Origin of the sequence: Acidovorax sp. 94, from assembly GCF_003634645.1 — a bacterium.
GTDB classification, from domain to species: Bacteria; Pseudomonadota; Gammaproteobacteria; order Burkholderiales; family Burkholderiaceae_C; genus Acidovorax; species Acidovorax facilis.
On record NZ_RBJA01000001.1, the window covers coordinates 1,458,072 to 1,573,414 of the forward strand.

Genomic DNA, 115,343 nt, shown 5'->3' on the forward strand with positions numbered 1-115,343 from the left:
GTAGGTCAGCTCGATCTCGGCCTGGCCGGGGTTGCCGCCTTCGAAACCGAGGAAGGCCAGCGAGTATTTGTACTCGGGATTCTCGGACTGGCGCAGCAGCTGCATGCCCAGGACGTTGGTGTAGAAATCAATCGAGCGTTGAAGGTTGCCAACGCGCAGCATCGTGTGGAGGAATTTCATCCCTTCGATTGTGCAGGCAAGTCGAAAACCAGGCAGGTGGTGGTAGCGTGGGCGTACAGCGTGCCGTCCGGCCCCACGAGGCGCGCTTCGGCCGTGGCCAACTGGCGCCCGCTGTGGATCACCCGGCCTTCGGCACGCACACGCTGTACCTTGGGCGTGATGGCCTTGACCAGGTTGATGCCCAGCTCGGCCGTGGTGTAGCCGCGCCCGGGTTCCATGCGCGTATGGATGGAGCAGCCCAGGGCCGAGTCGAGCAGGGTGGCAAACCAGCCGCCGTGCACGGTGCCCATGGGGTTGAGGTGCTCAGCGCGGGGCGTTCCCTGGAAGATGGCCGTGCCTTCGCCCACTTCCACGATCAAGAAGTCCAGCGTCTTGGCGATGGCGGCGTAGGGCAGTTCGCCGCGCAGCATGGCCTGCATCTGCTGCAGGCCGTTCAGATGGGCGATCTGCTCGCGCCGTGCCACGCCAGGGCCGGGGCCTGCGTCCAGGGTGGCGAGGATGTCGCGCTCTTGTGCAAGCCAATGTTCCAGTTGGTTGTGCTGTGTCATGGGGGTGTCCGGGTTGTTGGCGGGGTTTACATGCATGAGTTGCATATGCAATTATTGCAGATACAATTAAATCCATGCAAGCCGAACCAACCACCCTGGCCCCCGTGCTGCCGCGGGGCTGCACCAACTTCAAGCTGCGCCAGCTGATGCGCCGCATAGCCGCTCACTACGACGCCGAAATGGCGAAGTGCGGGCTCAAGACCACGCAGTATTCGCTGCTGTCGCATGTGCTCACGCTGGGGCCTATCCGCCCGGGTGACCTGGCGGTGGCCATGAAGATGGATGCGTCCACGCTGACGCGTAACCTGCGCCCTCTGGTGGATGCAGGATGGGTCACGTTGGAGGCGGGCGCCGATGCTCGCAGCCGCCTGGCCCACATCACCGACGCAGGTCGCGAAAAACGTGCCGAGGCGCAGCGCCACTGGAAGGCTGCGCAACTCGCGCTGAATGAAACGCTGGGCGTGGAACGCGTGATGGCGCTGCATGCGCTGGTGGACGACTCGCTCGATTTGCTGGCAGCACTGCCAGTGCAGGAGGCTGGGCATGACGAATAACGACACCCCTCCGGTCGCAGCCAAGTCCGTCGCGCCACTGGCACTGTGGCTCGTGCTGCTGGCCGCCGCTGGCGCCTTTGCGCTCACCATGGGCACGCGCCAGACCATGGGCCTGTTCCTGTCGGCGCTCAACACCTCCACGGCATTGGGCATTGGCAGCATCAGCCTGGCCTTTGCGTTTGGCCAGCTGTGGTGGGGGCTGACGCAGCCGTTTGCAGGGGCTGTGGCCGACCGCATTGGCACGGGCCGTGTGATCCTGCTGGGCGTGGCGCTGGTGGCGCTGGGCACTTTCATCACGCCGTACATGACGACCACGGCAGGGCTGATTTTTGCGATTGGCGTGCTGGCCGCAGGCGGCGCGGGCATGGCCGGGCCGTCGGTGCTGATGGCGGCCACGGCGCGGCTGGTGCCCGCCAGCAAGCGCGGGCTGGCCAGTGGCATCGTGAACGCGGGGGGATCGTTCGGGCAGTTTGTGATGGCGCCCATTGCCATCAGCCTGACCGCTGCCGTGGGCTGGGCCAGTGCCATGCAGTGGCTGGGCGTGCTGGTGCTGCTGGCGCTGCCTGCGGTGTGGGTGCTCAAGGGCAATTCCAACGCGCTGGCTGCGCAGGCTGCGGCTGCGTCCGGCCAAAAGGCGTTGACCGCGCGCGAGGCCATTGCCCAGGCGCTGGCAACGCCCAGCTACCGGTACCTTGCGGTGGGCTTCTTGGTATGCGGGTTTCACGTTGCCTTCCTGGCCACGCACCTGCCAGGGGTGATTGCGGCGTGTGGATTGGCGCCCGAGGTGGGCGGCTGGGCGCTGGCTGTCATCGGGCTGTTCAACATTGTCGGCAGCCTGGCCATGGGCTGGGCGGTAGGGCGCTGGCGCATGAAGTCGCTGTTGGCACTGCTGTACGCCACGCGCGGCCTGGCGGTGCTGGTCTTCTTGTTCGCACCCAAGACACCCATGGTGGTGCTGATCTTCGCCGCCGTGATGGGTGTGACGTTCCTCTCCACCGTGCCCCCCACCGCCGGGCTGGTGGCCAAGATGTTCGGCACGGCCAACATGGCCATGCTGTTCGGCATCGTGATGCTGTCGCACCAGGTTGGCGGCTTTTTTGGCGCCTACCTGGGCGGCAGCGTATTCCAGGCCACGGGCAGCTATGACTGGGTCTGGTACATCGACATCGTGCTGGCCGTGGGCGCGGCACTGATCAATCTGCCCATCCGCGAGGCGCGATTGGCGCGCCGGGCCGCCTCCGCCGCCTGAGCCCACAAGGCATCCATCCCCTTGAATGAAAGCCAATGACATGACGGACATCCACGCCCGCAGCGCCTCTATGGCAGGAAAATCTCCGATCTATCTGGACGACCTGGCCGTGGGCGACCAGTTCAAAAGTGGCGAACACGCCATGGATGAAGCGCAGATCACCAGCTTTGCCGCCCAGTTCGACCCGCAGCCGTTTCATCTGGATGACGCCGCCGCGCGTGACACGCTGTTTGGCGGCTTGGCCGCCAGCGGCTGGCACACGGCGGCCGTGACCATGCGCCTGCAGGTGACCAGCGGACTGCCCATTGCGGGCGGCATCATCGGGGCGGGGGGCGAGCTGAGCTGGCCCCGGCCCACGCGCGCCACCGATGTGCTGCATGTGGTGAGCGAAGTGGTGCAGATACAGCCCTCCAAGTCCAAGCCCGATCGCGGCATGGTCACGGTGCGCAGTGAGACCCGCAACCAGCATGGCGATGTGCTGCAGCTGTCTACCGTGCGCATCGTGGTGCCGCGCAAGCCTGCGGCCGATGGTGCAGGGGCTTGATGTGACCGATGCACTGAACCCCCGCACCCGCATGCTGCTGGAGGCACCCATCGCCCCCACGCTGCTGCGCCTGGCCGCACCCAATGTGCTGGTGATGCTGGCGCAAGCGGGCGTCGGGCTCATCGAGACCTACTTTGTCGGCAAGCTGGGCACCGATGCGTTGGCGGGCATGGCGCTGGTATTCCCGGTCGTCATGCTGATGCAGATGACCTCGGCGGGCGCCATGGGCGGCGGCATTGCGTCGGCCATTGCGCGTGCCTTGGGCGCTCGGCGACGGGACGATGCCGACGCCCTGGTGCTGCACTCCTTGGTCATCGCGGCGGTGTTCTCGCTGATCTTTACAGTCGGCGTGGTGGGAGGAGGGCGCTGGCTTTACACCCGCATGGGCGGCACCGGCGGCGCGCTGGCTGCGGCGCTGGTCTATTCCAACTGGGTGTTTGCGGGCGCGTTTCTGGTGTGGCTGTTCAACACGCTTTCGGCCGTCATTCGGGGCACGGGCAACATGGCCGTGCCTGCCTATGTGACGGTGCTGGGCGCCTTCGTGCTGGTGCCGCTGTCACCGTTGTTGATCTTTGGCTGGGGCCCCGTGCCCGGCCTGGGCATTGCCGGCGGGGCCATTGCGCTGATGGCGTACTACCTGATCGGCAGCGTGGTGCTGGCAGCGTATCTGTGGTCGCCGCGCAGCCTGCTGCGGCCATCGTTGGCGCACATCCGGTTTCGCTGGGTGCTGTTCAAGGACATCCTGCGGGTCGGGTTGGTGGGCACCGTGTCGACCGTGGCCACCAACGTAGCGATTGGGGTGACCACCGCGCTGGTCGGCGGTTTTGGCACGGCGGCCATTGCCGGGTATGGCACCGCATCGCGGCTTGAGTACCTGCTGGTGCCCCTGGTATTTGGCCTGGGCGCGCCGCTGGTGGCCATGGTCGGCACCTGCATCGGCGCGGGCCAGCGTGAGCGCGCCCTGCGCGCCACCTGGATCGGCGCGGCCATGGCGTTTGTAATGGCCGAGGCGATTGGTCTGTGGGCGGCGGCCTTTCCCCATGCGTGGCTGTCGCTTTTCAACAGCGACCCCGCCATGCTGGAGGCGGGCGCGCTGTATCTGCGTACCGTCGGGCCGGTGTATGGCTTTTTCGGCCTGGGCCTGGTGCTGTACTTTGCCTCGCAAGGGGCAGGGCGCCTGCTGTGGCCCGTCATCGGCAACATCACGCGCCTGGCGGTGGCCGTGACTGGCGGCTGGCTGGCGCTGCGCTGGGGTGGTGGTTTGGCGGCGGTGTTTGCCGCACAAGCCGTGGCGCTGGTGCTGTACGGCGTGGTCAACGCCTGGGCGATTGCAGGTGGCGCCTGGTTCGGTCCGGTCGGTTGGCCACGCAGCATGGCGGGCCTGCTGCGGCGCATGCCACAGGCGTAGAAATATAGCCAGAATTGCTGCTAGCGCTTACCCATAAAGCGCTAGCAGCTATCAATTTGGTAGTATTTCGTTGAATCAGACCGGAACGGTGTAGTTCAGCGTCATGCGGCCACCATCCACGGTCACGATCTCGCCGGTCACATAGCTGGCGGCGTCGCTGGCCAGCCAGGCCACCACATCGGCAATCTCCGACGGCTCTCCCAGCCGCTTCATGGGTGTGCGGCTCATGATCTTGTTCTTGGCCTCATCGCTGGTCAGCACAGCCTTGGCGGCCAGCTCGGTGGCGATGGTGCCGGGCGCCACGGCGTTCACGCGGATGTTCCTGTCGGCCAGCGCCAGCGCCATCACGCGCGTGAGCTGGTTCACGCCGCCTTTGCTCACGTTGTAGCTCGCTATATTGGGAATGGTCAGCACACCGTTGACCGAGCTCATGTTGACAATGGAGCCGCCACCCGATGCGACCATGGCCCGGGCCACGGCCTGGCCGACGAGGAACGAGCCCTTGAGGTTGACCCGCAGCACGGCATCAAAGTCGGCTTCGGTCACCTCCAGAAAATCCGCAGCACGGAAGATGCCAGCGTTGTTCACCAGCACGTCGATGCGCCCGTGGGCGGCCAGCACCTGGGCGACCAGCGCATCCACCTGCGCCTTGTCGCCTACGTCGCAGCGCACATACAGCGCGCCCAGTTCCGCAGCCAGGGCCTGGCCGCGTGCATCGTCCACATCCACGATCACCGGTTTGGCGCCTTCAACTGCAAACCGGCGGACGCAGGCTTCACCAATGCCTTGCGCGCCACCGGTAACGATGCAGACGCGGCCTGTGTGGCCAAAGTGAATGGAAGACCGGAGGGATGGGGCGGGGCTTGTAGGATTCATGGCCGTGGATGGTAGCGGGTGGGGGAGGAGGGTGGAGCCAGAAACCGGCAGTAGCTTCGAGTTACCGCCAGTGCGCGGGCCCAAGGGCGATCAATGCCTGTTCTCGCTTTCTGCGGGGTTTGCAAGGAAGCCCCGCAGACCGTCAGCGCACCGGCTGCCGGGCTCCTACCCACTCAGGCGGCGGCTGCCACGCCCGGATCCAGCGGATCAGATCCGGCAGCGGCATCGGCCTGGCAATGCCATAGCCCTGCAGGCCATCGCACCCCAGATCGCGCAGTGCCCCGGCATGGGCCGTGGTCTCCACACCCTCCGCCACCACGGTGCGGTTGAACGCATGGGCCAGGCTCACGATGCCGCGCACCAGGGCGCGATCGCGCTCGTTGTCGAGCATCTCGCGCACGAAGGACTGGTCGATCTTCACGATCTGTGCGGGCAGGCGTTGCAGATAGGTAAGCGATGAGTAGCCCGTGCCGAAGTCGTCGATGGAGCATTGCACACCCAGCTCGTCCAGCCCCTGGATGACATAGGCCACGGCCGAGAGGTCGTTGAAGGTTTCGGTTTCCAGCAACTCGACCTCCAGAAAGGGCTGGGGCAAGGATGGGTGCCGCTTGAGCAGTCGCGCGACTTCCTGCTGAAACCGGCTGTCGATCAGTGTGGGCACTGCGATGTTGATGCTCAAGGGCAGGGGGCAGCCCTGGGTGACGAGCGTGTGCCCGGCTTTGAATGCAGCGTCCAGCACCCAATAGTCCAGTTTGCCGGAAGCAGGGGTGCCCACAATGTCGTCCATAAACGCACCCGGCGCCAGCAGCCCTCGCTCGGGATGGTGCCACCGGATCAAGGATTCGGCACCAATCACCTGCCCATCCGAGATTCTGACCTTGGGCTGAAAAAACAGCTCCATCTCGCCTTGCAGCAGGGCATCCTCGACCAGCTTGGCCGTGTGCCTGCGCGCTTGCAGCCGCTGGCCCTGCTGGATGTCGAACACCGCGATCCGGTCTTTGCCTTGTTCCTTGGCCGCATACAGCGCCAGGTCTGCATGGCGCAGCAGACCGTCAGCGTCCCCCAGGTCATCGGGATAGAACGTGACCCCGGCGCTGCAGGTCAGGCGCAGTTGCACATTGTCCAGAACGGCCGTCCGCGCGAGCGACTGGCGCAGGGCCTCCAGCCGCTGCAGGGCGGCCTCGGTGTGCGCGCAGTCTTTCAGTGTCACGGCGAATTCATCGCCGCCAATGCGGCCAATGAGGTTGTCTGGTCCCGCCTCGGCCCGCAGGCGCTGCGCAAATACCCGAAGGAACTGGTCCGCCAGGGGCTGCCCCCATTGCTCGTTGAGGTCCTTGAACTGGTCGATGTCCAGCAAACACAGGGCCAGGATGCCGTTGGTTTCGATGCGTTTCTGGAGGGTCGCATTCAGCTCCTTGGCAAAAAGGCGGCGGCTGGACAAGCCGGTGAGGGCGTCGTAGTTGCCAAACTGCTGCAGGGCCTGCTCCAGGCGGCGCTGCTCGGTCACATCCTTGCCCACAGAGACCCATTTGTTCACGACGCCGTCCGGGTCCTTGATGCCTTCGATGGTGACCTCCGAGACAAAGGCTTCGCCATTTTTGCGGCGCCTGACCAGTTCGCCATGCCATCGGCCGTCTCGCTCGATGGCCTGTGCGACGCGGCGCAGGAATGTGGATTCGCCCCCTTCGTCGAGGCGCAGGACGGCAGATGACTTGCCAATCAGCTCCTCGCGCGAGTAGCCAAGCACGTTGCTGTAGGTCGGGTTGACATCCAGCACGGTGCCGTCCGGTTGCACTATGGCAATCGTGTCCTTGCTGTTGACGAAAACGCTGGCGGCCTGCCGCGCTTCGGCCAGCATGGTCTTCAAGGTCTCGGCTGTCTGCTCCAGGGTCTCTTCGCGCTGGTTGAGTTTTTGCGTGTTGTCCAGTAGGAACCCCAGCAGCACCGTGCCGATGGGGTAGATCACCACCACAGCCATCCAGGAGCGCGTCGTGACTGCTCGCGCAATCTCTGGCGGCAAGGTCTGTATCGCCAGCATGCCGCCGGCCGCCAGGCTCAAGCCGAGTCCGATTAGCCAGACCCCATCGGAAAAGGCTCCAAAACGCTGCGGAGAAAAGTAAGGCCTGTGGCGCTGCCAGAGCCACCCGATGCCCGTGGTCAAAACAATACCGACCATGGCCGGGCCGCTGCCGATGCCGCCCAGGCTGAGCCGGTAGGCGCCGAGCACCACAGCGCACAGCACAGCACCCAGCGGCGACAGATAGGCGCCGGCCAGGCCCGCCATCACCAACCTGGCGTCAACGATCACGCCTTCGGCCAGCCGCAAAGGCACGAGCATGGTCAGGATGCCGATGACTCCGAACATGAGCCCTGTGATCCAGGGCAACCATCGTTGCCGCGCCTTCCTGATGCCCAGGTCGGGATGGCGCAGGCCACTCAGGACAATGCTGTACAGCGCGGCCAGAAAACACAGCAGGCCCGCGTTCATTCCCATGTCCCGAATCAAAGACGTGGTGTCGATGTTCATGGCGCCTTCTCGTGCGTTTGGTGGGCCATCATAAGGAATGGCACGGTCCGATGTGACGCTATCTTTAAAATAGATACGATGTATATTATGTTAAATAACAAATATTCTATCTACGGTCTTTCGGCAGGCTTCCCGGTTCTGCAATCCAGCGTCCTGGCACCACGACGCTGCCCAGCACAAAAGGCATAACGCTAGTTCTCGGGGCCCAAAACCTCTCCATTGGGCCCCCAGGCCACCTGCGTCAATCCGGGTTCCATGGCTTCCAATCGACGGCGCTCCATCTCCGTCGCACTGAGCTGCCCCAATTCATGCCGCCCCACGTCGGCAAGTTCACTTTCATGGCGCAGTTGATCCGCTCTCTCCAGGGCTGAGCGGACGTGACCAAGCAGGTCTTTTTCATCCCAGGGCTTCAACAGATAACGAAAGACTTCTGCGTCATTGACGGCTCGCATCAGGTTCTCCGAATCGGACGACGCGCTTAAAACCATCCGGACTGCCTTGGGCTGAATGGTTCGCACCAAACCCAGAAACTCCACGCCAGTCATGAGCGGCATCCTAAAGTCCGAGATCACCACGTCAAAGGCGGTCTCTCTCAGTCTGGCCAAGGCAACCTCCGGATCTACGGTCTCTTCAATGCGCAGGTCAGAACCAAGTCCGGCCCGCAGACTGCGCTTGATTGCAGCCAAGACGTGGTGTTCATCATCGAGCAAGAGAATTCTCTGCATGGCTGGCTCCCTCTCCGTTACGGTTTTATGGGCAAGATCATTTCCACATCGTCCCGCCCTTCGCGCAATCGCAGCCTCTTGATCAATTCGGCGGTGAGCACGTGATCGGCGGCAAGCAACACGGCGCCTTCGCTGGACAAAAGATCGCGCGCCAGAATCATGCCGGGTCGAAGTTGTGCCGTTCGCAGCATGCGCGGCGGAGCGTCTGCAACGGGTGCAGCCTTCAGGAGCATCTGCAGGAACACATCCACCACTTCGGGATGAAACTGGGTTCCCCTGCCCCTGGCAATCATTGATCGTGCATCTGCAGCACTCAAAGGGGTGGAGCTGAGATGGCCGATCTGCAGATCATCGTAGGTATCTGCCACAGCGAGGATGCAGGCCCCCATCGGAATCATCTCCCCGACCAGGCCATCTGGATATCCGAGCCCATCGTGCCGCTCGTGGTGGCTGCGGATGATGTTGGACACCGTCTGCATGTCATCCAGCGCCATCAATGCCTGCTCTCCCAGAACGGCATGCCGTCGGTATTGCGCAGTTTCTTCATCGGAAAGCTTGGGAACGGGTTTGGCCAGCAAGGTGTCAGGCAAGGCAATCTGCCCAATGTCATGCATGAGCCCTGCGATGAACGCGTCCTGTTGATCCGCTTCCGCCATGTTCATGGCCCGTGCGGTGCGACGGGCCAGATCCGCCACACGGCGCGAGTGGCCGGAGAGTTGCCCACCTCGCCACTCCATGAGGTTGGAAAACACCTTGATGGAGGTAAGGTAGTTTTTCTTGATTTTTTGACTGAGCTGGAGCAACTCGCTAGTGCGCGCCGCGACCTTTTCCTCCAGCGTTTCATTCAATTCCATCAAGGCCTGGTTTTTGGCCCTGAGCAATTCTTCCAACCGGGTTTTTTCGTCTTCCAGGGCATGCCGCTCAAAAATCTGGTGAGCCGTGGCAAGCACCTCACCGTCATCCCACGGCTTGGTGATGTACCGATAGACTTCCCCGCTGTTGATGGCCGCGATGGTTGACCCAATGTCAGCGTAGCCTGTGAGCAGTACGCGTGTCGTTTTGGGCCACCGCACCCGTATCTGCTCCAGCAACTGGGCCCCGCTCATGCCGGGCATTCTCATGTCGGAGAAGACCAGATCCACAGGCTCTTGCTCCAGGTGCGCAATGGCTTGTGCACCACTCGTGGCCGTTGTCACCTGGTATCCGCTGCCACGAAACAGCCGCTTGAGCGAGGCCACAATGTTGGGCTCGTCGTCCACGCACAGAATGCGCCAGACGCGCTGACCACCGCCCTGCAGGCTGGCGCCCTCCTCTTGCAAAGCCGCCCCTGACAAGGCGGTGACGTCGATAGGGGAATTCACACCTCAAGCCTCCTGCGGGTGCTGAATCGGCAGCGTGACACGAAAACGAGTCCCAACCCCCTGCTCGCTGAACACGTCAATGCTGCCAAAGTGCTTTTTGACGATGCCATAGGAAAGAGACAGTCCAAGCCCGGTCCCTTTGCCCACGGCTTTGGTGGTAAAGAACGGGTCGAAGATTCTTCCCAGATTCTCTTTGGCAATGCCTTCGCCGGTATCCTGTATTTCCACCCACACCCGGCTGTCGTCAGCGCCGGTGCTGATGGTGATGACGCCCCTGTCTGCCTGGATGGCGTGCGCAGCGTTGACCAGGAGGTTCATGAAAACCTGATTGAGTTCAGACGGAAGGCACTCGATATCCGGGAGTTCACCGTACGCCTTGACGACCTCCGCCTTGTATTTGATTTCGTTGTTGACGATGTTCAGTGTGGAATCAATGCCATGGTGCAAATCGGCCAGGACCCACTTCTGCGAGGTGTCCACCCGGGAGAAGTCCTTCAGGTTCTGGACAATATTGCGCACCCGCGTGATGCCGTCCTTCGACTCTGCCATCAACGAGGGGATGTCCTCCTTCAGAAAGTCCAGTTCTATCTTTTCGCGCAGAGCCCTCAGACGGGCTGCTGCCGGAGTGCCTGCCAATGCGGACTCGGCCTCTTCATAGGCAGCGAGCATCTGAAAAAGATCACCCAGATAGCGTTCGAGAGTCCCGAAATTAGAGAATATGAATCCAATCGGATTGTTGATTTCGTGGGCTACCCCGGCAGCCAGTTGCCCGATGGAGGCCATTTTTTCCGACTGCATGAGCTTGTCCTGTGCATCCGAAAGTTTGGCATTCAGTTGCATCAGCTCCTCATTGGAGCGCAGCAGCTCCTTGACCCGATCTGCCGTGACATCGGCGACAGAGAGCGGCGAGGATGTGGTGTTTGCGGCCTCAGCCAACTGCGGATCGTGAGAACTCATGTCAACCCTCCTTCAGGCCAGCAACGCGTGACAGACGACGTCATGTTGTTCAGCAACGGTGTCAAAAACTTCCCGGTAGTCCTTCTCACCCAGCGCGAGCCTGCCCCAGGCATCCAGTGACAGCAACGGCACCATGTCATCTTCCTGGTGCGAAAGATCGAGGCCATGGGCAATGTTGTCAGCAACATGGACGAGATCCATGAGCCCTTTGCCAGCATGGGACCGAGGCCGGTGATGGCATGCGATGGCTGCGACGATCTCTGGGGCAAAGTGCCAATGCTCAGCGATGAGGCCGCCAACCTCTGCGTGGTCAACACCAAATTGATGCTGTTCTGCAACGTGCATGAAACAGTCATGTTCTGTCCGATATGCAATGGCCTGGGCATATTCCTCCTCATAGGAGCTGACCAGAACCAAGCGCCCAATGTCATGCAACAGCCCCAACGTAAACGCGGCGTCTTCGTCCAATCGGGTGCGCTGCGCCAGGGCCCGGCAGGTAAGCGCCGTACCGATGGAATGGCACCAGAACGCATCGAAGTCGAAGCCTTGGCAGCGCGACTTGGCAAACCCGCTGACAAGGCCTGCGGCCGTTGCCACGCCGCGCAATGTGCGCAGCCCCAGGATTGCCGTAGCCTCAGTGATCGAAGTGACCTGACGCGGCAACCCGTAGAAGGAAGAATTCGCAAGTCGAAGGGTTTTCGCGGCAATGGCCTGGTCGTGCGATATCTTTATGGCCAGTTGCTCCGCCGAAACATCGCTGTCGCCAAAGGACTGGATCAACTCCAGCACGACTGCTGGCAAGGCAGGCAATCCGTGCACGCTGTGCAAGATCGCATCTGCAGTGAGTTGCTTCATGGCCTCTCCTCAAGCCGGTGCCTCAAAATCATGTGCAGCAATGGGTTGAGTTGCCCTGCCCGCAGGGCAGGCCTGAACAAGTGCAACAAACGCTGTTCCGTCAGTGCCCGTTGCTCAACCGGATCCACTTTTCCATGGCGCTGTGCTAGCTCCTCGGGGGCATTCACAAAAATCGTGTCGATACCTCGATGCTGCAAGTTGTTGAGAATTTCGCGCGTGACAGGCGTCCCCTCTGGCAACAGAAGTTGCGCATGGGCATCCAGTACGGGCTGCGCTAAAAGTAGTCCCTCCGGAACCCGTTCAGTGGTGGTAGCAAGAGCTTGCATGGGCGCGCATAGAGTTCAAGCCGCACTGCCTGGCACCAAGACCAGCAATCGACCTCGTGAATGATTTTCTCCTCCGATGGAGCGGCATACAACGCGAAACGTCTCTCCCGCGAGTTGCACATCGTGATAGCTCTGATCGGCGGCTCGCCATACATGGCGCAGATCTGCCGGTAGCACGTCGTCCGCATCCTGTCCCAACAACGCGGTGGTCCTTCCAAACAATGCTTCGGCATCTGCATTCACAAATGCCACCATGCCCTCCAGGTCCACCCCAATGACCGCCGCAGGAATATGATCCAAGACCTCCCGTGCGACGCTCAGGCTACTCTCTTCGCGGTGAATCTGCTCACGTTGATTCGTTAGCAACTGTTGCAAACGGTCATTCACTGCAGTGAGTTCATCGTTGGCTCGCAGAACTGCGCTCGCCAGCCGCCGATTCTCATCGGCCATTCCCTTTTGAGAGAACGCTTCCGCCACATGCCCGCGAAGCCGCTCGTCATCCCATGGTTTCGTGAGGAACTTGTAGATGGCCCCTTCATTGATCGCATCGGTGATGGACTGAAGCTCCGTGTAGCCAGACAGCACCATTCGTACGGTGTCTGGATACAGCTCCTTGGCCCGGCGCAGGAACTCCACCCCCGTCATACCGGGCATCCGCTGGTCCGAGACAATCACATCCACCGAGTTTTCGGCCAGCCTTTGCAAACCTTGCGCCCCGCTGTTGGCCGTCACGATGTGATAGCCATCCCGACGCAGCAATCTGCGCAACGCAGAAACAATGCTGTCCTCGTCATCAACGAGCAACAAGGTACGTTGTTGGGCGCGGCGCAATAACAAGTGCTCAGGCAAGGCCTTGCTTTCACGCAACAGGGAACCCATGGCGTCGGCCGTTAGCAGCCCGCTGAAATAGTGCCCTTGCATCTGGTCGCAGCCGTTGGCGATGAGCAACGCCAGTTGCCCCTCGGTCTCAACACCTTCTGCCAACACTCTCATCTGCAGGCTGTGCGCCATGTTGATGATCGCGCGCGTGATGGACACGTCTTGAGAAGCTGCCGTGACGTCGTGGACAAACGAGCGGTCTACCTTCACCACGTCAATGGGCAGTGTGCGCAGGTAGCTCAGGCTGGAATAGCCGGTGCCAAAATCATCCAGCGAAATCTCGATGCCCAGGGTCTTGAGGTCGCCCAGAATCCGCGCGATGCGAGTGCTTTCCCCCATGAGCGCACCCTCGGTGATCTCCAGCCCCAGCAGCCTTGGATCAAGGCCGGTTTCGATGAGGATCTTTTCTATCTTCTGAGCCAGATCGGGTTGTTGAAGCTGGCGAGCCGACAGGTTGACGGCAACCCGGCACATGGAATGACCAGCGCGCTGCCATTCCAGCGCCTGGAGGCAGGCGGTGCGCAGAACCCATTCACCGATCGGCACGATCAGGCCGGTTTCTTCAGCGGCCCGGATATAGCTGGACCGGGAAATTAATGCGCCATCGGGGGATTTCCATTCAAGGAATGCCTCGGCACCAACGATGGCCCCGCTGACCAATTCGAGTTTGGGCTGAAAATGCAGTTCAAACTCGTTGCGTTCCAAAGCTCGACGCAGTCCCGACTCCATGACAAGCCTGGAGATCGCCTTGGAATGCATGCCCGAACTGAAAACGCAGATTTGGTTCTTGCCCAGCTCATGGGCGCGATACATCGCCGCTTGCGCTTGCTGGAGCAGTTTTTCAGGATCATCCCCGCGCACGGGGTAAAGGGATATTCCGATATCGCAGGTCACCTTGATCTCGTTGTCGCCAATGGCAACTGGAAGGGACAGCGCATCTACCAATGAGGCGGCGGTGCCCCGTGCCATGGCTTCATCCACAGAGTCTTCCCGAGCCAGCACCAAGGAAAACTCGCCGCTTCCAAAGTGCGCCAGCAGGTCGTCCTGGGAAACCTGGGGCTGGAGCCGTCTGCCGACCTCCATGAGCAACTGATCCCCAGCTGCGTGGCCCAGTGATTCACTGACAAGCTTGAGTCTGTCAATCTCAACGCTCAGGACTGCAATGTGACGCCCTCCCCGCGCGGCCTCGCGCATTTTGGTATCAAGGTATTCCGTCAGCGCGTTGCGGTTCGGCAGCCCGGTGATTTCGTCGGTATTCGCGAGCTTGTCCAGTTTCTGTTCGGCCGCCCGCTGCAGGGTGATGTCCTGCAGGAGTGTGACCGTCCTGATCACCTTTCCGCCTTCATCGGCCTCGGCAAGAACCCGGTGCAGCACCGTGCGCAAGCTGCCGTCGGTGTGAACAATACGGTGCTGAAACTCGCAGACGTCGTCGGGGGAAACGCCCTCGCTGATGGCCTGAACATAGGGGCGCTCTACCGAAGGTACGCGCGCCAGCATCCAGTCTGTGCCGGGGGGCGTCTCGGTGAGCGGGATTCCCAAGATGGCATGCATGCCTGACGACAGGGTGACCGTGCCGGACACCAAGTCCACCTCCGCAGAACCAATGCGTGCAAGCTCTTCAGCATTGCGAAACAGCTGAACACGCTGCTGCGCGTACCGCGTGGCCGCCTGGATTGCACTGACGTCATGCAAAGTGACCAGGTCCGCTGCTTGCGCCGACAGAAAAATGCGCACGCCCCAGACCTGGGCGCTGAACCGCTCGCCGTTCTTGCGCAGGCATTCGACCTCATAGGCTTTGCCTGGGACCCCCGCTACCCGGGCGTTCGTCTGCTCCCGCACCATGTCCCGGTGCTCGGGCACGCACAGCAGCATGGGATCCATGCCTCTGAGCATCTCTTCCTTGGAGTATCCGAAAAGCTCCAGGAGCTTGGGATTCACAAAAAGGAACCGCCCCTTCTGAATCACAAAGACGGCCGCCTGCACCTGATCTACCAACAGCCGGTAGTCGGGTTCAGAAAGTGCCATTTCCTGTTCAAACGGCCGGTCTTCAGTATCGAAACTACCCATGGTGAGATGCCTTGCCAACACGGAAATGATGCGACAACGGTATGCGATGCAGGGCTGTGCGGTTCATTGAGGACCTCTGTGGCCTCACTACCGACGGCGCTGCATTGCGCAGATAGGGGGCCAACGCTTGCAGAGCTTTCGTGAGCCCATGCACCTCCCTCCCGAATGATGGGCGCAGGCGACAAACCTGCTTTGGAATATCGGCCCTGCTGCCCACTGTACTTATCCCCTTTGAGCTTGTCACGGCCTTGCAGCGAGTGCACAGGCAGGGTATGTCCTGCTATGCCGTGTGAGCGCAGCCCTGGTAGGTGTACCCATCTGCGTCGCTGGAGCATCACAAGACCCATGCTGCTAGAAAACGATTTACATTTTGGGCAACTGTCTGCAAGACTGTTGCAAAAGGGGGAGCGTTATGCATACGAGTCTTTCAGGGGCACGCGTTGCCTTGTGGCTGGGAATCGCAGTTATCGCGGTCGCTGCGGCGACGCTGCCCCAGGCCCGCGCTTTGGACAAACCCACCGGCACGGTCGTTCTGACCATCGACGGCGCGATCAGCCAGACCAACAACGGCTCGCAAGCCCAGTTCGACATGGCCATGCTGGAGAAGCTGCCCCAGCACAGCTTCTCCACCCAGACCCCCTGGTACCCCAGCGCCGTCACTTTCACTGGCCCCCTGCTGCGCGATGTGCTGGCGGCCGTGGGCGCCAAAGGCAAAAACATCACGGCGGTGGCGCTCAACGACTACAAGACGGAAATCCCCATCGACGATGCCACGCGCCACGACGTGATCGTTGCCCGGCTCATGAACAACCGCCCCATGCGTGTGCGCGAAAAGGGGCCGCTTTTCATTGTCTATCCGTTTGACACCAAGGCAGAGCTGCGCAGCGAGCTGTACTACAACCGCGCCGCCTGGCAGCTCCATATCCTGCGAATTCGCTAGTCCACCCCCTCCTCCCAACTTCCCAGGAACCACACCATGATCCGGGGCAAGCACTTTCTGCGGCTGATCATCGCGGGCCTGGTGGTCGCGTATGTGGCCATTGCCGGGGTGCAGTACCACCAGTACCGCAGCGTCGAGGCGGTCATGCGCCGGGGCGACGTCAATGCCCTGTGGTCATTCCTGCAGCTCAATGTGGAGTACGAAAAACTCGACCACGCCCTGCACCAGTTCGAGCTGGACCCACCCAGCCTGCCCATGGACCGGCTGGAGCTGCGCTATGACCTGTTCCTGAGCCGCTTCAGCGCGCTGGAGAGCGGCACCGCCCGCACGCTGATGCAGGAGGAACCGATCTACGCCACAGCCCTGGAAGCACTGCAGAAGTTTGTCGCCGCAGGGGACAACCATTTCGGGCAGAGTGTGGACGCGGCATCGAGCCAGACAAATATGCGTCTGTTGCGGGCCGAGCTGAACAAGCTGCGCGACATCGTTCAAGAGCTGTCGCTGCAGGCATCGCGCATCTCCGCCTTGCTGGGCGACCGGCGCAACGAAGAGGTCAAGCACCAGACCCTGCTGACCACCGGGCTGACCGCGTTCCAGGCCATCCTGACCTTTTTGCTGGCCATTGCCATGGCGCGCCAGTTCCTCCAGCGTGAAAAGGCCACTTCTCAGGCCCTGGAGGCCCAGGCCGAGCTGGTGGAAGCCCTCAAGCGCAACGAGGAAGCCCTGGAGGCCCGGGTAGCCCAGCGCACCACGGAGCTGCAGCGAGCCAACGCCGCGCTGCAGGAACATGAGGATGAACTGGAGGTGGCCCGCGCCAAGGCAGAGGACGCATCGCGCATGAAATCAGACTTCCTGGCCAACATGAGCCACGAGATCCGCACGCCCATGAACGCCGTGATTGGCATGAGCCACCTGGCGCTGGCCACCGAGCTGACCGCGCGCCAGCGCGACTACGTCGAAAAGATCCAGCGGTCGGGACAGCACCTGCTGGGCCTGATCAATGACATCCTGGATTTCAGCAAGATCGAGGCGGGCAAGCTCGAAGTCGAGGTGGTGGATTTCGACCTGCATGCCGTGCTCGACAACGTGGCCAACCTGCTGGGCGAGAAATGCGCCAGCAAAGGCCTGGAGCTGATGTTCGACGTGGACTCCCACCTGCCCGCCGACTTGCGTGGAGACCCCCTGCGGCTGGGGCAGATCCTGGTGAACTACGCCAACAATGCCGTCAAGTTCACGGACGAGGGCGAGATCATCGTGCGGGTACGCGAAGCAGCGCGGGATACCCAGGGCGTGCTGCTGCGCTTTGAAGTGCAGGACACGGGCATCGGCCTGACCGAAGAACAGCAGGCGCGCCTGTTTCGCTCATTTGAGCAGGCCGACACCTCGACCACGCGCAAGTACGGCGGCACCGGCCTGGGCCTGGCGATTTCCAAGAAACTGGCCAGCCTGATGGGCGGCGAGGCGGGCGTGCACAGCGCGCCGGGCAAGGGCAGCACCTTCTGGTTCACGGCGCGACTGGGTTTGGGCGCGGCCGTGCAGCGGCCACTGCTGCCGGAACCCGACCTGCGTGGCCGCCGCGTGCTGGTGGTGGACGACAGCGAACAGGCCCGGCAGATCCTGGCCGAGCTGCTGTCCAGCATGAGTTTTTCGGTCACGCTGGCCAGTTCGGGGGCGCAGGCCGTGGACCTGGCACGCGCCGCGGACCTGGCAGGCAGGCCCTGCGAAATCGCCTTTCTGGACTGGAAGATGCCTGGTATGGACGGTTTTGAAACCGCCCGCCAGCTGGCCCAACTGCCCCACCCTCCGCGCCCGGTCATCGTCACCGCGCATGGGCGTGACGACGTTCTGGCCGAACTCACACGCACCGGCATCGGGCTGATGCTGACCAAGCCCGTCAACCCATCTCAGCTTTTTGATGCCGCCATGCGGGCACTGGGGGGCGCGCAGCGGGTGGACGACGGGCGGCGCCTGCCAGCCTCAGCGGCACGGGGCGCCAACCTGGCATCGATCCAGGGGGCGCGCGTGCTGCTGGTGGACGACAACGACCTGAACCAGCAGGTGGGCAGCGAACTGCTGGCCAGCGCCGGGCTGGTGGTGGATGTGGCCGACAACGGCCAGGCCGCACTCGACATGCTGGCCCGAGGCACCTATGACATCGTCCTCATGGACATGCAGATGCCGGTGATGGACGGCCTCACCGCCACGCGCCAATTGCGCCAGAACCCCGCCTGGGCGCGCCTGCCGGTGCTGGCGATGACCGCGAACGCGATGAGCGGCGACCGCGAGCAGTGCCTGGAAGCGGGCATGAACGGCCACATAGCCAAGCCCATTGACCCCGACGCGCTGTTCGCCGCCCTGCTGCAATGGATTGCACTGCCGCACTCTGGAGGCGCCAGCGGCAAGACTGTTGCCCTGCAACCTACAATGCCTGGCGCTCCTTCCTTGGCGCTGGCGGACACCCCCGACCCGCTGACACACATCGAAGGCCTGGACACCGCCGCCGGGCTGCGGCGTGTACTCGGCAAACGTACGGCCTATGAGAGCCTGCTGCGCAAATTCGTGGCCGGACAAGGCAGCGCGGTGAAAGAAGCGCGCGCGCACCTCGCGGCCGGCCAGCCAGAGGCGGCGCAGCGCGCCATGCACACACTCAAAGGTACCGCTGCCACCATAGGCGCGGTGGGCCTGGCCGAACTGGCAGGCGCGGCGGAGCAAGCCATTGCACACAACGCGATCGCCGACGCCCTCGAAGCCCTGCTCCCGCCCGTAGACACCGCCTGCCAGACCCTGGTGGCTGCGCTGCAGAGCGCCCTGCCCCCTGAGGCAGACACGCCCGGCACGGGGAGCGCTGCCAGAACCCCGTTGGATGGCGCGCAGGCCCGCGCATTGGTGGAACGCCTTGGCGCCCTGCTGGAAGACAGTGATTCCGACGCCATCGAGTTGTTCAAGGACTCCGGCCCCAGTCTTCAGGCCCTGCTGGGCCCCGCCTACGCCGACATGAAGCGGCTGCTCGACAACTACCTCTTTGCCGATGCGCTCGACGTGCTGCGCAAGGCGGGGAACGATATACAACACAAGGAGGACCCAGTTCATGAATAGCCCATTGGAATTGAGCGGCAAATGCACGGTGCTGGTGGTGGATGACACCCCGGGCAATCTGTCGCTGATGAGCGACCTCCTGCGCCCCGACTACAAGGTCAAGCTGGCACCCACCGGCGAACGCGCGCTGCAGATCGTGGCGGCCGAAAGGCCCGACCTGATCCTGCTCGACATCATGATGCCGGACATGGATGGCTACGAGGTGCTGCGGCGCCTGCAATTCAACCCCGAGACCGAAGACATTCCGGTGATTTTCCTCACCGCCATGAGCGCCACCGACGACGAAACGGTGGGGCTGGAGCTGGGCGCAGTAGACTACATCACCAAGCCCGTCAACCCCGCCATCACCATGGCGCGCGTGCGCAACCATCTGCAGCTCAAGCGAGGGCGGGATTTGCTGGCCCACCACAACCACTTTCTGGAGCAGGAGGTGGCCAACCGCACGCGCGCCCTGGCGGAGCTGCAGGACGCCACCATCCGCGCCATGGCATCGCTGGCCGAAACGCGTGACAACGAGACCGGCAACCATATCCGCCGCACGCAGCACTATGTGGAAGCGCTGGCCCGCAAGCTGCAGGACCATCCGCGCTTTCGCGACGAACTCACGGAAGACGCCATCCAGGTGATCTTCAAGTCCGCCCCCCTGCACGACATTGGCAAGGTTGGCATCCCCGACCGCATCCTGCTCAAGCCGGGCAAGCTGACGCCTGAAGAGTTCGAGATCATGAAGACCCACACCACGCTGGGCCGGGACGCCATCGTGGCGGCAGAAACCGAAACCACGCAAAACAACCCGTTCTTTCGCTACGCCAAGGAGATCGCCTACAGCCACCAGGAAAAGTGGGACGGCTCAGGCTACCCCGAAGGGCTGGTGGGCAACACCATCCCCCTGTCGGCACGGCTCATGGCGGTGGCCGATGTGTATGACGCGCTGATCTCCGAGCGCGTGTACAAGGCCGCCTTCTCCCATGAGACGGCGGTAGAAATCATCCGCGACGGCCGAGGTAGCCACTTCGACCCCGACATGGTGGACGCCTTCCTCTCGCTCTCCGAAGAGTTCCGGCGCATTGCGCAGCAGTTTGCCGACAGCGAACATGCGCTGCAGGCGCAACGCGACCGCATTGCCCAGGACCTCTCTACCGAGGGTGTGGTCATCGGCGAAGGCAGCGTCAGCAGCAGCGGCGGCTAACCGCCACGCTCTCAGCAGCAGGCGCCTGCGGCGCTTTCCTCTGCCCCACTTTCAGAGGAAGTGGTGGTGCGGTGTCCGTTGAGGCCCAGCTTGGCCAGCAGTTGCACGTCGGCCTCGACATCGGGGTTGCCGGTCACCAGCAGCTTGTCGCCATAAAAGATGGAGTTGGCGCCCGCCATGAAACACAGCGCCTGCACGGCTTCGCCCATCTGCTGGCGCCCTGCGGACAGGCGCACCCGGGCCTTGGGCATGGTGATGCGGGCCACGGCGATCATGCGCACAAAATCGAACGGGTCGATGGGCTCGCTGTCAGCCAGGGGCGTGCCGGGCACGCGCACCAGGCTGTTGATGGGCACCGACTCGGGGTACGGCTGCAGGTTGGCCAGCTGGGCGATCAGGCCAGCGCGGTGCACGGGCGCCTCGCCCATGCCCACAATCCCACCGCAGCACACGCTGATGCCCGCGCTGCGCACATGCGCCAGTGTGTCCAGCCGGTCCTGGTAGGCGCGGGTGCTCACCACATCGGTGTAGTACTCAGGGGCGGTGTCCAGGTTGTGGTTGTAGTAGTCCAGCCCCGCATCCTTGAGGGCCTGCGCCTGGTGCGATTCGAGCATGCCCAGGGTGGCGCAGGTCTGCAGGCCCAGGCCCTTCACGGCACCGATCAGGGCGCTGACTTTTTCGATGTCGCGGTCCTTGGGCGCGCGCCAGGCGGCGCCCATGCAAAAGCGCGTGGCCCCCGCATCCTTGGCAGCCTGGGCAGCGCGCACCACTTCGTCCACCTCCATCAGCTTGTCGGCTTTCACGCCCGTATCGAACTCGGCCGCCTGCGGGCAGTAGCCACAGTTTTCGGGGCAGCCGCCGGTTTTGACGGACAGCAGCGTGGCCAGCTCGATGTCGCCCGCAGGCCAGTGCTGGCGGTGCACGGTCTGCGCTTCAAACAGCAGGTCCATCAAGGGCTTGTCGAGCAACGCCTGGATGGCTTCCACGCTCCACGGGCCTTGTGAGGTGGCAGTGGCTGGGCGCCGATGCACCTGGACGTTTTGTACGGTGGGTGCTGGCGGCACAGGCTGGGCGGCGGGCATGGCAAGGGTCGTGGAGGACATGGCGATCAATTCCCTTCAAGGCATTCGCCCCACCGTGGCACGGAGCCACCCGAGGCTTAAGAAGTTGTTTAGCGACACCGCGCGCACGGCACACCACGGATGATTTGGCATGGCGCGCTGCGAGGTGGGCGGATTCTGGACGAGAAAACGGCACAAAAGCACGCCACAGGGTCACAAAAGATGCCAAGAAAAACGAGGCATCAACAACCGTCAAGTTCTGAATCTTTTAGGAGCAGAAGGCTGCAGGTTGATTGAACTTGCCGGGCCTTTGGGGCAGTCAGTTTCTTGGCGCCTTCAACAGCCCAGTTGTGGTGGTTATCTGCTCCCATCTGGCACTCTGTGCAGCCGAGCAGCGCCGGGAGATGGCCGACGTTGGTGCGCTTTGGAGAACGATTTTTCGCAACTATGAACCCAGTGCAGCAATCACGTCGGCCGGGGCCTGCACCAGTTCGATCAAGACGCCCTCGCCCGCAATCGGAAACTCGTCATTGCTCTTGGGGTGCAAAAACGTGATGTCGTAGCCCGCCGCGCCCTTGCGGATACCGCCGGGCGCAAAACGCACGCCCTGGGCCGTGAGCCATTCCACGGCCTTGGGCAAATCGTCGATCCACAGCCCAATGTGGTTGAGCGGCGTGGTGTGCACGGCGGGTTTTTTGTCGATGTCCAGCGGCTGCATGATGTCCACCTCGACCTTGTAGGCACCCTGCCCCATGGCCAGGATGTCTTCGTCCACGTTTTCGCGCTCGCTCTGGAAGGTGCCGGTTTGGGTGAGGCCCAGCATGTCCACCCACAGGGTTTTCATGCGCTGCTTGTCGGTGCCGCCAATGGCGACCTGCTGGATGCCCAGGACTTTGAACGGGCGATGAAGGGATGTGGTCATTGTGTTTGCTCCTTGATTGATAGCTGCTTGCGCTTATGGATAAAGCGCCAGAGGCCAATTTGACCTAAAAATACCTTGCTCCCGGCTACCCTTCGTTCAACACCCAGCTGCTGAGCGTGGCGAAGTACTCGCGCAGCCAGGCGTTGTAGCGCGTGGCCAGGGGCGTGGGTGCCGCTACCGGCACCATGTGGGTAAAGCCATGGCGCTGGGCAATGCGCAGAGCACGAGGCAGGTGGAAGTCGCTGGTCACCAGCGCGAGCGGGACCGTGGCGGCAACACCGCGCGCCTCCAGCAAGGGGCGACTTAACGCCAGATTCAGCTCGGTGCTGGTGCTGTCCTTCTCCAGCACCAGGCGTTCCGGCGCGATACCGTGGCGTTCTTGCAGATAGCGCGCCATCACCTCCGCCTCGGTATCTGTAGTGCCCCAAACTTGCCCACCACACACAGCGATCAGCGCCTCAGGCTGCAAGCGGGCCAGCGCGGCCGCTGTGTCCAGCCGCGCCGCAAGTGCCGGGCGGGGCTGTCCGTTCTGGATGCCCGCTCCCAGCACCACAATGGCCTGCACAGGCGGTGCCTCTGGCGGAGAAACGCCAGCACCCCGCAAGAAGAAAACCCAGAAAACCACCACGCTGAGCATCCACGCCGCCAAACCCCACCAGCCCACGCGCCACCACTGCTGACGCCGCCGGTCATGGTGCCGCCAGCGCGTGAGGGGTGCCCACCACACCACAATGGCCAGAAACAACGCCCCCAGCGCAACGGGCAACATGGTGCCCAGGTTGAAGTGCCCCAGAACCATCAGCACCGCGCCGTCCAGAAACAGCACCCCGCCGACCAGCGCCAGCAGCGTGCGCACAGCCACCGCCGTCATCGCAGGCTGCAGGATGGAGCGCGAGGCGAAGGCGGCATCAGACAAATTCCAGAATCACCTGATCCACCGCCAGCGACTCGCCCTTGCCCGCTGTGATCTTGCCCACCACGCCGTCTTGTGCGGCAAAGAGGATGTTCTCCATCTTCATGGCCTCGATCACGGCCAGCTTTTCACCCGCCTGCACCTTCTGGCCCGGCTGCACCGCCACATCGACCAGCAGGCCGGGCATGGGCGAGAGCAGAAACTTAGACAGATCCGGCGGTGCCTTGAACGGCATCAGCTTGTGCAGCTTGGCGCCCAGGGGCGACAGCACCAGCGCATCGATCTGCGTGCCGTTGTGCGCAATGCGCAGTGCCAGCGGGTTCTTGCCCACGCCCCGCTCCACCTGTGCCGTAAAGCCCTGGCCGTTGCAGGCACCCTGCACGCGGATCTGGCCCAGCGTGGCATTGCTACTGATTTGGTAGCTACTACCACCCACTGTTACTGCGCTGGAGCCCGATTTGTCTTCAAAGTCGGACACCGTCACCTCGTGGTGCTGGTTCTGGCCCTCGGCCCCCAGCGTGACCACCACGAACTCCTCGCCCACCTTCACCTCGTGCCCGGCCAGCTGGCCGCTGATGCCCGAGGCGCGCGCGCGGTAGCGGCGGTGCATGAACGCGGCCAGCGCCACCAGGAACAGAGGGTCGCTGTGCGGCACGTCTTCGGCATGGAAGCCCTTGCCGTAGTTCTCGGCAATGAAGCCGGTGTTGAAGTCGCCCGTCACGAACTTGGGGTGCGCCAGCAGCGCGGCCTGGAACGGGATGTTGCTGCTGATGCCGCGAATCACAAACCCGTTGAGTGCCGCGCGCATCTTGGCAATCGCATCGTTGCGGTCGGTGCCGTGCACGATGAGCTTGGCGATCATCGAGTCGTAGTACATGGGGATCTCGCCGCCTTCATACACGCCCGTGTCCACGCGCACGCCCAGCTTCTTGCTGGTGTCGGACTGGAACATGGATTCTTCCGGCGGCTGAAAGCGCACCAGGCGGCCGGTGGAAGGCAGGAAGTTGCGGAACGGGTCTTCGGCGTTGATGCGGCACTCGATGGCCCAGCCGTCGCGCTTCACATCGGCTTGCGTCAACGGCAGCTTCTCGCCCGCCGCCACGCGGATCATCAGCTCCACCAAGTCCAGGCCGGTGATGCACTCCGTCACCGGGTGCTCCACTTGCAGGCGGGTGTTCATCTCCAGAAAGTAAAAGTCCTGGTCCTTGCCGACCACGAACTCCACCGTGCCCGCGCTCTGGTACTTGACGGCCTTGGCCAGTTGCACCGCCTGCTCGCCCATCGCCTTGCGGGTGGCGTCACTGATGAAGGGCGACGGTGCCTCTTCAATCACCTTCTGGTGGCGGCGCTGGATGGAGCACTCGCGCTCGTTCAGATAAATCACGTTGCCGTGACTGTCGCCCAGCACCTGGATCTCGATGTGGCGCGGCTCCTGCACGAACTTCTCAATGAAAATGCGGTCGTCGCCAAAGCTGTTGCGGGCCTCGTTCTGGCAGCTGGCAAAGCCTTCAAACGCTTCCTTGTCGTTGAACGCCACGCGCAAGCCCTTGCCGCCGCCACCGGCCGAGGCCTTGATCATCACGGGGTAGCCAATGCCCTTGGCAATTTCCACCGCCTGCTCGGGCCCGGCAATCGCGTCGTTGTAGCCCGGGATGGTGTTGACCTTGGCCTCGTTGGCCAGCTTCTTGGACGCGATCTTGTCGCCCATGGCCGCAATCGAATGCGCCTTGGGGCCGATGAAGGCAATGCCCTCGTCTTCGCAGCGCTTGGCAAAAGCTTCGTTCTCCGAGAGGAAGCCGTAGCCGGGGTGCACGGCCTGCGCGCCGGTCTGCTTGCAGGCAGCAATGATCTTATCGGCCAGCAGGTACGACTCGCGCGATGGCGCCGCGCCGATGTGCACGGCCTCGTCGGCCAGCTTGACGTGGCGGGCTTCCTTGTCGGCGTCGGAGTAGACGGCGACGGTGGCGATGCCCATTTTCTTGGCCGTTGCAATCACTCGGCAGGCGATTTCGCCACGGTTGGCGATCAGGATTTTCGTAAACATGTTCTTATGCTCCTTGTCCGCTCACAGTGGGATGTTGCCGTGCTTGCGCCACGGGTTTTCGAGCTTTTTATCGCGCAGCATCACCAATGAGCGGCAGATGCGCTTGCGTGTCTCGTGCGGCAGGATCACATCGTCGATAAAGCCGCGTGCACCGGCCACGAACGGGTTGGCAAAACGCTGCTTGTATTCCGCCTCACGCGCGGCCAGCTTCACCGGGTCGTTCTTGTCTTCGCGGAAGATGATTTCCACCGCGCCCTTGGCGCCCATCACCGCGATCTCGGCGTTGGGCCAGGCCAGGTTCACGTCACCGCGCAGGTGCTTGGAGCTCATCACGTCGTACGCGCCGCCGTAGGCCTTGCGGGTGATGACGGTGATCTTGGGCACGGTGCACTCGGCATATGCGTACAGCAGCTTGGCGCCGTGCTTGATGATGCCGCCGTACTCCTGGCTGGTGCCGGGCATGAAGCCGGGCACATCCACAAACGTGACCACCGGGATGTTGAACGCATCGCAAAAGCGCACAAAGCGTGCGGCCTTGATGGAACTCTTGATGTCCAGGCAGCCCGCCAGCACCAGCGGCTGGTTGGCTACGATGCCCACGGTCTGGCCTTCCATGCGGGCAAAGCCGATCAGGATGTTCTTGGCGTACTCGGGCTGCAGCTCAAAGAAGTCCCCGTCGTCCACCGTCTTGAGGATCAGCTCCTTCATGTCGTAGGGCTTGTTGGGGTTCTCGGGCACCAGGGTGTCGAGGCTCAGGTCCATGCGGTCGGCCGGGTCGTTGCTCTTGCGAACCGGGGCTTTTTCGCGGTTGTTGAGCGGCAGGTAGTTGTACAGGCGGCGCAGCATCATCAGCGCCTCCACGTCATTCTCAAACGCCATGTCGGCCACACCGCTCTTGGTCGTGTGCGTCACGGCGCCGCCCAGTTCTTCGGCGGTGACTTCTTCGTGCGTCACGGTCTTGACCACCTCGGGGCCGGTCACGAACATGTACGAGCTGTCCTTCACCATGAAGATGAAGTCCGTCATGGCGGGCGAGTACACGGCGCCACCGGCGCTGGGGCCCATGATCATGCTGATCTGCGGAATCACGCCACTGGCCAGCACGTTCTTCTGGAACACGTCGGCATAGCCGCCCAAAGACGCCACACCTTCCTGGATGCGCGCACCGCCCGAGTCGTTGAGGCCAATGACCGGCGCGCCCACCTTCATGGCCTGGTCCATTACCTTGCAGATTTTTTCGGCATGGGTTTCAGACAGCGCACCGCCAAACACCGTGAAGTCCTGGCTGAACACAAACACCAGGCGGCCGTTGATCATCCCGTAGCCCGTCACCACGCCATCGCCGGGGATCTTGTTGTCCTCCATGCCAAAGTCGGTGCAGCGGTGCTCGACGAACATGTCCCATTCCTCGAACGTGCCGTCGTCCAGCAGCAGCTCGATGCGCTCGCGTGCCGTGAGCTTGCCCTTGGCGTGCTGCGCATCAATGCGCTTTTGCCCGCCGCCCAGGCGTGCCAGCGCACGTTTTTTCTCCAGTTGATCCAGGATGTCTTGCATGGTCGTCCTTTGGTGAATGGGTTGGTGTCTACTATTTATTTGATAGCTGCTTGCGCTTGATGGATGTGCGCCAGCAGCAGATTTCTTGCTGCAGTCGATGCCGCAATACGTCCTGCGGCCACATCGGCCTGCATCTGGGGCAGCAGCTCACGCACCTGCGGGTGCTGGCGAAACGCGAGCTTGAGGCCTGCGTCGATGCGCTCCCACATCCACGCCAGCGCCTGCTTCTCGCGCCGCGTGGCCAGCCGCCCATTGGCGGTCTGCAACTGGCGGAACTGCGTGACGGCGGCCCAGAAGCTGTCTACGCCCTGGCCCAGCAGCGCGCTGATCTGCGCGACCTTGGGGTGCCACAGCGTTTCGTCGTGGTGTGCGTTTTCCGGATTGCCGTGTTGGCTGAGCAGGCGCAGGCTCGACGTGATCTGCGCCTCGGCCCGTGTTGCGGCGTTCTTGTCGATGTCGGCCTTGTTGATGACCACCAGGTCGGCAATCTCCATCACGCCCTTCTTGATGGCCTGCAGGTCGTCGCCTGCGTTGGGCAACTGCATCAACACGAACATATCCGTCATACCCGCTACCGCAATCTCGCTCTGGCCCACGCCCACGGTCTCGACAATGACCACGTCGTAACCCGCCGCCTCGCAGACCAGCATGGCTTCGCGGGTCTTCTCTGCGACTCCGCCCAGTGTGCCGCTGGAGGGACTGGGGCGGATGTAGGCCTTTTCGTGCACCGACAGGTGTTCCATGCGCGTCTTGTCGCCCAGGATGGAACCACCCGAGACGGTGCTGGACGGGTCGATGGTGAGCACAGCCACGCGGTGGCCCTGGCCGATCAGGTACAGGCCCAAGGCTTCGATGAAAGTGGATTTGCCCACGCCCGGAACACCGCTGATGCCGAGGCGGAAGGCCTTGCCGGTGTGGGGGAGCAATTGGGTGAGTAGCTCATCGGCCTGCGCGCGATGGTCTGCCCGCGTGGATTCGAGCAGGGTGATGGCTTTGGACATGGCGCGACGCTGGAGGGGGCCGGGTTGGCCCACGACTCCTTGGTAGAGGTTCATGGTGCAACCCCCGCCGTGCGTGCATCGAACTCCGGGCTCCACCGGTACTCCAGATCGAACTCCTGCTCTTCCACCAGCCGGAAGCCATGGCGCAGGTAAAAGCGGTTGGCGTCGCTGCCGCGCAGCGCACCCAGCGTGATGTCCTGACCCGCAGCCCGACCCTGTGCCTTGACCCATTCCAGCGCCCAGGCGCCCACACCCTGCCCCTGAGAAGCCGGGTGGATGTAGAGGTGATGCAAGCGCAGGCTGTTTGATCCTGCGTGCGGAATGAGCGTGAGGTAGCCCACACGCTCGCCACTGATGAGGATGTGCCGCATGCACGCAGGCTCGAACGCGCTGCGCAAGCGCTCCCGCACGCGCACCGGGTCAAAACGGCCCAGGCGCTCCAGGCTTTCGCGCAGGGCTTCGGCGCGAAGATCGGCCATGGGCTCGAAGTCCCCAGCGGCGACGCTGCCCAAGCTCAACATGGACGACTCCACCAAACTCACGCAGCCACAGCCTTGCGAATCTGTTCCAGCACATCCTTGGCGCTGGCCGGAATCGGTGTTCCAGGGCCGTAGATGCCCTTCACGCCCGCTTCGTACAGGTGCTCATAGTCCTGCGCCGGGATCACGCCACCGACAAACACGATGATGTCGTCGGCGCCCTGATCCTTGAGCGACTGGATGATGGCGGGCACCAGCGTCTTGTGGCCTGCGGCCAGCGTGCTCACGCCCACGGCGTGCACGTCGTTTTCAATCGCCTGGCGCGCGCACTCCTCGGGGGTCTGGAACAGCGGGCCCATGTCCACGTCAAAGCCCAGGTCGGCAAACGCGGTGGCCACCACCTTGGCGCCCCGGTCGTGCCCATCCTGGCCCAGCTTGGCGATCATCACCCGCGGGCGGCGGCCTTGTTCTTCGGCAAAGGCGTTGATTTCGGTCTTGAGTTTGTCCCAGCCTTCGGCCGAGTCATAGGCTGCTGCGTACACACCGGTCACCTTTTGTGTATCGGCGCGGTGGCGCCCAAAAACCTTCTCCAGAGCGTCCGACACCTCGCCCACCGTGGCGCGCAGGCGCACGGCTTTGATCGACAGGTCCAGCAGGTTGCCTTCGCCGCTTTCTGCTGCAGAAGTGAGAGCATCCAAGGCTTGCTGGACGAGCGCAGAGTCGCGTTTTTCTCGAATATTCTTGAGGCGCTCAATCTGGCCATCACGCACCTTCACGTTGTCGATCTGCAAGATATCGACCGGGTCTTCCTTGGCCAGTTTGTATTTGTTGACGCCGACGATCACATCCTTGCCGCTGTCGATGCGCGCCTGCTTTTCAGCCGCAGCGGCCTCGATCTTGAGCTTGGCCCAGCCGCTGTCCACGGCCTGGGTCATGCCGCCCATGGCCTCGACCTCTTCGATGATCTTCCAGGCGGCATCCATCATGTCTTGCGTCAGCTTCTCCATCATGTAGCTGCCAGCCCAAGGGTCGATCACGTTGGTGATGTGGGTCTCTTCCTGGATGATGAGCTGCGTGTTGCGCGCAATCCGGGCGGAAAACTCGGTGGGCAGCGCGATGGCTTCGTCCAGCGCGTTGGTGTGCAGGGATTGCGTGCCGCCAAACACGGCCGCCATGGCCTCGATGGTGGTGCGGACCACGTTGTTGTACGGGTCTTGCTCGGTGAGCGACCAGCCCGAGGTCTGGCAGTGTGTGCGCAGCATCAGGCTCTTGGGGTTCTTGGCGCCGGTCTCCTTCATGATGCGGCACCACAGCAGGCGCGCCGCGCGCATCTTGGCGACTTCAAGATAGAAGTTCATGCCGATGGCCCAGAAGAAGCTCAGACGCCCGGCGAATTCGTCCACGTCCAGGCCCGAGGCGATGGCGGTCTTCACGTACTCCTTGCCGTCGGCCAGCGTGAAAGCGAGTTCGAGCGCCTGGTTGGCCCCGGCTTCCTGCATGTGGTACCCCGAGATCGAGATCGAGTTGAACTTGGGCATGTTCCTGGCCGTGTAGCCAATGATGTCGCCGATGATGCGCATCGAGGGCTTGGGCGGGTAGATGTAGGTGTTGCGCACCATGAACTCTTTCAGAATGTCGTTCTGAATGGTTCCGCTGAGCTTGTCTTGCGCGACGCCCTGCTCTTCAGCCGCCACCACATAGCCTGCCAGCACGGGCAGCACCGCGCCGTTCATGGTCATCGACACGCTGACCTTGTCGAGCGGGATCTGGTCAAACAGGATCTTCATGTCCTCGACCGAATCGATTGCCACACCCGCCTTGCCCACGTCGCCCGTCACGCGCGGGTGGTCGCTGTCGTAACCCCGGTGGGTGGCCAGGTCAAAAGCCACCGACACGCCCTGCCCGCCCGCAGCCAGGGCCTTGCGGTAGAACGCGTTGGACTCTTCCGCAGTCGAAAAGCCAGCGTATTGGCGAATCGTCCAGGGTCGCACCGCGTACATCGTGGCTTGGGGGCCGCGCAGGTAGGGCTCAAAGCCCGGCAGCGTGTTGGCATACGGCAGGCTGGCCGTGTCTTCGGCCGTGTACAGCGGCTTGAGGGTGATGCCGTCGGGCGTCACCCAGTTCAGCGCGCTCACATCGCCACCCGGCGCGGACTTGGCGGCAGCCTTGGCCCAGGCCTCCAGCGATGCGGCTGCGAACTCAGGGGCGTTGTTGGTGGGTTTGTCACTCATGGCGAAAGCTACTCCGAAGATGGCATGGGGGCGTCCAACACAGCGCACAGGCGGTGACCGCACGGGTGCTGTGGTGTGGCGGCGAGTTTACATCATTCATAATTATTGATTCAAAATATTCCTCGCAGCTTACAATCCGTCCATGTCTGCCCTCACCCTCACGCCCCGCGCCCTGTACGAAGAAGTCGCCGAGCAATTGCGCCAGCGCATCTTCCGCCGCGAGCTGGAGCCCGGCAGCTGGATTGACGAATTGAAGATTGCCGAAGAATTCGGCATCAGCCGCACCCCGCTGCGCGAGGCGCTGAAGGTGCTGGCCGCCGAAGGCCTGGTCACGATGAAGGTGCGCCGTGGCGCCTACGTGACGGAGATGAGCGAAAAAGACCTGCGCGACGTGTACCACCTGCTCAGCCTCCTGGAGAGCGATGCGGCAGGCGTGGTGGCCACCACCGCCACACCGGCTCAGCTGCAAACATTGCAAGACCTGCATGCCGAGCTGGAGGCAGCCGCCAATGAGCGTGAGCGCTTTTTTGCAGTCAACGAGCGCTTTCACATGCTGCTGCTGGAGCTGGCCGACAACCGATGGCGCAGCCAGATGGTGGCCGACTTGCGCAAGGTGATGAAGCTCAACCGCCACAACTCGCTGCTCAAGCAGGGGCGGATTGAGGATTCACTGAAAGAGCACCGCGCCATCCTCGGCGCGATGATAGCGCGCGATGCCAAGGCGACGGTGAAGGCGATGCAGGCGCATTTTGCACAGGGGCTGGAAGCGGCGACCTGAGAGACGACCCGCGGCAATACGGCCTGCGAGCGATTCACCAGCGAGTGCATCTGGTCTGTTCGGGCTTTCGCCGCGCTATTGCAGCGCATCATCATTTCGTAAATCGGAATGCACCATTTGCAACACAACAGCGTGTTGCAGCGCCAGATCCCGCTGGTTCGCTCGCTATCATTCCCCGGGTTTACACCAAGGCCACGGCGTATCCCGCGCCTGACGACTTCCCCGCAGAGCCTGCATGACCCCCTCCCCCGCCGATATCGCCAGCGTGCAAACGCTGCCCCAGCTTCTCGCCTACCGCGCTGCGCGCACCCCCAACTCCGAGGCATACCGAGCCTTCGACACCAACTCCCAAGCCTGGACGAGCTTGACCTGGGCTGAGACAGCCCAACGCGTGGGCACATGGGCCCAGGCCCTGGCGGCCATGCAACTGCCCGCAGCGGCGCGCATCGCCATCCTGCTGCCCAACGGCCTGAACGCGATGTGCGCGGACCAGGCAACCTTGGGCACCGGCTGCGTTCCCGTGCCGCTGCATGCCATCGACAACCCCGGCAGCATTGCCTATATCCTGGCCGACTGCGAGGCGTCGATGCTCTTTGTGAGCCACGTGAAGCAGTGGGAAAAAATTCAGGCCGTCGGCACGCCATTTCCGGCCCTGCGTGCAGTGGTCATCACAGATGACGGCGCCTCGCTCACCGCAATACCAGCGTCTGGGGATGGCCCTGCGGTCGGTTCGCTGGTGCAATGGCTGGCCGGTGTAGCACATGCGGGCAGCGCAACCGTTCCCAAAGCCCCGGAGGCAGACGACCTGGCGGCCATCGTCTACACCTCTGGCACCACCGGCAAGCCTAAGGGCGTGATGCTGACGCACCACAACGTGGTCAGCGACGTGAAGGCGGTGCTGGAGCGCATTGCGCCCACGGTGGAGGACGTATTCCTGTCGTTCCTGCCGCTGTCGCACACCTTCGAGCGCACGGGCGGGTACTACCTGCCGATTGCGGCGGGCAGCTGCGTGGCCTATGCGCGCTCGGTGCCCCAACTGGCCGAAGACCTGAAGACGGTACGCCCCACGGTGCTGGTGTCGGTGCCGCGCATCTACGAGCGCATCCACGCCAAGCTGCTCGAAAAGTTGTCACCCACGCCCTGGAAGATGCAGCTGTATGAAGCCGCGCAGAACAAGGGCTGGGCGCGGTTTTGCGCCGCCCAAGGCTTGCCCACGCCGACTCCCGACGCCAGCAGCCAGGCCGCAGGCTGGATGGCTGTCCTGCCCTGGCCGGTGCTGGAGGCCCTGGTGGCCAAGCCGCTACTGGCCCAATTTGGCGGCCGCGTGCGCGTGGCGGTAAGCGGCGGCGCACCGCTGTCGCCCACCATTGCGAAGTGTTTTCTGGGCCTGGGGCTGCCGCTGATCCAGGGCTACGGCATGACCGAGACCGCACCGGTGGTGTCGGTCAACGCACTGGACGACAACGACCCCGCCTGCGTAGGCAAGGCATTACCCGGTGTGGAAGTGCGCATTGGCGAGAACCGCGAGCTGCAAGTGCGCGGCCCCATCGTGATGAAGGGCTATTGGAAGCGCCCGGAAGACACGGCCAAGATGTTGAACGCCGACGGCTGGCTGGGCACGGGCGACCAGGCCGAGATCGTGAACGACCGCATCTATATAAAAGGCCGCATCAAGGAAATCATCGTCACCTCCACCGGCGAAAAGATCCCGCCGGGCGACCTGGAGCTGGCCTTGCTGGCCGACCCTTTGTTGGAGCAGGCCTTTGTAGTGGGCGAAAACCGCCCCTTCATCGCCTGCGTGGCCGTGCTCAAGCGCGATGAATGGCAGCGGCTGGCGGGCGATCTGGGTCTTTCGGCCCAAGACGCCGACAGCCTGAACCACCCCAGCGTGCACCGCGCCGTGCTGGCCCGCATCGAAAAGAACACCGCCAGCTTTGCCCGATACGCCGTGCCGCGTGCGGTGCACCTGACGCTGAAGCCCTGGACCATTGAAAACACCTTCATGACGCCCACGCTCAAGCTCAAGCGCAACAACCTGATGGCGCACTTTGCCGAGGCGATTGAGGGGATGTACCAGAAGCCTGGCGGACGCTAACCCCTCGGAAGTTCACAGTCAGGACACCAGCATTCCTTGGTCGAGCAGACCTCGAACGATGTCGGCCTGGCGGCGGTCCCGGTTGCGCTTGAGTGGTTCACGCGCGGGGGCTTTTTCTGCCATCCAACGCTTGAATTTCACGAAGGTTGCCGGAGCGATGGTGCGCATCATCGCCATGTGTCCGGTGGCCGATGCCACAACGTGCTCGAAGCGCGGCGCGGTGGGCAGTACCGAAGCGCGGACGGCCTGCACAGGCCACAGATCATCCTCGTCGGAAGAGAAGCGGAAGGGGTGCGGATCGTCGCCCTCGGCCATCCTGCGCAGGAAGTCCACCTCAAAGCCTTTGGCGTTGATGGCAGTCTCGTTTTGACCTTCCTTGCGCTGGAAGGTGGAGTCTGCGCGTTGCAGCACCTGAAGCATCGACACGTCCGAACGCTCCATCTCGGTGATGAACCGCACCCTGCGGCGGGCATCCCACAGCAGATCCACATCCTGCGTAGCCAATGCGCCTTGCACGATGCGCACACCCGCTGCGCTTTCGTACGCATACAGCGAATGCGTCCCAACCACGGTGAAGTGCTCCGCTAGGCCCGCGTCTTCGAGCGCCTGCAGAATGTCGATCACCATCGCAGGGGTACGGCCGACTTTCAAGGCCTTGTTCAGCCGCTGAGCGTCAGTGAGCGCAGCGCGCAGAGTCTTGAGGCGGTCCTCCACGGCTGTCTTGCAACTTGTGAACTCTTTGTAGACCCACTCCGTTTGTTCATTGCGCGGTCCGATGCGCTCCTGGCTGTTGTCGCGCTGGGTCTTTACAAGATATTCGTAGGGGCCTTGTGCCTTCCAGTACATGCCGCCCGCATATTGCGATGCCTGTTTGCGGGTGCGCTGGTACTCCTCGAAGATGGTGATCGAGTCGATGAACTGCCGCGCAGCACTGTCCGGAAGGGGAAGATAGTCCATTGGCCGTATAAATTTCAATTTTCCATTTTATACGGCTAAATCTACTTTCAGGCGCTCCCCCGCATATGCCACCCCAAACCGGTTAGCCAGAAAATCCCCCAGCCCCACCGCTTCCTGACCTATAAAACCCCGCTGAGGCAACCGGCCTTGGGCCACCAGGTCCAGTGCTGTGCAGATGCCCGCCGCCGTGGTGAGCTGGATAGCGCTAATTGTGTGCCCCCCCACCTGGGTGCCCACGATGCGGGCGGAGTACGAGTCCTGCACCAGCCGGCCGCCCTTCAGGCCGGATGCGGTGGCAAACACCACGATCACATCCTGGTCGGTGGTCGGAATGGCCGTCTCCAGAATGTCCTTGAGCAGATCGCGCCGGTCACGCAGGCGCAGGTCGTTGAGCAGCAGCTTCAGGATGGCGTTGTGGCCGGGGTAGCGGATGGACTGGTAGTCCACCTGGCGCGCCTTGCCTGCCAGCGTCTCGGTCAATGTGCCCAGCCCGCCGGAGGTGTTGAACGCCTCGTATTCCACACCGTCGAGCGCGAAGGTTTCCAGCCCTTCCAGCGCGGGCACTGTGGTGCGCACTCCGTCCACAATGGCCTCGCAGGGGTTGCAGTATTCGTTGATGAGCCCTTCGGTGCTCCAGGTCAGGTTGTAACGCAGGGCGCCCTGGGGGTAGCGCGGAAGCGCGCCCACGCGCATGCGCAGCGTGTGCAGGGTGTCAAAACGGCGCGCCAAATCGTTGCCCACGATGCCGATGAAACCCGGGGCCAGACCACATTGGGGCATGAGCACGCTGCGGGCGTTGGCCGCCAGTGCCCGGATGGCCTGGGTGCTTGCCACGTCTTCGGTCAGGTCAAAGTAGTGCACTCCCGCTCCGGCACAAAGCGTCGCAACCGGCACGGCGCGGTGAAACGGCAGCGCGTTCAGCACGGCAAAACGGCCATCGATGGCGGTCTGCAGGCTTGCGTCGTCTGTCGCCAACTGGGTAGAGACGCCTAGCGCAGCCACCTCGGCCAGGCGCGCCGGGTCGCGGTCCACCACCAGGATGTCGTAGTCGCCGGCCTGCTGCAGCAGCAGCGCCATGGCAAAGCCGATGTGGCCCGCGCCCAGGATGGTGATGGCGCGATGGGTGGCGGCGTGGGAGGCGGTGGAGGTGTTGGAAAGGGTGGTCATAGCGGCACTCCCGGTGGTGGTCACTGCGTGAAGCAGTGAGCGGTGTTGAAGATGCCTTGATGCTAGGCAAGGAAGCTGTCAATGTGTAGCGCTAATAACGTCGAAAAATGCTCCTTGTTTTGCAATAACGGCGAATATGATGGGCGTTATGACTTTTTGAGGACTAGCCGATGGCCCTGGACGACACCGACCGCCAGCTGCTGAGCCTGCTGCAGGCCAATGCCCGCGAGGGCACGGCCACGCTGGCACGCAAGCTGGGGCTGGCCCGCACCACCGTGGTGGCGCGCATCGCACGGCTGGAGCGCTCGGGGGTGGTCGCGGGTTACGGGGTGCGACTGGGCACCCGGCTCGATGCCACCACCGTGCGGGCCTGGTGCAGCATCAGCGTGCTGCCCAAAACCGCGCCCACCGTGCTGCGCGCGCTGGAGGCCATGGCCGAGGTCGAAGAGGTATCCGCCGTGAGCGGGCCGTTTGACTATCTGGTGTTCTTGCGCTGCACCAGCCATGAGCAGCTCGATGCCCTGCTCGACAAGGTGGGGCAACTGGACGGCGTGCACCAGACGCAGACCAGCATCGTGCTCAGCCGCAAGATTGATCGCCGCAGTGTGGGGGCGTGAGCACCATTAACGCCCGCATTCACTTCATTTTTGATAGCTGCTTGCGCTTTATAGATAAGCGATAGAGCCAATTTTTACCAAAATTCAATGACCTGCATCAGGTCTCGAATTGCTTCGGGTTCTTCCCCTGGATCGGCGCATAAAACGCCTTGATACGCGCCATATCGCTGTCCAGGTCGCCCGTGGGCTCGAACACTGGCCCCAGTCCGCCCACCTTGCGGCCATAGTCCACAAACGCAAGCACGATGGGCACGCCCGCCTGCTGGGCGATGAAGTAAAAGCCTGTCTTCCAATGCCGCGTTTTGCCGCGTGTGCCCTCGGGCGGCACGATGAGTTGCATGGGGCCATCGGCCTCCCGCATCGCCTGGGCCGACGTGGCGACCAGGTTGCCGGACTGCTCCCGGTTCACCGGAATGCCGCCCAGCCAGCGCATCACGCCACCGAACGGCGCCTTGAACAGGCTGTGTTTGCCCATCCAGTACACCCGCAGGCGCAGCGAGAACGCCAGCATCAGCGTGTAAGGCAAGTCCCAGTTGCTGGTGTGGGGCGCGGCAATCAGCACACTTTTGGCGGCGTGGGTGGGCAAGGCGCCTTCAATCTTCCAGCCGGTAATGCGCAGCGTAAAGCGGGAAAAGGCGCGCAGGAGCGTGTTGACAACCGGAGTGTCAAAAATGGTGTGGTGCATGAGGGGGGAGGCAGAAAACAGGCAGCGGCGGTCGTTCCACCGTCAATCGCAAGCGCCGGGAGTATCGCCGATAGCTCCTATGCCCGGTTTTGAGGCAGGGCAACCTGCCCGCGGAGAACCTCCGTTGGCGGCATTGTCAACAATCTTCTCCCGGCCTCACTTTGGTCAAAAAGATCTGGCATTTCGAAGGCGCTTGAACAGAATGACTGGCATGGCTCTCCTTCCCCGGAGCCGCCCCACCACGCGACGCTACGCCCTGGACCATGCTGCAAGCCACCCGCAACGACGACACCACCTACCGCGACCGCAAGCGGTATGCGTGGCTGTTGTCGCTGTTGGTGCCCTGCACCGTGGCCGTGGGCCCAGCGCTCATGCTCTGGACTGGCGGGGCGCTGGTGCTGTGGACGCCGGTGGCGTTTTTCTACCTGGTGGCGCCGTTGCTGGACTGGCTGCTGGGCGTGGACCAGAGCAACCCACCCGAATCCGCCGTGCCGGCGCTGGAGCGAGACCGCTACTACCGCCGCATCACCTACCTGCTGGTGCCGGTGCTGTGGGCGGCTTTTATCTTCAGCACCTGGTTTGTGGCCACGCAGACGTTGCCCTGGCATGGTGTGCTGGCCATGGTGTTGACCACGGGCACGGTGGGCGGCTTCTGCATCAACCTGGGGCATGAGCTGGGCCATAAAAACTCCAAGCTCGAACGCTGGCTGGCCAAGTTGGTACTGGCACCCACGGCCTACGGGCACTTCTTCATCGAACACAACCGGGGCCACCACCGCGACGTGGCGACCCCGGCCGACCCGGCGTCGTCGCGCATGGGCGAGTCGATCTACCGCTTCGCGCTGCGCGAAATGCCCGGAGCCCTGCGCCGGGCCTGGGCGCTGGAGAAAGACCGGCTGGCGCGCCTGCAACAACCGCAGTTTTCCTGGCACAACGAAATCCTGCAGCCCGCGCTGATTACCCTGCTGCTATGGACCGCCCTGGCCCTGTGGCTGGGCCTTTTCGTGCTGCCGTTTCTGGTAGTGGCCTCGTTCTGGGCCAACTTTCAGCTCACCTCGGCCAACTACGTAGAGCACTACGGCCTGCTGCGCACGCAAGACGCCAGCGGCCGCTACGAGCCCTGCCAGCCACACCACTCGTGGAACAGCAACCACCTGTTCTCCAACTGGGCGCTGTTTCACCTGCAACGGCATTCCGACCACCACGCGCATCCGCTGCGGCGCTACCAGTCGCTGCGGCATTTCGACCATGTGCCGCAGCTACCGATTGGCTACTTCGGCATGTTCACCCTGGCCTACGTGCCGCCCCTGTGGCGCCGCGTGATGGACCCACGCCTGCTGGCCATGGCGGGGCGCGATGCAACCCACATCAACATCGACCCGCGCCAACGCGCCCAGGTGGTGCGCCGCTATGGGCTGCGCGAAGGGGCGCAGCCGGCGGGCTAGCACGCCCAAGGGCGCAACCGCACAGCGTTTTGTTGCAAGCCATTCGAAAGCTCTGTTTTTGATAGCAATTAGCGCTTGCTAAATAAGCGCTAGCACCCATTTCTATTCAAAACCACACGCTGGTGCTGGCCGCGAGGTCGGTGGGATAATCGCGGCTTTCCAGTTGCAGCCCTGCGGGCGCCTTCATCCCCACAGGCGCACCCCACGCAACCCCTACCCTCCCCGCTTTTCTAGTTTGCCTGTGGAAACCACCCTGAGCCCCTGGCGCATGTCCGTCGCCCCGATGATGGACTGGACCGACCGCCACTGCCGTTACTTTCACCGGCTGCTGACCCGCCAGACCCTGCTGTACACCGAGATGGTGAACGCGGGCGCCATCATCCATGGCGGCACCGAGCGGCACCTGCGCTTCAACGCCGAAGAGCACCCTGTGGCCCTGCAATTGGGCGGCAACGAGCCCGACAAGCTGGCCGAGGCTGCGCGCCTGGGCGCGCAATGGGGCTACGGCGAAATCAATCTCAACTGCGGCTGCCCCAGCGACCGGGTGCAGCGCGGCGCGTTTGGCGCCAGTCTGATGAAGTCGCCTCAGCTGGTGGCCGACTGCGTGAAGGCCATGAAGGACGTGGTCAGCGTGCCCGTCACCGTCAAGCACCGCATCGGCATCGACAAGGTGGAGGACTACGGTTTTGTGCGCGACTTCATCGGCACCGTGGCTGACGCCGGGTGTACCGTGTTCATCGTGCATGCGCGCAACGCCTGGCTGCAAGGCCTCTCCCCCAAGGAAAACCGCGATGTCCCGCCGCTGCGCTACGAGGTGGTGCACCAGCTCAAGGCAGAGTTTCCGCAGTTCACCATCGCCATCAACGGCGGCATCACCACCGATGCGGTGGTGCAAGAGCAGCTCACGCACCTGGACGGCGTGATGATCGGTCGCGAGGCCTACCACAACCCCTGGTGGCTGGCCCGCTGGGACCAGCTCTACTACGGCGAACAAGGTGGTATGCCCTGCCCCCTGACGCGCGAAGAGGTCGAAATCAAGATGGTCGAGTACATGGAGCGCGAGGCTGCCCAGTACGGCACCCCCTGGCCCCACATCGCCCGCCACATGCTGGGCCTGCGCCACAGCCTGCCCGGTGCCCGCATCTGGCGCCAGGTGTGGAGCAACCATCTGCTCAAGGACCGCCCTGCGCGCGAGGTGCATGCGCTGGCGATGCAGGCGTATGCCAACGCGCCTGAATCTTCTGCAGACCCAGCAGCCCAGGCCCTGGCTGCCTGACGCCGCGCAGCGGGGTGATGGCTTGCGGGCAGAACCAAAGCGTGTGCAAGTGCGCGTAAAAACCCAAGCCACCGCGCCCGTCGCCTTGCGCGCACCCGTGGCAGCGGATGCAGAGCGCTTTGTCACTTTGGCCGAGCGCAGCCAGGCCCTGCATACACCCTGGACCTCGGCGCCATCGACCCCCGAGTCGTTTGCAGCCTATCTGGCGCAGCTGGACACGCCTGCGAACCAGGGTTTTCTGGTGTGCCGGCCGCCCAAAGCGGGCGAAGGCGAACAGATCGCGGGCGTCTTCAATCTCTCACAGATCGTGATGGGCAACTTTCGCAGCGCTTACCTGGGCTACTACGTCTTCGCCGGTTACGAGCGCCAGGGCCTGATGCGTGCGGGCATGCAACAGCTGCTGCGCCACGCCTTTGGGCCACTGAAGCTGCACCGGCTGGAGGCGAACATCCAGCCCGGCAACGCAGCGTCCATTGCGCTGGTGCGGGCCTGTGGCTTCCGGCAAGAAGGCTTTTCGCCCCGCTACCTCAAGATCAATGGCCGCTGGCGGGACCATGAACGCTGGGCGTTCGTGGCCCATTGAGCCACCTTCGGCTCCTGGTTAGGCGGTGCAGCACTTTCACCAAGCGCGCAGCGCATCATTGCGGTGAAGTCAGCCTACCCAGCCACGCCGCCAGCGGCTCCGGCCGACCGAACAGGTAGCCCTGCAGGCAGTCACACTGGCTCGCCACCAGAAAATCTGCTTGTGCACGGGTTTCCACACCCTCGGCCACCACGCGCAGGTTCAGGTGGCTGGCGACCGAGATGATGGACTGCACGATGGCAGTGTCGCTCGGGTCGTCAGGGGTGTCGTCCACAAAACTTTTGTCGATCTTGAGCTCATACAGCGGCAGCCGCTTGAGGTAGGCCAGGCTCGAATAACCAGTGCCGAAGTCGTCGATGGAAAAGCGCACGCCCAGGCCCACGATTTCGGTCATGCGGGCGATGGTGTCGTCCAGGTCTTCGATGAGCAGGCTCTCTGTCACTTCGAGGATCAGGTTGGCTGGATGGGCGCCGGTGTGGGCCAGCATGTGGCGCACACGCTCGACAAAGTCGTCCTGGCGGAACTGCCGCTCGCTCACGTTGACCGACAGCGACAGCTCGCGCCCCGCAGTCTGCAGGCGCGCCAGGGTTTCGCAGGCCTGCTGGATCATCCAGTCGCCCATGCGCAGGATGAGGCCCGAGGCCTCGGCGATGGGGATGAAGCGGCCGGGCGGCACATTGCCGCGCACGGGGTGGTCCCAGCGCATCAGCAACTCGCCGCCCACCACGGTGCCGGATGCGTCCACCTGGCTCTGCACGAATGCAGCCAACTGGCCCAGCGCGTGGGCTTTCTTCAGGTCCTGCTCCAGCGCCAGGCGTTCCTGCACATCGGCCTGCATGGCCGCCTCATAAAAGCGGATGCGGTTGCGGACCAGGTCCTTGGCGCGGTACATGGCGGTGTCGGCCTCGCGCAGCAGATCTTCCACGCCTTCGCCGCGCTTGGGGAACAGCGTAATGCCGATGCTGCCCGTGGTGCTGTAGAGGTGCGTGTCGATGGTGTATGGCGCTTCCAGCGCAGTGCGAATTTCTTCGGCCACCAGCAGGGCCTGGCGCCCGGCGGCCTCCATGTCGGTCGCCACGTTGTGCGCCAGCACCACAAACTCGTCCCCGCCCAGGCGGGCCACGGTGTCGCCGGGGCGCAGCTGCTGCGTGAGGCGCTGCGCCACCTGCATGAGCAGCGTGTCGCCCAGCGTGTGCCCCCGCGCGTCGTTGATCTGCTTGAAGTTGTCGAGGTCGATGTACAGCACGGCGCCCACCTGCGCCGTTTGCTGGGCGCTGCGCAAGGCGTGCTCCATGCGGTCCAGGAGCATGCGCCGGTTGGGCAGGCCGGTGAGCGCGTCGAAATAGGCCAGCTGGTGCGTGCGCGCCTCGGCCTGCTTGCGCTCGGTGATGTCGCGCGAGAGCGCGATGAACCGGGGTTCATCGCCCGAAGTGGCGCTTTCCTTGCGGGCAATGGACAGCTCAAACCAGTGCGTAGCGCCCTGGAGTTCCAGGCGGTACTGGTGGCCCGCCGAATAGCCCGTGCGGTGCGCGGCCTCCAGCGCTGCATGGCAGCCTGCGGCGGCCTCGGGCGGGACCACGTCGCGCAGCAAGCGACCCAGAAACATCTCGGGCGGCACGGCCAGTGCTTCGGACCGCGCCGACCGGTAGTGGTAGATGCAGCCATCCAGCCCCACCTCGAACAACAGGTCGGGGATGGCGTTGAGCGTGCTCTCCAGGTCATCGCGCGTGGCGCGCAGCTCCGCCGTCATGTCGCGTGCCAGTGCCACGGCCCGCTCGCGCCCCGTTGCCAAGAGCCAGGTGAACCAGGCGAGCAACAGGCTCAGCACCGTGCCCATCAGGGCCACAGGGTGGTGCCCCTGATCCTGAAAACGCGCCGCAAACGCAGGCAGGGGCGACATTTGCAATACCCAGCGGCGGCCACCCAGTTCCAGCACACGCCGTGCCTGCAGACCCGAGGGGGCATCCCCCTGCACAGCGGCCTGGTGCACAACGTTGCTAAATAGCAGGGTTTGAGCACCTGCGCTGGTGTCGTCGGTGATCCGAAAGCCGATGTCGGCATCAAACTCGCGCGACATGCCGTGGATCACGTCTTCCAGGAGGAACGGCGCAGACACCCAGCCGGCAAGGCCTGCACGCCGACCATGCACCGCGCGTGTATCGACGCCCGCGCCATACAGCGGCATGTACATGACCAGCCCCGGGCTGCTGTTTTGCAGCAGCGTCAACTGGCCGGACAAGGCGAGCTCTCCGGTGTCACGGGCCCGGTCCAGTGCTTCCTTTGCTGGGGGAAGTGTCAGCACATCGAATCCCAGTGCCTTGAGGTTGTTGCCCTCCAAGGGCTCGATGTGGGTGATGGGCGCCAGCACCTCGCGCGCACCTTCGGGGCGCACGGTGTATTGGGCAAAACCGCGCTGGCGCATGTCATCCAGGTGTGCCGCCAGTGCCGAAGCGGGTAGCTGCATGACGAGCGAAACCCCCTGCAAGCCAGGGCGCGTTTCACGCAGCTGGAGCGCCCCCACATAGGCCTGAAACTCGGCCCGATCGATGCGCTCGGACCCTTCAAAATACCCCTTGACTCCGCGAAGCACCACCTCGTAGGTGGCCATCCGGTCCTTGAGGTTGTAGGCGATCTGGTCGGCCGCGACCTGAAAGTTCTGCTCCTGCTTGGCGCGGGCACCGCTCTCGGCGCTCTGCCAGTACAAGAACGTCAGCCCCAGGGTCAGCAGCCCCACCAGAGGTGGCAGCACGACGGGAACCCACCGGTGGCTGGTGGTCCCCTTCCCTCCTCCAGAGGAAGGCGCCAAGGGTGTGGACCCAGCGGCTGCATCGACGATCCCTGCCGGAGAATGTTGGGTCATGGCTTTCTGGGTGATATACCCGCCACGGTCGGCAAAAGCCACCGCCGTGGCGATCTGCACCATTATGGGCATCTGTCCGGCACAAGAAAGCAGTATTTGCGCACACACTTTGCACACAGGGCAACGCTGGGCGGGCATTGTTGGATATGCTCCCTGCGCACCATTCTCAACACCGCACCAGGAGCCTGAGCACGGCTCCCCCACCACCACCCTCGCACACCAAAGAACCAGCATGCCATCGCTTGATTTCGACCTGGAGGAATCCCATTTCCGCGCGTTCTACGCAGAGCAATCCGCTGCGCTGGAAACCGCCTGCGCCGCCTTCACCGCCATGGTGGCCGCTGTGGTCACGCAGTCGGGTGGGGTAGAGATCGCCAAGGTGGAGGGCCGCGTCAAGGATGTGGATGAGTGCATCCGGAAGTTCGTGCGCAAATACCGCCCGGCGCTGGAGGAAAACAACACGCCCTACGAGATCCCGCACTACATCACCGACCTGGTCGGCGTGCGTGTGGTGTGCCTGTACGAGGACGAGCTGGAGAAAATCGCGGTCATCGTGCGCGGGCACTTTGCCGTGATCGATGTCACCGACAAGGTGACGGCGGTGGAAAGCACCGAGGCCTCGTTTGGCTACAAGGGCCTGCATCTGGATCTCAAGCTCAACCATGCCGAGCGCACGCAGCCTGAGCATGCAGCCTATGCCCACCTGCCGTTCGAGCTGCAGGTGCGCACCATCATCCAGGACTCCTGGAGCGTGCTGGACCATCGAATCAAGTACAAGAAATCGATCCCAGGCGAACTCAAGCGCCGCATCAATGTGCTGTCAGCCCTGTTCGAGCTGGCCGACCGCGAGTTCCGCCAGATCCGCGACGCCACGGCCGCCGAACTGCTGCAAGCCCCCGACGAAACCGCCGAGCCGCTGCCCGACCCTGCCACCGCCGACAACCCGCAGGCCCCCAGCAAGGCCCAAGCCCCCAGCAGCGAGCTCAACGCGTTCACCTTCCTCAAGATTGCAACGCACTTCTTCAAGGATTTTGAGTTCGAGCCTTCCAAGGTAGACGGTTTTGTGGACGACATTCAGGCGTGGTCCCGTGGCATGACGCGAGCCCGCTTCAATGCGCTGATGCGCGAGACCGTGGGCGTGGTCAAGCGCTACAAGCAGCACTTCGAAGAACAAAACCCACAGGCCAGCTTCAATCCGTATACCGTGATCCGGCATTGCCTGTACCTGAGTAACAAGACCGCGTTCCGCCCCGCCCTGCGCAACTCAGCCCGGGAGTCGTTCGAGGCGTGGCTGCAGGAGCAGGCTGAGCCAAAGCTGCAGTAATTTGAGAAAAATGGGGCCCTACCGCTCGTCCACATTAAATTTACAGCTATCTATTCAATAGCAATTTGACTGGCATCGGCTCATTGGACAAGCTCCAAGTGAGTCGCCTTGATCTGTCGCATAGGTGACTTGGCATTGGTGGTTTTCCTCCATGCGCTTGTTACGAAGTGCTGTTATATTGCACTGCAACATAACGGAGTTTCGCCCATGCTGTATCACATCTACGAAACCCAGCGCTCCCTGATGGAGCCCTTTACCGATTTCGCGCAGGCTGCTGCCAAGCTGTTCAGCAACCCCATGTCCCCCTTCAGCGAAAGCCCGCTGGCGCAGCGCATGTCTGCGGGCTACGAACTGCTGTATCGCCTGGGCAAGGACTACGAAAAGCCCGCTTTCGAGATCCATTCGGTGGATGTGGACGGCGTCGGTGTGGCGGTGCACGAACGCATCGAGATGGACAAGCCGTTCTGCGAACTGCGCCGCTTCAAGCGTTTCTCGGACGACACCGCCACCTTGACCAAGCTCAAGGCCCAGCCTGTGGTGCTGATCGTGGCGCCCTTGTCGGGGCACTACGCCACTTTGCTGCGCGACACCGTGCGCACCATGCTCAAGGACCACAAGGTCTACATCACCGACTGGAAGAATGCCCGGCTGGTCCCCCTGGCCGATGGTGAGTTCCACCTCGACGACTACGTGAATTACGTGCAGGAGTTCATCCGCCACCTGCAGGGCATCTATGGCAACTGCCATGTCATCAGCGTGTGCCAGCCCACCGTGCCCGTGCTGGCAGCCGTGTCCCTGATGGCCAGCCGTGGCGAAACCACGCCGCTGACGATGACCATGATGGGCGGCCCCATCGACGCCCGCAAATCCCCGACTTCGGTGAACAACCTGGCGACGAACCGTAGCTTTGAGTGGTTCGAGAACAACGTGATCTACCGCGTGCCCGAGAACTTCCCCGGCGCAGGGCGGCGCGTGTACCCAGGTTTTCTGCAGTACACCGGCTTTGTGGCCATGAACCCGGACCGCCACGCCAGCAGCCACTATGACTACTTCAAGGACCTGATCAAGGGCGACGACGCCAGCGCCGAGGCCCACCGCAAGTTCTACGACGAGTACAACGCCGTGCTCGACATGGACGCCGACTACTACCTGGAAACCATCCAGACCGTGTTCCAGGACTACAAACTGGTGCACGGCACCTGGGATGTGCGCTCCCCCGACGGCAAGATCGAGCGCGTGCGCCCGCAGGACATCACCACCACCGCACTGTTCACGGTGGAAGGCGAGCTTGACGACATCTCCGGCTCGGGCCAGACCGAAGCCGCGCACGATCTGTGCAGCGGCATCGTGCGCAAGGAACAGCGCCACCTGGAGGCTAAGGGCGCGGGCCACTATGGCATCTTCAGCGGTCGGCGCTGGCGCGAAGTGGTCTACCCCCAGGTGCGCGCTTTCATCCTGGAGCACGAAAAGCCCCAGGCGAAAATCGCAGTCCCCGTCACGGAAACGCCGGACGACAACCCCCCCCACCGCGCAGCAGCAGCAGCAGCAACAACAAAAGCCGTAGCGCCCGCCCCCAAGGCAGCCGCCAAGCCACTCGCCAAACCCGTCTCCACAGCGGCTGTAAAAACGCCCGTCAAAGCAGCCGCCAAAACGCCAACCAAGCCTCCGGCCAAGGCGCCTGCGGCGGTGGCCACCCGCTGGGTGGCACCAGCACCCGCAGCCACCACCAGCAAGCCCACCGGCGCTGCCGCACCCGCTGATGTGGGTGTTGCCACGCCAGCGAAGACTACGGTGACCGCCGCGGCATCTGCCCGCACCCGCCGCAATGCGGCACGCAAGGCTTGAGCCCCCCCCGGCCAGCTTCTGCATCAACTGCCGCCGCCCTCACGCTTGCGGCGCGGATCGACGCGGCCTTGCCCCAGACACAGTGCACACGCTGCGGCTATCCCGACTGCGCCACCTACGCCCTGGCCATTGCCGAAGAGAGTGTGCCCATCAACCAGTGCCCCCCCGGGGGCGCTGAGGGCATCGCCCGCCTCGCAGCCATCACGGGGCAAGCACCGCTGCCGCTGAGTGCGGAGCATGGCGTGGAAGCCCCCCGCACCGTGGCGTACATCGACGAAGCTTGGTGTATCGGCTGCACGCTGTGCATCAAGGCCTGCCCCACCGATGCCATCGTGGGCTCCCACAAAAAAATGCACACCGTTATCGACCCCTATTGCACCGGGTGCGAGCTGTGCATTCCGGTGTGCCCCGTAGATTGCATAAAGCTCGAAAACGCCAGCGGTCGCGCCACCGGGTGGGCGGGGTGGTCTGCCCCGCTGGCGCAGCAGGCGCGCCAGCGCTACCAAGCCCATCGCGAACGTCTTCCGCTGGATCCGGTCATGGACGAAGGAGAGGAAGAAGAAGCGCCCGGAGCGTCGGCCAAGGACGGCGCTGCATTTTCAGCCCCGGAGGTCTCCCCCGCTGCCGCGGGGAATGCCCAAGCCGCGCGCCAAGCTGTCATCGCCGCGGCGATGGAGCGAGCCCGACAGCGACGGCTACAGGGACCGCAGTAGTCGGTCGGGCGCTATCAGAACCCCCGCTGGGCCAGCGCCTGGGGGTTAAGGGGTCAACGCGCTGCCAGCGTCTTGTACACCCCACACCCCACATACAGATCGCCCGCGCGGCTGACATAAGACATCTTCGTCTGCACCGCACCGGTGGCGGGATTGGTGATGTCGTACTCCACCCAGCCCGGCTCACGGTCCGCCTGGGAAACGATGTCACTCACCAGCCGGTCGCCCGCAATGCCAGGAATGTCCTGCACCCGCGTGCCCACCTTGGCGGTGTTGCCCCCAAAGGCCAGGTAGGTGCCTGCGGGGTCGAGGACGAACACATACATGTCCCGGTCATAGTAAGGCTGGTTCTTGTCAGTGATGCTGCGCAGGAACTGGTCGCGCGAGGTACTCTTGTGCAGCGCCATGGCCTTGCCCACCAGCACCACAGCCTCCTCGGCCGTGCCCTGCTGCAGGCGGAATGCAGAGACCGCACGCGACAGGGTGGATGCGCGGCTTTCCAGGGCCTCTGCCTGCTGCACGGCATGGCCCACCATCTGGGCGTTGTGCTGGGTGATCTGGTCCAGTTGCTGCACGGCGGCGCTCACCTCGCGCAGGCCGGTGCTTTGCTCGGCGCTCGATCCGGAGATTTCGCTCATGCTGGCGGCCACGCTGCGTATGCCCCCCGCCATGTCCGAGATCCCCTCCCCAGCCGACCGAATCAGGCCCGCACTGGTTTCGACCTGACTCACCGAAGCTCCGATCAATTCGCGGATTTCGTGTGCGGCGTCGCTGGACCGTTTGGCCAGCGTGCGCACCTCTGCGGCCACCACGGCAAACCCACGGCCCTGCTCTCCGGCGCGCGCAGCCTCAACGGCTGCGTTCAGGGCAAGGATATTGGTCTGAAATGCAATGCTGTCGATGACACCGATGATTTCGGTCATGCGCTTCGCGCCTTGCTGGATGGCCTCGACCGACTGCACGGCGCGTGCCATGGCCTGGGCCCCCACATCGGCTGCGTCACGCACCTGTGCCGCTCGGGTATCTGCACTGTGCGCGGTCTGAGCGTTGTTCTGGACCGCTGAAGACAGTTGCTCCACACTGGCGGCCGTCTGCTCCAGGTTGGCCGCCTGCTGCTCGGTGCGGTCGGCCAGCGAGCGATTGCCCTCGGCCAGGCTCTGCCCAGCATGGGCGACCAGCGCCGCATTGCTGCGGATGTCAGCCACCATGGACGAGAGCGTGATCACCATGCGGTCGAGCGACTGCGCCATCTCGGCCACTTCGTCTTGTCCGTAGTCGCGACGGGGCTGCGCCCGCAAATCCCCGACCTGGGTCAGCTCTATGGTCTGCGCCAGACCCGCAAGGTCGGTGGCCAGGCTGAGGTAAAGCACGAGCAGTGCGTACACCACCACCACCACGGCCAGGGCAAGCGCCCACCAAGGCGCCCCAAACGCAGCAAAAGCAAGTGCCGCCCCCACCAGAAGACTCAGCGAGAGCAGCTTGCCAGGCAAATGCCACCTGCGCATCCACCAGAGCCCCGGACGCAGCGGTAGGAATCCTGACATCGTGTCTCCTCTATCTTTTGTTCTAGTCAAATGGCCTGAATACTAGGTAAACGCGCTTACGGCGGATTGACAGACCACGGGCCTATCGACGCATCGAGGTCAGCGACGATCACCATCCGCAAAACCATGGCAAATGCAGCGCCAACTGATCTGAGGTGATCGCCCATAATGGCGCCCCATGAATCCCCTGCTTTCCCATCTCCAGCCCTACCCCTTCGAGCGGCTGCGGCAGCTCTTTGCGGGGGTGGTGCCCCCGGCAGCCTACAGCCCCATCAGCCTGGGCATGGGTGAGCCACGCCATCCTACACCGCAGTTCATCAAAGATGCACTCAGTAACAACCTCAGTGGCCTGGCGAGTTACCCCGCCACCGCTGGCGAGTTGGGCTTGCGCGAGGCCTTCACCCGCTGGCTGAATTTGCGCTATGCCATCACGCTGGATCCGGCCACCCAGGTCCTTCCCGTGAATGGTTCTCGGGAAGCACTTTTTTCGTTTGCCCAAACCATCATCGATCCTTCACAGGGCCAGCCGCTGGTAGTCTGCCCCAATCCGTTCTACCAGATCTATGAAGGTGCAGCCCTGCTGGCGGGCGCGGCCCCTTACTACGCGGCCAGCGACCCGGCACGCAATTTCGCCGTGAATTGGGACGCGGTGCCGGACTCCGTGTGGCAGCGGACGCAGTTGCTTTTTGTTTGCTCCCCTGGCAACCCCACCGGCGCCGTTATGCCACTGACGGAGTGGAAGAAGTTGTTTGAACTGAGCGACCGGTATGGTTTTGTGATTGCCTCGGACGAGTGCTACAGCGAAATCTACTTCCGCGACGAGCCGCCGTTGGGCGGCCTGCAGGCTGCCGACAAGCTCGGCCGCAGCGACTATAAGAACCTGATCTCCTTCACCAGCCTCTCCAAGCGCAGCAACGTGCCCGGCATGCGCAGCGGTTTTGTGGCGGGAGATGCGGCCCTGATCAAGGCCTTCTTGCTGTACCGCACGTACCACGGCAGCGCCATGAGCCCCATCGTGCAGGCCGCCAGCATTGCGGCCTGGGGTGACGAGCAGCATGTGGTGGAAAACCGCACGCGCTACCGCAAGAAGTTCGCCCAGGTCACGCCGCTGCTGGCGGGTGTCATGGAAGTAGCCCTTCCCGATGCAGGTTTCTACCTCTGGGCCAAGGTCCCCGAGCAGCTTGCCATGGACGACGCCGAGTTCGCGCGGGCCCTTCTGGCTCAATACAATGTTACGGTGCTCCCTGGCAGCTACCTGGCCCGCGAGGCCCAGGGCAGCAACCCCGGTGCCCAGCGCGTGCGCATGGCCCTGGTGGCCGAAACTGAAGAGTGCGTGGAGGCTGCGTTGCGCATCGTGCAATTCATCCAGTCCCGCACTGCCTGATTTCTGATTCCTGATCCACAGACTGACAGACAACAACATGACCCAACAACTGCAAACCCTCATCGACAACGCCTGGGACAACCGCGCCAGCCTTTCGCCCTCCGCCGCCCCCAAGGAAATCCAGGACGCTGTCGAGCATGTGATCGCCGAGCTGAACAACGGCACGCTGCGCGTGGCCACGCGCGAAGGTGTGGGCCAGTGGACCGTGCACCAGTGGATCAAGAAGGCGGTGCTGCTGTCGTTCCGCCTGAAAGACAACGAGGTCGTCAAAGCCGGCGACCTGGGCTTTTACGACAAGGTGCAGACCAAGTTTGCCCACTTGTCCGAAGAAGAAATGAAGGCCACCGGCGTGCGTGTGGTGCCACCCGCCGTCGCCCGCCGTGGCAGCTTCATCGCCAAGGGAGCGATCCTGATGCCTTCGTACGTGAACATCGGCGCCTATGTGGGCGAAGGCACCATGGTCGACACCTGGGCCACCGTGGGCTCGTGCGCACAGATCGGTGCCAACGTGCACCTGTCGGGTGGCGTGGGCATTGGTGGCGTGCTGGAGCCTCTGCAAGCCGGCCCCACAATCATCGAAGACAACTGCTTCATCGGTGCACGGTCCGAAGTGGTTGAAGGCGTGGTGGTCGAAGAGAACTCCGTGCTGGGCATGGGCGTGTACCTGGGCCAGAGCACCCCCATCTTCAACCGCGCCACGGGCGAGATCAGCTATGGCCGCGTGCCCTCGGGCTCGGTGGTGGTCAGCGGCAACCTGCCCAAAACAGCCGCCAACGGCGCGCCCTACAGCATGTACGCTGCCATCATCGTCAAGCAGGTAGACGCGCAGACGCGCTCCAAGACCAGCATCAACGATCTGCTGCGCGACTGATCGCATTCAAGCCCGGGGCAGGCCATCTCGCCTGCCCGCCGACAGACACCGACAACAAGAGGGAAACACCATGAGCACGATGGAGCGAATTCTTCGCCTGATGAGCGAAAAGAAAGCATCAGACGTCTACCTGTCGGCCAATGCCCCGGCGCTGATCAAGATCAACGGCGAATGCATCCCGATCAACAACCAGATCCTGCCGCCCGATGCGCCACGCAACCTGCTCTCCGAAGTGGTCCCTCCAGATCGCATCGAAGAACTGGAGGAAACCGGCGAGCTGAACATGGGCGTGCCGCTCAGCGGTGTGGGCCGCTTCCGTATCAGTGCCATGCGCCAGCGCGGCAGCTACGCGGTGGTGATCCGTTTCATCTCGCAGCAGATTCCCGAATTCGACTCGCTGGGCCTTCCACCCGTGATGCGCGAACTCATCATGGAAAAGCGGGGCCTGATCCTGATGGTCGGCGCCACGGGCTCGGGCAAGAGCACATCCCTGGCGTCGATGATCGACACCCGCAACGAAGCACTCACCGGCCACATCCTCACCATCGAAGACCCGGTCGAGTACCAGTTCAAGAACAAGAAATCCATCGTCAATCAGCGCGAGATCGGCAGTGATACCCAATCGCTGCAGACCGCCCTCAAGAACGCGCTGCGCCAGGCGCCGGATGTGATCCTGATCGGCGAAATCCGCGACCGCGAAACCATGTCGGCCGCAATTGCCTACGCCCAGTCCGGCCACTTGTGTCTGGCCACGCTGCACGGCAACAACAGCTACCACGCGCTCAATCGCATCTTGTCGTTCTATCCCGTCGAAGTGCGTCCCACCATGCTGGGCGACCTGGCATCCGCCCTGAAGGCCATCATCTCCCAACGCCTGGTGCGCACCATCGACGGCAGCCGTGCTCCGGCGGTGGAAGTCATGCTCAACACCAAGCTGGTGTCCGACCTGATCGAAAAAGGCGATTTCTCAGGCGTCAAAGAAGCGATGGAGAAGTCCATGGCCGAAGGTTCGCTGACCTTTGAGGAAGCCCTCGCCCGGTTGATCATGGACTCCAAGATCGACCGCAAGGAAGGCATGGCCTACGCTGACTCGCCTACCAACCTCATGTGGCGCTTGCAAAACGATTTCTCCCTGGCCGCCAATGCCGCCAAGGCGCAGAAGGAAGCGCGGGATGCACCCGACGACGCGCCTTCCTTCACCGAGATCGTGCTGGACGTCAAACCAGCGGCATGAAATGTCTCCGCCCTGAGTCGCCTGCGGCGCCTTCCCCCTGGGGGACGACGCCCTCGCTGCGGGGCGGCCCTTGGCTTGCCGTCTCTCGCCTAGGCCGCGCTGATGCTTACGCTTCGCTCTCTAACTACAGCTGACTGCACGGCCCCATCCCACCGAATCCCCAATGTCCCGTACCCTGCACCTCGCCGAACAGCTCATTTCCCTGCCCTCCATCACCCCCGAGGATGCGGGCTGCCTGGACCTGCTGGCCGCGCGGCTGGCTCCGCTCGGGTTTGTGTGTGAGCGCCTGGACAGCGGCCCGGCGGACTTTCGTGTCAGCAACTTGTGGGCAAAAAGGCCTGTAGCGCTTGATGGAAAGGCGCAAGCAGCTATTAAAACCATAGTGTTTGCCGGCCACACCGATGTCGTACCCACCGGCCCGCTGGCACAGTGGAGCAGCGACCCGTTTGTGCCTACCCACAAGGACGGCAAGCTCTATGGCCGTGGTGCCAGCGACATGAAAACCTCCATCGCCGCCTTTGTCGTGGCGGTGGAAGAGTTCCTGGCCGCCACGCCCGATCCGCAGATCGCGCTTGCTTTTCTTCTGACCAGCGACGAGGAAGGCCCCTCGGTGGACGGCACCAAGGTCGTGGTCGAGCAACTCAAGGCGCGTGGTGACAAGCTCGATTACTGCATCGTGGGAGAACCCACCTCCGTCGAAAAAACGGGGGACATGATCAAGAACGGGCGGCGCGGCACGCTCAGTGGCAAGCTCTCTGTGCGCGGTATTCAGGGGCACATTGCCTACCCGCAACTGGCCCGCAACCCCATTCACCAGGCCCTGCCCGCACTCACGGAGCTGGCGGCCACGGTGTGGGACCAGGGCAACGCGTTTTTCCCGCCCACCAGCTGGCAGATCAGCAACATGCACGGCGGCACGGGTGCCACCAATGTGATCCCGGGAGAGGTCGTGATCGACTTCAACTTCCGCTTCTCGACTGAATCCACTGCCGAAGGCCTGCAGCGGCGTGTGCACGCCGTGCTGGACCGCCATGGCCTGGAATACGACCTGCGCTGGACGCTGGGCGGCCAGCCGTTTTTGACAACCCCCGGCGAACTGGTGTGCGCCGTGCAGCAGGCCATCACTGCAGAGACCGGGCTGACCACCGAACTCTCCACCACGGGCGGAACCAGCGATGGCCGTTTCATTGCCCAGGTGTGCCCCCAGGTGATTGAACTCGGCCCCCCCAACGCCAGCATCCACAAGATCGACGAGCACATCGTCGTGGCCGACATTGACCCCCTCAAGAACATCTACCGCCGCACGCTGGAAAACCTGCATGCGCAGGCCCTGGCCGCCGATGGAGTGCCAGCATGAACACACCACAACAGCACCCCACCGTCGCGGGCGATACCGTGGGTGCCCTGGTCGAATCGGGTGCGCATTGCCTTGCCGCAGCAGGCGTCTGCTTTGGCCACGGTACCACCAATGCCCACGACGAAGCCGCTTGGCTGGTGCTCTGGCGTCTAGGGCTGCCGCTGGACAGTGATCTGTCGGAAGCCCCCGATTCCATGAAGAATCAGCCCGTAGCGCCCGCCGATCAAGCGCTGGTAGCTACTCTTTTTGAAGAGCGCATCCGCACCCGCAAGCCCGCCGCCTATCTCACACAAGAGGCCTGGCTGCAGGGTGTACCGTTCTACGTGGACGAACGCACCATCGTGCCGCGCAGCTTCATTGCCGAACTACTGGTCGATGGGGGGGCTGACGAGTACCTGAGCGACCACACCCGCCAGGTGCTGGACCTGTGCACGGGTAACGGCAGCCTGGCCGTGCTGGCGGCCATGGCCTGGCCCGAGGTGCAAGTGACGGGCGCCGACATATCGCCCGATGCGCTGGCGGTAGCCCGCATCAACGTGGACAAACATGGCCTGCAAGACCGCATCCAGCTGCAGCTGTCCGATGGCCTGGCTGCACTGCCCGGCCCCTGGGACCTGATCCTGTGCAATCCGCCCTACGTGAATGCGGCCAGCATGGCCGCCTTGCCCGCCGAATACCGTGCCGAGCCCGAGCTGGCCCTGGCCGGAGGCAACGATGGCATGGACTTTGTGCGCCAGCTGTTTGCCGCTGCTCCCGCCTGCATGAGTGAGGATGCAGTGATCATTCTGGAGATTGGCAACGAACGCGCTTACTTCGAGGCCGCTTTCCCCCAACTGCCTGTTTTCTGGCTCGATACCAGTGCAGGTGAAGACCAGGTTTTGCTGGTGACTCGGCAGGCCTTGGCCGCCCAAAGCCGGCTCACGGCACAATAGAGGGTTGCGCGCCACCGGCTTGTTGCATCCTTTGGATGGTTTGCAACAGCCTTGGCCCCCTGCTTTTTCACGCCACCCGCCCAGTGCGGGTGCGCTTTTTTCTGAGTTCCGGATGATCACCCTCAAGAACGTTACCCTGCGACGCGGCGCCAAAGTCGTGCTCGACAGCGTTTCCGCCACCATCAACCCCGGCGAAAGCGTAGGCCTTGTGGGCCGCAATGGCGCGGGCAAGTCGAGCCTGTTTGCCTTGCTCAGCGGCAAACTGCACGAAGACGGGGGAGATTTCTACATCCCCACCAGCTGGCGCATGGCGGAGGTCGCGCAGAACATGCCCGAAACCGACCAGTCGGCCACTGACTTTGTGTTGGAGGGTGACACGCGTCTGGCCGAGGTCCAGCAACAGTTGCTGGACGCAGAGGCCAGCGACGACGGCATGGCCATCGCCCATGCTTATTCGGACCTGCACGACGCCGGTGCCCATGATGCGGTGGCACGCGCGCAGGCACTCATTCTGGGCCTGGGCTTTCGCGTGAGCGAGCTCGACCAGCCCGTCAACAGCTTTTCGGGCGGCTGGCGCATGCGCCTGCAACTGGCGCGCGCGCTGATGTGCCCCAGCGATTTGCTGCTTCTGGACGAGCCCACCAACCACTTGGACTTGGACGCCCTGGTCTGGCTCGAAGCCTGGCTCAAGCGCTACGCGGGCACCATGATCGTGATCAGCCATGACCGCGAGTTTCTGGACGCCATCACCAACGTCACCCTGCAGATCCAGCAAGGCGAGTTGAACCGTTACGGTGGCAACTACAGCAAGTTCGAAGAGCTGCGCGCCCAGCAGCTTGAACTGCAACAGGCCAGCTTCTCCAAACAGCAGGAGAAGATGGCCCACCTGCAGAAGTTCATCGACCGCTTCAAGGCCAAGGCCAGCAAGGCCAAGCAGGCGCAAAGCCGCGTCAAGCAGCTCGAACGCATGGAAAAGATTGGCCCCGTGCTGGCCGAGGCGGACTTCACCTTCGAGTTCAAGGAACCCGCCAATCTGCCAAACCCGATGCTGGCCATCAGCGATGCATCATTTGGCTATGTGGACGACGAGGGCACGCCCACCACCATCCTCACCGGCGTCAACCGCTCGGTGCTGGCGGGCCAGCGCATCGGCATCCTGGGTGCCAACGGCCAGGGCAAGTCCACGCTGGTCAAAACCATTGCCCGCACCATGAAGCCCCTGGGCGGCAGCGTGACCGAAGGCAAGGGCCTGAACATCGGCTACTTTGCCCAGCAGGAATTGGATGTGCTGCGCCCCAGCGAGAACCCGCTGGAGCACATGATCCGCCTGGCCAAGGAGCTGGGTCCCGACGCCAAGCAACCCAGCCGAGAGCAAGACCTGCGCAGCTATCTGGGCACGTTCAACTTCACGGGCGACATGGTCAAGCAGGCCGTGGGCACGATGAGCGGTGGCGAAAAAGCCCGCTTGGTGCTGGCCATGATCGTCTGGCAGCGTCCCAACCTGCTGCTGCTGGACGAACCTACCAACCACCTCGACTTGGCGACCCGCGAGGCCCTGGCCATGGCGCTCAACGACTTCGATGGCACCGTCATGCTGGTCAGCCACGACCGTTCGCTGCTGCGCTCGGTCTGCGAAGACTTCTGGATGGTGGGCCGGGGCGTTGTGGGGCCCTTCGATGGCGATCTGGACGACTACCAGCGCTACCTGCTCGAAGAGTCCAAACGCCTTCGCGAAGAGGCACGCCTGGCCGAGCAGGCACAGGTCTCGGTGGCAAGCTCCACGGCCCCCAAGGCCAACGCACCTTCAGCGGCAGCAAATCCCGCTCCTGTCGCGGCCCCGGTGCCCACACCGACCTCCGCCACAACCCCTTCAAGGGACGGGCGAGAACAACGCAAACTGGATGCCCAGGCGCGCCAGCAACAAGCCGAAAAAACACGGCCGCTCAAAAAAGAGCTGGAGCAGATCGACAAGCGCCTGGCGACGCTGGCTGGCGAACGGGCTGCGCTCGAGCACAAGCTCACGCAGGCCCTGCCTCCGGCCGAGATCGCCGAGTGTGGCCGCGCCCTGAAGGCAGGCCATGAAGAGACGGCCCAACTGGAAGAACGCTGGCTGGAAATTTCTTCGGAACTGGAAGAAATCTCGGCAGCGGCATAGGCCAAAAATGTAAATTCATGTAATCACAAAATGATCTTTTTCGACCTTTTCGCTTATCCAGTAATGATTTTTAGCTATTATTTTGATAGCGGTGTAGAGGTAAATCTGCGGGCACTTACGGTTGCATTTTTTTGCGAGACGCTGTCAACGGACTGTAGATGGGCCGCGTTGTTGGTACATCACAGGAGTTTTCCAGCATGAATACCACCGCAATCTTGTCCGCTTGGCCCGAAGACGAACGCGATCGCAAGCGCGCTCCCGCCCGCTTCTGAAGGCGTGGCAGCCAGCTTCCCGCTTCAAGCGCCCATCCAATGCCAGCCGCAAAATCAAAGCACAAAGCGTACCAAGGTACCGGTTGTGTTTCCGCCAAACGGCCCATTTCATAGGCTCCTCGAAGCAAGATAACCGGCGACCCCTTCCCTCTTGCTCCTCCAACAAAAAACCCCGCATTGCGGGGTTTTTTGTTTTTCCAAGCCTTCGGGCATCAACCCATGTGCAGGCCACCGTTGACCGAAAAATCGGCACCGGTCGCGTAGCCACCTTCATCCGAAGCCAGCCACGCAATGATGGAAGCGATTTCGCTGGGTTCACCGAGGCGCTTGACGGGAACCGTGGCAACGATCTTTTCAAGCACATCGGGGCGGATCGCCTTGACCATGTCAGTGCCGATGTAGCCGGGGCTCACCGTATTGACCGTCACGCCCTTGGTCGCCAGCTCCTGCGCCAGCGCCATCGAAAAGCCATGCATGCCCGCCTTAGCGGCCGAGTAGTTGGTCTGGCCCGCCTGGCCCTTTTCACCGTTCACCGAGCTGATGTTGATGATGCGGCCCCAGCCCTTTTCCACCATGTCGGCCACCACCTGCTTGGTGACGTTGAACATGCTGTTGAGGTTGGTTTCAATCACCGCGTCCCAGTCTTCGCGCGACATCTTGAGGAACATGCGGTCGCGGGTGATGCCGGCGTTGTTCACCAGCACATCGATGGTACCGTGCTCGGCCTTGGTCTTGCCAAAGGCTTCTACCGTGGAATCCCAGTCGCCCACATTGCCCACCGACGCATAGAAGGTGTAGCCCAGGGCTTTCTGCTCGGCCAGCCACTTGGCATGGTCACGGGTAGGGCCACAACCTGCGATGACCTTGAAGCCCTCCTTGTGCAGGCGCTGGCAAATGGCAGTCCCGATGCCGCCCATGCCGCCGGTGACGTATGCAACTTTCTGGCTCATGTGATTTCTCCTTGTTAGTGATTTGCTCAACAGCCACTCTACCGAAGAAATCTACCGCCGCCGTGAAGGAAAACACTGAAGCCCTTTTCTTTTTGGCATATCGGCATGCGTCACACGCCTTACGCGCTATGTGTCTCGGCAGAGTCACTGTTTTGGTGCAAGCCACAGCCTTCCTACGGCCCAACAGAAACATCTTGCAACCACCTGCGCGCGCTAAGTTGGGACCACGGCGACGACACGTTCAAACTGAAGCCAGACATAAAAAAGCCGCGTCGTAACGCGGCTTCGATTTTTGGCCTTGCATCTGAGAAACGGCTGAACCGCAGGTGCAAACAGGCGCAGGGGCTTGTTAGCGCTCCAAGGCCAGGGACACGCCCATGCCGCCACCAATACACAGCGCTGCCAAGCCCTTCTTGGCATCGCGGCGCTGCATTTCGTGCAGCAGGGTCACCAGGATGCGGCAGCCGGAAGCGCCGATGGGGTGGCCGATGGCGATGGCACCGCCGTTCACGTTCACCTTGGCAGGGTCAATCCCCAATTCCTTGTTCACCGCGCAGGCTTGTGCGGCAAAGGCTTCGTTCAGCTCGAACAGATCCACATCGGCAGCGTTCCAGCCTGCGCGCTGCAGGGCCTTGCGTGACGCCGGCACCGGGCCCATGCCCATGGTGGCGGGATCGAGTCCGCTGGTGCCGAATGCAGCGATGCGTGCCAGGGGCTTGAGGCCCAGGGCTGCAGCTTTCTTAGCGGTCATCACCACCACAGCGGCTGCGCCGTCGTTCAGGCCCGATGCGTTGCCCGCCGTCACGCTGCCGGCCTTGTCGAATGCGGGGCGCAGGCCTGCCAGCGCTTCGGCGTTGGTCTTGCGGTTGAGGTATTCGTCGGCGTTGAACAGGATGGGGTCGCCCTTCTTCTGCGCCAGGCTCACACCCACGATTTCGTCCACAAACTTGCCGGCATCTTGCGCTGCGGCGGCCTTTTGCTGACTGCCCAATGCCAGGGCATCCTGCATATCGCGCGTGATGCCATAGGCCTTGGCCACGTTTTCAGCGGTGATACCCATGTGGTACTGGTTGTACACGTCCCACAGACCGTCCACGATCATGGTGTCGATGAGCTTCCAGTCGCCCATGCGCTGGCCATCGCGGGAGCCGGGCAGTACGTGGGGCGCCATGCTCATACTCTCTTGGCCGCCAGCCACGACGATCTCGCTGTCACCCCAGGCCACAGCCTGCGCAGCAAGCATCACGGCCTTCAAGCCTGAGCCGCACACCGCATTGATCGTGAGCGCAGGAGTTTCCTTGGCCACACCGGCCTTCATGGAAGCCTGCCGGGCGGGGTTCTGGCCCACGCCAGCGGCCAGCACCTGGCCCATGATGACTTCACCAATCTGGTCGGACGACAGGCCCGCGCGCGCGATGGCTTCGCGGATCACGATGGCGCCCAGTTCGGTCGCAGGCGTCTTGGCCAGCGCACCACCAAACTTGCCCACAGCAGTGCGGGCGGCCGAAACGATGACGATGTCTTCCATGGAATGTCCTTGTGGTTGGAGGTTGTTTGTTGCTTGGTAATTCTCGCAGTGCTGAAAGTCAGGACTTTTGCGTATCAGGATTTCTGCTTCACGTAGCTGCCGGGGGCGGGCTCCAAGGCCTTGAACTTGGTGCCCTTGCCATAGCCCTTGGGCGCCGCGATCTGCTTGCCCGCGTGGCCCTTGAGCCAACCAGACCAGTCGGTCCACCAACTGCCGGGGTGCTCGGTCGCGCCTTGGAGCCATTGGTCGAGCGTGGCGGGCAGTTTGCCGTCGGCGCGAATCCAGTGGCTGCGCTTGCCTTTGGCAGGCGGGTTGATGACGCCCGCTATGTGCCCCGAGGCCCCCATCACAAACCGTTTCTCGCCGGGCAGCACCTGCGTGGAGGCATAGGCAGCATTGATGGGCACGATGTGGTCCTCGCGCGAGCCGTAGATGTACACGGGCAGGTCGAGGTTGCCCAAATCCATCTTCTCGCCACACACGGTGAGCTTGCCCGGTTGGACGAGGTTGTTTTCAAGGTAGAAATTGCGCAGGTACCAAGCGTAAAACGGGCCTGGCAGGTTGGTGCTGTCGCTGTTCCAGTACAGTAGGTCGAACGGGGGCGGTGTTTCGCCCTTGAGGTAGTTGCCCACCACGTAGTTCCACACGAGGTCATTGGGGCGCAGAAAACTGAAGGTCGAGGCCAGGTCCTGCCCCTTCATGAGGCCGCCCTTGCCCATCTGCATTTCGCGGAACTTCACGAAAGCCTCGTCGATGAACACATCGAGGATGCCGGTGTCGGTGAAGTCGATCAGCGTGGTGAGGAAAGTGGCGCTGGCCACGGGCTCATCGCCGCGCGCGGCCAGCACGGCCAGCGCATTGCTCAGGATGGTGCCGCCTACGCAAAAACCGAGCGCATTGATCTGGTCGGCGCCCGTGATGTTCTGCACCACGTCGATGGCGGCCATGGCGCCGTCTTCCACGTAATCGTCCCAGGTCTTGTGGGCGAGGCTGTCGTCAGGGTTGCGCCAGCTGACCACAAAGGTCCGGTGGCCTTGCTCCACGGCGTAGCGGATCAGCGAGTTCTCGGGCTGCAGGTCAAGGATGTAGAACTTGTTGATGCACGGCGGCACGAGCAGGAAGGGCCGCTCGTACACCTTGGCGGTCAGCGGCTTGTATTCGAGCAACTGGAACAGTTCGTTCTCGTACACCACCGCGCCTTCCGTAGTGGCCACGTTGCGCCCCACCTCGAACAGGCTTTCGTCGGTCATCGACACATGGCCCTGCGTGATGTCGTGCAGCAGGTTCTGCATGCCCTTGGCAATGCTCTCGCCCTTGGTCTCGATGGCTTTTTTCTGTGCTTCGGCGTTGAAGGCCAGGAAGTTGCTGGGCGCCATGGCAGCCATCCACTGTTCCACGCCAAAGCGGATGCGGGCCTTGGTCTTTTCGTCAGCCTCGACCGCATCGGCCAGCCCCATGAGGGTGCGGGCATTGAGCAGGTAGGCTGCGGCTGAGAACGCAGCAACGGGGTTGCTGGCCCAGCCCTCGCCGGAGAAGCGGCGGTCCTTGACTTCGGGGGTTCCCTGCAGGCCCTGGGCCCAGAGTTCCTGCGCGTCTTTCAGGTACTGCTGCTGCAGGGACTGCAGCTTGGTGGGCGAAAATTTCAGGGGTGGTGCTGCAGGAACCTGGGAGCCCATGTCCAGCTTCTGGAACGACTGCAGCGCCTGCGACCAGCTTTGCCCGAAAATCTTCTGGAACTGCTCGGCGCTCTCGGCCCAGGGTGATTCAGAATTCATGCTCTCTCCTCAGTGATTGGTCGCTCGCAGCGGCAAAGCTTCTGGTTTTTTATCTCTCGGGTTCATTGTTGCCGAGCCCTTTGCACATGGCAACGGATTCAACGCTTGCACTGAACACAAACCAATGTACCTCATCGTCATCGCCTGGACCTACGTCACCCTCATGATGGCGGTGGCCGAAGCCACCAGCCCCAACGGCACCGTGCTCGGCGCCGTGATCACCTTTGCGCTGTATGGCATGCTGCCTATGGGCATTCTGGTGTACATCCTTGGCACTCCTTCGCGCAAGCGGGCAATCAAGGCACGCGAGGCCGCAGAGCAGGCGGCCTACGATGCGGAGCAAGCCGCAGCCGCAACCACTGCCACGGCGTCAGCTGCGCCAGATGCAGGCGGCGAAGCGCCCGCTAGCGCCGAGGGCCCCACTGTCGCGGCGGTGCGAAAAGAACCGTGAAGCGTTGGTTACGGTGCACCAAGGCGATGTGCCATCGTTGCCGTGGACGTGGGTGATCCCCAGCGCCTGCAGCCGCAGCCGAGCCAGTCCAGCCAGGTCGCACAGGTATTTGCCTTTGGCACTGCCGCTGGGCACAAAACACGCCTCTGAAGCCGGGTTCGCCTCGCAAAATACCGCGCGCACCTCGGCCCCCACTTCAAAGGCCTGCGGGCCAATACAGGGACCCAGCCAGACCAGGGTGTCCTGGGCGAACGTTTGGGCAGGATCGTTTGCTTCTATTTTGATAGCATTTAGCGCTTTGCCATCCAGCGCCAGGGCCTCAAAACGCTTGAAGACCGATTCCAGTACTCCCTGCCCGCCCACTCCGGCCAGCCCGCGCCATCCTGCATGCGCCGCCGCCACCACACGGCCTGAACGGTGTGCGAGCAGCACCGGCAGGCAGTCCGCCACCATGATGGTGCAGGCCACACCGGGCGCGGTGGCCACGCAGGCATCGGCGTCGATGCCATCGGGTGTGCTGCTGTCCAGGTGCACCACGCCATCGCCGTGTACTTGGTTCAGAAACACCGCCCGTGTGCCATTCGCCACCGCAGCGACCGTGGATTGCAGCCGCATGCGGTTGGTGTGCACGGCGGCCGCGACATCACCCACATGGGTCCCCAGATTCAGGCTGTCATAGGGTGGCAGGCTCACGCCCCCCGTGCGTGTGGTGCACAGTGCAAACACGCCCTCGGGCGCGGGCCAGTCGGGCACCAGGCAGTCGGCCGCCGCCAGAGGGCCTTCGTGCGGGGTCAAGCTTCGTGGTCCGGACAGGCGGACGGCTGGGCCTTCTGGAAGGCGGGCAACGCCATGCAGGCTTCGAATGCCCCCATCGTGAGTGGCAGGCCACCCAGGTCCACGTTGAAACGCTGGCCGTTGAAGATTTGCGGCACCAGGCAGCAGTCGGCCAGCGTGGGGGTGTTGCCCCAGCACAGCACGGAGGGAGGCAGGCCCTGGGTTTCGCGCTCTTGCGCCAACAGTGCCAGCTGGCGCTCAAAGGCCTCCAGCCCGCTGCGCACCCAGTGGTGGTACCACGCGTTCTTGGCCCCCTCGTCCACCTTCAGCTCGCGCACCAGGTACTTGAGAACGCGCAGGTTGTTGATGGGATGGATTTCGCATGCCACCATCTGCGCCAGCGCACGCACGTGTGCCCGCGCCAGGGGCGTGGCAGGCAGCAGCGCGGGCGTAGGGTGGGTTTCCTCCAGGTATTCGATGATGGCCATCGACTGGGACAGCGCCGCTCCGTCATCGACCACCAGCGTGGGTACCAGCGCATCGCCGATGCGGCTGGCGTACGCGGGGGCCTGGTGCTCACCCTTGACGAGGTGCACGGGGATGTAGTCGTAAGGCAGGCCCTTGATCTGCAGCGCGATGCGCACGCGGAACGAGGCGGAGGAGCGGAAGTAGTTGTACAGCTGCATGCAGAAAATACGTTGTGAAAGGGGACGTTTCAAAGCGTGACAGTGGGGCCCCACACTACAGCGGGCGCTGAATGGGCAAGCCTCGGGGCCGCCCGGGGCCGTCAGGCGCCCGAGGCCCCTGCCGGGTCCTGGTGGTTGTAGACAACCTTGGACAGGATGGCCATAAGATCGACGCGCTCTTGCGCATTGAGTGGCGCCATCAGCCGCTCCTGCACACGCTGGGCGGCATCACGCATCTGTAGCGCGGCCACCTCGCCCTCGGGGGTGATCCACAGCAGTTTGCGGCGGCGGTCGCGGGTGTCGGGCTCACGGCGGATCCAACCGCGTTTTTCGAGCCGCCCGATCACCGAGCCCGATGTGGCAGCGTCGAACGCCACGCGGGACGCCAGCGTGACCTGGTCTTCACCGGGCCGTGCCAGCAGCTCATGCAGGATGGCGAACTGCACCGGCGTCACGTCAAACCCCGCAGTCTCTTCCATGAAAAGCGCCACGGTTCGCTGGTGGGCACGGCGCACCAGGTGGCCTGGCGTGTTGTGGAAATCGAAGCTCTTTGCCATGGGCGCGAGTGTAGCGCCCCCCAGCAGGCAGCCCGCGCCCATGGCACACTGCCACACCGAGGCCGCGCAGGGTCCAGCCCGGGGTTTTGCGACACAGTACCTGCCCTGGCATCCGCGCCGTCAGGCAACCATTCATTTCCATTGAACCCAGAAATTCGAGAGGCTGACATGAGCTACGTGTTTTCTCCCGCCCCCGTGGCCAGCGTGCCCGTGGTGGGCAGCGGCGACCGCTTTCCCGTGCACCGCATTTATTGCGTGGGCCGCAACTATGAAGAGCATGCCAAGGAAATGGGCTTCACCGGCCGCGAGCCACCCTTCTTCTTCATGAAGCCCGCCGATGCCATCGTGGTGGTCAACGCGGGCGAAACGGGCCAGCTGCCCTACCCCAGCCTCACCGCCAACCTGCACCACGAGATCGAACTGGTCGTGGCCATCGGCAAGGGTGGCAAAAACATCAAGGCCGCCGACGCATTGGCACACATCTACGGATATGCCGTGGGCCTGGACATGACACGCCGCGACCTGCAGAACGACATGAAAAAACAGGGCCGCCCCTGGTGCATCGGCAAGGGCTTTGATGCCAGCGCGCCCATTGGCCCCATCACCCCGGCTGCCCAAGCGGGCGACGTGGCCAAGGCGGCCATCTGGCTGCAGGTCAACGGCGCCGACCGCCAGCGCAGCACCGTCACCCAGCTGATCTGGAACATTGCCGAAACCATCGAACACCTATCGGCCGCGTGGGAGCTGCAGCCCGGCGACCTGATCTACACCGGCACCCCCGAAGGCGTGGGCGCCGTGGTGCGCGGCGATGTGCTGGAGGGTGGTGTCGAAGGCCTGGGCACGCTGCGCTTGAGCGTGGTGTAACGCCCTGGCCGGGGCGCCGCGCGGCCCCAGTCTGGACGCACAGCCCCTGCACTATGCTTTTCATAGCTGCTTGCGCTTATTGAACAAGCGCTGGCAGCCGATCTGATTCGAAAAATCCTCCGATGACCTTCCGCAGCCCCATCAAACACTGCCGCGCCTGTGGCACCGCCGTGGTCTACCGCCTGCCGGACGACGGCGACACCAAACAGCGCGCGGTGTGCCCCGTCTGCAACACGGTGCACTACGAGAACCCACTCAACGTGGTGGGCACCGTGCCCGCGCTGCCCGATGGCCGCATCCTGCTGTGCAAGCGCAACATCGAACCCCGCTGGGGCAAGTGGACCCTGCCCGCAGGCTTCATGGAGCTGGACGAAACCACGGCCCAGGGCGCCGCGCGAGAAACAGACGAAGAGGCTGGCGCCCAGATTGAAATGGGCCCGCTGTTCAGCCTGCTGAATGTGCGCCGAGTGGGCCAGGTACACCTGTTTTACCGCGCCACGCTGCTGAGCGACCAGTTCAACCCCGGCTACGAGACCATCGAGGCACGTCTGTTTGCCGAAGACGAGGTGCCCTGGGACGAGCTGGCCTTCCGCACCGTGAAGGAAACCCTGGAATGCTACTTTGCCGACCGCAAGGCGGGCGCCATGGGTATGCACTTCATTGACATCGAATAGGCCGTGGGATGACTGCCACTACCACCTCCACGTCCCCTGCCCCGGCCAGCACACCTCCCGAAGGCCTGCCAGCCTACCGCTTGCTCACAGGTCCTGATGACGCCAGCTTTTGCCGCCGTGTCAGCGACGCGCTGGCACTGGGCTACCGGTTGTACGGATCCCCCGCCGCCACGTTCAACGGCCAGAACGTGATCGTGGCGCAGGCCATTGTGTGGCCTGGCACAGTGGTCTGACCTCCGCCCGTCCGACACATCGCCGGTCGCGGGCCGTCAGCCGCCGAGCGCGCCGTGTCACGGCTTGGCGGGTATGACGATGACGGTACTGCCATCGCCCGATGGTTCCGGTATTACCGGTGTTGCCCTTGCTACCAGTGTTGCCGGTGTTGCCCTTGGCACCCGTGGCACCTGTATCCCCCTGGTAGCCCGTGGCGCCTTGCATGCCGGTAGCACCCGTGCTGCCCTGCCCGCCTGTGGCCCCTGTGGACCCCATGCTGCCCGTAGCCCCTGTGTAACCCGTGTTTCCCTGGTTGCCCGTGGCTCCGGTGGCTCCGGTATAGCCGGTGTCACCGGTCTTGCCGGTATATCCCGTATTGCCGGTATTGCCCTGCGCTCCCGGGGGGCCCATGGGGCCGGTGCAGGCGCCCAGGGTGAGGGTGGCCAGCACAAGCAAGGTGGTGGTAATCGTTTTCATGGTGAGTCCTTTGGCGTTGCATGCAGTCCAACAACGACTGCATGGGCCAATGTGCGGGCCCCACCATGAAAGGTCTGTTCGTTTACGCGCATAAGCCAGGCGCCAGCCGCACCATGGAGTGACTGGCGACGCCGTCCTACAACGTCAAAGTTGGCAGCGTTGTGCAACGCTTCGGTGGCTTGGGGTGCGCAGGCCCACCCCGCCGCTTCGCACCTACCCGCCCACCCGCTCCTCGGCTGGCACAGGCGGCCGGGAGGAACCAGCAGGGTCCGTGGTGACCGGTGGCAGCCCATCACCGCTGGGCCGTGGCGGAGTTCCGGGCCAGGGGGCCGGTGCAGAGGGGGATTGCGCATCCCCTCCGAACAGGCCCCGGATCCATTCCCGCATCGCGCCCAGTGATCCATCCGCCGGTGGCGGGGGGGTATCCACAAACTCGTCTACAAAACGGTCATTCCCGTTGATCGCCCTGGTGCGAATGGCCTGCTGCATGAACTCGCCCACCATGGGCAACGCGCTGCGCGCCCCCTGCCCCCACGCATCGCTGCGCAGCGTAATGCGGCCGTCGTTGAAACCCGCCCAGGCACCCGCCACAACGCGCGCGTGCATGAGGATGAACCAGCCGTCGGTGTTGTCCTGCGTGGTGCCGGTCTTGCCCGCCACATCGGCCTGGATGCCATAGCGGGTGCGGATTGCGGTGGCCGTGCCCCGGTCGATGGCGCCGCGCATGGTATTGCGCAAGGTCTGCGCGGCGCGTGGCTCGAAAACCGTTTCGGGGGCAGACGGCGAAAAAGTCTCCAGCACCTTGCCGTGGCGGTCCTCGATGCGGGTAATCAGCACGGGCTCCACATAGCGGCCCAGATTGGCGATGGAGCTGTAGGCCGTCACCATTTCCTTCAGGGTGACCGGGCTGGTGCCGAGCGCCAGAGATGGCACCTCTTCCAGCGGCGACTGGCGCACCCCCAGGGCCCGGGCCACCTCGGCCACGCGGGCCGGGCCCACCTGCTGCATGACCTGTGCGGTGATGGTGTTCTTGGAAAACGCCAGGCCATCGGCCAGCGTCATGGGCTGGTCGCTGGGCGGGCCGCCATCGGTGGGGCGCCACACGCGGCCTCCGCCCAGGGGGATTTCTACGGGCCCGTCCATCAGCGTATCGCTGGGCGACGCGCCACTGGCAAACGCCGCGCCATACACAAAGGGCTTGAACGTGGAGCCAGGCTGGCGCCGCGCCGCCTGCACGTGGTCGAACGGGTCTTGCGCAAAGTCGCGGCTGCCCACCCAGGCCAGCACATGGCCGGTGACCGGGTCCTGCGCCAGAAACCCGGCCTGCACGCGCGTCTTCTCGGCGCGCAGTTTCTGCAGGAAGGCGGTGTCATCCAGCAGCGCCTGCAAGGCCTCTTCCGGGGTCTGGCCCTTGTCCACGGCGTTGCGGTATTCGGGGCTTTCGCGCACCAGCATCTGCACCAGCTCGCTCTTCGGGCCCCAGCCATTGCGCTGGGACCAGGCGGTGTCTGCCACGCCCTGCAGCTGGCGCCCCTGGCGCGCCACGGCCTGGTTGGCAATGGCCTGCAGGCGCGAGTCGATGGTGGTGCGGATCACCAGGCCATCGGCATACAGGTTGTAGCCATGGCTGTCGGCCCACTCGATGAGCTGCTTGCGCAGCTGCATCGCAAAGTGGGGCGCGGGGCCCATGACCTCGGTCTGACGCTCGAAATTGACGCGCAGCGGGCGTTTTTGCAGGGCCTCCAGCTGCTTTTCTTCGAGCTTGCCGCGCTTGACCATTTGCGACAGCACGGTGTTGCGCCGTGCCTGGGCACGCTCGGGGTTGAGCACGGGGTTGTAGTAGGCCGTGCCCTTGAGCATGCCGATCAGCGTGGCGCTTTCCAGCACGTTGAGCTTGTCGGCCGACTTGTCGAAATACGTGCGCGCGGCCATCTCGATACCGTAGGCGTTGTAGAGGAACGGCACGGTGTTGAGGTAAGTCTCCAGGATCTCGTCCTTGGTGTACGACGCCTCGATCTTGAGCGCGGTGATCGCCTCCTTGAGCTTGCGCGTGAGGGCCTGTGGGAACACGCGCGAGCGCCCGATCTCCTCCGGAAACAGGTTGCGTGCCAGCTGCTGCGTGATGGTGGAGCCACCCTGAGGGTCCCCGCGCAGCGTGTGCACCACCGACGATGCCGTGCGCCGCCAGTCCAGACCAAAGTGGTCGTAAAAACGGTGGTCTTCGGTGGCGATGAGGGCGTTCACCACGTTGGGCGATATCTGGCTCAACTCCACCCATTCGCGGTTGGCCCAGCGGTATTCGGCCAGCAGCTTGCCGTCCATCGACATGAGCTGCGCGGGCAGCTCGCTTTTGGCCTTGCGGATGTCACTGATGGAGGGGGTGAACGGGATCAGCACCAGCGTGTAGACCAGCACGGCGGCAGGCACCGCCAGGGCTCCCCACATCAGCGCGCGGCGCAGCGGGCGGGGTATCCAGGCGAACAGGCCGGCCAGCCAGCGGAACAGGGCCGCCGCGCGGGCCTGAAAGGAAAGCAGCAATGTGCGCATCAAAAACTCAGAGAAAGGGGAGATTGCCTCAGGCGCCTGTGCCCGACAGCAGGGCCAGCATGCCGACTTCGTCCAGCACGGGCACGCCAAGCTCTTCGGCCTTGGCCAATTTGCTGCCGGCCTCGGCGCCCGCCACCACATAGCTGGTCTTCTTGCTGACCGAACCGGCCACCTTGGCGCCAGCGGCTTCCAGCATGTCCTTGGCCGCGTCGCGGCTGAGCGTGGGCAAGGTGCCGGTCAGCACCACCGTCTTGCCCGCCAGGATCTGCGGGGCACGCTCGGCCACCGGGCCTTCGGGCCAGGTCACGCCGCAGGCGCGCAGTTGCTCGACCACCTCCCGGTTGTGCGGCTGCTGGAAGAAGGTGTGCAGGCTCTGTGCCACCACGGGGCCCACATCGTTCACCTCCAGCAACTGCTCCACGCTCGCATCCATGATGGCGTCCAGCGTGCCAAAGTGCCGAGCGAGGTCCTTGGCCGTGGCCTCGCCCACATGGCGCAGCCCCAGACCGAACAGGAAGCGCGGCAAGGTGGTCTGCTTGGATTTTTCGAGCGCAGCCAGCACGTTCTGGGCCGACTTCTCGGCCATGCGCTCCAGCGCGATGAGCGACGTGAGGCCCAGCCGGTACAGGTCGGGCAGCGTACGGATCACGTTGGCGTCCACCAGCTGGTCCACCAGCTTGTCGCCCAGGCCTTCGATATCCATGGCGCGGCGCGCGGCAAAGTGCAGTATGGCCTCCTTGCGCTGCGCGGCGCAGAACAGGCCACCCGTGCAGCGGTGGTTGGCTTCGCCCTTTTCGCGGACCACATCGCTACCGCACACGGGGCAGGCTGCGGGCATGCGGAAGTTGGGCACATACCCCGTGCGCTTGCCGGGCATCACGCCCACCACCTCCGGGATCACATCGCCCGCGCGGCGCACGATGACGGTGTCGCCCACGCGCACGCCCTTCTTGCGAATCTCGAACAGGTTGTGCAGCGTGGCATTGGTGACGGTGACACCGCCCACAAACACTGGCGCCAGGCGTGCGACCGGCGTGATCTTGCCGGTGCGGCCTACCTGTACGTCGATGCCTTCGATCCTCGTGGCCATCTCCTGGGCAGGGTACTTGTGCGCCACGGCCCAGCGCGGCTCGCGGGTCTTGAAGCCCAGGTCGCGCTGCAACTGCAGGGAATTGACCTTGTAGACCACACCGTCGATGTCGTACGGCAGCGCATCGCGGCTGGCTCCCACCTGCTGGTGAAATGCTACCAATTCAGTAGCACCTACCGCAATCTGCACCTGCGCTGCCACCGGAAAACCCCAGGACTTCAGCGTCTGCAGCATCTCGTAGTGCGTGCGGAACACCGGCCCGCCATCGCCGGGCGGCGTGATGGCGCCCAGGCCATAGGCAAAGAAGCTCAAGGGGCGCTGGGCGGTGATGCCGGAGTCGAGCTGGCGCACCGCACCCGCTGCGGCGTTGCGTGGGTTCACAAAGGTCTTGCCGCCCTGCTCACGCTGGCGCTCGTTGAGAGCATCAAAGTCTGCACGGCGCATGTAGACCTCGCCACGTACTTCGAGCAGCGGCGGTACACCGCCAGGCAGCGTGAGGGGTATCTGCCGGATCGTGCGGATGTTGTGCGTCACGTCCTCGCCCACCTCGCCATCACCGCGCGTGGCTGCCTGCACCAGGCGGCCGTTTTCATAGCGCAGGCTCATGGCCAGGCCGTCGAACTTGGGCTCGGCCACGTATTCGATGGCAGGATCAGATTCCGACAGGCCCAGCTCGCGCCGCACGCGGGCATCAAACGCCTGGGCGCCGGTGGCCTCGGTGTCGGTTTCGGTGTGGATGCTGAGCATGGGCACCGCGTGGCGCACCGATGCCAAGCCCTCCATCACCGCGCCAATCACGCGCTGCGTGGGCGAATCGGGGGTGATGAGGTTGGGGTGCGCAGCCTCCAGCGCCTGCAACTCGCGGAACACACGGTCGTATTCGGCATCGGGCACCGTGGGTGCGTCCAGCACGTAGTACTGGTGCGCCCAGTGGTTGAGCTGGTCGCGCAGTGCTTTGATTTTGATAGCTGGTTGCGCTTGATCTGCGGGCGCTGGAGCCGAAAAAAGATCAGATTGCTCAGTCATGGCGGACCGCCCTGGGGTTCTTCTGGACGAAGCCCAATTCCTGGTTGCCAACAAAGCCGGCAGATTCATAGAGTCGGTGCGCTTGCTCGCGCTGAGCACCCGAGAGAAGAAATACCTTGCAGCAATTCATTGTCCAAGCTGCATCCAGAGCGAACTCCAGAGCAGCAAGTGCCAGCCCCCGGCGACGAAAGCGCTCGCCCGTAATCACGTGCTCAATGACACCGATGGGCATTCCAGCACTCGCGAAATTGGGGATCGAAGCCAGCATGCAGGTGGCACCGACTTCGCCTTCGCAAAGCGCAACGACGAGGCGCGCCTGCGGAGACTGCAACACGACACGAAAATGCGCCAAGGATGCATCACTGTCCACCTCGGGGTCCTGAGGCCGCAGTTCTCTGTACAGAGCTTTGACGGCGCCGTGGTCAGCTTCGGTTGCCAGACGGACCTGCATTGCACTCATGCGCTGCACTAGCTGAAGAGTCGTCGCGCCAGCACCGACCCCGCCGACAGATCCCGTCCATCGAGCTGGTCGTACAGCAGCTCCAGGTCCGCAGCAATCGGGTCCATGGCCATCGCGGGCAGCGGCTGGCCGTTCTGGTCGCAGAGCACCCCATCCATCGCGTCGCACAGCGCGGCCCCTACGTCGCGCAGGCGCGCAAAGGGTTGTTCGGTACGGTGGACTTGCGCCACGTCCAGGCTCAGAGTGATGTCACGGATGGCGGACTGGTCGGGGTCTTCGGCCAGCGCAGCCTGGGTGTCGTAGCCCAGCGTGAGCAGGGGCGGCAAGCCCTGTGCGCTGGCAGGCAGCACTAGGCGGCCGGGCATGGCACCGGGCACAAAGCCCAGGCGGGCGGCGTTCTGCTGCACGTAGCCGGGGCTCCAGGCGGCCTGGCGGGCGCGCAGCATGAACATGAGCTGGGCATCGTGGTCGCTGGCGAACTGGTCCAGCTCGCGGGCGCGGGCCACTTCCTGCAGCATGTCGGGGAAGTCAGGGGCGGCATTGATCGCGTCGGCAAACGCCTGGGCCTTGACGACGAACTCGGAAAACTCGATCTCGTTGAGCGCGCCCATGCGGTTGGCCAGCTGCACGCCGGCCTGGAAGCTCTGGTAGCGCTGGCCCGGTGCAGGGGTTTCCCACTGCTGGTTCGCTTCGTTGAGGCCTTCGATGGCGAACGGCTTGCTGCCTGCGCGGCGGGTCGGCGGCAGCGCGGCCAGAGCAGCATCGCCCGACACCACATGCTCGGGCTGCAGCGATGCAATGACATCGATGAGCGGATCGAGCCCGGGGCGGCGCTCCAGCGAAAACGGTGGCACGGGCAGCTGCAGGGCCTCATCGGCATCCACCGCGTGCTCCGAGGGATCGGGGCCCCGGTCGAGGCCGTGAAACTCACCCGGCGGTACGGCCACGGCAGCCCCCGCATCGAAGCCGGGCTCCTGCCGCTGGGTCGGCTCGCCCGCGGGATCCACCGGCTCTTGCGGCAGCGCGCGCTTGGGCGCATTGCGGCGCGAGGTCCAGGTGTTGTAGGCCACGATGAGGGCCAGCACCAGACCGCCGATGATGGCCAGACTCAGTTGCAATGTGCTCATGGTTGGGTGGGTTGTTTCAAGCGTCTGCCATGGAGAGGGCCGATTCCATATCGACGGCCACGATGCGCGACACGCCCTGCTCCTGCATGGTCACGCCGATCAGTTGTTCGGCCATTTCCATCGCGATCTTGTTGTGGCTGATGAACAAGAACTGAGTGCCCTTGCTCATGCTGGAGACCAGCTTGGCATAGCGTTCGGTGTTGGCGTCGTCCAGCGGCGCGTCCACCTCGTCCAGCAGGCAGAACGGCGCGGGGTTGAGCTGGAAGATGGCAAACACCAGCGCGATGGCCGTGAGGGCCTTTTCGCCCCCCGACAGCAGGTGAATGGTCTGGTTCTTCTTGCCGGGTGGCTGGGCCATCACCTGCACGCCGGAATCGAGGATTTCGTCGCCCGTGATGATGAGCTTGGCCTGGCCACCGCCGAACAGTTCGGGGAACATGCGCCCAAAGTGGCCGTTGACGGTGTCAAAGGTGCCCGAGAGCAGCTGGCGCGTTTCGCCGTCGATCTTGCGGATCGCGTCTTCCAACGTGTTCATCGCCTCGGTCAGGTCGGCTGTCTGCGCATCGAGGAAGATCTTGCGCTCGCTGGCCAGCTTCAGTTCGTCCAGCGCTGCCAGGTTCACGGCGCCCAGGGCGGCGATTTCGCGGTGCAGGCGGTCGATTTCACTTTGCAGGCCACCCACGCGCACATTGCCGTCTGTGATCGACTGGGCCACGGCTTCGAGGTCGGCCTGGGCGTCGGCCAGCAAGGTGGTGTATTGCTCCAGGCCCAGGCGCGCGGCCTGTTCCTTGAGCTGGAATTCGGTGATGCGCGCGCGCAGCGGGTCGAGCGCGCGTTCGAGCTGCATGCGGCGTTCATCGCTGGCGCGCAGCTTCGTCGTGAGGTCGTCGTATTCGCTGCGCTGGGCGCCGAGCGCTTTTTCGCGCTCCATCTTCACTTCCAGTGCGGCCTGCAGGCCACCTTGCGCGGCGGCGTCGGACAGGCGGGCCAGCTCGTCGCGCGCGCGCTGCTCTTCATCGGCCAGGGCCTTGGCCTGCTGCGTGGCGGTTTCGATGGAACGGTTGAGTTCGGCGCGGCGCGCTTCCAGGCTGCGCTGGGAAAACGTGGCCTCTTGCGCCTGGCGCTCCAGCGTGCGCTGCTGTTCGCGGCAGGCGGTGAGCTTGCGCTCAGCCTCGATGACCTTGTCGCCCAGCTGGGCCTCGCGCTCCTGGCTGTCGGCCAGCTGCATGTCCAGTTCTTCAAAGCGTGCCTCGGCGGCCACGCGGCGCTCCTGCAGGTCGGCCAGCTGGGCTTCCACCTCGGCCAGATCGCCGTCGATTTGCTGGCTGCGTGCGCGGGTCTGCTCGGCCAGCTGGGTCAGGCGCAGGGTTTCGACTTGCAGCTCGTGGGCACGACTTTGTGTTTCGGTGGCTTCGCGGCGTGCGGCCACGAGGCGCTGGGAAGCATCGGCATACGCAGCCTCTGCGCGGACCAGGGCCGTGCGCGATTCTTCCGCGATCAGGGCCTGCGCGCGCAGCTCTTTTTCGAGGTGCTCTATTTCCTGCGCGCGGGCCAGCATGCCGGACTGCTCGGAGTCCTGCGCGTAAAAGCTCACGCTGTGGGCGCTGACCGCATGGCCGGTAGGAACAAACACCACCTCCCCGGGTTGCAGCGTGCTGCGGCGGGCCAGGGCGTCGTCCAGCGTGGGGGCGGTGTAGCAGCCTTGCAGCCAGTCCACCATCACGGCACGCAGGCCGGCGTCGTTCAGGCGCAGCAGGTCGGACAAGCGGGCGTGGGGTGACGATGGCTCGGGGTGGCCTGCTGCGGGGGCGCTGTAGAAGGCCAGCCGAGCTGGGGGCGCATCGTTGCCGCCGGAACCCAGGAAGCCGCGCACCATGTCCAGGCGCCCTACCTCCAGCGCGGCCAGTCGCTCGCGCAGGGCCGCCTCGAGCGCGTTTTCCCAGCCGGGCTCGATGTGGATGCGGCTCCATAGGCCTTGCAGGCCGTCGAGCCCATGTTTGGCAAGCCAGGGACGCAGCTTGCCATCGGTCTTGACCTTTTCCTGCAGCGCCTTCAGGGCCTCCATGCGGGCCGACAGGTCGGCCTGGCGAGCGCTTTCGGTGTTGACGGCCTGCTGGCGCGCGCGGCGGTCGTCGTCGAGCTGGGGTACGGACTCCTGCAGCTCGTGCAGGCGGGCTTCGGTCGTTTCTGCGATCTCTTGCGCTTCTTCGAGCTGCTCGCGCAGGTTGGTCAGGCGGGCTTCGTCGGGCGCGGCCAGCGCGTTGCGGTCGGTGCGCAGGCGCTCGAAACGGGCGTCGAGCTGGCGGCTTTGCTCGTCAAAGCTGCGCTGCTCGGCAGCGAGCACGCCAATCTGCTGCTGCACCTGCACCACGGCAGTCCGTTGCTCGGCCGTGCGGCTTTGCGCCTGGCGCAGGGCCTCTTCCAGGTCGGGCAGCTGCATGGCCTGTTCTTCGACCTGGGCGGCCAGCATCTCGGCGCGTTCTTCGGCGTCCACCCCGGCACCGGCCAGGTTTTCGAGTTCGATGTCGGCCTCTTCCTTGCGGGCCTGCCACTGGGCGATCTGCTCGGCCAGCGTGACCAGGCGCTGCTCCACGCGCTGGCGGCCTTCTATCACGTAGCGGATCTCGGCTTCGAGCTTGCCGACCTCGGCCGTGGCTTCATAAAGCTTGCCCTGGGCCTGGTTCACCTGGTCGCCAGCGGCGTAGTGGGCCTGGCGGATGGTTTCGAGGTCAGACTCCACCGCGCGCAGATCGGCCATGCGCGATTCCAGGTCGTTCACGGCCTGCAGGCCGTCCAGGCGCACCTTGTTCTGCTGTTCCTCAGCCTCGGCCCGCTTCAAAAACCACAGCTGGTGCTGCTTGAGCGTGGCGTCGGCCTGCAGGGTGTTGTACTTGGCGGCCACCTCGGCCTGCTTTTCGAGCTTTTCGAGGTTGGCGTTCAGCTCGCGCAGGATGTCTTCAACCCGCGTGAGGTTCTCGCGCGTATCCGACAGGCGGTTTTCGGTCTCGCGGCGACGCTCCTTGTATTTGGAGACGCCCGCAGCCTCTTCGAGGAACAGGCGCAGTTCCTCAGGGCGGCTTTCGATGATGCGGCTGATGGTGCCCTGGCCGATGATGGCGTAGGCACGGGGCCCCAGGCCCGTGCCCAGGAACACGTCCTGCACGTCGCGGCGGCGCACGGGCTGGTTGTTGAGGTAGTAGCTGCTGGTGCCGTCGCGCGTGAGCACGCGGCGCACGGCCACCTCACCGTACTGGCCCCACTGCCCGCCCGCGCGGTGGTCGGAGTTGTCGAAGACCAGCTCCACACTCGCGCGGCTGGCCTGCTTGCGGGTGGTGGTGCCGCTGAAGATCACGTCCTGCATGGACTCGCCGCGCAGCTCGCTGGCCTTGCTCTCGCCCAGCACCCAGCGCACCGCATCCATGATGTTGGACTTGCCGCAGCCGTTCGGGCCCACCACGCCGACCAGTTGCCCGGGCAGCATGAAGTTGGTGGGTTCAGCGAACGACTTGAAACCGGAAAGCTTGATCGAGGTGAGACGCACGGGTCAGGGGGCGGGCAAAAAGAGGAAGAAGGCTGGGGTGCAAAAAGTGGCGCCAGACGGACGTTCCGGGCCGGAACACGCAGGCCGCAGCAAGGGCGGAATGATACCGCGCCGCCCGATGACCACGGGCCCTTGGCAGCATGCCCAGACGCCAGAGCGAGGGTGCGACAGAAACATTCGGAAAAAACAGGCCCTACCGCTTATCCAGCAACGATTTCACGCTATGAATATTGATATTCTGCAGCAGTGCCAGCAAGGCCCGGGGCCGGATGGGGCAGCGTTCCTGGGTTACGCGCCGTGTGCGTCGTGTGCGTCCTGCGGGTCCTGCGCATCCACCCCATTGGTTTTGCGCACCAGTGCCTCAAACTCGGCCACGGGCACGGGCGGGCTGAAGAGGTAGCCCTGCCAGGCGTGGCAGTTGTGGCGCTCCAGAAACTCGCGCTGGGCCTCGGTTTCCACCCCTTCGGCGATCACGCGCAGGCCCAGGCTGGTGCCCAGGGCCACCACGGTGCGGGCGATGGCGGCGTCGTTGGGGTCGGTGAGCACGTCGCGCACAAAACTTTGGTCGATCTTGAGCTGGTCCAGCGGCAGGCGCTTGAGGTAGGCCAGCGACGAGTACCCGGTACCAAAGTCGTCCAGCGAGAAGCCCACGCCATATCCCTTGAGCTGGCCCATCTTTTCGATCGTGTCTTCCACGTCCTGCAGCAGCAGGCCTTCGGTCAGTTCCAGCTTGAGCTGCGGCCCCTGCGCGCCTGAGCTGGCCAGTGCTGCCAGCACCTGGGCCACAAAACCGGCCTGGTGGAACTGGCGCGGGCTCACGTTCACGGCCAGCCCCAAACCCGCCAGGTCGGCGTGCCGCGCCCAGCGGGCCAGTTGCGCGCAGGCCGCCTGGAGCACCCATTCACCCAGCGGAAGGATGAGGCCGGTCTCTTCCGCCAACGGAATGAAATGCGCAGGCGAGACAAACCCGTCGCGGGGATGGCGCCAGCGCAGCAGCGCCTCGGCCCCCGTGATGCGGCCCCGGTCGATCTGCGGCTGGTAGTACAGCTCGAACTGGCCCTGCGCCAGGCCGATGCGCATGTCCAGCTCCAGCGCGGCGCGCGCGCTGACAGCAGCCTGCATCTGGGGGTCGTAAAAGCGCAGGGTGTCGCGGCCCGCATTTTTGGCCTGGTAGAGCGCCAGGTCGGCCCGCTTGAGCAGCTCGTCCACCGTCTCGCGCATGCCGCTGAAAATGGTGACCCCCATGCTCAGCGAGCTGTGGTGCGCCGCGCCGTTGAGCACGTAAGGCTCGCGCAGGGCGGTCAGGATGCGCTGACCCACCTCTTCGCTGCGGGCCGCAGCCTCCTCAGGGTTGTCGCCCAGGTCTTCCAGCACCACCACAAACTCGTCGCCGCCCTGGCGGGCCACGGTGTCGTCCTCGTGCACGCAATTGCGCAGCCGGTGGGCCACCTGCAGCAGCAGGTTGTCGCCGCTGTCGTGGCCCCGGGTTTCGTTCAGTGTCTTGAAATTGTCCAGATCCAGCAGCAGCAAGGCGCCGCTGCGCTGGTGGCGGGCACTGGTGGCCAACGCCTGCTGCAACCGGTCCATGAGCAGGCGGCGGTTGGGCAAGCGGGTGAGCGGGTCGTAGTAGGCCAGGTTGTTGATCTCTTCCTCGGCCGCCTTGCGCTGACTCAGGTCCTGCATGGTGACAAGGTGCCCGCCCTCCACCACCACCCCCGACACCTCGACGGGCCGCCGTGTGCCATCGGCACAGCGAATGGTGTACTCGCGGGCGGGTATCACCCCGTCGCCCGCCACGGCCTGCTTTGCGGCCTGGCGCCAGGCATCGTGGACAGCGGTGCGTTCAGATTCGTCGGGGTAAGCGCGCTGCCACCAGGTTTCCACGTCCGGTACGTCTTGCGCCGTGTAGCCGCAGATCTGCACGTAGCGGTCGTTGCGAAAACTGATGCGGCCGTCGGTCTGGACCAGGCACAGGCCCATGGGCAGGCGTTCCAGGATGCCGCGCAGCCGGTGCTCGTTGCTGCGCAGGGTGTCTTCCATGCGCTTGCGCGCGGTGATGTCCTGCACCACCGCGATGTGGTGGTCAGGCCGGGCCCCGGGTACCCACATGGGCGACACCGTGAGGTCCACCCACGCGATGTGCCCGCTCTTGTGGAGGTAGCGCTTTTCGAGCCGGTACTCGGGCACTTCGCCTTTCTTGAGGCGTTCCAGGTGCTGTGTGTCGGCCTCCAGGTCGTCAGGATGGATGAGGGCCTGGACATGGAGCGCAGCCATCTCCTCAGGGCTGTAGCCCACGATGTCGCAATAGCGCTGGTTGGCGCGTAGAAATCGGCCGGTGGTGGTGTCCAGCAGCGCCACGCCCACGCTGGCCTGGTTGAATAGGGCATGAAACCGTTCTTCGCTTTCGCGCCGGGCATCTTCGGACACCTGGGCCCGTGCGAGGGCCAGCGTGCGCTGGCGCACCAGCAGGCCCACGGTAGACGCCAGCAGCAAGGAGACCAGCGCACCGCCCAGCCCCACCAGCACAGGCAGCCGCGCCTCGGAGGGCGACAGGAACGAGCGGGCCGGGTAGAAGGTCAGTCGCCAGCGCCGGTCATGCACCTGCAGGTCGCGCACAAACGGCTGCGCGCCCGGCAATGCCGCCGATGACTGTGCCAGCAAGGGCCGCACCGTGGAGTCGGCAGAGCCTGCCCGCACCGAACCATGGTCGGCCATGGACACAACGATCCCGTTGAGCAGGCCCTGGCTGCCCAGCGCCTGCACCAGGTCATACACCCGGATGGTGGATGCCACGGCCCCCAGAAAACGAGGCTCCGGCGTGCCCGCCGTGTAGTCGAAAACCGGCACGCGGATCACGAATCCCTGGCGGTGTGTTTCTTCCTGCAGCAAATCAAACGGGGCAGAGACCACGGTGTGGCCGCTGTCCCGGCTGTACTGCATGGCGGCCAGATTGGTGGGCTGGCTGCTGATGTCAAAGCCCAGCACACCTTCGTTGCCTGCCATGGGCCACAGGTATTCGGCCACAAAGTATTCCGCCCGTTCGCCCGGCGGCCGGATGGTGAAGTTGGGGTAGCCCTGGGAGGTCAGCGAAGTGTCGGCACGCACGCGGGCTTCGTAGGCGGCCCGCTCGGCGCCAGGCACCCAGCGGGTGAACGACAGGTTGCGCACACCGGGGTAGCGCTGGCCCACCTCCAGGTCGCTGGCCGCGCGCTCAAACTCCAGGCGCGTGAGGTGGGGATTCGCCGTGAACAGGCCGCGCAGGCCGTTGACGACTTCGGTATGCCCTTCGATGCGCTGGCTCAGCGCATCGGCAAACCCGCGCGCCTCCTGCATGAATCGCGCGCGCCCGACCTGGGCCACAGAGTCGGCCTGCTGCCAGGCCAGCCAAAGGCTCACCGTTACGCCGAGCACAGCCACGCCCAACCCGGCCATCCAGTGCCGGTATCGACCGTTTTGCGTCAGTGGGGCCATGGCGTGGGGCGGGTGGGCGTTGGCATTCGGTAGCAGAGCAGAGCCTGGACAAAGGTACCTGCGTTATGGGTATGTGCCATGGCAGCCGCACCAAGGATTCGGGCAAAGCGCAGGATAGCGGCAATCTGCCATCCGTTGGAGCAAGCGGCGGCACAACAACTGGTTACCAATCAGTTATTTGGTAGAAAGTGCCGTCAGCGCAACACCCTCATGCGTCGACAGCTATGAATTGATGAGCGGTTTTCATAACCCAGGTCAAGAGAGTGTCTGCCCCTGGCGGCCCGCCACCGGGTAGGGCGCAAAGCGGCTTCGATTCTCGTTCACATCCAGCGCGCGCCCTATGGGGGGAAACGCCCGCTGCGGGCAGGCGTCGCGCTCACACACCTTGCAGCCCATGCCGATGGGCACGGCGGCCTCGGGGTTGGCTAGGTCCAGCCCGCGCGAATACACCAGCTGTGGTGCGTGGCGGATGTCGCAGCCCAACGCCACGGAGAACTCCTTGCCTGGCACGCCCCACCCTCCCCCGCTGCGCGCTACGGTGCGCGCCACCCACAGGTAGGCGCGGCCGTCAGGCATGCGCGCCACCTGTGGCACGGTGCGGCCGGGCTGGGCAAAGGCCTCGTACACATTCCACAGCGGGCAGGTGCCGCCGATCTTGCTGAAGTGAAAGTGTGTGGCCGACTGCCGCTTGCTGATGTTGCCCGCGCGGTCCACCCGGATAAAGAAGAACGGTACGCCGCGCGCGCTGGGTCGCTGCAAGGTGGACAGGCGGTGGCACACCGTCTCGAAGCCCACACCAAACTGCTGGCCCAGCCGGTCGATGTCGTAGTGCGCCGCTTCGGCCGCCTGCAAAAAGGCCGTGTAGGGCAGCACCAGCGCCCCCGCAAAGTAGTTGGCCAGACCGATGCGCGCCAGCGCCCGGGCCTGGTCGCTGGACAGCCCGGCGCTGTCGGCCAAGCGCTGCAGCTCCGCGCCCTGCTCCAGAAACGCCAGCTGCGTCGCCATCTGAAACGCGCGCTGCCCGCGCTCCAACCCCGCCGCCAGCTGCAGCAGCCCGGCCTCGGCCTGGAACACGCGCTGCGCCTGGCCAGGCAGGTCGGCCACATCCACCACGCGCACCCCGTGGGCCACGAGCAGGCGTTGGGCCAGCGCCTCATCGGCCCGGCCGGGCAGCAGGCCCCAGTCGGCGGCACATCGCTCGGCCGCGTCGTCCAGCTCGGCAATGTGGTTCTGGCGCGCAAAGAAGAAGTCGCGTACTTCTTCATAGGCCATGGGTGGGTGCGGGGCCAACACGCCCTCGCCGCTGCGGTCATTGCCCAGGGCCGCCAGCCGCTCCAGGGCCTGCCGGTGCCGCTGGTGGAGCGCCAGTAGTGTGCGCGCGACGGCAGGCATACCTGCGGCCAGCTCGCGGATCTCGGCCAGCGAGACGGCATCGCCCGCGCCCTCCCCGCCCACACCCGCAGGCAGGTCCGCCAGCACCTCTCGAAGGCCGGTGATCAGACGCGCCTCGTCGTCGTCCGAAAAGCGCTGCACATCCACACCGAACACGGCGTTGATCTTGAGCAGAACGGGCACCGTGAGCGGGCGCTGGTTCTGCTCCAGCTGGTTGAGGTAGCTGGCCGACAAGTCCAGCGCCCGGGCCAGCGCCACCTGGGTCATGCCGCGCTCTTCGCGCAGGCGGCGCAGGCGCACACCCATGAAGGTTTTTTTCATTCCATCTTTCTCAGTGGTGCTTGGTAGCACCTTCACCATCATTCGCAATATTTGCAAATTGACGGTTTTGCATTCGCAATCATTCGCCAATTCAGCCCTTACAGAGGGGTGCCATTGTGCGTAAATTGCGAAGCATGACAACCCCCACTGGCACCGTCGAGCTGACGGAAATCGTGTTCCCCGCCGAAGCCAACCACTACGGCACGCTGTTTGGCGGCAACGCCTTGCAGCTCATGGCCAAGGCGGCATTTCTGGCAGCGCGCGGCGCCGCACAGCGCGATGTGGTGATGGCGGGCGTGACCGACGTGCGTTTTCTGGCCCCCGTGCCCGTGGGCCATGTGCTCACGCTGCGCGCCTGGGTCAGCCGCATCGGGCGCAGCTCGCTCACCGTGTGCGTGACCGGTCTGGCCGCCACGCTGGGCTCGCCACCGGAAGAGGTGCTGAAGGGAATTTTTGAAATGGTGGCGGTGGATGGCAAAGGCCGCCCCGCTGCCATCGCCAACGCATACGTAAACCAGGAGACCGCATGACTACCACCGTTGAAACCCCGGGCTTCAAGCCCAAGAAGTCCGTCGCGCTCTCGGGCGTGACGGCGGGCAACACCGCCCTGTGCACCGTGGGCCGCACGGGCAACGACCTGCACTACCGGGGCTACGACATCCTCGACATTGCCGAGGTCTGCGAGTTCGAAGAGATCGCCCACCTGCTGGTGCACGGCAAGCTGCCTACACGCGCCGAGCTCCGGGCCTACAAGTCCAAGCTCAAGGCCCTGCGCGGCCTGCCGATGAGTGTGAAGCAGGCGCTGGAGCAACTGCCCGCCGCCAGCCACCCCATGGACGTGATGCGCACGGGCGTCTCGGCCCTGGGCTGTGCGCTGCCTGAAAAGGACGACCACAACCTGCCGGGTGCGCGCGACATTGCCGATCGGTTGATGGCATCACTCGGTTCGATGCTGCTCTACTGGCACCACTGGGCCAGCTCGGGCCGCCGCATCGAGGTGGAGACCGATGACGACTCCATCGGCGCGCACTTCTTGCACCTGTTGCACGGCTCCAAACCCAGCGCTGCCTGGGAGCGTGCCATGCACACTTCGCTCAACCTGTATGCCGAGCACGAGTTCAACGCCAGCACCTTCACCGCCCGCGTGGTGGCCGGCACGGGCAGCGACATGTATTCGGCCATCACCGGCGCCATCGGCGCGCTGCGGGGCCCCAAGCATGGCGGCGCCAACGAGGTGGCTTTCGAGATCCAGAAACGCTACGACAGCCCCGACGAGGCCGAGGCCGACATCCGCCGCCGCGTGGATGCCAAGGAGGTGGTCATTGGCTTCGGCCACCCGGTCTACACGGTGAGCGACCCGCGCAATGTGGTCATCAAGGGCGTGGCACGCAGCCTGTCAGAAGATGCCGGCAGCACCAAGATGTTCGATATTGCCGAGCGGCTGGAGACCGTGATGTGGGAGGCCAAAAAGATGTTCCCCAACCTCGACTGGTTCAGCGCCGTGAGCTACCACATGATGGGGGTGCCTACCGCCATGTTCACGCCGCTGTTTGTGATTGCCCGCACCAGCGGCTGGGCGGCACACATCATCGAGCAGCGGCAGGACAACAAGATCATCCGGCCGAGTGCGAACTACACAGGGCCAGAAGACCTTGTGTTTGTGCCCATCGAAAACCGCGCGTAGTGCCCAGCTGCCCCTCTTTCTTCCTCCCTCTCCCCTCGCGGGAGAGGGCCGGGGAGAGGGGGTGAACGAGCACTGCGTCACCTTGCAACCGCCCCCTCTCCCCCAAACCCTCTCCCACGAGGGGAGAGGGGGGTTAACAGCCGGGCGCCAAAATGCCCCGCCATTCCAGCCCATGATGAACACCCAATTCCGCCGCCCCTTGCCGGGCACCACTTTGGACTACTTTGACGCCCGCGTCGCCGTCGAAGCCCTGCAGCCTAACGCCTGGCCCACCCTGCCCTACACCGCCCGCGTGTTTGCCGAAAACATCGTGCGCCGCGCCGATCCGGCCACCGTCAACGACTGCCTGCGCCAGCTCGTCGAGCGCCGCAGCGACCGCGACTTCCCCTGGTACCCGGCGCGCGTGGTGTGCCACGACATCCTGGGTCAGACGGCGCTGGTGGATCTGGCGGGCCTGCGCGATGCGATTGCCAAGGAGGGCGGCGACCCGGCCCAAGTGAACCCCGTGGTGCCAGTGCAGCTCATCGTGGACCACTCGCTGGCCGTGGAGTGTGGCGGGTTCGACCCCGACGCCTTCGCCAAGAACCGCGCCATCGAAGACCGCCGCAACGAGGACCGCTTCCACTTCATCGAGTGGACCAAAAAAGCCTTCGCCAACGTGGATGTGATCCCGGCGGGGAACGGGATCATGCACCAGATCAATCTGGAAAAGATGTCGCCCGTAGTCCATGCCGACCGGGGCGTGGCCTACCCCGACACCTGCGTGGGCACCGACAGCCACACACCGCATGTGGACGCCCTGGGCGTGATCGCCATCGGCGTGGGCGGCCTGGAGGCCGAGAATGTGATGCTGGGCCGCGCATCGATGATGCGGCTGCCCGAGATCGTGGGCGTGCAGCTGACCGGCCAGCGCCAGGACGGCATCACCGCCACCGATGTGGTGCTGGCGCTCACCGAGTTTTTGCGCAAGGCCAAGGTGGTGGGCGCCTACCTGGAGTTCTTTGGCGAAGGCGCGTCCAAGCTCACGATTGGCGACCGCGCCACCATCTCGAACATGGCGCCCGAATACGGCGCCACGGCGGCGCTGTTCAGCATCGACGAACAGACGCTGGAGTATCTGACGCTGACGGGCCGCGAGGCGGAACAAGTGAAGCTGGTCGCGACCTATGCCAAGACAGCGGGATTGTGGTCCGACACCCTCAAACATGCGGTCTACGCGCGCAACCTGGTGTTCGACCTGTCGAGCGTGGTGCGCAACCTGGCCGGCCCCTCCAACCCCCACGCGCGCGTGGCCACGTCCGACCTGGCGGCCCAAGGCATCGCGGGCCCCTGGGCCATGCCCGCACCACAGGACGGCACGATGCCCGATGGCGCTGTGGTCATTGCCGCCATCACCAGCTGTACCAACACCAGCAACCCGCGCAACGTGATTGCTGCGGCCCTGCTGGCGCGCAACGCCAACCGGCTGGGCCTAGCACGCAAGCCTTGGGTAAAAACCTCGCTAGCGCCCGGCTCCAAGGCAGTGGAGCTGTATCTGAAGGAAGCCGGTCTGCTGGTCGACCTGGAAAAGCTCGGCTTTGGCATCGTGGGCTTTGCCTGCACCACCTGCAACGGGATGAGTGGGGCGCTGGACCCTGCCATCCAGCAGGAGATCATCGACCGCGACCTGTACGCGACCGCCGTGCTCTCGGGCAACCGCAATTTCGACGGGCGCATCCACCCCTATGCCAAGCAGGCGTTTCTGGCCTCGCCCCCGCTGGTCGTGGCCTATGCGATGGCGGGCACGGTGCGTTTTGACATCGAAAAGGATGTGCTGGCGGTGGTGAACGGAAGAGAAATTCGTCTCAAAGACCTGTGGCCCAGCGACGCGGAAATCGACGCCGTGGTGAAGACTGCCGTGAAGCCCGCGCACTACCGCACCGTGTACGAACCCATGTTCGCCATCCGACCGGGCGATGGCGAGCGCGTCTCGCCGCAGTACGGCTGGCGAACGCAGTCCACCTACATCCGCCGCCCGCCCTACTGGGACACCGAGGGCATCGGCGCACTGGCCGCCCACCCGCGCACCTTGCAGGGCATGCGCCCGCTGGCCCTCCTGCCCGACAACATCACCACCGACCACCTCTCGCCATCCAACGCCATCCTGCCGGACAGCGCAGCGGGTGAATATCTGGCGCGCATGGGCGTGCCCGAGGAGGACTTCAACTCCTACGCCACGCACCGGGGTGACCACCTCACCGCCATGCGCGCCACGTTTGCCAACCCGCAGCTCGTCAACGAAATGGCTGTGGTGGATGGCCAGGTGAAAAAAGGCTCGCTCGCCCGCGTGGAGCCCGAGGGCCAGGTGATGCGCATGTGGGAGGCCATGGAAACCTATCTGAACCGCCGCCAGCCGCTCATCATCATTGCCGGTGCCGACTACGGCCAGGGGTCCAGCCGCGACTGGGCCGCCAAGGGTGTGCGGCTGGCGGGGGTGGAGGTGGTGGTTGCCGAGGGCTTTGAGCGTATTCACCGCACCAATCTGATCGGGATGGGTGTGTTGCCGTTGGAGTTTGAGGTGGGGGTCAATCGCATCACGCTGGGGCTGGATGGGAGGGAGGTGTATGACGTGGAGGGTGATCTGATGCCCGGTGCGAAGGTGATGCTTGTTGTTCAAAACAAGCTGGGTGAGGTGGTGAAAGTGCCCATGCGCTGTCGGCTAGACACTGCAGAGGAGGTTTCGGTGTACGCGGCGGGTGGTGTGCTGCAGCGTTTTGCGCAGGATTTTTTGGCGGCGCGGGCTGGGGTCGCCCCCTCTCCCCAACCGCTCTCCCGCGAGGGGAGAGGGGCTCGCGCACGATGACAATCGCTGCTATTTATCTTGCTCCCCTCGCCCCTTGTGGGAGAGGGGCCGGGGGAGAGGGGGCCTACCCATGGACCAACGCCAATTCACCAAAACCCTGCGCCAGAACATGACCGACGCCGAACAGCTGCTCTGGAGGCACCTGCGCGCCCACCGCATGGACGGCCAGAAGTTCCGCCGCCAACAACCCATCGGCCCCTATATCGTGGACTTTGTGCATTTCGGTCTGCGGCTGATCGTGGAAGCCGATGGCGGGCAGCATGTGGATTCGGAGCACGACGCTGCCCGCGACGCCTGGCTGCACAGCCAGGGCTTCACCCTGCTGCGGTTTTGGAACAACGACATCCTGCACAACACGGATGCGGTGCTGGAAAGCATCTGGAATGCTGTGCGTACGGGCACCCCCTCTCCCCCGGCCCCTCTCCCACAAGGGGCGAGGGGAGGAACACCATGAACAACCATCCTTCTCAAATCAAAATCCCTGTCACTTACATGCGCGGCGGCACCAGCAAGGGCGTTTTCTTTCGCCTCGACGACCTGCCCGCCCCCGCCCAGCAACCCGGCCCGTCGCGGGACGCGTTGCTGCTCCGCGTGCTGGGCAGCCCTGATCCCTACGGCAAGCAGATCGACGGCATGGGCAATGCGTCGTCTAGCACCAGCAAGGCCGTGATCCTGTCGCGCAGCACGCGGCCGGGCCATGACGTGGACTACCTGTTTGGGCAGGTATCCGTCGACCAGCCCTTTGTGGACTGGAGCGGCAACTGCGGCAACCTGTCGGCCGCTGTGGGGCCATGCGCCATCCACATGGGGCTGATCGATGCGGCGCGGATTCCGCAGGACGGCACCATCCCCATCCGCATCTGGCAGGCCAACATCGGCAAGACCATCGTGGCGCATGTGCCCATTGCCCATGGGCAGGTGCAGGAGACGGGCGACTTTGAGCTGGATGGCGTGACCTTTGCGGCGGCCGAGGTGGCGCTGGAGTTCATCGACCCCGCCGACGATGGGGATGAAGGCGGCGCCATGTTTCCGACTGGCAATGTCGTTGACACCTTGGAAGTCCCGGGCGTCGGCAGCTTTGCCGCCACGCTGATCAACGCGGGCATCCCCACCATTTTTCTCAACGCGCAAGAGCTGGGTTACACCGGCACCGAGCTGCAGCAGGCCATCAACGGCGATGCAGCGGCACTGGCGCGCTTCGAGACGATCCGTGCATACGGCGCCCTGAGCATGGGCTTGATCCAGCAGCTGAGCGAGGCCGCCACCCGCCAGCACACCCCCAAGATCGCCTTCGTCGCGCCGCCTGCCAGCTACACGGCCTCCAGCGGAAAAGCCATTGACGCCAAGGACATCGACCTGCTGGTGCGCGCGCTCTCCATGGGCCAGCTGCACCACGCCATGATGGGCACGGCGGCCGTGGCCATTGGCACGGCCGCAGCCATCCCCGGCACGCTGGTCAACCTGGCAGCGGGCGGGGGCGTGCGCAGCAGCGTGCGGTTTGGCCATCCCTCGGGCACCTTGCGTGTGGGGGCCGAGGCAGTCCAGACCGACGGCCAGTGGACAGTGATCAAGGCCCTCATGAGCCGCAGCGCCCGCATCCTGATGGAAGGCTGGGTGCGTGTGCCTGGCGGTATTTTTTGAGTTTTTTGGCCCCTTCCGCCCGTCCATCAAGCCTTAACAGCTACAAAAACAGTAGCAAATCAAGTCCCTTGCAATTCATGAACACCAAACAACAACTCAAGGCCCTGGCCCACGCCCGCCGTGGCGTCATCGTGCCTGGCGCCTTCAACGCCCTCTCCGCCCGCGTGGTGGCCGACCTGGGGTTTGAAGCCATTTACATCACCGGCGCAGGCGTCACCAACATGTGGTTCGGCCTTCCGGATCAGGCCTTCATGGGGCTGACCGACATTGCCGACCACACGGCCCGCATACGCGACGCGGTGGAGCTGCCGCTCATCGTGGATGCCGACACGGGCTTTGGCAACGCACTCAACACCTACCACGCGGTGCGAACGCTGGAGCGCGCAGGTGCCGACTGCATCCAGCTCGAAGACCAGGTCAGCCCCAAGCGCTGCGGGCATTTCAGCGGCAAGGAGGTGATCGGCACCGACGAGATGCTGGGCAAGATCAAAGCCGCCGTGGACGCGCGCCGCGACGCAGGCACACTCATCCTGGCGCGCACCGATGCCTGCGCCACCCAGGGCTTCGAGGCCGCCGTGGAGCGCGCCCAGCGGTTTGAGGAGGCCGGTGCCGACATCCTGTTTGTCGAAGCCGTCACCACGCTGGACGAGATCCGCGCCCTGCCCCAGCGGCTGGCAGCGCCGCAGCTCATGAACATGGTGATCGGCGGCAAGACGCCCATCACCAGCGCCGAAGAACTGGCCGCCCTGGGCTACGGGCTGGTGCTGTACGCCAACGCCGCGCTGCAGGGCGCGGTGGCGGGCATGCAGAAGGCGCTGACCGTGCTGCGCGACACCCAGCGCATTGATGAAGACCCCTCCCTGGTGGCGCCGTTTGCCGAGCGCCAGCGGCTGGTGCAAAAAATGGCCTGGGATGCGCTGGAAGAAAAGTACACCTAAAAAGTGCCTAAAGCGCCTTAACCACAGGCGCTAAACGCTATCAATTGAATAGCAATCCGTAGTCGCCTAATGGATATCCCTTGGGCTGCGGGCTGCATCCATGCCGCACAACAAGGGGGCGCACGGCACAATGGGTCTTCTTGGCACCTTGTGCGCGCTTCCCTTCATGCAAAGCATCCCTTCTGAGAACGTGGTGGACCTGCTGCTCGACGCGGTCTGCGTCGTCCATGTGGACAGCACCATTGAGTTTGTAAGCCCGGCGTTCGAGCGCATCTTTGGCTACGCCCCCGAGGAAGTCATTGGCAAGCGCATGTTCGACCTGGTGCACCCCGAAGACCTGGCAGTCACCCAAAGCCAGGCGCAGCGTGTGATGGATGGCCATCTGCAGTTGCAGTTTGAAAACCGCTATGTGCGCAAGGATGGCTCCATCGCGCACGTCCGCTGGACTGCGCGCTGGTTGCCTGACAAGCAGCGGCGGCTGGCGGTGGCGCACGACATCACCGAGCGCAAGTTCACCGAGTCCATGCAGGCGGTGATCTATGCCATCTCCGAAGCCGCTCACACCACACACAACCTGCAGGCGCTGTTCCAGCACATCCACCAGATCATCGGGCGCCTGCTGCCTGCCACCAATTTCGCGGTCGCGCTCTACGACGCCTGCAGTGATTCATTGAGTTTTCCGTACCACGTCAACGAACCGGGCGCCGCCCCCACGCCCCCGGCGCCAGTGCAGGATGCGCTGTGTGCCGAGGTGATCCACAGCGGCAGCACCCTTCTGTTGACGCCCGATACCCCCGACAACGCCGACCCCCGCGCCGCGCAACTGCGTCGGCAGCTACCCCAGGAACACGCACCGCTCTACTGGCTGGGCGTGCCGCTGCAAACCCAGAAAGGCGCCATCGGTGCGCTGGTACTGCAAAGCTACACCGAGCAGGCCCGCTACACCGAAAAAGACAAGGAGCTGCTGCAGTTTGTCTCCACCCAGGTCGCAGCCGCCATCGAGCGCAAGCAGATGCATGAGCGCCTGGAGCACATGGCGCAGTACGACCAGCTCACGCACCTGCCCAACCGCCAGCTGTTTCTGGACCGACTCAAGACCGCACTGGCCCGCGCGCGGCGCGACCAAAGCCTGCTGTCGCTGCTGTTCCTCGATCTGGACGACTTCAAGCAGGTCAACGACACCCTGGGCCATGCCATGGGCGACCTGCTGCTGCAGCGGGTGGCCCAGCGGCTGCTGGAGTGCGTGCGCGGCTCGGACACCGTCGCGCGCCTGGGCGGCGACGAATTTGTGGTGCTGCTCGAAGGCGGCCATGCCCGCGAACACGCCGCCGCAGCGGCCGACAAGATCCTGGCAGCCTTCGGCCAGCCATTTGACCTGGAAGGTATCCGCCTGAGCATCCAGCCGAGCATCGGCGTGGCCATCTACCCCGAGCATGGGGGCGAAGAACACCGGTTGCTGGGCCATGCCGACGAGGCGATGTACCTGTCCAAGAAAAGCGGCGGCAACCAGGTGCGGGTGGCTTCACCCCGGGATGGGCTGGTGCCTTGACGCTGGTTGCCGCACCGCCAGCCTGCTGAGCAGACCCGCCGCGCCCTCTCTCTTTTACCTCCACCCAAACCCTTTATTCCAAACGTTCCACGCCATGCTCTACAACGCGCTCCAGCTCGCCCATGTCCTGTCCATCATCGTGTGGATCGGTGGCATGGTGTTTGCCCATTTCTTTTTGCGCCCCGCAGCGCAGTCGCTGGAGCCCCCGCAGCGCGTGCGGCTCATGCACGATGTGCTGCAGCGCTTTTTCGCCGCCGTGGGGGTGTCCGTGCTGGTGGTGCTGGGCAGCGGGCTGTGGATGATCGGCCGCGTGGCGAAACAAACGGTGCAGGCCGGGGGCAGCTTTGCCATGCCACTGGACTGGACCATCATGGCCACGCTGGGCCTGGCGATGATGGTCATCTTCGGGCACATCCGGTTTGCGCTGTTCCGACGCCTGCAGCGGGCGGTGGCTGCATCGGATTGGCCCGCCGGCGGCAAGGCCCTGGGCAGCATCCGCAGCTGGGTGGGCGTGAATCTGGCCCTGGGCGTGGTGATCGTGGTGGTCACGCTGCTCGTCTAACGGTGGGCGCCCGCAAGCGACCTGTTGGCCACCACACGCCCTGCGCTGTACCCCATTGATGAAACGCATTGCCTGGATCTCTTGTGCGGCCCTGGCCGTGTGCCTGCTCACCGCAGGCGCGGCCAGCTGGTGGGCGCAGCACCGCGTTGACAGTGCCCTGGCACAGACGGCACAACTGCAGCGCCAAGTGACCGAACTCAACAATGCGCTGCTGGGCTATACCCGCTACACCAGCTACCTCACCGCAGGCAAACAGACGCTGGCCGAGCAGATGAAGCTGCTCGCCGCCACCGTGGTCCGCGAAGAAGGAGCCACGCAGATCATCGAAAAATCGGTGCTGGGCATCGCATCCACCGGTGTAGTAGCCATCACCTACACCGCCGAATACGCCTTCGGCTTTGACCTGCGCCCCGAAAGCTACGAGCTGCACGCCACCAACGGCGGCATCGAGGTGCACATCCACCGCCCCGCGCTGGTGGCCGCACCAGCCGTTACCAACCTGAAGCACCGCATCCTCTCGGGCGGGCTGCTGACCGACAACAAGGGCGCTGTCATCAAGCTGAGCCAGGAGGCCGCCAAACGCGCTCGCCAGCAGGGCGAGGCCATGGCGTCCGATCCGGCCGTGCTGGCGCTGTGCGAAAAAAGCCTGACCGAGTTTCTGTACGGCTTTCTGACCAAACAGCCCGGCGTGAAGCAGGTGCCGCGCATCCGCGTGGTCTACAAACCGTCGGCGTAGGGGCCTGCTCCTACCCCAATTCCCCACCCATGGGGCTGACCCTCATGGTCCTGAGTGCATTGCGGCCGGGCGCCACAGAGCGGTACCACCGCACGTACCATGGTGGACAAGGAGTTCTGACTTTGTTCCGTTTTTTCGAAAGCCGCCTTCCCCCCTATCCCCCCGCCGAACCTCACCTGCCCCCCAAAGACTTCATGGCCTTTGTGTGGGATGGCACCCGTGGCCTGCGTGGCTATGTAGCAGCCATGGCAGGCCTGTCTGCGGCCATTGCCATCTATGAAGCGCTGCTGTTTGCGGTGCTCGGCCATGTGGTGGACTGGATCTCCAGCACGGCCCCGGGTGCGCTGTGGGCCCAGCGCAAAGGAGAGTTGATGGGCATCACCGCCCTGCTCCTGGCCTCGGTGCTGCTGGTGGCCGTGCAGACCAGCATCAAGCACCAGGTGCTGGCCATCAACTTCCCACTGCGCTTGCGCTGGAACTTTCACCGGCTGATGCTGGGCCAGAGCATGGCGTTCTACGCGGACGAGTTTGCGGGCCGCATCACCACCAAGATCATGCAGACGGCCCTTGCCGTGCGCGACATGATCTTCACGACCACCGACGTGGTGATCGGCATGGGCATCTACCTTGTCACCATCCTCGTGTTGCTGGCCGGGTTCGACGCGCGGCTGCTGGCGCCTTTTGCCGCGTGGATGGTGGCCTATGGCCTGGCCTGCTGGTACTTTGTGCCGCGCCTGGGCAAGGTGGGCAAGGCGCAGGCCGATGCGCGCTCGGTGATGACCGGGCGCATTACCGACGCGTACACCAACATCGCCACCGTCAAGCTGTTCTCGCACACGCGGCGCGAGTCTGAATTTGCGCGTGCCGCCATGGACGCGTTCAAGCTCACGGGCTATGCCCAGATGCGCCTGGTGAGCCGGTTCGAGATCGTGAACCACATCCTGGTGGTGGCCATGATCCTCAGCGCCTGCGGCACCGCGCTGTGGCTGTGGTCGGCGGGCGAAGTCGGTGCCGGTGCCGTGGCCGCCGTCACCGCCATGACCCTGCGCGTGTCCGGCCACGCCCACTGGGTGATGTGGGAGATGACCACCCTGTTCGAGAGCGTGGGCACCATCCAGGATGGCATCAACACGCTGACCAAACCCCGCACCGTGGTGGACGCGCCCGACGCTAAACCACTCGTTGTGACGCAGGGCGAAGTGCATTTTGAGGGCATGACCTTTGCCTACGGCAGCGGCCCCGGGGCCCGCCCGGTCATCGACCGGCTCAACCTGACCATCCGCCCCGGGGAGAAAATCGGCCTGATTGGCCGCTCGGGCGCGGGCAAGTCCACGCTGGTCAACCTGCTGCTGCGCTTTCATGACGTGCAGTCGGGCCGCATCCTGATCGACGGGCAGGACATCGCCCATGTCACGCAGGACAGCCTGCGCCGCAACATCGGCATGGTCACGCAAGACACCTCGCTGCTGCACCGCTCCATGCGCGACAACATCCTGTACGGCCGCCCCGACGCCAGCGAGGCCGACCTGCACCAGGCGGCCGAGCGCGCCGAGGCGGCGGATTTCATCGCCACGCTCACCGACCTGCAGGGGCGCACAGGCTATGAGGCCCATGTGGGCGAGCGCGGCGTCAAACTCTCGGGCGGCCAGCGCCAGCGCGTGGCCATTGCACGCGTGATGCTCAAGGACGCGCCCATCCTGCTGCTGGACGAAGCCACCAGCGCGCTCGACTCCGAGGTGGAAGCCGCCATCCAGCAAAGCCTGGACGGCCTGATGCAGGGCAAGACGGTGATTGCCATTGCGCACCGGCTGTCCACCATTGCCGCCATGGACCGCCTCATCGTGATGGACGCAGGCCGCATCGTCGAAGAAGGCACCCACGCGCAGCTGCTGGGCCAGGGCGGCGTGTATGCGCGGCTGTGGGGGCACCAGAGCGGCGGGTTCCTGGGCGAATCGGAAGAAGACTGAGTCGGCGAGGACGGATACGAGCCACATGGGCGACACGCTGTCGCGCACGCGGCTGTGCGGCGGGTGTATTGTCCCTACGGTGGCGGGTTTCAACCACCGGATGGAATCGCACCAATGATCAAAGTCACCGCCGTTTACCGCTGGCGTGAAGGCGCCACCTTCAACCACGACTACTACCACTCCGAGCACATGCGCATCGCCCGCGCAGCATTGCAGCCGCTGGGCCTGGTGCGGCTGGAGAGCGACCGTGTTCTCTACCCTGGCGAGCCGCGCCCGGGCCAGGTGGTGGCGCTCACCAACGCATTCTTCAGCGACCTGAAGCAGGCCCAAACGGCGGCCAAGGCGACGATGGCCGAGCTGTCGGCAGACATTCCTAACTACACCAACATCCAGCCCGAGTCGTACTTTGCGCAGATGCTGGCGCACGAGGTAACGACCGGTCAAGAACGCGCTTAGCCGCGCTCGCGCACCGCCTTGAACAGCAGGCCCAGGCATACGGCCATGCCCACCATCGGCACTGCGGCCAATACGGCCACCACAGCGCGCGCCAGGGGCGACCAGTCAAAGTCGCGCGCTGTGCGCCAGGCACCAAAGGCTGCGACCAGTCCCAGGCCAAACATGCCCATGCGGAAGCTCGCACCGGGCTTGAAGAAGGCGATGAGCAGCACGGCATTGGTGACGCCGATGGCCAGCGCAACATGGCCCAGGTGGAGGGAAAACGAGGACTGTGCGCCGTGCCTGTGCCCGTCGTCTTCCTCCTCCTCATCGTCCACCCGGCTGCGCGAGCGGCTGGGCGACGGCGGCTGGGAAGGCTGGGCACGCGCAGGCGCTACGGGGGCTGCAGGGGCACCATCGGCCCGCCCCCACTCCGTGGCGGACAGTCCTGCAGCAACTGCACCAGCCACTGCGGCAGATGACGAGGCGCCAGGCGCTGCGATGCTGGGCGACAGCCCACGCTCCTGCAGCACGGCGCGCAGCCGCCCCGGCTCGCGCAAGGCCGTCACCACCGCCCGCACAGGCCCCTGGTCCTGTGGCTTGATGCGCAGGTCGGCAATCTGCATGGTGGTGCCACGCGTATTGGCCAGCATGAACAACGCCTTGGCCACCATTGCGTCTTTGGGGCCTCCCTTGCCGCTTTCGACGAAGGTGCCCAGGTTGTACGTGGCGTCGGCGTGGCCTGCCTCGGCCGCCTGGGCATACCAGGCGCGGGCCTGGGCCAGGTTCACGGGGCCGCCATAGCGGCCATGTTCGTCGCTGGTGCCCAGGTGAAACGCGGCGTGCGGATCGCCCTCGCGGGCGTACCAGCCCGGCAGGTCGCGCAGGGGGTTGCCGGTCCACACCACCGGCGCCGGCGCAGGCGCGGCCGGGGTCATGGGCGCAAGGCTCAGGCCACCCGGCGATTCTGACGCTTCCTGGGCCTGCTTCTTTTTCAGCGCCTGCTGCCGCTGCTCTTGCGCGGCGGTGTTCCACTTCGCGGCCTGCTGCGTGTCCACTGGCCCACCCCAGCCGCGCTCGTGCATCACGGCCAAAAGGCGCTTGGCGGGCTCGTAATCCCATTCGGCCGCACGCTGGCACCAGGTGCGGGCGTTTTCGTAGTTGGGCTGCTCCCAGCCGATCACGACATCCAGCGCGTGCAGGAAAGCCGCGACCTCATGCCCCTGTGCTGCGGCGGGCTCCAGGGCGTCGGTGGCTTCAATGCGCCTGCGCGAGTACAGCGCCAACTGTTCGCAGCGGGCCACAGCGTCGTCCACCGCCTTGCGCTCTTCGTCTACGATGCGCAGCAATTGCTCCCCAGGGGCAGCCTTCAGTCGCACCATCAGTGCCTGTACACGCTCCTTGGCTTGTTCCGGAAAGCGCCCATAGAAGGCCTGGGCATCCTTGCGGGTCTCTGCGTCGTGGGCGCCCATCAACTGCAGCGCGGCCGCCAGGTCGAAGTGCCTGCGCTGGCCCATGGTGCCAAAACGCAAGGCACGGCCCAGGGCGTAGAGGGCGTGAGGGTTGCCGCGCGCGGCCCAGCGGCGGTATTCGGCCCAGGCGGTGGCGTCGTCGCCCGCCTTGCGGGCGCGCGCCGCACGCTGCACGGGCAGATCGGGCTCTTCGGGCGCATCGCCGTTGGCCAGGTAGTGCACGCCGCTTTGCGGGTCGTACAGGTTCAGGCCCAGGCGCACTGCCTGCTCCCAGCCATCGTCAAACGGAGCGCCCCAATCCGAAGCGCGGGTGTTGATGCCCACGCCCCAGGTCGGGTCGGTCATTTCAGGGCCGCCAAGGTAGATGTCCCAGAACCCGGGAGAGCGCTGCTCGACGGCCTGGGCCCAGGCCGCGAACTTGGGGTTCATCGGCACCTGGGGGCCCACCTCCGCACGCTCGTACTGCGCGTCCGCCTCGGCCTTGGTGGTGGGCCAGGGCCAATCGGCGGGCTTTTCCCAGATCTGGATGGTGTAGCTCACAGGTCCCTCCTCGGATGCCGCAGGGTGCGCGGCGTGTTGTGGTGTTGTCTTTCGTCAAGCGCGAGCGAATTCTAGGAGCGGCCCCCCGCCATGCCCCAGAGGCGCACCCCACCAGTTTGTCCAGTGACGCAGCAGCACCACACCCGGATGTTGGCGCGCAATTTTGGGTAAAAATGGGCCTCTGCGCTCGTCCATCAAGCCCAAATAGCTCCTACTTTTATAGCAAACCTATGTCCCAGCCGCCACGCCCTGCCCTCGCTCTCGCCATGCCCGTGCCCACCGGCGATCAGCTCAAGGCCGCCCGCACTGCCGCGGGGCTGAGCCAGGCCCAGGCGGCCGAACTCATGGGCTACCCGCTGCAGACCGGCAGCCGGGGCGGCGTGCAGTCGCGCACCTGGCAGGCGCTGGAGAGCATGAGCGACGAGCGCAACATGCAGGGGCCGGTGTTTGCGATGTTCCTGCTGCTGACCGGCCAGCACCCCGACTTTCTGCTGACCGCGCGCTCTGCGGACGGCAGCGGCAGCGCCACCGGCTGACCAACTCGCATGCGCTGACACCATAAAAAAGCGGAACAGCCCGCAGGCGGTTCCGCAAAGTCTTCACAGGGAGATCAGAGTTAGGCAGGCGTTCAATCTACCTTGATATTGGCGGCCTTGATAACCTGAGCCCACTTCTCGACTTCGGCCTTCTGGAACGCAGCAATCTGGGCCACGGTCATGTCGGCGGGCTCCATGCCAAAGCCCTTCAGGCGGGTTTGCATGTCCGGCTGGGCCAGGATCTTGCGGATCTCGTCGTGCAGGCGCGTGACCACGGGCGTGGGCGTGCCAGCCGGCACAAAGATGGCCTGCCAGGACTGCACCTGGAAGTCCTTGAGTTCCGCCACGCCGGACTCGGCCACGGTGGGCACGTCGGGCATGGAGGCCAGGCGCTGGGGTGAGGTGACGGCAATGGCGCGCAGCTTGCCGCTCTGGATGTGCGGCGCGGCCACCACCGTGGTGTCAAACATCATGTCCACCTGGCCGCTGATCACATCCTGGATGGCCGGGCCGCTGCCCTTGTAGGGGATGTGGGTGAACTTCACGCCCGACTTGTACGCCAGCAACTCCACGGCCAAATGCTGCGAGCTGCCTGTGCCGGCCGAGGCCGACGACAGGCCGCCTTGCTTGCCCTTCGCCCCCGCCAGCACGTCCTTGAGGGTTTTGTAAGGGCTGTTGGCCGCCACCACCAGCACGACCGGGTTGGTGCCGATCAGCGTGACGGGGCTGAAGGACTTGATGGGGTCGTAGCCCAGCTTGGGGTAGAGGCTCACGTTGATGGCGTGCGAGCTGACGGTGCCGCCCAGCAGGGTGTAGCCATCGGGCGCAGAGCGCGCAGCAGCTTCAGAGCCGATGCTGCCCGCCGCGCCGCCCTTGTTCTCCACCACCACCGTGGTGCCCAGGGGAGTACCCAGTTGCTGGCCAATCAGCCGCGCCAGCGTGTCGGTGGTGCCACCTGCAGCAAACGGCACCATGTAGGTGATGGGTTTGCCGGTGGGCCAGGTGCCCTGGGCTGTGGCGGGCAGGCTGACAAGGGTGCTGAAGGCTGCGGCCGCCAGGGCGGCGGTGTGGATGAGGGTTCTGCGTTGCATGGTGGTGTCTCCTGGGTGTTTTGTGAATGGTGAACGGAACGGCGATAGAAAAAACGGAGCGCAAAAAAGCCGGTGCAGCTGGCGCGTGCAATGCAATGGACGCTCAGGGCAGATCGACGATCTCGACCCAATTGGGGTTCTTGCCCACCGGCACCCGCGTGGGCGTGCCGGGGATGCCGGTGGCCGGGTCGATGGGGTGTAGCGCCAGGTGGTGCGACTCCTGCCCTGCCGCGATCAGAAATCGGCCTGAAGAATCCACCGCAAAACCGCGCGGTGATTTCTCGGTGGGCACCTGGCCCAGCGGCTGCAGCTGGCCGGTGGCAGCGTCGACGCGAAAGCTGCTCAGCGTGCTGGAGGTGCGCTCGGACGCATACAGCGTGCGGCCGTCGGGCGACAGGTGAATGTCGGCGGCCCAGGGCTTGCCGTTAAAGCCTGCGGGCAGTGCCGTGGTGCGCTGCACCGGGCGCAGCGTGCCGCGCTCCTTGTCGTAAGCCATCACATGTACGGCGGCATCCAGCTCGTTCAGCACATACATGGTGCGCTGGGCGGTATCCCACACAAAGTGGCGCGGGCCGGATTTTTCGGGAGCAACCTGCGTGAGCGCGGGTTCATGGGCGGTGAGCCGGCCGCTCTCGGCATCAAAACGCCACGCCGAAAGGTTGTCGCCCCCCAGGCTGGTGGCAAACACATGGCGGTTGGCCGCATCGGCGTGGATGGCGTGCGCGTGGGGCGCCGTGGGGATGAGCTGCTGCACCGCGCCCACCGCCCCATCCTTGCCAATGCTGTTGACCGTGATCTTGTGGCCGGGGTACGAGGCCGCAAACAGCCAGCGGCCCGTGGCATCGGTGTCGATGTTGGCCATGCTGTCGGCCAGCGGGGCCTCGCCCAGCTTGCGCAGCTTGCCGCTGGTGGGGTCGATCGCCAGGCTCACCACCCTGAAAGGCTGCGAGCGCAACGCCACGTACAGCACCTTCTTGTCAGGGCTCACGGCCATCGGCATGGCGGTGCCGCCCAGCGGCACGGTGTCTACCGGCTTGAGCGTGGCAGTGTTGCGGTCCAGTTCCAGCACCGAGACATCCTGGCTGTCCGCGTTGGCGACATACACCCAGGTTGCCGCCCAGGCGCCGGGGGTGGACAGCGCGGCAACGGCTGCCAGTGCCAGTTGTGCCACCCGGGTGCGTATGCGTGGTGTAGAGGTCATTGCCGTCTCCCGAAGGGGTCTGCGCGGTAGCAGGGCCTGGACCGCGGGTTGTGTGGGTGGATGGTCATCTGCCGGGCTGTGTGCTGAGGCACCCAGCTGTTGGCGGAGCGGTTGAGTTTTGTCATACGTTATATGTTGTCGTACAACAAAATCAGCATTGTCACCACAAGCCTGTCTTACACACGCAGGGATTACCCGAATTTCGACGAACAATCTGCAAGGATTCCTCACCTGCCTGGCAGAGGAGGAATGCGGTCAGGAAAGAGCTAGTGAAAACCCTCAATCCGCCCTAAGGCCACCCAAAATTCTCACGGCATGTATTGCCATTTTGCAATCTTAGTTGTACGATGACTAACAACATCACTCAGGAGACATTCCATGACCCTGCGCCGTAGAGCCGCCCTTTTCGCCTGCATCGCCACCCTGGCAGCGGCCTCCGCCACCGCACAAAGCGCAGACTGGCCTGCAAAAACCCTGCGCATCGTGGTGCCCTACCCGCCCGGCGGCAGCTCGGACATCATTGCCCGCTCCATCAGCCAGGCGATGTCCGAGGCGCTCAAGCAGTCCGTCATCGTGGAGAACAAGCCCGGCGCCAACGGCAACCTGGGCGCCGACTTTGTGGCCAAGGCCGAACCCGATGGCTACACCATGCTGCTGTGCGACGTGGGCGCGCTGGCCATCAGCCCTTCGGTCTATACCAAGCTGTCGTTTGACCCCTCCAAAGACCTGCGTGGCGTGACCATGCTGGCCTACTCGCCCCACCTGCTGGTGGTGCATCCCTCGGTGCCCGTCAGCAACCTCAAGGAGCTGGTGGCGTACTCGAAGAAGAACGACCTGAACTTCGCCGTCACCGCCACCGGCAGCGCCCCCCACGTCGCTGGTGTGGCACTGGAACGCGCCGCCGGTGCGCGCTGGCAATACATCCCCTACAAGGGCGGCGTCACCGCCATCCAGGACACCGTGGCCGGGCAGACGCAGATCCTGATGAACGGCATGCTCGCCACCCTGCCCCACGTGCAAAACGGCAAGCTCAAGGTGCTGGGCGTCTCCAAGGCCACGCGCATGCCGCTGATCGGCGACGTGCCCACCATTGCCGAGCAGGGCGTGCCCGGTTTCGAATCGGGCACATGGCAAGGCATTCTGGTGCCGCGTGGCACGCCGGAAGCCGTCGTGCAGAAGCTCAACAAGGCGCTGATCACCGCCATTCGTGCGCCCGAGATCCGTTCGCGCCTGGCCGGCCAGGGCGCCGAGGTGGTCACCATGACCCCTGCCGAACAAGACCAGTTCTTCGCCAAGGAACGCGCCCGCTGGGCCACCGTGGTGAAGGCCGCCAACATCAAGCTCGACTAAGAAGGTGTCAGCGAACCTCTCATGCCCGCTCATCCCGTCACAACACGCCCGCTCGTCGTTGCAAATGCTCGCCATAGCCCGCGCTATGGCTGCGCTTTGCGCCTAGACCGGCCGCGTTTTGGCAGCCTGCTCGGACATGCGGTATTCACTCACACCTTCTCCCTCGCCTTCCCATTTCCAACTACCGCCCCGCACTGACATGACTCCCCAAGAACTGAAAACCATCATGGGCTCCGGCCTGCTGTCGTTCCCGATCACGGACTTTGACGAGCAGGGCGAATTCCGCCCCAAGACCTATATCGAGCGCCTGGAATGGCTGGCCCCCTACGGCGCCAGCGCGCTGTTTGCCGCCGGTGGTACGGGCGAGTATTTCTCGCTGTCGGGCCCCGAGTACGGCCAGGTCATCAAGACCGCAGTGGATACCTGCCGTGGCAAGGTGCCCATCATTGCCGGTGCCGGTGGCCCCACCCGTACGGCCATTGCCCATGCGCAAGAGGCCGAGCGCCTGGGCGCCCACGGCATCCTGCTCTTGCCACACTACCTGACCGAAGCGGGACAGGAAGGACTGATCGCCCATGTGGAGCAGGTCTGCAAGAGCGTGAAGTTCGGCGTGATCGTCTACAACCGCGACCGCACCAAGCTCACGGCCGAGTCCCTGGCCATCCTGGCCGACCGCTGCCCGAACCTGGTGGGCTTCAAGGACGGCGTGGGCAACATCGAGGTGATGTCCTCCATCTACATGAAGATGGGCGACCGCTTTTCGTACCTGGGCGGCCTGCCCACGGCCGAGGTGTATGCGGCGGCCTACAAGGCGCTGGGCACGCCGGTGTATTCGTCGGCGGTGTTCAACTTTATCCCCAAGACTGCAATGGAGTTCTACAAGGCCGTGGCCAGTGACGACACGGCCACCCAGCACCGCTTGCTCAAATCCTTCTTCATGCCCTACCTGGCCATCCGCAACCGCGTGGAAGGCTATGGCGTCTCCATCATCAAGGCAGGTGCCCGCATCGTGGGCCACGACGGCGGGCCGGTGCGCGCGCCGCTGACGGACTTGAAGCCCGGCGAGATGGAAGAGCTCAAGGCGCTGATCGACAAGCTCGGCCCGCAGTAAGTGTGGCCTGACGGATGCCTCCAAGGGCCTGGTTTTCCAGGCCCTTTTTTCAGCGATTCCACACACCACGCGCCTGGCCGTGCACGGGCGTGTGGTGCCAACGCGGCACGCCAACACACAACACCATCAGGAGACAGACAACATGCTCAAGACCCTCATCCTCGCCGCAGCCAGCGCCCTGGCCCTTGTCACGCTGAGTGGCTGCGCCAGCCACGCGACCACCGCCGCGGCGACCCCTGCACCGGCCGCTTCCGAGCAGGCTGTGGCCGCCGCTGCCGAACGCCTGCGCTTGGCCATGATCGATCCCACGCCCGCTGCGCTGACTGCCCTCGTGGCCGACGACCTGAGCTATGGCCACTCGGGCGGCCGCGTGGACACCAAGGACAGCTTCATTGGCGATCTGGTGGCGGGCAAGTCTGACTTCGTAACCATCGCCATCACCGACCAGACCATCAAGGTGGTGGGCAACTCTGCCATCGTGCGCCACACCCTCACGGCCGACACCAACGACTCGGGCAAGCCCGGCAAGGTGCAGATCAAGATCCTGGGCGTGTGGCAACAGCAAGGCGGCCAGTGGAAGCTGCTGGCTCGCCAGGCCGTGCGTGTAGCGGCATGATGTAGCCCGCAGGGCCGCCACGCGCGGCCCTTTGTTTTTATTCCGGCGCCCCCCGAAACCCTTCACAGCCCCATGACAGCTACCTCCCAGCCCCGCATCCTGCAAATCGGCCGCCTGCCCTTGCCCGCCCTCGAAACCGAACTGGCCGCACGCTACAGCGTAGCCTGCCTGGCCGACCAGGCCGACCCGCAGGGTTTTCTGGCGGCGCACGGTGCGGAGTTTTCGGGCGTGGTCACCACGGCGTCCATCGGGCTCCAGGGCGAGGTGATCGCCGCACTGCCCCACCTGCAGGTCATCAGCAGTTTTGGCGTGGGCTTTGATGCGCTGGATATCGGCGCGGCCAAGGCGCGTGGCGTGCAGGTGGGCTACACGCCCGGCGTGCTCAACGACTGTGTGGCCGACATGGCGTTTGCGCTGATGCTGGACGTGTCGCGCGGCATTGCCGCCAGCGACCGGTTTGTGCGCCAGGGCCAATGGCCCAAGGCGCGGTTTGCGCTGGGCACGCGGGTGTCGGGCAAACGCCTGGGCATCGTGGGCATGGGCCGCATCGGCCAGGCCGTGGCCGAGCGCGCGGCGGGCTTCCGCATGGAGGTGGGCTACCACAACCGCCGCCCGGCCGAGGGCTGCGCGCTACCCTACTTCGAGTCGCTGACCGCACTGGCCGAGTGGGCCGACTACCTGGTGCTGACAGTGGCGGGCGGCGCGGGCACGCGCCACCTGGTCAACCGCGATGTGCTCGATGCCCTGGGCCCGCAGGGCTACCTCATCAACGTGGCGCGTGGCAGCGTGGTGGATGAGGCGGCGCTCATCGACGCCCTGGCCGAGCGCCGCATCGCCGGTGCGGGCCTGGACGTGTTCGACAACGAACCCCATGTGCCCGCCGCCCTGATGGCGCTGGACAACGTGGTGCTCACCCCCCACACCGCCAGTGCCACGCACGAAACCCGCCGTGCGATGGCGGACCTGGTGCTGGAGAACCTGCATGCGTTCTATACCTCGGGTGCCGTGCGGGTGCCGGTGCCAGGCACGGTGGCTGGCTGACCGTTGGTTTTTCAAGCTTTTTAGGCTCTCTTCCATTTCGGGTGGAACGCCACATTCCCCACCAGAGCCATGGTCAGGCCCTTGCTTTTCGCAAAGGACTGCCTGGCAGGTGAGTGAGCTTGCCAGCAATCAAGAACGCCATGGCGATGAAGTGATCGGTGGTGCCATAGCCACGCGCCTTGGCCTTAGCTGCTTGCAACAGTGAGTTCACCGCCTCCACATAGCCGGTGTGCAGATGAGAAGCATCAAACGCCTGGAGTATTCCCGCCCAGTGTTGCTGGATGGTCTTGGCCAAGTCCTTGAAGGGCTGCAAGCGGCTGCGTTGCGCCCAGTGCAGCCATTTCTTGAGTGCCTGTGCACTGCTGGCGGCATCCGCGTCTGAGTTCCTGTAAACATCGCGCAGCGCCTCCTTCATCCGCCACGCCCTGGCGGTCTTCAATCGGGTGCGAGGCAGCCAATCCATCTTTGCCTGCTCTTTGTCCGTCCACTTGGCTTTGTCCTTGAGCCAGCACCAACGGGTCTTCTTGAGCCAGCGCTCGCCCCGGGCCTCTTCCCGCCGCACTGCGTCCACTGCCCGGTTGGCCATCTGCACCACATGAAAGCCATCAAAGGCAATGGCCGCCTGGGGCAAGTGCTGGCCTGCTCCTGCGATAAAGGCCTTGGACATGTCCATGCACACCACCTGGATGGCTTCGGGCCTGCCTTGGTGGCTCTTGAGGTCCGCCGCAAAGCGCTGCACGGTGCTGGCATCCTTGCCGGGTGTGGCGTAGATCAGTCGCGCCCGCTCAAGATCGTGCACCAGGGTGATGTAGCTGTGGCCTTTGGCGCAGCTGGTCTCATCGATACCGATGACCGCCACACCCGCGTAGCTCTCCTTGGCGCGCGCCAAGCTGACATGGGCATCGATCTGGCGCCACAAGGCGTTGTCCGCACAGCGCAGGATGCGTGCACACGCGGCCACCGGCATCTCACGGGCCAGCGTCAGAGCCAGAGCCTCGAACATGAGCGTGAAGCGGCTGCCCTCTCGCGCCCAGGGAACACTCAGCTGGGTCGTAGAGCTGCAGGCGCTGCATGACACGCGAGGCAGCGCGCAGTGCACGTAGGCTTCGAACTGAAAGAAATCAAGATGCCGCCAGCTGCGCTGGCGGTGGTCATGCAGTTTCTGCTCAGCTGCGGCGCAAACGGGGCAGGCGGCACTGCCCGATTGCCAGACCACGTACAGGTCGATGCGGCTGCGCTCGACATCCAGTGCAACACGCTCCACAGCCCAGGGCGCGGCCAGCCCCAACGCTTGGCAGAACAACGCTTCTTGCATCGGGAGGGCTCCTGTTCAGGGGGTGTCAATGGATTTATTTGAACTGTAGTGTTCCACCCGAAACGGAAGAGAGCCGCTTTTTAGGCTGTTTGCGCGCGTCCATCATGCCTTGTCAGCTATCAAATAAATAGCATCAAGCTCCACACCCGGGCGCCCCTGCCTCACACCCGCCCCGCAAACACCTCCGGCCCCAAGCGGGGCTTGCGCGCCTTGCGCTCGAACAGCCACATGCCATACAGCGGCAGTGCCTCGGACAGTTGCAGCGGCACCACCTGCTCTGCCGCAGCCCCCAGCAGCGCGGGGTGTGGCAGCACGGCCAGCAGGTCAGAGCCCACCACCAGGTTCAGCAGGCTGGCAAAGTCCGGGCAGCGCACAGCCATGCGCGGCACTGGCATGCGCCGCACGCGGTGCGCCTCGGTCAGCACGTCCACCGGGCCGCTCACGCTCGGGCCCACACAGCCCCAGGCGGCGCCTTGCAAATCGGCCAGTGACCGGGCCTGCGCTAGCGGGTGGCGGCGCCGTGCATAAATTTGCGGCTGCAGCTCGTACAAGCGCCACTGCACCACATCCGGGTGGGCAAACTGGCGCGGCCGGGGCGCAATCACGGCGTCGAAACTGCCATGCAGCAGGCCCGTCAGCAGGCTCCCCTCGTCGGCGGTGGTCATCTCCAGTGAACGCTGGGGCTGCGGCAGACACCAGGCCTCGTACAGAAGCGGCCCACAGACCAGCGCGGCGGACGCCGTGAGCCCCACGCGCAACCGATTGCGGTCCACAGCGGCCCGGCGGGCCTGCGGCAAGGCGTCGATGCGCTGGGCCAGCGGCGCGCCTTCGGCCACCACTCGCCGGGCCAGGTCGGTCGGCACATAACGGCGCCCATCCCGCACCAGCAGGGGCGTGTCGAACTGCGCCTGCAGCGCCTTCATGCCCTGGCTGATGGCGGGCTGCGACACCCCACAGGCCTGCGCCGCGCGCGCAAACGAGCCTTGGTCGATGACAGCTTGGAGGTAGTGCAAGTAGCGCAGATACATAAGCAGCTTTTATGTATGAGGCGCCATTGTCTCTTGCCGCAGCCGCCGGGCGCGGCGAAGCTCTGGGCTTCTTTCTTCACCACGCTCCTGCCCATGACCACGCCACTCGACACCGTCCGCACCTACCTCGCCCACCTGCACGCCAGCCACACCGACGGGCTGATTGCCTGCTTTGAAGACGATGGCGTGGTGCATTCGCCCTTCCTGGGCACCATGCGCGCGAGCGACTTTTTCCAAAAGCTCGCCCAGGCCTCCAGCAGCAGCGTGATCACCGTGCTGGATCTGTTCGTCTCCGCCCAGCCAGACAACGGCGGCGCCGTGCGGGTCGCCGCCTACTTCCGCTACGACTGGACCTTGAACGATGGGCGCGAAGTGACGTTCACCTGCGTGGATGTGTTCACGTTTGATGCGGGCAGCACCCGCATCCGCGACATGAACATCGTCTACGACACCCACCCGCTGCGCGAAGAAGTGGGTGACAAGTACGCGCCGGATCCATCAAAGTAGCTCTACGCCCTTCAGCGTGACGAAGCTCGTCTCGCGCGTCACCTGCACAAAGTCTTGCAGATACGGCTTGGCCGACAGGCTGGGCAGGCAGGCGGCGTGCAACTCGCCGCGCAGGCCGTTGCTTCCGATGGGTCGCGCCGTCACGTACCCCCGGTCCAGATAGCTCTGCACCGCCCACAGCGGCAGCGCCGCCACGCCGCGCCCGCTGGCCACCAGTTGCAGCATAGCCACCGTCAGCTCGGTGGTGCGGCGCGGGGGGCGCACGCCGGCGGGCTCCAGCACCTGGCGGATCAGGTCCAGCATTTCGTCGGGCACGGGGTAGGTGATGATGGTCTGGTCGGCAAAGTCCTGCGCCACCAGGTGCGAATTGGCCACCAGCGGGTGCGTGTTGGCCAGCAGCGCGCGGATCTCAAAGCCAAACAGCGCGTGGTAGTCCACGCCCGCCTCGTCGGCATCCACCTCGGACACGATGGCCACATCGGCCCGGCCCTGGTGCAACAGGCCCACCGGGTCGGCGTGGAAGCCGCTCACGATGTCCAGCTCCACCTCGGGCCAGCGGGTGCGAAAGGCATCCATGGCGGGCATCAGCCAGTCAAAACAGGTGTGGCATTCCACCGCAATGCGCATCTGCCCACCCTGCCCCAGCACCAGGCGGGCAATGTCGCGTTCGGCCCCTTCCACCTGCGGCAGCATCGCATCGGCCAGCGCCAGCAGGCGTTCGCCCACGGCAGTGAACTGCGGCGGCACCGATTTGCGCTCAAACAGCGGCTGGCCGTAGCGGTCTTCCAGCAGCTTGATCTGGTGCGACAGCGCCGACTGCGTGAGGTTGAGCAACTGCGCGGCCCGTACCAGGCTGCCGCTGTCACGCAGGGCCACCAGCGTGCGCAGGTGGCGCACTTCCAGAATCGACTGATTCATTATTAATTTTCAAGTTGATCGACTAAAACTTTCGTTTGAATAATAAACGAGCCCGCGCGACCATCGGTGCCTTCATTGCATTGCTCCATTCAGAAGAAGGAAATCACCATGTCGCTCGCCGCTCCAACCACCCGCCGCCCCGTGCTCACGCACACGCTGGGCTTTCCGCGCATGGGGGCGCAGCGCGCGCTGAAATTCGCGCTCGAATCCTTCTGGCGCGGCGACAGCACCGAGGCCGAATTGCAGGCCACCGCTGCCCAGCTGCGCCAGCAACACTGGCAGGCGCAGGCCGATGCGTGCCTGGGTTGTGTGACCGTGGGCGACTTTGCGCTGTACGACCATGTGGCCAACCACATCCAGCTGCTGGGCTGCGAGCCTGCGCGTTTTGGCTTTGATGCCCACACGCCCGAGCTGGCGCGCTACTTTGCAATGGCGCGGGGTGTGTCGGCGCACGCCTCAGACGACCACCAAGGCTGCAGCGCCGGTTGCACCGCAAAACACACCACCGCTGGCCAGCCCGCGCTGGAGATGACCAAGTGGTTTGACACCAACTACCACTACCTCGTGCCCGAGTTCAGCGCCCACACCCAGTTCCACCTGGCCAGCGAGCGCCTGTTTGCTGAGGTGGCCGAGGCCCAGGCGCTGGGCCACCGCGTCAAAGCCGTGCTGCTGGGGCCGCTGAGCTTTTTGTGGCTGGGCAAATCCAAAACGGCGGGCTTTGACCGCTTCAGCCTGCTGGAGTCCCTGCTGCCCGTGTACGAAGCCGTGCTGGCACGCCTGAAGGCCCAGGGCGTGGAATGGGTGCAGGTCGACGAACCCATCCTGGGCCTGGACCTGCCCGACGTGTGGCGCCACGCCTTTGAGCCCAGCTACTGGCAACTCGCCCGCAGCGCGCCCAAGCTGCTGCTGGCCACCTACTTCTCGCCCCTGGCCGAGAACCTGCGCCTGGCCTGCCAGCTGCCCGTGGCCGGCCTGCATGTGGACGCCGTGCGCGCCCCTGACGAACTGGTGGGCGTGGCCGACTGGTTGCCGTCGCACAAAGTGCTGTCGGTGGGCATCGTGGACGGCCGCAACATCTGGCGCACCGACCTGGATGCGGCGCTGCAAAAGCTGCGGCCCGTGGCCGACAAGCACCAGGGCGAGTTGTGGCTGGCACCGTCGTGCTCTCTGCTGCATGTGCCGTTCAGCTTAGAGGCCGAAACGCAGCTGGATGCCGAGGTGAAGTCGTGGCTGGCGTTTGCGGTGGAAAAGCTGGACGAACTGCGTGTTCTTTCTACCGCCTTATCGCAAGGCGAAGCGGCGGTAGACGACGAACTGCACGCCGCCCGCACCGCCCTGGCCGCCCGCCGCGCCAGCCCACGCGTGCACCGCGCCACCGTGGCGGCCCGCATTGCCGCGGCCGCGCCAGGGGCCGATCAGCGCGCCAGCGCCTTCCCTGCCCGGCAAAAGGCCCAGCGCGCACGGCTCAAGCTGCCGCTGCTGCCCACCACCACGATTGGCTCATTCCCGCAGACGGCCGAGATCCGCGCCGCACGCGCCGCCTTCAAGCGCGGGACACTGGATGCGGCCCACTACCAACAGAAGATGGATGCCGAAATTGCCCTGGCCGTGCGCAAGCAGGAAGCGCTGGGCATTGACGTGCTGGTGCACGGCGAGGCCGAGCGCAACGACATGGTCGAATACTTTGGCGAGCAGCTCGACGGCTTTGCCTTCACCGCCAACGGCTGGGTGCAGAGCTATGGCTCGCGCTGCGTGAAGCCGCCCATCATCTACGGCGATGTGGCCCGCCCCACGCCCATGACGGTGGCCTGGACCCAGTACGCGCAGAGTCTCACCGCCAAGCCCATGAAAGGCATGCTCACCGGCCCCATCACCATCCTGCAATGGAGCTTTGTGCGCGACGACCAGCCCCGCGCCACCACGGCCGACCAGATCGCCTGGGCGATCCGCGACGAGGTGTGCGACCTGGAAGCCGCCGGCATCGCCATCATCCAGATCGACGAGCCCGCCATTCGCGAAGGGCTGCCGCTGCGCCGCGCGGGGTGGAAGAGCTACCTGGACCGCGCCACGCGCGCCTTCCGCATCAGTGCCAGCGGCGTGCGCAACGACACGCAGATCCACACCCACATGTGCTACAGCGAGTTCAACGACATCCTGCCCGCCATCGCGGCCATGGACGCGGATGTGATCACGATTGAGACGAGCCGGTCGGACATGGAGCTGCTGCAGGGCTTTGGCGACTTCAAGTACCCGAACGAGATCGGCCCCGGCGTGTACGACATCCACTCGCCCCGCGTGCCCGGCGTGCAGGAGATGGCCGCGCTGCTCGAAAAAGCCGCCGAGGTCGTGCCCGTGGAGCACCTGTGGGTGAACCCCGACTGCGGCCTCAAGACCCGGGGCTGGCCCGAGACCGAAGCCGCCCTGCGCCACATGGTGCAGGCCGCTCAGGAAGTGCGCGAGCGGCTGCTGGAAGAGGCGGCCCTGGCCTGACGGATCCCCGGCTCAACCTGCCGCGCGTTTCATCTCCGCCAACTTGACCAGCACCTGCAGCGCGTGGTTCAGCGGCGTCGGCACGCCCAAGGCGGCGCCTCGCTTGACCACATAACCGTTCAGGTGATCAATCTCGGTGGGTTTGCCCCGCGCCAGATCCTGCGCGGTGGACGAATACTGCCCGGGCATGGTGCTGGCAATGCCGCGCACCGCCGCCTGCACATCGCCCGGAATCGTCACCCCATCGGCCGCCGCCACGGCCAGGCATTCGGCCACGATGTCGGCAATCACCTGCGTCACGCCGGGCACCTGCACCAGCGGGCCGTAGGGCTGCTGCGACAGGGCCGACAGCGCGTTGTAGGCGCTGTTGAGCACCAGCTTGGCCCAGAGCGCGCCGCGCACGTTGTCTGACACCTGGGTAGGGATGCCCGCTGCCGTGAGCTGGCGGGCCACCTCGTCGCTGCGCGGCGAAGGTGCAATCACCAACTCGCCCCGGCCATGGTGCACCACATGCCCCGGGCCGCCCATGGCAGTAGCTACATAGACCACAGCGGCTGCCACGGGGGTGCTGGCGTCCAGCACGGCGCGCACGCGCTCGTCGTTGTCCACACCGTTCTGCAAGGTCAGCACCAGCGCGCCAGGCGCCAGATGGGGGCGAATCTGCTGTGCAGCGTCTTCCGAATCGGACGACTTCACGCAGAACAGCACCACGTCCGCGCCGTGCACTGCGCTGGCCTCGGTGCTGGCCGCCAGGGGCACTTGCACGTCCATTTCCGCCGTCTGCAGCCGCAAGCCGTTGTCCCGTATCGCCAGCACATGGGCCGGCCGCCCGATAAGCGTGACGGCATGGCCCGCCCGGGCCAGCAAGGCGCCAAAGTAGCATCCTACGGCGCCCGCGCCCATCACAGCAAAACGCAGCGGTGGGATGGCGGAAGGGGCGGATGCGAGCAAGGGAGATTCGGTCATAGGGCAGTCTGCAGGCTGAATCAGCGGGTGAATGAAGGTTTGAGCGCGCATGGTATCGCCCTATACCCTTACACGGAGAGAGTGAGGCCGGCAGAGCACTTTGCTTTCACGCCCCGATTGGCGCAAAATGCGCCAATCAGGAGATCGCCATGTCCGCCACTGCCTTTTCTTCCGTCAAGCTCCCCGCCCACCTGGTGGAGCAGGCCCGCCAGGCCGCGCAGCCCATGCGCCGCTCGGTGGCCAGCCAGATCGAATACTGGGCCACGCTGGGCCAGATCGTGGAACACACGGGCCTGAGCGTGCAGGAAGCCCGCAGCGCCATCGAGCAGTACGAAGCCGCAGCGGCGCGCACCGCCACCCTGGCGGCCCCCACGTCGGTGGATGCCCTCACCGCCCGCCTGCTGGCAGCCCAAACGCGCGGCACGCTGGCGCAGCGGGTGCGTGAGGTTGTGCTGGAGAACCAGGCCAAAGCCGCCACCCCTGTCGCCTCACACTGAATGGTGCCCCCCGCCCAGCAGCCCTTCTCACCGCCCCGCCACAACACGCCACCCCGCTGGTTCCACCTGCTGGCAGGCCCGAACGGCGCGGGCAAATCCACGCTGTACCGCGCCCTGGTGCGCGAAGGCATCCTGGGTCCGCCGCTGGAGTTTGTGAACGCCGACCTGTATGAACAGGCGCACCTGCAGCACATTGCTGACCCCGAAGCCCGGTCCGAAGCCGCCCGCCAATGGGCCGATGACCGCCGTGCCACCCTGCTGCGCGAAGGCGCAGACTTCGCCAGCGAAACCGTGTTTTCGCACCCATCCAAACTGGCGCTGATCGAAGAAGCCCAGCGCTGCGGCTACACCGTGGCCCTGTACATCGTGGCGCTGGACGACCCGGCCCGGCTGCTGGCCCGCGTGGCGCAGCGCGTGCGCGAAGGTGGGCACCCGGTGCCGCCCGAACGCATCCTGGCCCGCTACCCCCGCACCATGGACAACCTGGCCCAGGCCGTGCGGCAGGCGGATGTGTCCTATCTGTATGACGCTGCCGAAGCCACCGGCACCAGCACCGGGCCGCAGCTGGTGGCCGTGTGCTCCCCCGCCCAGGTCACGCCCTTGGCCCAGCCGCTGCCCGCCTGGGCGCAGCGCCTGACCGGTCAATAGCCGATACGTCCACGCGCTGCACGGGCCTGCGCGGGCGGCCCACTCTCATCTGCTGTACCGTCGGCTCAATGCCAAATTGGTCCCCTGCGCACGTCTGTATTCATTTATAGCAGTCCCTTTGATAGCAACCATGACCCCGTAAAAACCCTGAGTACATCGCGGGTGTTATCTATTTGCCAAGACAATAATTGTCTAGTCAATTAAATTCACCCTCCATGACTTCCCACACCTCCTCGCCGTCGCAGCCCGGCCCTGGCTTCTACAGCCCCCACCAGCTTCAGCCCGAAAACAGCGTGGGCTACCTGATGCGCAAGGTGATGACGTCCATCCGCACCCAGGCCGATGCGCAGCTGTCCACCCACGACCTGACCTACGCCCAGTGGCTGCCGCTGTTCAAGATCTCGCGTTGCCCCACCACCACCGTAGCCAGCCTGGCGCGGGACCTGGAGACCGACCCGGCCTCCATGACCCGCGCACTGGACCGCCTGGAGGCCAAGGGCCTGGTGGCGCGCGAGCGCTCCACCACCGACCGCCGCGTGGTGCAACTGGCACTCACCCCCGAGGGCGACAAAGTGGCGGCCCAGGTGCCCCCAGTGCTGGCCGACGTGCTCAACGGCCACCTGAGCGACTTCACCCATGACGAATGGCAACTGCTGCTGCGCCTGCTGCGCCGCATGCTGGCCAATGGCGAAGCGCTGCGCCAGCAGCGCGGCGCAGACGCCGACTGAACACACAGACAGCCCACACCGTTTTCCTCCACACAACACCCCAAAACCATTCTGGAGAACCCCGTGAACACCCCATCCCCCCTGCCCTCCACCCGCTCGGCCCTGGCCGCGCATTTCGCGGTATCAGCCCTGGCGCTGGCCGCCGCCCTCCTGCTGGTGGGCTGCGCCAGCCCCGGCACTGCCCACACGCCGCTGGCGCAAACCACCCCTTCGGCCGCGGGCCTGAACGCCGCAGCCACCGACACCGCCGCCCCCAGCCAGTGGTGGAAAGCGCTGGGTGACGAGCAGCTCAACACCCTGATCGACCAAGCCCTGCGAGGCAACCCCAGCCTGGCCGTCAGCCGCGCGCGGCTGGGGCAGGCCGTGGCACTGAGCCAGGTGCGCGAGGCGGCCAACGGCCCGCAGGCCACGCTGGGCGTGGACGCCACCCGCCAGCGCTACACCGCCAACGGCCTGGTGCCCGCCCCGGTGGCCGGCAACACGTACAACAGCGGCACCGTGCAGGCCACGCTGAGCTGGTCGCCCGACTTCTTTGGCCAGCACGCTGCCGAGCTGCAGGCCGCGCTGGGCCAGGCCCGCGCCGCCCAGGCCGATGCAGCCGCCGCCGCCAACACCCTGGCCGCCCAGGTGGGCCGCAGCTATGTGGCGCTAGCCCGGCTGGTGGCCCAGCGCGACGTGGCCGTGCGGGCGCTGGCGCAGCGCGAAGAGCAACGCAAGCTCACGCAAGAGCGCACCTCTGCAGGCCTGGACAGCCAGGTCGAGCTGACCCAGGCCCAGGCCGCCGTGCCCGATGCACGCACGCAGATCGAAGCGCTCGAAGAACAGATCACCCTGGCCCGCCGCCAGCTGGCTGCGCTGACCGGCCAGGCGCCCGACGCGCTGCCCACGGTCACGCCGCAACTCGCCACCCTGCAGCCCACCGCCGTGCCCGAGGTGCTGGGTGCCGACCTGCTGGGCCGCCGCCCCGACGTGGTGGCCGCCCGCTGGCGCGTGGAGGCTGCGACGCAAGGCGTGAATAGCGCGCGCAGCGAGTTCTATCCCAACATCAACATTGGCGCCTTCATTGGCCTGAACTCGCTGGGGCTGGACCGCTTGTTCAACGGCAGCTCGCGCCAGATGGGTGTGACGCCCGCGCTGCGCCTGCCGATCTTTGACGGCGGCCGCCTGCGCGCCCAGCTGGGCGGCCGCGCTGCCGAGCTGGACGCCGCCATCGCCCAGTACAACGCCGCTGTGCTCGATGCGGTCAAGGAAGCGGGCGACGCCGTGGCCTCCATCCAGTCGCTTACCCGCCAGCAGGCCCTGCAGGACGAGGCCGTGGCCAGTGCTGAAAAAGCCTACCGCTTTGCACAAGAGCGCTACCGCGCGGGCCTGGGCAACTACCTGGTGGTGCTCTCCACCGAGAGCCAGGTGCTGGCCCAGCGCCGCCTGGCCGTGGACCTGCGTGCTCGCCAGCTCGACACACGCCTGGTGCTAATGAAGGCCCTGGGCGGCGGCTGGACAGATGACACAGCGGTATGAAACACCCCCTGAGCCGCTTCGCGTCTTCCCCCTCTCTCGCTTCGCGGGAGGGGAACGCACCCAGTGGCCTGGCAAAGCCAGTTCCACGGGTGCACTGGCCTCGGCCGCGCCCGTTGCGTAAGTAGCTGGCAAGGCCCGACCCGATCAAAAACACATAACAACACATTCCTGAAAGACCACCGCCATGACCGCTAACAGCGAACCCCTCACCGCCAACGAAGCCAACACCGCCCGCCGCCGCGGACTCACCCTCATTGCCGCCGCCGTCGCGCTGGTGGCCATCGGCTGGGGCGGCTGGCACTGGGCCAATGGCCGCCATGTGGAGACCACCGACAACGCCTATGTGGCAGGCAACGTGGTGCAGATCACGCCGCAGATCGGCGGCACCGTGGTTTCTATCGGCGCAGACGACACCGACTATGTGAAGGCCGGGCAACTGCTGGTCAAGCTGGACCCTGCCGACGCCCGCGTGGCGCTGGAGCAGGCCGAGGCCCAGTTGGCCCAGACCGTGCGCGAAGTGCGCACCCTGTACGCCAACAACGCCACGCTGAAGGCGCAGGTCAGCCTGCGCAGCGCCGACCTGGCCCGCGCCCAGGCCGATGCCGCCCGCATGCAGGACGACGTGAACCGCCGCGCACCGCTGATGGCCAGCGGCGCCGTGGGCAAGGAAGAGTTCCAGCACGCCACTGCCCAGCTGGCCGCTGCCAAGAGCACCGTGGCCGCCGCCCAGTCGGCCGTGCTGGCCGCGCAAGAGCAGCTGGCCGCCAGCCAGACGCAGACCGAGGGCACGTCCATCGAGCAGCACCCCAACGTTGCGCGTGCCTCGGCCCGCGTCCGCGAGGCTTACCTGGCTGTGCAGCGCGCCCAGCTGGTCGCCCCGCTGGACGGCCACGTGGCCAAGCGTGGCGTGCAGGTGGGCCAGCGTGTGCAGGCGGGTGCCCCGCTGATGACGCTGGTGCCGCTGAACGACCTGTGGGTGGACGCGAACTTCAAGGAAAGCCAGCTCAAGACCTTGCGCATCGGCCAGCCCGCCGAGCTGGAGGCCGACGTGTACGGCACCAAGGTGGTCTACCACGGCACGGTAACGGGCCTGGGCGCCGGCACCGGCGCCGCGTTTGCGCTGCTGCCCGCGCAGAACGCCACCGGCAACTGGATCAAAGTGGTGCAGCGCGTGCCCGTGCGCATCGCACTCGACCCCAAGGAAGTGGCCGAGCACCCGTTGCGCGTGGGCCTGTCGATGGAAGTCAAGGTGGACACCGCCGACCAGAGCGGCAAGACGCTGGCCGACACGCAGCGCACCACGCCCGTAGCTGCCACCGCGGTGTTCGACGAGCAGTTCAAGGCTGCCGACGACGAGGTGGCGCACATCATTGCTGCCAACCTGGGCCGCAGCGGCAAGGCCGCCGTGGCCGTGGCATCGCCCAAGGTGGGCAAGGCGCCCGCGCAAAGCCAGCAGCAACACGCCTCGGCCCCGGTGGCCTCGGCAGTGCAGTCGCCTGTGGTGCAGTAAGCGGACTGGATAGCGCATGACTGCCGCCAACCCCACTGCAGACGCAGCCGATCAGGCGCCCGCCAAGGCCGCGCCCGCAGCAGCGCAACCACCGGCCCCCGCCGCCTACCCGCCGCTGCAAGGCACGGCCTTGCTGCTGGGCACGCTGTCGCTGTCGCTGGCCACGTTCATGAACGTGCTGGACTCGTCCATCGCCAACGTCTCCATCCCTGCCATTGCCGGTGACCTGGGTGTGAGCCCCGGCCAGGGCACCTGGGTCATCACCAGCTTTGGGGTGGCCAATGCCATCTCGGTGCCGCTCACCGGCTGGCTCACGCAGCGCTTTGGCGCGGTGCGCCTGTTCACCATGAGCGTGATGCTGTTTGTGCTGACCTCCTGGCTGTGCGGCTTTGCCTCGTCGCTGGAAATGCTGGTGTTCTTCCGCGTGCTGCAGGGCCTGGTGGCCGGGCCGATGATCCCGCTCAGCCAGACGCTGCTGCTCGCCAGCTACCCCAAGGCCCTGGCGGGCACGGCCCTGGCGCTGTGGGGCGTGACCACGCTGGTCGCACCCGTGGTGGGGCCGCTGCTGGGCGGGTGGATCACGGACAACATCTCGTGGCCGTGGATCTTCTACATCAACGTGCCGGTGGGCCTGCTGGCCGGGCTGCTCACCTGGGGCATCTACCGCCAGCGCGAGACACCCGTCCGCAAGCTGCCGATTGACACCGTGGGCCTCAGCCTGCTGGTGCTGTGGGTGGGCGCGCTGCAGCTCATGCTCGACAAGGGCAAGGAGCTGGACTGGTTTGCCTCGGGCGAGATCATCACCATGGCCGTGGTCGCCGTGGTGGCGTTTGCGGTGTTCCTGGTGTGGGAGCTGACCGAGAAGCACCCGGTGGTGGACTTGAAGCTCTTCAAGGGCCGCAACTTCACCTTTGGTGCGCTGGCGCTGTCGGTGGCCTACGCCCTCTTCTTCGGCAACGTGGTGCTGCTGCCGCTGTGGCTGCAGCAGTGGATGGGCTACACCGCCACCTCGGCCGGCATGGCGCTGGCGCCGGTGGGCATTTTTGCCATTTTGCTCACGCCGCTGGTCGGCAAGAAGGTGGGCCAGTGGGACCCGCGCCGCATGGCCACGGGTGCGTTCATTGTGTTCAGCACGGTGCTGTGGATGCGTTCGCAGTTCACGGTGCAGACGGACTTCATCCACATCCTGATCCCCACCCTGCTGCAGGGCGCGGCCATGGCGTTCTTCTTCATCCCGCTGACCACCCTGACCTTGGCGGGTATCGCGCCAGAGCGTATCCCGGCAGCTGCGGGCCTGAGCAACTTCGTGCGCATCACCGCCGGTGCCATGGGCACGTCGATCGCCACCACACTGTGGGAGAGCCGCGCCGCCATGCACCATGCGCACCTGACCGAAGGGCTG

Annotated in this window: 94 protein-coding genes (2 of these 94 cut by a window edge); 50 read left to right on the forward strand and 44 right to left on the reverse strand. The window is 64.6% G+C overall.

Going from position 1 to position 115,343, the window contains the following annotated elements:
- Positions 1 to 180, reverse strand: the 5' end (the start) of a protein-coding gene (gene gloA, locus C8C94_RS06840; protein ID WP_121420190.1) for a lactoylglutathione lyase. 234 nt of this gene lie to the left of the window's left edge; the window shows 180 of its 414 coding nt (coding positions 1-180); the start codon lies at positions 178 to 180; the stop codon falls past the left edge of the window.
- The gene (locus C8C94_RS06845; RefSeq protein WP_121422744.1) at positions 177 to 728 is read right to left on the reverse strand and encodes a PaaI family thioesterase; all 552 of its coding nucleotides are present in this window, start codon (positions 726 to 728) and stop codon (positions 177 to 179) included. Before C8C94_RS06845 ends, gloA begins: the two co-directional genes overlap by 4 nt.
- 74 nt (positions 729 to 802) lie before the next feature.
- On the opposite strand from C8C94_RS06845, the gene C8C94_RS06850 reads away from it, so the two are divergent.
- From C8C94_RS06850 to C8C94_RS06865, 4 genes are read left to right on the forward strand one after another with little or no spacing between them, the layout of a single operon-like run.
- Positions 803 to 1,282 carry a MarR family winged helix-turn-helix transcriptional regulator gene (locus C8C94_RS06850; RefSeq protein WP_121420191.1) on the forward strand — a complete coding sequence of 160 codons (480 nt, stop codon included), beginning with the start codon at positions 803 to 805 and terminating at the stop codon, positions 1,280 to 1,282.
- Complete coding sequence (locus C8C94_RS06855) at positions 1,272 to 2,531, forward strand: MFS transporter (protein ID WP_121420192.1); 1,260 nt, start codon at positions 1,272 to 1,274, stop codon at positions 2,529 to 2,531. Before C8C94_RS06850 ends, C8C94_RS06855 begins: the two co-directional genes overlap by 11 nt.
- Positions 2,532 to 2,571: 40 nt before the next feature.
- On the forward strand, positions 2,572 to 3,075 hold the full coding sequence (locus C8C94_RS06860; protein ID WP_121422745.1) for a MaoC family dehydratase: 504 nt from the start codon (positions 2,572 to 2,574) through the stop codon (positions 3,073 to 3,075).
- Complete coding sequence (locus C8C94_RS06865; protein ID WP_121420193.1) at positions 3,059 to 4,483, forward strand: MATE family efflux transporter; 1,425 nt, start codon at positions 3,059 to 3,061, stop codon at positions 4,481 to 4,483. The genes C8C94_RS06860 and C8C94_RS06865 overlap by 17 nt, the downstream gene beginning before the upstream one ends.
- Positions 4,484 to 4,558: 75 nt before the next feature.
- Here the strand turns inward: C8C94_RS06865 and C8C94_RS06870 are convergent, their stop codons facing one another.
- The 8 genes from C8C94_RS06870 to C8C94_RS06905 all read right to left on the reverse strand — a co-directional run bounded on the left by C8C94_RS06870 (position 4,559) and on the right by C8C94_RS06905 (position 15,056).
- Entirely contained in the window at positions 4,559 to 5,359 is an 801-nt protein-coding gene (locus C8C94_RS06870; RefSeq protein WP_121420194.1) for an SDR family NAD(P)-dependent oxidoreductase, read from the reverse strand.
- 142 nt (positions 5,360 to 5,501) lie between these two features.
- A complete protein-coding gene (locus tag C8C94_RS06875; protein WP_121420195.1) occupies positions 5,502 to 7,886 on the reverse strand; it encodes an EAL domain-containing protein in 2,385 nt (794 codons plus the stop codon).
- Between the two features lie 191 nt (positions 7,887 to 8,077).
- Positions 8,078 to 8,611, reverse strand: coding sequence for a response regulator (locus tag C8C94_RS06880; protein WP_121420196.1), 534 nt, complete (start codon positions 8,609 to 8,611; stop codon positions 8,078 to 8,080).
- Positions 8,612 to 8,628: 17 nt separating this feature from the next.
- A complete protein-coding gene (locus C8C94_RS06885) occupies positions 8,629 to 9,972 on the reverse strand; it encodes an HD domain-containing phosphohydrolase (RefSeq protein WP_121420197.1) in 1,344 nt (447 codons plus the stop codon).
- A gap of 3 nt (positions 9,973 to 9,975) precedes the next feature.
- A complete protein-coding gene (locus C8C94_RS06890) occupies positions 9,976 to 10,929 on the reverse strand; it encodes an ATP-binding protein (protein ID WP_233573423.1) in 954 nt (317 codons plus the stop codon).
- A 12-nt stretch (positions 10,930 to 10,941) separates the two neighbouring features.
- The gene (locus tag C8C94_RS06895) at positions 10,942 to 11,784 is read right to left on the reverse strand and encodes an HDOD domain-containing protein (protein WP_055397893.1); all 843 of its coding nucleotides are present in this window, start codon (positions 11,782 to 11,784) and stop codon (positions 10,942 to 10,944) included.
- Positions 11,781 to 12,110 (reverse strand): hypothetical protein, encoded by a 330-nt coding sequence (locus tag C8C94_RS06900; protein ID WP_121420198.1) that lies wholly within the window; start codon positions 12,108 to 12,110, stop codon positions 11,781 to 11,783. The genes C8C94_RS06895 and C8C94_RS06900 overlap by 4 nt, the downstream gene beginning before the upstream one ends.
- Positions 12,111 to 12,125: 15 nt before the next feature.
- Positions 12,126 to 15,056, reverse strand: coding sequence for an EAL domain-containing protein (locus tag C8C94_RS06905; protein ID WP_121420199.1), 2,931 nt, complete (start codon positions 15,054 to 15,056; stop codon positions 12,126 to 12,128).
- A 505-nt stretch (positions 15,057 to 15,561) separates the two neighbouring features.
- Here C8C94_RS06905 and C8C94_RS06910 point away from each other — a divergent pair.
- Genes C8C94_RS06910 through C8C94_RS06920 form a run of 3 tightly spaced genes read left to right on the forward strand, consistent with a single transcriptional unit; the run spans position 15,562 to position 20,281 of the window.
- Positions 15,562 to 15,996 (forward strand): molybdopterin-dependent oxidoreductase, encoded by a 435-nt coding sequence (locus tag C8C94_RS06910; protein ID WP_233573424.1) that lies wholly within the window; start codon positions 15,562 to 15,564, stop codon positions 15,994 to 15,996.
- 36 nt (positions 15,997 to 16,032) lie between these two features.
- The gene (locus tag C8C94_RS06915; protein ID WP_121420200.1) at positions 16,033 to 19,092 is read left to right on the forward strand and encodes a response regulator; all 3,060 of its coding nucleotides are present in this window, start codon (positions 16,033 to 16,035) and stop codon (positions 19,090 to 19,092) included.
- On the forward strand, positions 19,085 to 20,281 hold the full coding sequence (locus tag C8C94_RS06920) for a two-component system response regulator (protein ID WP_121420201.1): 1,197 nt from the start codon (positions 19,085 to 19,087) through the stop codon (positions 20,279 to 20,281). The genes C8C94_RS06915 and C8C94_RS06920 overlap by 8 nt, the downstream gene beginning before the upstream one ends.
- An 11-nt stretch (positions 20,282 to 20,292) precedes the next feature.
- On the opposite strand, the gene bioB is transcribed toward C8C94_RS06920, so the two are convergent.
- The 8 genes from bioB to scpA all read right to left on the reverse strand — a co-directional run bounded on the left by bioB (position 20,293) and on the right by scpA (position 30,486).
- Positions 20,293 to 21,393: a biotin synthase BioB gene (gene bioB / locus C8C94_RS06925; RefSeq protein WP_121420202.1), complete on the reverse strand. Its 1,101-nt coding sequence runs from the start codon at positions 21,391 to 21,393 to the stop codon at positions 20,293 to 20,295.
- A 394-nt stretch (positions 21,394 to 21,787) separates the two neighbouring features.
- A complete protein-coding gene (locus C8C94_RS06930) occupies positions 21,788 to 22,264 on the reverse strand; it encodes a VOC family protein (protein ID WP_121420203.1) in 477 nt (158 codons plus the stop codon).
- An 85-nt stretch (positions 22,265 to 22,349) separates the two neighbouring features.
- Positions 22,350 to 23,180, reverse strand: coding sequence for a YdcF family protein (locus C8C94_RS06935; protein ID WP_370449742.1), 831 nt, complete (start codon positions 23,178 to 23,180; stop codon positions 22,350 to 22,352).
- The gene (locus tag C8C94_RS06940) at positions 23,173 to 25,221 is read right to left on the reverse strand and encodes an acetyl/propionyl/methylcrotonyl-CoA carboxylase subunit alpha (protein WP_121420204.1); all 2,049 of its coding nucleotides are present in this window, start codon (positions 25,219 to 25,221) and stop codon (positions 23,173 to 23,175) included. The genes C8C94_RS06935 and C8C94_RS06940 overlap by 8 nt, the downstream gene beginning before the upstream one ends.
- 21 nt (positions 25,222 to 25,242) lie before the next feature.
- The gene (locus C8C94_RS06945; RefSeq protein ID WP_121420205.1) at positions 25,243 to 26,775 is read right to left on the reverse strand and encodes an acyl-CoA carboxylase subunit beta; all 1,533 of its coding nucleotides are present in this window, start codon (positions 26,773 to 26,775) and stop codon (positions 25,243 to 25,245) included.
- Between the two features lie 35 nt (positions 26,776 to 26,810).
- A complete protein-coding gene (gene meaB, locus C8C94_RS06950; protein WP_121420206.1) occupies positions 26,811 to 27,830 on the reverse strand; it encodes a methylmalonyl Co-A mutase-associated GTPase MeaB in 1,020 nt (339 codons plus the stop codon).
- Positions 27,827 to 28,297 carry a GNAT family N-acetyltransferase gene (locus C8C94_RS06955; protein ID WP_233573425.1) on the reverse strand — a complete coding sequence of 157 codons (471 nt, stop codon included), beginning with the start codon at positions 28,295 to 28,297 and terminating at the stop codon, positions 27,827 to 27,829. The genes meaB and C8C94_RS06955 overlap by 4 nt, the downstream gene beginning before the upstream one ends.
- A 17-nt stretch (positions 28,298 to 28,314) precedes the next feature.
- Positions 28,315 to 30,486 (reverse strand): methylmalonyl-CoA mutase, encoded by a 2,172-nt coding sequence (scpA, locus tag C8C94_RS06960; RefSeq protein ID WP_121420207.1) that lies wholly within the window; start codon positions 30,484 to 30,486, stop codon positions 28,315 to 28,317.
- A 142-nt stretch (positions 30,487 to 30,628) separates the two neighbouring features.
- Between scpA and C8C94_RS06965 the strand changes: the two genes are divergently transcribed.
- The gene (locus C8C94_RS06965) at positions 30,629 to 31,264 is read left to right on the forward strand and encodes a GntR family transcriptional regulator (RefSeq protein ID WP_121420208.1); all 636 of its coding nucleotides are present in this window, start codon (positions 30,629 to 30,631) and stop codon (positions 31,262 to 31,264) included.
- 235 nt (positions 31,265 to 31,499) lie between these two features.
- Positions 31,500 to 33,359, forward strand: coding sequence for a long-chain fatty acid--CoA ligase (locus tag C8C94_RS06970; RefSeq protein WP_121420209.1), 1,860 nt, complete (start codon positions 31,500 to 31,502; stop codon positions 33,357 to 33,359).
- A gap of 18 nt (positions 33,360 to 33,377) precedes the next feature.
- Here C8C94_RS06970 and C8C94_RS06975 read toward each other — a convergent pair whose 3' ends face one another.
- Both C8C94_RS06975 and C8C94_RS06980 read right to left on the reverse strand, forming a co-directional pair.
- Positions 33,378 to 34,316, reverse strand: a complete 939-nt coding sequence (locus C8C94_RS06975; RefSeq protein ID WP_121420210.1) for a GSU2403 family nucleotidyltransferase fold protein — start codon at positions 34,314 to 34,316, stop codon at positions 33,378 to 33,380.
- Between the two features lie 27 nt (positions 34,317 to 34,343).
- Positions 34,344 to 35,483: a saccharopine dehydrogenase family protein gene (locus C8C94_RS06980; RefSeq protein WP_121420211.1), complete on the reverse strand. Its 1,140-nt coding sequence runs from the start codon at positions 35,481 to 35,483 to the stop codon at positions 34,344 to 34,346.
- Positions 35,484 to 35,653: 170 nt separating this feature from the next.
- Between C8C94_RS06980 and C8C94_RS06985 the strand changes: the two genes are divergently transcribed.
- Positions 35,654 to 36,100: an Lrp/AsnC family transcriptional regulator gene (locus C8C94_RS06985; RefSeq protein WP_121420212.1), complete on the forward strand. Its 447-nt coding sequence runs from the start codon at positions 35,654 to 35,656 to the stop codon at positions 36,098 to 36,100.
- A 97-nt stretch (positions 36,101 to 36,197) separates the two neighbouring features.
- Here C8C94_RS06985 and C8C94_RS06990 read toward each other — a convergent pair whose 3' ends face one another.
- Positions 36,198 to 36,785, reverse strand: a complete 588-nt coding sequence (locus C8C94_RS06990) for a lysophospholipid acyltransferase family protein (RefSeq protein WP_121420213.1) — start codon at positions 36,783 to 36,785, stop codon at positions 36,198 to 36,200.
- A 263-nt stretch (positions 36,786 to 37,048) separates the two neighbouring features.
- Between C8C94_RS06990 and C8C94_RS06995 the strand changes: the two genes are divergently transcribed.
- The 3 genes from C8C94_RS06995 (at position 37,049) to C8C94_RS07005 (ending at position 40,089) form a co-directional block, all read left to right on the forward strand.
- The gene (locus C8C94_RS06995) at positions 37,049 to 38,230 is read left to right on the forward strand and encodes an alkane 1-monooxygenase (RefSeq protein ID WP_121420214.1); all 1,182 of its coding nucleotides are present in this window, start codon (positions 37,049 to 37,051) and stop codon (positions 38,228 to 38,230) included.
- 268 nt (positions 38,231 to 38,498) lie between these two features.
- Positions 38,499 to 39,506, forward strand: coding sequence for a tRNA dihydrouridine(20/20a) synthase DusA (gene dusA, locus C8C94_RS07000; protein ID WP_233573426.1), 1,008 nt, complete (start codon positions 38,499 to 38,501; stop codon positions 39,504 to 39,506).
- Between the two features lie 49 nt (positions 39,507 to 39,555).
- On the forward strand, positions 39,556 to 40,089 hold the full coding sequence (locus C8C94_RS07005) for a GNAT family N-acetyltransferase (protein ID WP_233573427.1): 534 nt from the start codon (positions 39,556 to 39,558) through the stop codon (positions 40,087 to 40,089).
- 55 nt (positions 40,090 to 40,144) lie between these two features.
- Here C8C94_RS07005 and C8C94_RS07010 read toward each other — a convergent pair whose 3' ends face one another.
- Positions 40,145 to 42,949, reverse strand: coding sequence for an EAL domain-containing protein (locus tag C8C94_RS07010; RefSeq protein ID WP_121422751.1), 2,805 nt, complete (start codon positions 42,947 to 42,949; stop codon positions 40,145 to 40,147).
- Between the two features lie 232 nt (positions 42,950 to 43,181).
- Here C8C94_RS07010 and C8C94_RS07015 point away from each other — a divergent pair, with 232 nt between their 5' ends.
- The 3 genes from C8C94_RS07015 (at position 43,182) to C8C94_RS07025 (ending at position 46,831) form a co-directional block, all read left to right on the forward strand.
- Entirely contained in the window at positions 43,182 to 44,273 is a 1,092-nt protein-coding gene (locus C8C94_RS07015; protein ID WP_121420216.1) for a GTP pyrophosphokinase family protein, read from the forward strand.
- Between the two features lie 207 nt (positions 44,274 to 44,480).
- Entirely contained in the window at positions 44,481 to 46,118 is a 1,638-nt protein-coding gene (locus C8C94_RS07020; RefSeq protein WP_121420217.1) for a polyhydroxyalkanoate depolymerase, read from the forward strand.
- 68 nt (positions 46,119 to 46,186) lie between these two features.
- Positions 46,187 to 46,831: an RnfABCDGE type electron transport complex subunit B gene (locus C8C94_RS07025; RefSeq protein WP_233573428.1), complete on the forward strand. Its 645-nt coding sequence runs from the start codon at positions 46,187 to 46,189 to the stop codon at positions 46,829 to 46,831.
- A gap of 53 nt (positions 46,832 to 46,884) precedes the next feature.
- On the opposite strand, the gene C8C94_RS07030 is transcribed toward C8C94_RS07025, so the two are convergent.
- On the reverse strand, positions 46,885 to 48,375 hold the full coding sequence (locus tag C8C94_RS07030; protein WP_121420219.1) for a methyl-accepting chemotaxis protein: 1,491 nt from the start codon (positions 48,373 to 48,375) through the stop codon (positions 46,885 to 46,887).
- Between the two features lie 178 nt (positions 48,376 to 48,553).
- Between C8C94_RS07030 and dapC the strand changes: the two genes are divergently transcribed.
- The 6 genes from dapC to C8C94_RS07060 all read left to right on the forward strand — a co-directional run bounded on the left by dapC (position 48,554) and on the right by C8C94_RS07060 (position 56,308).
- The gene (gene dapC, locus C8C94_RS07035; RefSeq protein WP_121420220.1) at positions 48,554 to 49,759 is read left to right on the forward strand and encodes a succinyldiaminopimelate transaminase; all 1,206 of its coding nucleotides are present in this window, start codon (positions 48,554 to 48,556) and stop codon (positions 49,757 to 49,759) included.
- 37 nt (positions 49,760 to 49,796) lie between these two features.
- Positions 49,797 to 50,630, forward strand: coding sequence for a 2,3,4,5-tetrahydropyridine-2,6-dicarboxylate N-succinyltransferase (dapD, locus tag C8C94_RS07040; protein WP_121420221.1), 834 nt, complete (start codon positions 49,797 to 49,799; stop codon positions 50,628 to 50,630).
- Between the two features lie 70 nt (positions 50,631 to 50,700).
- Positions 50,701 to 51,864: a PilT/PilU family type 4a pilus ATPase gene (locus C8C94_RS07045; protein ID WP_055397852.1), complete on the forward strand. Its 1,164-nt coding sequence runs from the start codon at positions 50,701 to 50,703 to the stop codon at positions 51,862 to 51,864.
- A 163-nt stretch (positions 51,865 to 52,027) separates the two neighbouring features.
- Positions 52,028 to 53,221: a succinyl-diaminopimelate desuccinylase gene (gene dapE / locus C8C94_RS07050; RefSeq protein ID WP_121420222.1), complete on the forward strand. Its 1,194-nt coding sequence runs from the start codon at positions 52,028 to 52,030 to the stop codon at positions 53,219 to 53,221.
- Positions 53,218 to 54,153: a 50S ribosomal protein L3 N(5)-glutamine methyltransferase gene (gene prmB / locus C8C94_RS07055; protein WP_121420223.1), complete on the forward strand. Its 936-nt coding sequence runs from the start codon at positions 53,218 to 53,220 to the stop codon at positions 54,151 to 54,153. Before dapE ends, prmB begins: the two co-directional genes overlap by 4 nt.
- Before the next feature lie 112 nt (positions 54,154 to 54,265).
- Positions 54,266 to 56,308, forward strand: a complete 2,043-nt coding sequence (locus tag C8C94_RS07060; RefSeq protein WP_121420224.1) for an ABC-F family ATP-binding cassette domain-containing protein — start codon at positions 54,266 to 54,268, stop codon at positions 56,306 to 56,308.
- 484 nt (positions 56,309 to 56,792) lie between these two features.
- On the opposite strand, the gene phbB is transcribed toward C8C94_RS07060, so the two are convergent.
- From phbB to C8C94_RS07075, 3 genes are all read right to left on the reverse strand, one after another.
- Entirely contained in the window at positions 56,793 to 57,530 is a 738-nt protein-coding gene (phbB, locus tag C8C94_RS07065; RefSeq protein ID WP_121420225.1) for an acetoacetyl-CoA reductase, read from the reverse strand.
- A 349-nt stretch (positions 57,531 to 57,879) separates the two neighbouring features.
- Positions 57,880 to 59,058 carry an acetyl-CoA C-acetyltransferase gene (locus C8C94_RS07070; RefSeq protein ID WP_121420226.1) on the reverse strand — a complete coding sequence of 393 codons (1,179 nt, stop codon included), beginning with the start codon at positions 59,056 to 59,058 and terminating at the stop codon, positions 57,880 to 57,882.
- Between the two features lie 74 nt (positions 59,059 to 59,132).
- Positions 59,133 to 60,833 (reverse strand): alpha/beta hydrolase, encoded by a 1,701-nt coding sequence (locus tag C8C94_RS07075; RefSeq protein WP_121420227.1) that lies wholly within the window; start codon positions 60,831 to 60,833, stop codon positions 59,133 to 59,135.
- Positions 60,834 to 60,957: 124 nt separating this feature from the next.
- Here C8C94_RS07075 and C8C94_RS07080 point away from each other — a divergent pair, with 124 nt between their 5' ends.
- Positions 60,958 to 61,284, forward strand: a complete 327-nt coding sequence (locus C8C94_RS07080; protein WP_121420228.1) for a hypothetical protein — start codon at positions 60,958 to 60,960, stop codon at positions 61,282 to 61,284.
- Here the strand turns inward: C8C94_RS07080 and C8C94_RS07085 are convergent.
- The 3 genes from C8C94_RS07085 to C8C94_RS07095 all read right to left on the reverse strand — a co-directional run bounded on the left by C8C94_RS07085 (position 61,204) and on the right by C8C94_RS07095 (position 63,301).
- On the reverse strand, positions 61,204 to 62,079 hold the full coding sequence (locus C8C94_RS07085; RefSeq protein ID WP_121420229.1) for a polyphenol oxidase family protein: 876 nt from the start codon (positions 62,077 to 62,079) through the stop codon (positions 61,204 to 61,206). The genes C8C94_RS07080 and C8C94_RS07085 overlap by 81 nt on opposite strands.
- The gene (gene maiA / locus C8C94_RS07090) at positions 62,076 to 62,744 is read right to left on the reverse strand and encodes a maleylacetoacetate isomerase (RefSeq protein WP_121420230.1); all 669 of its coding nucleotides are present in this window, start codon (positions 62,742 to 62,744) and stop codon (positions 62,076 to 62,078) included. Before maiA ends, C8C94_RS07085 begins: the two co-directional genes overlap by 4 nt.
- Before the next feature lie 101 nt (positions 62,745 to 62,845).
- Entirely contained in the window at positions 62,846 to 63,301 is a 456-nt protein-coding gene (locus C8C94_RS07095) for a MarR family winged helix-turn-helix transcriptional regulator (protein ID WP_055397946.1), read from the reverse strand.
- 168 nt (positions 63,302 to 63,469) lie between these two features.
- Here C8C94_RS07095 and C8C94_RS07100 point away from each other — a divergent pair, with 168 nt between their 5' ends.
- From C8C94_RS07100 to C8C94_RS07110, 3 genes are all read left to right on the forward strand, one after another.
- On the forward strand, positions 63,470 to 64,165 hold the full coding sequence (locus tag C8C94_RS07100) for a fumarylacetoacetate hydrolase family protein (protein WP_121420231.1): 696 nt from the start codon (positions 63,470 to 63,472) through the stop codon (positions 64,163 to 64,165).
- A gap of 122 nt (positions 64,166 to 64,287) precedes the next feature.
- Positions 64,288 to 64,839 (forward strand): NUDIX hydrolase, encoded by a 552-nt coding sequence (locus C8C94_RS07105; protein ID WP_055397838.1) that lies wholly within the window; start codon positions 64,288 to 64,290, stop codon positions 64,837 to 64,839.
- A gap of 8 nt (positions 64,840 to 64,847) precedes the next feature.
- Positions 64,848 to 65,072 (forward strand): DUF1737 domain-containing protein, encoded by a 225-nt coding sequence (locus C8C94_RS07110; protein ID WP_121420232.1) that lies wholly within the window; start codon positions 64,848 to 64,850, stop codon positions 65,070 to 65,072.
- Here C8C94_RS07110 and C8C94_RS07115 read toward each other — a convergent pair.
- The 8 genes from C8C94_RS07115 to C8C94_RS07150 all read right to left on the reverse strand — a co-directional run bounded on the left by C8C94_RS07115 (position 65,014) and on the right by C8C94_RS07150 (position 80,504).
- Positions 65,014 to 65,529, reverse strand: a complete 516-nt coding sequence (locus C8C94_RS07115) for a hypothetical protein (RefSeq protein ID WP_199731213.1) — start codon at positions 65,527 to 65,529, stop codon at positions 65,014 to 65,016. The two genes, C8C94_RS07110 and C8C94_RS07115, sit on opposite strands and share 59 nt — an antisense overlap.
- A 213-nt stretch (positions 65,530 to 65,742) precedes the next feature.
- Positions 65,743 to 68,076 (reverse strand): penicillin-binding protein 1A, encoded by a 2,334-nt coding sequence (locus tag C8C94_RS07120; protein ID WP_121420233.1) that lies wholly within the window; start codon positions 68,074 to 68,076, stop codon positions 65,743 to 65,745.
- A 28-nt stretch (positions 68,077 to 68,104) separates the two neighbouring features.
- On the reverse strand, positions 68,105 to 70,192 hold the full coding sequence (gene ligA / locus C8C94_RS07125) for an NAD-dependent DNA ligase LigA (protein ID WP_121420234.1): 2,088 nt from the start codon (positions 70,190 to 70,192) through the stop codon (positions 68,105 to 68,107).
- A complete protein-coding gene (locus C8C94_RS07130) occupies positions 70,185 to 70,652 on the reverse strand; it encodes a GNAT family N-acetyltransferase (protein ID WP_121420235.1) in 468 nt (155 codons plus the stop codon). Before C8C94_RS07130 ends, ligA begins: the two co-directional genes overlap by 8 nt.
- Positions 70,653 to 70,660: 8 nt before the next feature.
- A complete protein-coding gene (locus C8C94_RS07135) occupies positions 70,661 to 71,779 on the reverse strand; it encodes a cell division protein FtsZ (protein ID WP_121420236.1) in 1,119 nt (372 codons plus the stop codon).
- A 16-nt stretch (positions 71,780 to 71,795) separates the two neighbouring features.
- Positions 71,796 to 75,320, reverse strand: coding sequence for a chromosome segregation protein SMC (smc, locus tag C8C94_RS07140; RefSeq protein ID WP_121420237.1), 3,525 nt, complete (start codon positions 75,318 to 75,320; stop codon positions 71,796 to 71,798).
- 288 nt (positions 75,321 to 75,608) lie between these two features.
- A complete protein-coding gene (locus C8C94_RS07145; protein WP_233573429.1) occupies positions 75,609 to 78,791 on the reverse strand; it encodes an EAL domain-containing protein in 3,183 nt (1,060 codons plus the stop codon).
- A 255-nt stretch (positions 78,792 to 79,046) separates the two neighbouring features.
- Positions 79,047 to 80,504: a short-chain fatty acyl-CoA regulator family protein gene (locus C8C94_RS07150; RefSeq protein WP_121422752.1), complete on the reverse strand. Its 1,458-nt coding sequence runs from the start codon at positions 80,502 to 80,504 to the stop codon at positions 79,047 to 79,049.
- Between the two features lie 134 nt (positions 80,505 to 80,638).
- Between C8C94_RS07150 and C8C94_RS07155 the strand changes: the two genes are divergently transcribed.
- The 11 genes from C8C94_RS07155 to C8C94_RS07205 all read left to right on the forward strand — a co-directional run bounded on the left by C8C94_RS07155 (position 80,639) and on the right by C8C94_RS07205 (position 92,879).
- Entirely contained in the window at positions 80,639 to 81,034 is a 396-nt protein-coding gene (locus tag C8C94_RS07155) for an acyl-CoA thioesterase (protein ID WP_121420239.1), read from the forward strand.
- Positions 81,031 to 82,188, forward strand: a complete 1,158-nt coding sequence (prpC, locus tag C8C94_RS07160; RefSeq protein WP_121420240.1) for a 2-methylcitrate synthase — start codon at positions 81,031 to 81,033, stop codon at positions 82,186 to 82,188. Before C8C94_RS07155 ends, prpC begins: the two co-directional genes overlap by 4 nt.
- A 175-nt stretch (positions 82,189 to 82,363) precedes the next feature.
- Entirely contained in the window at positions 82,364 to 85,030 is a 2,667-nt protein-coding gene (gene acnD, locus C8C94_RS07165; protein ID WP_233573579.1) for a Fe/S-dependent 2-methylisocitrate dehydratase AcnD, read from the forward strand.
- Positions 85,031 to 85,100: 70 nt separating this feature from the next.
- On the forward strand, positions 85,101 to 85,484 hold the full coding sequence (locus C8C94_RS07170; protein WP_121420241.1) for an endonuclease domain-containing protein: 384 nt from the start codon (positions 85,101 to 85,103) through the stop codon (positions 85,482 to 85,484).
- Entirely contained in the window at positions 85,481 to 86,671 is a 1,191-nt protein-coding gene (gene prpF / locus C8C94_RS07175; RefSeq protein ID WP_121420242.1) for a 2-methylaconitate cis-trans isomerase PrpF, read from the forward strand. Before C8C94_RS07170 ends, prpF begins: the two co-directional genes overlap by 4 nt.
- Positions 86,672 to 86,748: 77 nt before the next feature.
- Complete coding sequence (locus C8C94_RS07180) at positions 86,749 to 87,609, forward strand: oxaloacetate decarboxylase (protein ID WP_121420243.1); 861 nt, start codon at positions 86,749 to 86,751, stop codon at positions 87,607 to 87,609.
- Positions 87,610 to 87,775: 166 nt separating this feature from the next.
- Positions 87,776 to 89,158, forward strand: a complete 1,383-nt coding sequence (locus C8C94_RS07185; protein ID WP_121420244.1) for a diguanylate cyclase domain-containing protein — start codon at positions 87,776 to 87,778, stop codon at positions 89,156 to 89,158.
- 94 nt (positions 89,159 to 89,252) lie between these two features.
- Positions 89,253 to 89,720: a CopD family protein gene (locus C8C94_RS07190; protein ID WP_121420245.1), complete on the forward strand. Its 468-nt coding sequence runs from the start codon at positions 89,253 to 89,255 to the stop codon at positions 89,718 to 89,720.
- A 58-nt stretch (positions 89,721 to 89,778) separates the two neighbouring features.
- Positions 89,779 to 90,456, forward strand: a complete 678-nt coding sequence (locus C8C94_RS07195) for a hypothetical protein (protein ID WP_055397818.1) — start codon at positions 89,779 to 89,781, stop codon at positions 90,454 to 90,456.
- Positions 90,457 to 90,578: 122 nt separating this feature from the next.
- Positions 90,579 to 92,423, forward strand: coding sequence for an ABC transporter ATP-binding protein (locus tag C8C94_RS07200; protein ID WP_121422753.1), 1,845 nt, complete (start codon positions 90,579 to 90,581; stop codon positions 92,421 to 92,423).
- Positions 92,424 to 92,537: 114 nt separating this feature from the next.
- Positions 92,538 to 92,879, forward strand: coding sequence for an EthD family reductase (locus C8C94_RS07205; protein WP_055397811.1), 342 nt, complete (start codon positions 92,538 to 92,540; stop codon positions 92,877 to 92,879).
- Here the strand turns inward: C8C94_RS07205 and C8C94_RS07210 are convergent.
- On the reverse strand, positions 92,876 to 94,870 hold the full coding sequence (locus tag C8C94_RS07210) for a tetratricopeptide repeat protein (RefSeq protein ID WP_121420246.1): 1,995 nt from the start codon (positions 94,868 to 94,870) through the stop codon (positions 92,876 to 92,878). The two genes, C8C94_RS07205 and C8C94_RS07210, sit on opposite strands and share 4 nt — an antisense overlap.
- Positions 94,871 to 95,136: 266 nt before the next feature.
- Here C8C94_RS07210 and C8C94_RS07215 point away from each other — a divergent pair, with 266 nt between their 5' ends.
- Positions 95,137 to 95,406: a DNA-binding transcriptional regulator gene (locus C8C94_RS07215; protein WP_233573430.1), complete on the forward strand. Its 270-nt coding sequence runs from the start codon at positions 95,137 to 95,139 to the stop codon at positions 95,404 to 95,406.
- Between the two features lie 92 nt (positions 95,407 to 95,498).
- Here the strand turns inward: C8C94_RS07215 and C8C94_RS07220 are convergent, their stop codons facing one another.
- Positions 95,499 to 96,497, reverse strand: coding sequence for a tripartite tricarboxylate transporter substrate binding protein (locus C8C94_RS07220; RefSeq protein WP_121420248.1), 999 nt, complete (start codon positions 96,495 to 96,497; stop codon positions 95,499 to 95,501).
- Positions 96,498 to 96,600: 103 nt separating this feature from the next.
- Positions 96,601 to 97,698 (reverse strand): beta-propeller fold lactonase family protein, encoded by a 1,098-nt coding sequence (locus C8C94_RS07225; protein ID WP_121420249.1) that lies wholly within the window; start codon positions 97,696 to 97,698, stop codon positions 96,601 to 96,603.
- A gap of 378 nt (positions 97,699 to 98,076) precedes the next feature.
- Here C8C94_RS07225 and C8C94_RS07230 point away from each other — a divergent pair, with 378 nt between their 5' ends.
- The 4 genes from C8C94_RS07230 (at position 98,077) to C8C94_RS07245 (ending at position 101,816) form a co-directional block, all read left to right on the forward strand.
- Entirely contained in the window at positions 98,077 to 99,048 is a 972-nt protein-coding gene (locus C8C94_RS07230) for a tripartite tricarboxylate transporter substrate binding protein (protein WP_121420250.1), read from the forward strand.
- Positions 99,049 to 99,247: 199 nt separating this feature from the next.
- Positions 99,248 to 100,159, forward strand: a complete 912-nt coding sequence (gene kdgD / locus C8C94_RS07235) for a 5-dehydro-4-deoxyglucarate dehydratase (protein WP_121420251.1) — start codon at positions 99,248 to 99,250, stop codon at positions 100,157 to 100,159.
- Between the two features lie 142 nt (positions 100,160 to 100,301).
- On the forward strand, positions 100,302 to 100,775 hold the full coding sequence (locus tag C8C94_RS07240) for a nuclear transport factor 2 family protein (RefSeq protein ID WP_121422754.1): 474 nt from the start codon (positions 100,302 to 100,304) through the stop codon (positions 100,773 to 100,775).
- Positions 100,776 to 100,847: 72 nt separating this feature from the next.
- The gene (locus C8C94_RS07245) at positions 100,848 to 101,816 is read left to right on the forward strand and encodes a 2-hydroxyacid dehydrogenase (RefSeq protein ID WP_121420252.1); all 969 of its coding nucleotides are present in this window, start codon (positions 100,848 to 100,850) and stop codon (positions 101,814 to 101,816) included.
- A 73-nt stretch (positions 101,817 to 101,889) separates the two neighbouring features.
- Here C8C94_RS07245 and C8C94_RS07250 read toward each other — a convergent pair whose 3' ends face one another.
- Both C8C94_RS07250 and C8C94_RS07255 read right to left on the reverse strand, forming a co-directional pair.
- Positions 101,890 to 103,131 (reverse strand): ISL3 family transposase, encoded by a 1,242-nt coding sequence (locus tag C8C94_RS07250; protein WP_121419550.1) that lies wholly within the window; start codon positions 103,129 to 103,131, stop codon positions 101,890 to 101,892.
- A gap of 161 nt (positions 103,132 to 103,292) precedes the next feature.
- Positions 103,293 to 104,159: a LysR family transcriptional regulator gene (locus tag C8C94_RS07255; protein WP_121420253.1), complete on the reverse strand. Its 867-nt coding sequence runs from the start codon at positions 104,157 to 104,159 to the stop codon at positions 103,293 to 103,295.
- A 93-nt stretch (positions 104,160 to 104,252) separates the two neighbouring features.
- On the opposite strand from C8C94_RS07255, the gene C8C94_RS07260 reads away from it, so the two are divergent.
- Complete coding sequence (locus C8C94_RS07260; protein ID WP_121422755.1) at positions 104,253 to 104,666, forward strand: nuclear transport factor 2 family protein; 414 nt, start codon at positions 104,253 to 104,255, stop codon at positions 104,664 to 104,666.
- On the opposite strand, the gene C8C94_RS07265 is transcribed toward C8C94_RS07260, so the two are convergent.
- Complete coding sequence (locus C8C94_RS07265; protein ID WP_121420254.1) at positions 104,658 to 105,584, reverse strand: LysR family transcriptional regulator; 927 nt, start codon at positions 105,582 to 105,584, stop codon at positions 104,658 to 104,660. The two genes, C8C94_RS07260 and C8C94_RS07265, sit on opposite strands and share 9 nt — an antisense overlap.
- Positions 105,585 to 105,692: 108 nt before the next feature.
- On the opposite strand from C8C94_RS07265, the gene metE reads away from it, so the two are divergent.
- The gene (gene metE, locus C8C94_RS07270) at positions 105,693 to 108,074 is read left to right on the forward strand and encodes a 5-methyltetrahydropteroyltriglutamate--homocysteine S-methyltransferase (RefSeq protein WP_121422756.1); all 2,382 of its coding nucleotides are present in this window, start codon (positions 105,693 to 105,695) and stop codon (positions 108,072 to 108,074) included.
- A 12-nt stretch (positions 108,075 to 108,086) separates the two neighbouring features.
- Here the strand turns inward: metE and C8C94_RS07275 are convergent, their stop codons facing one another.
- Positions 108,087 to 109,040 carry a ketopantoate reductase family protein gene (locus tag C8C94_RS07275; RefSeq protein WP_121420255.1) on the reverse strand — a complete coding sequence of 318 codons (954 nt, stop codon included), beginning with the start codon at positions 109,038 to 109,040 and terminating at the stop codon, positions 108,087 to 108,089.
- A 149-nt stretch (positions 109,041 to 109,189) separates the two neighbouring features.
- Between C8C94_RS07275 and C8C94_RS07280 the strand changes: the two genes are divergently transcribed.
- The 6 genes from C8C94_RS07280 to C8C94_RS07305 form a co-directional block, all read left to right on the forward strand.
- Positions 109,190 to 109,537 carry a hypothetical protein gene (locus C8C94_RS07280; protein ID WP_055397794.1) on the forward strand — a complete coding sequence of 116 codons (348 nt, stop codon included), beginning with the start codon at positions 109,190 to 109,192 and terminating at the stop codon, positions 109,535 to 109,537.
- Entirely contained in the window at positions 109,538 to 110,185 is a 648-nt protein-coding gene (locus C8C94_RS07285; RefSeq protein ID WP_055397792.1) for a zeta toxin family protein, read from the forward strand. It abuts the gene before it with no gap.
- Between the two features lie 215 nt (positions 110,186 to 110,400).
- The gene (locus C8C94_RS07290; RefSeq protein WP_121420256.1) at positions 110,401 to 110,913 is read left to right on the forward strand and encodes a MarR family winged helix-turn-helix transcriptional regulator; all 513 of its coding nucleotides are present in this window, start codon (positions 110,401 to 110,403) and stop codon (positions 110,911 to 110,913) included.
- 63 nt (positions 110,914 to 110,976) lie between these two features.
- A complete protein-coding gene (locus tag C8C94_RS07295; RefSeq protein WP_233573431.1) occupies positions 110,977 to 112,431 on the forward strand; it encodes an efflux transporter outer membrane subunit in 1,455 nt (484 codons plus the stop codon).
- A gap of 184 nt (positions 112,432 to 112,615) precedes the next feature.
- Positions 112,616 to 113,941 carry an HlyD family efflux transporter periplasmic adaptor subunit gene (locus C8C94_RS07300; RefSeq protein ID WP_121420257.1) on the forward strand — a complete coding sequence of 442 codons (1,326 nt, stop codon included), beginning with the start codon at positions 112,616 to 112,618 and terminating at the stop codon, positions 113,939 to 113,941.
- A gap of 16 nt (positions 113,942 to 113,957) precedes the next feature.
- Positions 113,958 to 115,343, forward strand: the 5' portion of a protein-coding gene (locus C8C94_RS07305) for a DHA2 family efflux MFS transporter permease subunit (RefSeq protein WP_121420258.1). The gene runs 243 nt beyond the window's last position; 1,386 of the gene's 1,629 nt are visible here — the first part of the coding sequence; its start codon is at positions 113,958 to 113,960; the stop codon falls past the right edge of the window.

Bases quoted from the DNA above. Each gene is read 5' to 3' on its own strand.
- C8C94_RS07095 (WP_055397946.1), bottom strand. From the start codon at position 63,301: ATGGCAAAGAGCTTCGATTTCCACAACACGCCAGGCCACCTGGTGCGC.
- C8C94_RS07010 (WP_121422751.1), bottom strand. From the start codon at position 42,949: ATGACCCAACATTCTCCGGCAGGGATCGTCGATGCAGCCGCTGGGTCC.
- C8C94_RS07150 (WP_121422752.1), bottom strand. From the start codon at position 80,504: ATGAAAAAAACCTTCATGGGTGTGCGCCTGCGCCGCCTGCGCGAAGAG.
- dapE (WP_121420222.1), top strand. From the start codon at position 52,028: ATGTCCCGTACCCTGCACCTCGCCGAACAGCTCATTTCCCTGCCCTCC.
- C8C94_RS06880 (WP_121420196.1), bottom strand. From the start codon at position 8,611: ATGCAGAGAATTCTCTTGCTCGATGATGAACACCACGTCTTGGCTGCA.
- dapD (WP_121420221.1), top strand. From the start codon at position 49,797: ATGACCCAACAACTGCAAACCCTCATCGACAACGCCTGGGACAACCGC.
- C8C94_RS06990 (WP_121420213.1), bottom strand. From the start codon at position 36,785: ATGCACCACACCATTTTTGACACTCCGGTTGTCAACACGCTCCTGCGC.
- C8C94_RS07265 (WP_121420254.1), bottom strand. From the start codon at position 105,584: ATGAATCAGTCGATTCTGGAAGTGCGCCACCTGCGCACGCTGGTGGCC.
- C8C94_RS07020 (WP_121420217.1), top strand. From the start codon at position 44,481: ATGCTGTATCACATCTACGAAACCCAGCGCTCCCTGATGGAGCCCTTT.
- C8C94_RS06855 (WP_121420192.1), top strand. From the start codon at position 1,272: ATGACGAATAACGACACCCCTCCGGTCGCAGCCAAGTCCGTCGCGCCA.
- C8C94_RS07105 (WP_055397838.1), top strand. From the start codon at position 64,288: ATGACCTTCCGCAGCCCCATCAAACACTGCCGCGCCTGTGGCACCGCC.
- C8C94_RS07280 (WP_055397794.1), top strand. From the start codon at position 109,190: ATGTCCGCCACTGCCTTTTCTTCCGTCAAGCTCCCCGCCCACCTGGTG.
- C8C94_RS06845 (WP_121422744.1), bottom strand. From the start codon at position 728: ATGACACAGCACAACCAACTGGAACATTGGCTTGCACAAGAGCGCGAC.
- C8C94_RS07135 (WP_121420236.1), bottom strand. From the start codon at position 71,779: ATGAGCACATTGCAACTGAGTCTGGCCATCATCGGCGGTCTGGTGCTG.
- C8C94_RS07230 (WP_121420250.1), top strand. From the start codon at position 98,077: ATGACCCTGCGCCGTAGAGCCGCCCTTTTCGCCTGCATCGCCACCCTG.
- acnD (WP_233573579.1), top strand. From the start codon at position 82,364: ATGAACACCCAATTCCGCCGCCCCTTGCCGGGCACCACTTTGGACTAC.
- C8C94_RS07260 (WP_121422755.1), top strand. From the start codon at position 104,253: ATGACCACGCCACTCGACACCGTCCGCACCTACCTCGCCCACCTGCAC.
- prpF (WP_121420242.1), top strand. From the start codon at position 85,481: ATGAACAACCATCCTTCTCAAATCAAAATCCCTGTCACTTACATGCGC.
- dusA (WP_233573426.1), top strand. From the start codon at position 38,499: ATGTCCGTCGCCCCGATGATGGACTGGACCGACCGCCACTGCCGTTAC.
- C8C94_RS07250 (WP_121419550.1), bottom strand. From the start codon at position 103,131: ATGCAAGAAGCGTTGTTCTGCCAAGCGTTGGGGCTGGCCGCGCCCTGG.
- C8C94_RS07215 (WP_233573430.1), top strand. From the start codon at position 95,137: ATGCCCGTGCCCACCGGCGATCAGCTCAAGGCCGCCCGCACTGCCGCG.
- meaB (WP_121420206.1), bottom strand. From the start codon at position 27,830: ATGAACCTCTACCAAGGAGTCGTGGGCCAACCCGGCCCCCTCCAGCGT.
- C8C94_RS07070 (WP_121420226.1), bottom strand. From the start codon at position 59,058: ATGGAAGACATCGTCATCGTTTCGGCCGCCCGCACTGCTGTGGGCAAG.
- C8C94_RS06875 (WP_121420195.1), bottom strand. From the start codon at position 7,886: ATGAACATCGACACCACGTCTTTGATTCGGGACATGGGAATGAACGCG.
- phbB (WP_121420225.1), bottom strand. From the start codon at position 57,530: ATGAGCCAGAAAGTTGCATACGTCACCGGCGGCATGGGCGGCATCGGG.
- dapC (WP_121420220.1), top strand. From the start codon at position 48,554: ATGAATCCCCTGCTTTCCCATCTCCAGCCCTACCCCTTCGAGCGGCTG.
- C8C94_RS07075 (WP_121420227.1), bottom strand. From the start codon at position 60,833: ATGAATTCTGAATCACCCTGGGCCGAGAGCGCCGAGCAGTTCCAGAAG.
- C8C94_RS06865 (WP_121420193.1), top strand. From the start codon at position 3,059: ATGGTGCAGGGGCTTGATGTGACCGATGCACTGAACCCCCGCACCCGC.
- C8C94_RS07180 (WP_121420243.1), top strand. From the start codon at position 86,749: ATGAACACCAAACAACAACTCAAGGCCCTGGCCCACGCCCGCCGTGGC.
- C8C94_RS07060 (WP_121420224.1), top strand. From the start codon at position 54,266: ATGATCACCCTCAAGAACGTTACCCTGCGACGCGGCGCCAAAGTCGTG.
- C8C94_RS07115 (WP_199731213.1), bottom strand. From the start codon at position 65,529: ATGAAAACGATTACCACCACCTTGCTTGTGCTGGCCACCCTCACCCTG.
- C8C94_RS07300 (WP_121420257.1), top strand. From the start codon at position 112,616: ATGACCGCTAACAGCGAACCCCTCACCGCCAACGAAGCCAACACCGCC.
- C8C94_RS07145 (WP_233573429.1), bottom strand. From the start codon at position 78,791: ATGGCCCCACTGACGCAAAACGGTCGATACCGGCACTGGATGGCCGGG.
- prpC (WP_121420240.1), top strand. From the start codon at position 81,031: ATGACTACCACCGTTGAAACCCCGGGCTTCAAGCCCAAGAAGTCCGTC.
- maiA (WP_121420230.1), bottom strand. From the start codon at position 62,744: ATGCAGCTGTACAACTACTTCCGCTCCTCCGCCTCGTTCCGCGTGCGC.
- C8C94_RS06890 (WP_233573423.1), bottom strand. From the start codon at position 10,929: ATGAGTTCTCACGATCCGCAGTTGGCTGAGGCCGCAAACACCACATCC.
- C8C94_RS06945 (WP_121420205.1), bottom strand. From the start codon at position 26,775: ATGCAAGACATCCTGGATCAACTGGAGAAAAAACGTGCGCTGGCACGC.
- C8C94_RS06905 (WP_121420199.1), bottom strand. From the start codon at position 15,056: ATGGGTAGTTTCGATACTGAAGACCGGCCGTTTGAACAGGAAATGGCA.
- C8C94_RS06895 (WP_055397893.1), bottom strand. From the start codon at position 11,784: ATGAAGCAACTCACTGCAGATGCGATCTTGCACAGCGTGCACGGATTG.
- C8C94_RS06870 (WP_121420194.1), bottom strand. From the start codon at position 5,359: ATGAATCCTACAAGCCCCGCCCCATCCCTCCGGTCTTCCATTCACTTT.
- C8C94_RS07240 (WP_121422754.1), top strand. From the start codon at position 100,302: ATGCTCAAGACCCTCATCCTCGCCGCAGCCAGCGCCCTGGCCCTTGTC.
- C8C94_RS07170 (WP_121420241.1), top strand. From the start codon at position 85,101: ATGGACCAACGCCAATTCACCAAAACCCTGCGCCAGAACATGACCGAC.
- C8C94_RS06965 (WP_121420208.1), top strand. From the start codon at position 30,629: ATGTCTGCCCTCACCCTCACGCCCCGCGCCCTGTACGAAGAAGTCGCC.
- C8C94_RS06930 (WP_121420203.1), bottom strand. From the start codon at position 22,264: ATGACCACATCCCTTCATCGCCCGTTCAAAGTCCTGGGCATCCAGCAG.
- C8C94_RS07190 (WP_121420245.1), top strand. From the start codon at position 89,253: ATGCTCTACAACGCGCTCCAGCTCGCCCATGTCCTGTCCATCATCGTG.
- C8C94_RS07130 (WP_121420235.1), bottom strand. From the start codon at position 70,652: ATGAGTGCAATGCAGGTCCGTCTGGCAACCGAAGCTGACCACGGCGCC.
- C8C94_RS06900 (WP_121420198.1), bottom strand. From the start codon at position 12,110: ATGCAAGCTCTTGCTACCACCACTGAACGGGTTCCGGAGGGACTACTT.
- C8C94_RS06860 (WP_121422745.1), top strand. From the start codon at position 2,572: ATGACGGACATCCACGCCCGCAGCGCCTCTATGGCAGGAAAATCTCCG.
- C8C94_RS07155 (WP_121420239.1), top strand. From the start codon at position 80,639: ATGACAACCCCCACTGGCACCGTCGAGCTGACGGAAATCGTGTTCCCC.
- C8C94_RS06985 (WP_121420212.1), top strand. From the start codon at position 35,654: ATGGCCCTGGACGACACCGACCGCCAGCTGCTGAGCCTGCTGCAGGCC.
- C8C94_RS06915 (WP_121420200.1), top strand. From the start codon at position 16,033: ATGATCCGGGGCAAGCACTTTCTGCGGCTGATCATCGCGGGCCTGGTG.
- C8C94_RS06850 (WP_121420191.1), top strand. From the start codon at position 803: ATGCAAGCCGAACCAACCACCCTGGCCCCCGTGCTGCCGCGGGGCTGC.
- C8C94_RS07245 (WP_121420252.1), top strand. From the start codon at position 100,848: ATGACAGCTACCTCCCAGCCCCGCATCCTGCAAATCGGCCGCCTGCCC.
- C8C94_RS07255 (WP_121420253.1), bottom strand. From the start codon at position 104,159: ATGTATCTGCGCTACTTGCACTACCTCCAAGCTGTCATCGACCAAGGC.
- ligA (WP_121420234.1), bottom strand. From the start codon at position 70,192: ATGACTGAGCAATCTGATCTTTTTTCGGCTCCAGCGCCCGCAGATCAA.
- C8C94_RS06940 (WP_121420204.1), bottom strand. From the start codon at position 25,221: ATGTTTACGAAAATCCTGATCGCCAACCGTGGCGAAATCGCCTGCCGA.
- C8C94_RS06980 (WP_121420211.1), bottom strand. From the start codon at position 35,483: ATGACCACCCTTTCCAACACCTCCACCGCCTCCCACGCCGCCACCCAT.
- prmB (WP_121420223.1), top strand. From the start codon at position 53,218: ATGAACACACCACAACAGCACCCCACCGTCGCGGGCGATACCGTGGGT.
- C8C94_RS07275 (WP_121420255.1), bottom strand. From the start codon at position 109,040: ATGACCGAATCTCCCTTGCTCGCATCCGCCCCTTCCGCCATCCCACCG.
- kdgD (WP_121420251.1), top strand. From the start codon at position 99,248: ATGACTCCCCAAGAACTGAAAACCATCATGGGCTCCGGCCTGCTGTCG.
- C8C94_RS07045 (WP_055397852.1), top strand. From the start codon at position 50,701: ATGAGCACGATGGAGCGAATTCTTCGCCTGATGAGCGAAAAGAAAGCA.
- C8C94_RS07100 (WP_121420231.1), top strand. From the start codon at position 63,470: ATGAGCTACGTGTTTTCTCCCGCCCCCGTGGCCAGCGTGCCCGTGGTG.
- C8C94_RS07285 (WP_055397792.1), top strand. From the start codon at position 109,538: ATGGTGCCCCCCGCCCAGCAGCCCTTCTCACCGCCCCGCCACAACACG.
- C8C94_RS07205 (WP_055397811.1), top strand. From the start codon at position 92,538: ATGATCAAAGTCACCGCCGTTTACCGCTGGCGTGAAGGCGCCACCTTC.
- C8C94_RS07185 (WP_121420244.1), top strand. From the start codon at position 87,776: ATGCAAAGCATCCCTTCTGAGAACGTGGTGGACCTGCTGCTCGACGCG.
- C8C94_RS07290 (WP_121420256.1), top strand. From the start codon at position 110,401: ATGACTTCCCACACCTCCTCGCCGTCGCAGCCCGGCCCTGGCTTCTAC.
- C8C94_RS07030 (WP_121420219.1), bottom strand. From the start codon at position 48,375: ATGTCAGGATTCCTACCGCTGCGTCCGGGGCTCTGGTGGATGCGCAGG.
- C8C94_RS06955 (WP_233573425.1), bottom strand. From the start codon at position 28,297: ATGTTGAGCTTGGGCAGCGTCGCCGCTGGGGACTTCGAGCCCATGGCC.
- metE (WP_121422756.1), top strand. From the start codon at position 105,693: ATGTCGCTCGCCGCTCCAACCACCCGCCGCCCCGTGCTCACGCACACG.
- C8C94_RS07220 (WP_121420248.1), bottom strand. From the start codon at position 96,497: ATGCAACGCAGAACCCTCATCCACACCGCCGCCCTGGCGGCCGCAGCC.
- scpA (WP_121420207.1), bottom strand. From the start codon at position 30,486: ATGAGTGACAAACCCACCAACAACGCCCCTGAGTTCGCAGCCGCATCG.
- C8C94_RS07015 (WP_121420216.1), top strand. From the start codon at position 43,182: ATGCCATCGCTTGATTTCGACCTGGAGGAATCCCATTTCCGCGCGTTC.
- C8C94_RS07195 (WP_055397818.1), top strand. From the start codon at position 89,779: ATGAAACGCATTGCCTGGATCTCTTGTGCGGCCCTGGCCGTGTGCCTG.
- C8C94_RS06995 (WP_121420214.1), top strand. From the start codon at position 37,049: ATGCTGCAAGCCACCCGCAACGACGACACCACCTACCGCGACCGCAAG.
- C8C94_RS07080 (WP_121420228.1), top strand. From the start codon at position 60,958: ATGTACCTCATCGTCATCGCCTGGACCTACGTCACCCTCATGATGGCG.
- C8C94_RS06975 (WP_121420210.1), bottom strand. From the start codon at position 34,316: ATGGACTATCTTCCCCTTCCGGACAGTGCTGCGCGGCAGTTCATCGAC.
- C8C94_RS06970 (WP_121420209.1), top strand. From the start codon at position 31,500: ATGACCCCCTCCCCCGCCGATATCGCCAGCGTGCAAACGCTGCCCCAG.
- C8C94_RS07110 (WP_121420232.1), top strand. From the start codon at position 64,848: ATGACTGCCACTACCACCTCCACGTCCCCTGCCCCGGCCAGCACACCT.
- C8C94_RS07225 (WP_121420249.1), bottom strand. From the start codon at position 97,698: ATGACCTCTACACCACGCATACGCACCCGGGTGGCACAACTGGCACTG.
- C8C94_RS07120 (WP_121420233.1), bottom strand. From the start codon at position 68,076: ATGCGCACATTGCTGCTTTCCTTTCAGGCCCGCGCGGCGGCCCTGTTC.
- C8C94_RS06920 (WP_121420201.1), top strand. From the start codon at position 19,085: ATGAATAGCCCATTGGAATTGAGCGGCAAATGCACGGTGCTGGTGGTG.